Raw genomic sequence first — 115,343 nt, forward strand, 5'->3', positions numbered from 1 at the left:
GCTCAACTTGCATGTGTTAGGCACGCCGCCAGCGTTCATCCTGAGCCAGGATCAAACTCTCAAATAAAAGTTTATCAGGCTCAGATACTATTGTTATCTAAATATCTGGCTTTATGGTTTGTTTCTTGTTTTATAAATTAACCTACTGTTTAATTTTCAAAGTTCATTTTATTAAATAAATCATTTTGTACTCATTATTTTTTAGTTCCTTGTTGAGCACATTTATTATAATAACATCTTATTATAATATGGTCAACTACTTTTTTACATTTTTTCTTAAATTTATTAATTATTCATATTTTATAATACTATTGCGACTTTATTTTCAAATATGTAACTATTAATAATAACACTTTCAAACTATAATAATACTATATATAATTACAATTAATTTAGAAGGGAGCTAAAAAATGCTTAGAAAGATACTATACGTTTTGACAATACTTTCTATATCTATTTTTTTCGTTGTGGGATGTTCAAACTCACAAAAAAAACAAAACACAGAACAGAATAAAGAAATATCAACACAAGGAGATTCTCAAAATGCTGATGATAGTAAAAATACTTCCAATGTAACTGTTTCAGATGGAACAGACAGTCCATCAAATAAAAATACTGTGAACAATGATAATGAAAAGTTAGATGTGTCATCTTTGGATAATACTGCTCTTGATTGGTTTTATATACCAAATACTAAACATCAAACTCCAGAAGTAAATACTGACATCAAATTTAATTTTTCTGACTATAATGCTATATATAATGGTCCCATCAAAGATGGTCAAAAAACATTATATCTTACATTTGATGAAGGTTATGAAAATGGATATACATCAAAGATACTAGATGTTTTAAAAAAAAATAAAGTAAAGGCCATTTTTTTCGTTACCTCTCCATATATAAAGGAAAATGAAGATTTGATAAGAAGAATGGTTGCAGAAGGTCACATAGTTGGAAGTCATAGTAAAACTCATCCTTCTATGCCAACAAAAACAAGCAATCTAGAAAGCTTTAATGATGAATTTGAAGATGTTGAAAAACTTTATAAAGAATTAACTGGAAAAAACATAGTTAAGTTTTTCAGACCTCCTATGGGTAAATATTCAGAAAAAAGCTTAGCAATGACTAAAAACCTAGGTTATAAAACTATATTTTGGAGTTTCGCATATAGAGATTGGGATACTGAAAAACAACCATCACATGAGGAAGCTAAGAAGAAAATAATGGATAATTTACATGATGGTTCTATCTTATTACTACATGCTGTTTCTAAAACTAGTACAGAAATTCTAAGTGATTTTATATCAGATGCTAGAAAACTAGGATACAATTTTGAGCTTCTAAATTATTAACATTTAGAAATATATTTAAAAGCTATATTTTAAATGTAATATTCAGATATTAATTTACATAAACTATTTCAAATTAAATACTTCCAAAAAAAATAGATGTATAGTTTTTACATGATACAAAAGTCTTTTAGTAGATAATAACTGTACATCTATTTTTAATTTATATGATTTTTTATTTTTAATTTATATAAGTTTTAATTTATATAAGCTTTGTTAATCTACAAGTAAAATAATATTAGCTTTTATTTTCTAAATAATGAATACTGCTACTATTGTTGTTACAATGAGTCCTGTTATTACAGGAATAAAGTTCCTTTTTGCCAATTCAATAGGGCTAACTCCACAAATTGCTGCTGCTGAAATAAGCCCCCAAGGAACTAGACATCCTCCACCAACCCAAATACCACTAATTTGACCTAATGCAGCTAATGCACCAACACTTGCATTAATAGCAGTTCCAAATACAGATGCAAGTGAACCAACTAATGAGATTCCAGAGAACCCAGAACCATCAAGCCCAGTTATTGCTCCTACTACAGTTTCTATACCTGATACTGCAAATTTATTAAGTGGTATAGTTTGAGAAAGAGCTATCCCTATATCTGATAATAATCCTTGAGAACCAGGGGCTAATACCTTTCCAAATACACCAGTTAAAGGTGCAACTTCTCCCATGTAGAAAAACGCTGCTATTGGTATAATAGCTCCAAATATCTTTATACCAAACACAAAACCATCTATTATATTTTCACACACATTTTCAAGACTATTTTTACCGAAATTTATAGTGTTTATAATAATTATTAGAAACACTGCTGTTCCTCCTAAAAGAGCTGATGCATCTCCTCCTTTTAGGTCAAACATATACATAGCAATTATATCAGCAAGAAATCCTAAAGCTACTAAAATAGTTGCTATCTTAGATTTTCCATTAAATTCTTTTACTTCTTCACTTTCAAAATCTTTAAGCTCTTCTCTAAACATTCCTTTATTGATATCTCTTTTTAATGTATAAAACGCCATCGATATCGTTACAATTCCCATTACCCAAAATAAAATCATACCATCATTTATGACATATGATACTGCTACTCCTGCGGCACCAGCTGTTATACTTGGGGCTCCCTGAATAACAAAGTCTGTAGATAAGGCAAGACCATGACCAAATAAGTTTAATGCTACTGCAACACCAATCGCTGGTAATCCAGCTCTAATAGCAACAGGTAAAAATACAGCTCCGACTAAGGCAACAGCTGGAGTTGGCCAAAAAAACCAAGAAAGAATCAACATTACAAATCCAGTTACAAAAAATGCTGTGTTAGAATTTTTTATAACTTTGGAAAATGGTCTTACCATATACTGTATGGCATTATTTGCTTCTAGAGCTTTAGATAAAGCTACCATAATAGCTATGATTAAAATAATAGGTCCCAACTCATTTAAAGATATAATAAACGAGTTAAACACTGCTGTTATAGCTCCAAAGATATTTTTTTCAAAGAATAGCCCCATGAAAAAAACACCTAATATACATGGTACTATAGTATCTTTTTTCATAAGCATAGTAATTAAGATAATTACCATAAATACAATGTAAATATAATGCGCTCCTGTTAAAACCATATTATTATGTCCCCTTTTTTTAAGATAATAATATTATATGGTCTTACAAGTAAACTTGTTACTTGGTCATAGGCACATAACAATTGGCATGTGCAGTACTTAATTTAGACATTTATGATTCATTTACTGGAATAGATATTTCAATAGAAAACTCTTTGTCACCTGATTTTACATTTATACTTCCATTGTGATATGCAATTATCTTTTCACAGTTTTTTATGCCAATTCCAAAACTTTCTACATTTTTATGAATGTTACTAACTTTGTTTTTTTGTATAATTAACAGCTTACCATCTTCAACTTTAATTAAAAATACTATTGGTCTATCCCTTCTTGCATACTTTATTATGTTGGAACATAGATTATCAAATATTCTTCTAAATTGTGTTACATCTACATAAATATGATATTGATTATAAAGTTCATTTTCTATTTTTATATGAAATCCCTTTTCTTCCAATGTATATGAACTATCTAAAAGCAGTTGAAATATAAATTCATTTGCATTAATCTTTTCATATTTTTTAGAAACTTCTTCTTCCGAATTAACAAAATGTGTAAAAAGGTCATCTGTCAAATCTTTTATCTGATATGCTTTTAATCTCACATTTTTTATATATTGCTCCAATTGCTCAGGGCTATTATACTTATGATCTTTAATTAAATCCAAATAACAAATTACTGATGTCAATGGAGTTCTGACATCATGTGATATTGAAGTTACTATATCCTTATTTTTATTCTTCATTTCTCTTTCTTTTATAATCTGATTATCAAGTGCCTGACTCATCTCATTAATACTAGATGCAAGTGATGATAATTCATCATTACCCTTAACAGGAATTCTATACTTTAAACTACCACTTTCTACTATCTTTATGCCCATCTCTATTTTTCTTAGATATTTAATCTTTCTACTCAACAGCAATAAAAATGTTACAATAAATGTAATTGCCATAAATGTGATAGAAACAGCTTCTATAAAGTTTTGAAATCGAAATCTAAACAGTGCTACTATAACTACACTAGCTTTAATATCAGAAAATTGTATCTCATAATGTCTAGCCATAGAGCTACTATAAAATTCATTTTCTTCACTCTTATCAGGTACTTCATCTGGATAGTACAGTGTATCATAAAAAAGCTCATTTCCTTTATATACTTTCATAGATACAAACCAATTGTCATTATTCCAATTTGATATATCTTCTCCATCCTTTGAACTTAAATTTTTATCATTCACATAGATTTGAAAATCAGCCATTAACTGGTCTGCTTCTCTTTTAAAATATGTTCTACCTTCTGATACATCCTTTACTATTGACTCAACAGCAGAATAAAATGGTATATTTAAAATAAAAGCCACCCCAGCTGAGATTACTACATATATCAATAGTATGACACCCAACTTTGATGGCTTAATTTTGCTAATCAATATAGTACCCCTTTCCCCATGCAGTTTTTACATATTGTGGATTTTTCTGATCTTTCTCTAATTTTTTTCTTAAATTTCTAATATGTACCATTATAGTATTATTTGCTGTATAAAAATATTGCTCATCCCAAATACTTTCATATATATTTTCAGACGAGAAAACTTTTTTTCTATTTTTTAGCATAAGAACTAGTATGCTATATTCTATAGTTGTCAAAAATATAGTTTCTCCATCCAATATGACATCTTGAGTATCCAAATTTACACTTAAACCTCTTGTTTTCAATATATTTTGCTCCTTATTCTTTTCCTTCCCCTGATATATATAATAACGTCTAAGTAGTGACTTAACTCTTGAAATTAACTCAGAATATGAAAAAGGCTTTGATAAATAGTCATCTCCTCCTGCTGAAAACCCAATAACCTTGTCGGAATCTTGAGTTTTCGCAGTTAGAAATAATATTGGAGCTGTTGTTTTTTCTCTAATCTCATTACATGCAACAAACCCTGTCTTTACTGGCATAACAACATCCAAAATAATCAAATCAATTGTACTGTCTACTAAATTTACAGCCTCTTCTCCGTTCGTCGCCATAACAACTTCATAACCTTCACCAGTTAAAAGTATTTCTACAATTTCCCTAATTTCTGGATTATCATCAGCTACTAAAATTTTTTTTTGAATCTCTTTATTCATCGCTAAGCTCCTTTTTTACTATATTTCTTAAATATTTCAAACTATATAAAATATTATACTTTATTAGTAAAAGCTTAGCAATGTCATACGTTTTAATACTTTCTACTATTGTAAGTATGCTCAAAGTTTAATCAAAACGTACACACATATCCTTGATGTAAAAAATAAACTATACAATACTATCTTACATAAACAACTTCTTTTACTGACTTAACTTTTTCAGAAGATTTAACATGTGCTACAATACATACTAAACCACTTATAGCAACGAATGCATAAAAACTTATTCCTCTGCTAAGTAACATCGCTGGCACTAATAAATGCCCTGGGAAAAATATCTTAAATAATGTCATAAAACTATTTTCAGATGCCCCAACAGCTCCTGGTAATGGTAAAGATGAAACAGCAATATTGAGTAATGATTGTATTGCTAATATTTCAAACACAGTATATGTTGATAGATGGAAAGCTTTGTATACAAAGAATGGTACTAAAAATATAGCTGTTATTTGCACAATAGTTATAAGTAAAATCTTAATTACTAACTTTGGATTTTGTTTTATATATTGAGCACCTTTAACATATTCTTCAATTTGAGAAGTTATCACTTTTCGTGAACCTTCAACATCTTTTATTATTCTTAATTTTCCTAATAAATTCGTTATGAATATTATGAAGTTATTTACTAATTTTTTTGAAAATATAACTGCAATTACTCCAACAACAAGAGCAACATTCGTTATTACACCATATATCAATAAAATACTCATTCCTCTTACATTGTTTAGTATAAATTCACGTTCCATAATGAACATTATTCCGCTATATGCCAATACAACAACTTGGTGAATGACAACAATAACTAATAGTATAAGTGAAGAATAAGATATGTTTATATCATCTTTCTTCATGTAATAAACTTGCGCTGGTTGACCTCCAGACGCTGAAGGTGTAATTGAACTAAAATAAAATCCAACAAACGCATATCCCATACATTTTAAAAATGTAGTTTTTTGATTTAAAGCCTTTATACCTAAATATATATTTATACCTTCACAAGCAACATATATAAACATCATTGCAAATCCAATTAATATAAACACAGGACTTGCACCTTTTAATGATTTTATTAACGATTCAATTGATTGACCTCTAAAAACAAAGTATCCAGTTATACCCATTAGTAAAACTAAGAAGGTTACACTACCTAGACACTTATTTTTCTTTTCAGTTTTACTTATCATAACTACATCCTTTCTGGTGTTACAAATTTAAAACCACTAGCTTTGAGTTTTGGAATAGCTATCTTTAATGCTTCGATAGTACGTTCAGGTGCGCCAACTGCTCCTCCTGAGTTTTCTCCTGCATCATGCAAACAAATTATAGAATTTTCTTTTGTTCTATCTATTAACTTATTTACTATAATCTCTACTGTACTATCTTTACTCCAATCTTCTGCCATTACATCCCATAAGGTCATCTTTAAGTTATATTTTTTAACAAATTGATATGAAAATATATTAGTATGACCCCATGGTGGACGATAGTAGTTTACATCTACACCTAAATTTTTCATTGTATTTGTACTTTCAATAAAATCTTTTTTAACATAATTATAACTATAAAGCCATGCATTCTTATGTTCTAGTGAATGTAAACCAACTATGTGATTTTCTCTTAACATTCTTTTTATAATTTCAGGCTCTTTTTCAGCATTCTTTGCCACTACGAAAAACATGGCCTTTATATTATTTTCTTTTAGTACATCCAACAATTTTTCTGTATATCTTTTGTCTGGTCCATCATCAAATGTAAGAGCAATTTCATTCTTCTCAGTCATATTTTTCAATACATCTTTATTTAATAATTTATTATAATATGTAGGTATAATTGAATGGATTAAAAAAATCAAAGCAACAACTATAATTAAACCTACTACATACATTCTCTACACACTCCTTGTCCATCAAATGAAAATAAAATATTTTCTAATGAATTATTATCAAATTGTTTTTTAAGTTTTTTCATATTCAAACTCATTTCTTTAAGTGTAACATCATCATAGATTAAGTCTTTTATCTCATCTACATAGTATTTTTTATTTTTATCAAGTATTCTTCCAATTCCATTATTTAGTATAAAATCAGCATTATTTATCTCTTGTTGCAAAAATGGATTGAATGCTAATATTGGAAGCTCTGAGTAAATTGTTTCAAATAATGTTATTCCACCTGGTTTAGAAATAATAAGGTCAGCACTCTCCATATAGTTGTATACTTCATTAGTATAGCCTACAACCTCAATATTTTCATATCTATTGTACAATTTATAGTACATTTTTTTATTATTACCAGTTATTACAGTAGTTTTTACTCCTTCTAAACTATTTAGTTCTCTATAAAATTGTTCTGACTTAGGCAATAAACCTAAGCCCCCACCCATTATGAGGATGTTTTTTTTATCTAAATGATTTATATGTTCTATTTTTTTAAATTCTTTTTTTACAGGTATCCCATTAACTTTTACTTTATCTTCATCTATTCCTTTTAAAATAAGTTCTTCTTTAGTAGATTCACTAGCCACTAAGTAACAATCTGTATTTTTACTAATCCATTCTGAATGACTACTTATATCTGTTATACATGTTATCAAAGGAAGATTTGAATTATACTTTTCTTTATATCTTGATACTACTTGAGAACAAAATGGAAAAGTTGAAATAACTACTGTTGGTTGTATTTCATTAAGTAACTTGTCTAATTTAGTTAAGAAATAATCTGAAAATGTAAATTTTATATCTTTTTTTCCATTTTCAGTGCATTTGTAAAATAAATTATAAAGACTACTTCCCCGATTTACAAGAATAGAAAAAGTTTTATACATTTTATCTGAGTAGTTAGGCATAATATATTCAAATATATCCTTAATTATTATTTCAGAATTATTAAATTTTGTTTTTATATCTTCACTTAAAGAGTTTGATGCTGAGTAATGACCCATACCAAATTTTCCTGTAAGAATTAATACTTTCATAAGATTCCCTCCTCATTAAAGCCTTTAAATACCTTTAATTACTATATTTATAAGTATAAACTTTAAATCTTTAGAAAAACCTAGTATAATTCTTAAGAAATCTTAAAGTTTTAATTAAAAAAGACAAAACCCAATTAATATTGGAAGCTATCTCCTAATTAATTGGGTTTTGTCTTTATAAACATACTTAAACATAAATACTATCATTTTAATTCTTTAGATATGTCTTATTTAATTATACTTTTAATTAATCCATAATATTATATTCTTCATATAGAGGATATTTTTCAGTTAAACCAACAACCAATGTTCTTGCCTTAGATTCTTCATCATAAGTTAAACATAGGTCTATAGCCTCAGCAATTACTGCCATATCTTCCTCTTTCATGCCTCTAGTAGTTACAGCTGGAGTACCAAGTCTTACTCCACTTGTAACAAGTGCGCCATTTGGATCAAATGGTATTGTATTTTTATTAGCAGTTATGTAAGCATCATCTAATCTTTTTTCTGCTGCTTTACCAGTTATATTTTTATTAGTTAAATCTAATAATATTAAGTGATTATCTGTTCCTCCAGAAATCAATTTAAAATCTCTCTTAATAAGTTCTTCAGCTAAAGCTTTTGCATTTTTAGCAACCTGTTGTTGGTATGTTTTAAATTCATCACTTAAAGCTTCTTTAAAACATACTGCTTTAGATGCAATTATATGCTCAAGAGGTCCGCCTTGAATTCCAGGGAATATTGCTTTGTCTATAGCTTTAGCATATTTTTCTTTACAAAGGATAACTCCTCCACGAGGTCCTCTTAAAGTTTTATGAGTTGTTGTTGTAACAAAATCAGCTACTTCACATGGATTTTGATGAAGACCAGCAGCTACAAGACCTGCTATATGAGCCATATCTACCATAAGTAATGCTCCAACCTCATCAGCTATTTCTCTAAATTTTTTAAAATCTATCTCTCTAGGATATGCACTTGCTCCTGCAACTATCATTTTAGGTTTTACTTCATGTGCTATTTTTCTAACATCATCAAAATCTATAAGTCCACTATCTCTATCTATTCCATATTCATAAAATTTATAATATTGACCAGAAATATTAACTGGAGCACCATGAGTTAAATGCCCACCTTGAGATAAATTCATTCCCATAACAACATCACCTGGTTTTAGCATAGCAAAATATACACCGATATTTGCATTTGCTCCAGAATGAGGTTGAACATTAGCATGTTCTGCCCCAAATATCTTTTTAATTCTATCTATTGCAAGAGTTTCAACTTCATCTATGTACTCACATCCACCATAATATCTTTTGCCTGAGTAACCTTCTGCATATTTATTAGTAAGATGACTTCCCATAGTTTCCATTACTGGAACTGATACTATATTTTCAGATGCTATCAACTCAATATTCCTTTGTTGTCTTTTTAACTCTCTTTTCATACTTTCATAAATCTCAGGGTCCGCTTTTTTCAAGTTCTCAAACATATTACTCCTCCTAGTTATTATTTAAATTTTACTTTTACAGACATTTCATAATTTTCGTTTTTATCAATATGATAATTTATTATTATAGTCTTTTATAAATTAATAGTCAAGTGTTTTACTACTTTTACATGTTTTCTTTCTGTATTTTAAGTTAAAATATAATAAATAATATTGTCTAATTCTTTTAATTGGATATAATTTAGATGTGACTATTTTTAAATAAAAAAAAGATAATATAATTTATATATATATAAGGAATATTACTTAAAAATTTGATATAATTTCAATATTATGTTTTTTAATTTGGAGGTGTATTTATGAATCAAAATGAGGAACTTGAATATAAAAAAAATATTCTAAAATTAGCTCTATTTGTAGGGGAACTTATGATAAAAAATGGAGCTGAAACATCTAGGGTTGAAGACAGTGTCCTTAGAATATGCAGGTCAAGAGGATTTTATCATGTAAATATTTTTACAACTCCTACAGTAATAATTATTTCAGATGAAAAATTTGACGGTTTTTCGTTTATGAAAACGATTCAATCAAGAGGTATAAACTTAAATAAGATTTCCTTATTAAACAGTTTTTCTCGAGAATTTGTAAATGATAAAGAATATGATATTGATACTGCTATTGCACGTCTTTATGAAATCCAAGAGGTAAAACCTTATCCTTTATGGTTGTTTTACTCTTGTACAGGAATTGCATCTGCTTGCTTTGCTTGCTTGCTTGGAGGGAATTATATATTAAATTTTATTCTTACATTTATAATAGCAATATTTGCTGCAATTACTTATGATAAAACCATGAAGATAAGTGCAATATCTGCATTTTCATGTTTAGTATCTTCTTTTTTAATAGCACTTTCAGGAGTTTTACTAGTTGAAATAGGTATTTTGAATGACCCTAAAATGCTTATAGTTGGAGCAATAATGCCACTACTCCCAGGAGTTGCTTTTATAAAAGCCATCAGAGATTTAATATCAGGTAATTTAATATCAGGAATTTCTCGTGCTTTCGATGCTGCTATGATTATTATTGCAATTGCTTCTGGAGTCGGTTTTGTCCTTGATACATGGTATAGAATTGGAGGTCCTTTCTAATGACTGATATGTCAATGATTTTACATTTTTTATTTTCAGGCATTGCAACTGCTGGATTTGCTGTTTTTTTTAATGCACCACTTTATCTACTTCTTCCAGCTGGAATAACTGGTGGAGTTGGTTGGATTGTGTATGTATATTTATTTAATTTCACTACAAACTCAATTTTTGCGGGTTTTATAGCTGCCGCTTTGGTTTCAGCATGTAGTGAGATATTGGCTAGAAAACTAAAGCAACCAGCTATTGTATTTGTAATTCCAGGTATTCTTCCTCTGATACCAGGAATTGGATTATACAATACAATGTTATCTTTAATTCAAAAAAATTATGATTTAGCTATGTCAAAAGGTACTGATGCACTATTTTTAAGTGCTGCAATATCGCTTGGTGTATTGGTTGTAACTTCTTTTGTAAGAACATTAAACCTTTTAAAAATACGAAAGAACTTTATTCCTCAAAGAAAATCAAAATAAAAATATAAAAATAGCAATGTACCCAAATCCTATAAATATACATTAAGTGTTTATAAGAGTACATTGCTATTTTTAAATTATAATCATTTTAAAGGTCAATTAAGATTCTTGTGATTACTGGTATAAATTCTCTACTATCTCTAAATTTTTTATCATTCTTCTTTAAATACAAATAACAAATTATTGTAAGACAAATCCCAACTAATCCACTTATCGCTTCAACGCCAGATGTCATGCCAATCGCTCCCAATATATAGTATGTTCCTATTGTTCCAACAAGAAGTGCTACAAGAGGTATTATATAAGCCATCACAGCTGCTTTTAATACATTCATGTTATCCATACTTACTTCTACATGGTCACCAACCTTCGCACCAATTGTATTGTCTACCTCTACTAATATCTCTTTTGACTCTGATGAGTCAGCAGTAGCACATTTTCCACAAGCAGCACAAGCTGAGTGTCTTTGCATTTTTAATTTTGCAGTTCTATCATCAACAATCTCCATAATAAATCCTTGTTGATTCATACCTAATCGCCCCCTTATTTTGTAAATTTATTTATGGTATCCATAAGTTCTTTTATCATCTCTTCAGTTTTTTCACTATCATCATGTTTGATACTTTCTGCTACACATCCTTTTATATGATTTTCCAAAATAATTGTACCCACTCTATTTATAGCAGACCTTATAGCAGATATTTGAACTAATATATCAACACAATAACGCTCCTCTTCTACCATCTTTTGTATCCCTTTAACTTGACCCTCTATTCTTTTTAATCTTTTTATAAGAGCTTCTCGCTCATTGTTTGGTGCTAATTTTCTTTCTTCCATAAACTCACCTCATACTCTTATGATGTTCTATACAATTATGATTTACTTACCAATTTGTTTAAAATATAATACAGTTATTACTATTATAAATGCTAAAATTGATATTGCTATAGACCTGCTCTGATGCTTAGTTTGCTCCATACTTAATTTACCATTCATCTTAAACCCTGCTAATGGAAATAAAAATATAACTAATGCGTCAATTCCAAGTACAATTTGGGCTGCAATAGTCCATTTGCTCAAAAAGCAAAATATTCCACCTACACCTAAAAGAACCTCCAATATATTTATAAACTTATAAGTAGGTTTTTTTATTATATATTCTTCAATTTTTTCCTTACATTCTGTACGGCATGGATATATATTGGTATTGTCATCGTATTTTATAGCCAATTTATTATTTGGTGACTTTATATCCCTATTACAGTAAAGACATTTTTTCATTTTATGTTCTCCTCATAGTATTCCTCTTAAGAAATTTTATCTAAATTATTATATGTTTCAATACTATTATACCAAATAGATACAAAAAACAAAAATAAAAGGACTCATTTTAGCTATTTCTTTTACATTACTACTTAATTTATAATAATAATTAGATAAAATTATTTATATTTAAATTATCTCATCATATTAATATGCAATTTTGGTATTAAGCATCGGATTTTAAGTATTTATATATTAATAATATCTACAATAATAACTTCTAAAGTTAGGTTATCAAAATATAAATCATTATTAAAATCTACATTTCATAACAATAAAGAGACTGTCATTAATATTAAGACAGTCTCTTTATTGTTTATTATCTATAAGTTTAGATAACTGGTGTATCAGATAGGTAATCATTACTTACATAACCATATCCACTATTGTATTTTATTTTTACCCATCCAGTAGCAAACATTTCTACAGTTTCTACCTTACTTCCATATGGAAGTTGTCCTATTTTTTCATCTTCCGTACTTGGTCCTTTTCTAACATTTAGACCATCTTTTTCTTTTACATATTTTATCTTAACATTCTCACTGCTGTTATTAGGTTTATTACTTGTTAGATAAGACCCACTGACATATCCAATATCGTCATTGTATTTTATCTTAACCCATCCCGTTTTTAGTACTTCTAAAACTTCTACTTCATCACCATTGTTTAGATAACCCACTACAGAAGCTTCTATTGTAGCATCACTTCTTACATTTACTTTATCTGTATTAGCTACATACATTACTTTCTTACCAGTACTACTCCCTTGTAAATCTTTTAGTTCTGCAAATGCATTTTCATTTCCACCACTACCAACTTGAGTTATAGCAGTCGCCTTTTTATTTGTAAATATACTCTTTTGAGTTGCACTCAATTTATCTCCTACTATAAGTACTGGAGAATTTTCTTTTGATGCCAATACACCTACTGCTAGAGCATCTATAAGTTGATTTTGTTTTTTCATTCCATCTTTAGCTACAAATACATTATCTAAGTCATTTGATGTATAAAATTTTTCTATTACCTTTCCATTTGTTTCATTTCTATCTGCTCCACCTATTCTTTCTGAATTTGGTAGACTTTGTTTTATTTTATCTGATACAGCATTAGTAGAGCCTATTATGTATGACTTACTTATATTTTTAGAAGCTATAAAATCCTTAAAACTAGACACTCCAGATGCATCAGAAACCGGAAGTATAACCATACCATTAGTAGCAGCTACAGAAGCTATACTAACTGCATCTGCAAGACCTGTATATCCATTTATCACAGCTATTTCTGATATGTCTTTTAAACCTTCTATCTTTTTAGCTATGTTTAAAGCTGTCTGATGTCTGTCACTACCACCAATTCTATCAACTGTTAAGTTATTAGATTCTAGTTGTTTTTCTACATTATCTGATACAGAACCAGATAGTCCAATTATATAGACTTTTTTAACACCTAATCTTTCTAATTCTTTCTTTGTTTGTAAATTTAAATTATTTTTTTCTGTAAGTAGTATTGGAGCGTTCTTTAATTTAGCAAATGGTGTAACAGATAATGCATCTACAATAGATTCACTATTCACTATTACAGCTTCATTTGCGCTACTCCAACCCTCTTTACTTACTTCAATAGCTGTTTGATATCTATCTTTACCTATTAAAGTATTTTCTGTTGCCGTTCTGCCCACTTCATTTGCATATGATATTGATGATAAACTTAAAACTAGAGATAAACACAATACTGATGATATTGATTTTGTTGATTTCATATTAACTCCCCCTAAAATTATTATATCTACAATTTTTATTTACTCTAAATATTATATCACAATAATTTAGCCTATATCATCCATTCTAAAACATCAATAAAAGACAACTTTATTCTTCTCCAAAAGTTTGAAACTTATCTAAGCTTCCATATCTATTCATTAAAATATTCCATTCATGTTCATCATAAAACTCACAATTTCCACCACAATAGTGTTTTGCTACTTCAACAACAAATCTTCCTGCACTCTCTAAATCAGAATAATTACTTGCTCCAGTTGCACATCCAGCAACTGTTGTCTCAGTTGTTATAGCAACTCCTACTACAGGTGCTTTTGTAGCTACAGCAGGCTGAAGAATACTATTTATATGGTATAAACCATTTCCATATGGAGTTATATCTTGTATTGACACTGGAAATACGTAAGGAAGTCTTCCTGTAGTAGTCTGCATTATGTCTAATAAATCATTACTTGTTTTTAGAATATACCCTTCTTTTATTGTGGGAGATATAGCAAAACCTCTTGTATTTATAACTCTATTCCCTTTAGTTGTATCTATTGATAATATAGCATCACAGCTTAAATCAACTTCATTTTCATTCATAGTTCTCATATCAATTGGAGAATCCATAAATGGAACTGGTTTATGTTCTTTAGTAGGTGCATCTGGACATATGTGAGTTGAAACTATTACATCTCCATCAATAAAATCTCCCTTATTCTGCATGTCCAATAATTTTGCTCCTACTGCTATTGCTACTAAAGCTCCATCAGCGTCAGAAACCATACCTATCATTTCTGGTCTTGCTCCAATTCCTCCTAGTCTTCCTAAAACACCTAATGTCTTAGCTGTTCCTCCTGATGATTTTCCATTTTTTCCTGGTATTGTAAGCTTTACTAAGTCAGTAGACCCTTTTTCCGTACCTAAAGTTTTTACTAATATATTCTTCCCACCATAGCTTTCCAAATATTTTTTTACACATTCTCCATCTACTTCTGCGCTATCAATAATATCATAAACTTCCAAAACTTGTTTTAACATCATATTTGCTCACCATCCAATTTTATTTCTTTTATTTATAGTTTTTGTTTAAATATTTTTACTTTTATTTTTATAAATATTACAGCATTTTTTATTTTATCTATATTTTTATAAACTTTTTCTTATTATCTTTCATATCTTATTTATTTTTTTATTTTTATAAACTTTTTCCTAAGTATTTGTTTTATTTATAGTTTTATAGGTATTATATTGCTCATTAAATTTAATCAATTTTAATTCTTCAATCAATCAAATTACTACATATCCTAATTAACTCCAATTATTTTTTTATTTAATATATCTTCTATATCTTTTAATAATTCTTCTTGTGTCATTGTTATTGAAAGTTTTAAATTTTCTTTAGAAGTTTTTATTAAAACTATCTCTTGCCCTTCTCTGATTTCTGCTGATGTAACAGGCATGCCTGTGTTTTTATCAAAAGTCATAATTAAGTCTGGAAATGTTGCTATTCTATTATTCTCTTTTTCTATTGTCATATATTCATTCCAAAAAGTTACCTCATAACCATTTACAATCAATTTACCTACATCAAATCCACCTGTAGTTTCTAACTCTAAAATTTCTATTGTTCCTTCTGAAACTACATCTCCATTCAAAAATTCGACAACGTTGTTTATTGCTTTATCTTTTGATATTTCTAAACCTGAGTAAAACTCTCTACCCAAATCTATTGCATGGCTTATACCTCCTATAGCAGCATTTTCTTTTACAACAGATGCTTTTACAGGATTTCTAGCTACAGCAACTAAACCTTCTGCTGCTACAGCACACTGTCTAACAAGTCCTGCTGTCTTATTTAAAGACCCCTCTACAAATCCCTCTATATGATTATCAAGTTCTGGATTTCCACCAGACACAGCTTGATAAGACTTATATGTTTTATCTCTATGTAATCCAAGGCTCCCCATCACGCCTGTTGGATGGGCTCTACCATTGCAAGGTGCATCTATTAGTGGTATTTTAAGTACAGAAGACTGAAGCCATCCATTTATTGTTGCACATCCTCCATTTTCATTTGTAATAATACCTTGTATATCTAATCCTAGTTTATCAATAAATATCTTGACTGTATTTATATAATCATCATTATCAGCATACTTGAGTGGTGCTGCTGGAGCTCCTACTGCTGATACATTTAAGACAATTGCATCATCATGTAATTCATCTATACTTATTAGATTTGGAAATCCATGTTGTAAGGCATATTCCCCCATCTCTCTTCCACTTTCCTTTGCACCACCACCTCCTCCACCTAAAATTGTACCTCCTATTAAAGCATATTCTAATATTTCCTTAGTTAATTTCATATTAAATATCTCCTTTATTAGTTAGATTATGTAAATGTATTAGTAAATATTTACATAACTTTATGCCATATTATAGTTTATTATACAAGCTTTGTATTATAATGTATAATATATAATTAATTATCAAATTTATATAATTCAAGTTATATTAAAAGAGGTGTATTTTATATTATGGATTTATTGCATCTTAAGTATTTTCAAACTGTCGCTAGAATGGAACACATAACAAAAGCATCACAAAAACTAAATATAGCACAACCAGCTTTAAGTAAAACCATATCTTCTTTAGAAAAAGAACTTGGGGTTCAGTTGTTTGATAGAAAAGGAAGATATATTGTACTAAATGAATATGGTAGATTATTTCTAAAAAGGGTGGATAGTATTTTAGATTTAGTAGAAATGTCAAAAAAAGAATTACAAGATATTTCCTTAGAAAACTCTGGTGAAGTAAAAATATTAGCTACAGCAGCTGCTAATGTATTACCGCCACTTTTGAGCAACTTTAGAAAACTATATCCTAATATTACCTTTAATGTTTCACATACTCTACCATCGTCTTATAAGAAAAGTGATTTTGATTTGTATATATCTTCTTCATTTACAAAATTAAACTCAGAAAATAATATAACATTAACCTGCGAGGAAATATTATTAGGAGTTTCAATAAACCACTCTCTATCCTTAAAAGATGAGGTTTATCTAAATGAAGTTTCAGATGAAAATTTTATAGTTATAACTAAAGGTGAGAATTACAGAGAAATAATAGATATATTATGTGAATCAGCTAATTTCAAGCCCAAAATAGCCTTTGAATCCGATTCTCCATATACAATCTATGCTCTTATAAAATCACTTCAAGGAGTTGGATTTATATGTGGAAAATCATGGGGCTTATCTCGAGACCCTGAAATTAAACTATTACATATAAAAGATATTGAATTTAAAAGATATTTAAATCTTTCATGGTTTAGTGAGAATTATGCATCTAAAGCAGTCTTATTATTCAAAGACTTTCTTATAAACTATTTCAAAAATCTTTAAACCAAAGCTGGTATTATTAAAGAGGATATATCAAACAGAGTTAATAACTTTATCTTTAGCGTTTGACATATCCTCCTATTTTTATTTTTTATCAAAATTGTACCTTAACATATAATGTAAAATTATATATTGTAACTATTTTTTCTGTCTTTTAAGTATGGAATATCGTTCCTATATTTTTCTATTTCATCTAGGTCAATCTCTGCTAATATATATTTTTCTCTATATGTATCTAATTGACTTATTATAGTTCCTCTAGGATTGCATATTTTACTCTTTCCAAACAGTATCAAATTAGGGTCATTACTTACTAAATTTACTCCTACTGTATACACAGTATTTTCTAAAGCTCTTTGAGATACGTTTAAATCCCACATATCTTCATCTTGTATTCTCCATGCAGAAGGTATAAATATTATTTCAGAGCCTTTTAATGTCAACTCTCTAGCCACTTCTGGGAATCCTGCATCATAGCATATCATTACACCAAATTTACCAAAATCAGCATCATATACATCTACTTTTTCCCCTGCTTTAAAGTATACTGCTTCTAATGACCATAGGTGATTTTTACAGTATTCTCCCATCATATTACCTTGTCTATCGAATATAACAGCTGAGTTGAAAACATGTGTAGAGTCCTTTTCTAAAGTTCCATATGGAGATATTAGGTATACATTATTTCTTTTAGCTGCTTCTGACATTGATTCTTCTATGTATTTGTTATGTTCTCTTATTAGGTCTAATGTTTTAATTCCACCTAAATATTCTAAGTTATATCCTGTAGCAAATAATTCTGGCAAACAAATAATATCTGCACCTTGATTTCCCAAATCATCTATCATCTCTACTGCTTTTTCTATATTTTTTTTAACATCTCCAAGTACACTATGCTGTTGAATTATACCTATTTTCACTTTACGACTCATACAATTTCCCCCTTTATTTATCCTTACTTCCAAAACATTTCATTAGTATATAATAAAGAATCATACTTACTACAATTCCATTTATTGGTGGTATTAAGAAACTTATTTTTGAAGTATAATATGATGCTGCAAAACCAATTAACCAACTTATTACTGCAATCCAATTTATTCCTTCTCTGTGTTTATAAGTTCTTCCTTGTATAAAATAATATTCACACCACATAATTCCTGCTATAGCTGGAACTGCTATTCCTAAGAAAGATAAGAACGATTGGAATTTGAATATTATACCAGTAGCTGCTATTGTTGTACCTATTAGACCTGCAACTAAAGTTAATACATTTCTCTTTACATTTGGAAAAATAGTTTTTAGTGCCAATCCACCAGAATAGGCATTTGATACATTGGTTGACCAAGATGCAAGTATTAAAATAACAAATGCTATCCATCCAAATCCTAAATTAGCCAATACTTCTGTTATATCCCAAGTAGGAGCACCCATAGACATTACACCTGCTGCAACTTGTTGGAACAATGAAATAATACCTAATCCTAAAAAACCAATTATCCAAATATCTTTTACTCCCCTTGTATATCTTAATTGGTCAGGTGATATAATCGCACCGACTATGATAAGACCAACAACCATATTTAATCCTTCAACCATGCTCATTGTTGTTTGAGGAGTGTAATTGTAGATAGCTTCAACTCCATAAGTAGAAAAAGCTTTAAAAACTCCCCAAGCCATTAATATTATAAGTGGTGGTATAACTAAGTAATTAAACTTAGCCATTGCCTTAAAACCATACAAAGCGAAAACTACCATTAATAATCCAAGTATAACTGTGACTAGAGTTAAGTTTACACTTGGAAATATTTTTTGTACTGATAATCCCGCAACTCCTGCTTGTACACCAAACCAACCAAAGCTAGTTATTCCAAGCAATAGAGATATTAGATATTTTCCACCTATCTCTCCAAATGCCCCCTTAGCTAATACATATGTATTTAACCCTTCTTTACAACCAATATAACCTTGTATCATAATAATTGCGACTAATATTAAGTTCCCTATAATTGATGTAATAATCATATTGGAAAGAGTCATTCCTAAAATTAAGGTTCCTCCAACCATTAATTCTGATATGGCTATATTAGAGCCAAGCATATTAAATAATGGAGCTAACCATCCAACTCTTTCCTCTTTTGGAACTGGATTTAAAACTAATTCTTCTCTCTCTTGCAAGATTATCCCTCCCTTTCTTTGTAAAAGAATCTTTTCTACTTTTTTCTACATTTTTTTCACCCTTGATAGTTTTTTTTCTTTCTATAATTATAATTCTACTCTACAAAAAAGTATAATATATAGTTTATTATCAATTTGATATAATTTAAGTTATATATAGATAAATAGTCTAAAATTATTATTTAAATTTAGACTATTCACACATATTTTAAATTTATTTCAGTTTTATTAGAATTATACTTTTTTTATTAAAATTTTATAGTATATAATTTATTCTCAAATATTTTTTATAATAGCTTATAAATACTTCAATTTTCACCTATTCTAACTTATTTTTAGTGAATTTATTACAACTTTACTAATTAAATTTAGTCTAAATTTTCTGATTATTATTATGAAAATAGTTTTTAAAACAAAATTTACTCAAAAACGAATTCATGATAAAATTTTTAAAATACAGTATTTTTATTATATTGAATATGAATACAAAGGAGGATGTGTAAGATTATGGCTAGAAGACCAAAGATAAAGATAACTTTAATGGATAAAAAAGAAAAAGGTGCTTGCCACTATAGGCATAAAATTGGTGATTTATTTGAACTTAGTATTTACTTTTTATTCAAAAGGGGAATCGCCTATTTTTTAGTACGCCCCCCCTTTATATATTTCAATTGTAGAAAAGATTATCGAAAATCATATTAATAATTTTACTTATACTACCCCAATTGCAGCTAATATTATACAAATAATCATAACTGAAATTAATATCGTAGTTGTCTTGACTTTTTTTCCTAATAACCAATACATAATTCCAAATATCATAGCTGGAAGCATACATGGCATTATTTGGTCTAAGTAAGTTTGAATAGGCTCTGCCCATTCTCCACTCCCTACATTAACACTAAGTTTTAGTATTACATTAGAGGCGGTCATCCCTCCAATTACCATAAGCCCTAGCATTGATGCTGCTTCCATAACTTTTGAGACTATATTTGAACCACTTACATCTTTAAAAAATTGAGTTCCATACTTAAATCCTTTATCTAGACATATATAACGAATAATAAAGTGAGGAATATTTATTATTAGAAGGAATAAAATTGGACCCATTATATTCCCCTGAGAAGCTAAAGCTATACCAACTCCAGCTGCTATAAGCTTTAATGTTCCCCAGAAAAATGAATCTCCTATTCCAGAAACTGGACCCATTAAACTTGATTTAACAGCATTTATACTCTTTGCATCAAACTCTTCATTCTTTGCATTTTCTTCTTCCATAGCTCCAGATATACCAACTAAAAGAGTACTTATATGAGGTGTAACTGACATAAATTCAAGATGTCTTTTTAAAGCTTGAGATTTTTTTTCTTTATCATTTTTATATAATCTACGGATTATTGGTGCCATCGTATATGCATATGCTATATTTTGCATACGTTCGTAGTTCCAAGATGAATCTAATGTTAAAGACCTTCTAAAACATTTCCAAAAGTCTTTTCTTGTTATTTTGCTATCTGGCGAAATTGTTTCTAATTTCTTAGAATTCGTTGTCATCTACTACTACCTCCTTTTCTCCTAAAAAGTTAACATATATTAAAGCTACTGCTAATCCAAATAATGCAACTCCTGTTACTGTTATTTTTAAATAAGCAACCATTATAAAACCTAATAATAGGAATGCTATCGTTTTCTTATTAAGCATCATTCTAGCTAACATGGCAAAACCTATTGCTGGTATCACGCCTGCTGCAACATCCATACCATGAATTACATATGATGGTATAAATGAAAGTATTTTTTCTATTACTGGAACACCTAATGAGAATCCTGTACCTACTATTATTGCTAGTATTAATTTATTGCCTATACCAAATAATAATTGTATACGTTCTACGCCCTCAATGTTACCATCTTCTGCATAACGGTCAGCAAGATGAGCTCCCCATGTAAGTACTACTGTCATTAAGAAGTTGTCTATAAGTAATACTAAAGTTGCTATAGGAACTGCAAGTACAACTGCTGCTGATACATCTTGACCAGTTAATATTACAAATGCTGTAGCAATAATAGAACCAGATACAAAGTCAGGAGGATTACTTGCTCCAACTGGGAATGCACCCATAAATACTAGTTCTAATGTTGACCCTATTACTATACCTGTACGTAAATCTCCTAGTGCTAAACCAACAAGTGGTGCAACAACTATAGGTCTATTATGCATTGTAGAACCTACAAAACAATGCATATATGCAAAGAATGCAATTAGAGTTATTAGAATAACTTGTGTAAATTCCATTTTTATCCCCCTAAAATTATATTAGTTTCATTACATTTGTAGCATCATCATCAGGAACTAATTGTACGAATACATTTACACCTTCTGAATCTAATTCTTTAATCATGTTTATATCATCCTTTGATACATGAACTGCTTTAGATATATTTTCACGATTATCATCTGATTTTGTTCCACCAAGGTTTATTGATTTAATAGATTTAACTTCTTTAGATAGTCTATAAACATCTTCTACAGATTCACAAAGTATCAAAAGATTGTATTTGTCAGTTACACCTGAATTAAGTGCTTTTATAGAATCTGCTATACTTTTCATTACAAGTTTGACATTAGATGGCTTAGCCATTTTAAGCCCTGCCATTCTTAAATCATCCTTTAATAGTTCATCACTTGCTATTAATATACAATCTGTATTTAAAAACTTTGTCCATGTAAATGCTACTTGTCCATGTATAAGTCTGTGGTCTACCCTTACTAATTTAATCATTATAATTCCTCCCTAATTTTTTTTATTTCATCCATAAATGTTTTTACGTGTTCTGCACTAACATCTCCAAAGTCTTGGTAATTATCTTTGAAGTAACTTCCTATTATTGCCATATCCCCTATCTCAAGCTGCTTTTTTGCATTTTCTAATGTAACTCCAGCTGCAATAACTAAAGGGAAATCTCCTACATTTTTGCGGAATAATTCTATTTTTTCCATTGATGTTTCTTGCCCTGTAGCATTTTCTGTAACTGCTATAGCATCACATCTTGTCATTCCTATCTTTAAATCTTCTTCAACAGTATTTTCTGATAAAACTGGTTGATACTTAAAACGTACCCCTCCAATTAGATAAGCTTGACATTTTGAACGGTGTAATTTGAAAAATTCTTCTAAAGTAGCCTCATCTCTAGGTTTGACATGACCTACTACAGAGTCAACTTGTACATAGCTTGCATTATATCTTGTTGCTAGTTCAAATCCCATAGTATCAACATTTAAGCAATTTACTCCATATGGTATTGACAAATTAGATTTAGATACATATTCAAGTATTCTTTCTAAATCATAGTAATTGCCATAGTAATTTTCTAACATTATTCCATCTACACCATTTGCTTCTAAGATACTAATTTCTTTTTTAGCTCTTTCAAAAATATCATCTGAAGTATCTCCCTTTAAGTGTATCATTGCTATAATTGGCTTTTTATTTTTAAAAACTGATAATATTCCCTTATTGTCCATAAACTAAAATACCTCTTCTTCTTCATTTATTTGTAATGTTACATTTTGTATTCCCATTCTAGATTCTTTTGCTAACTGTTCTGCATCTTCAGTTGTTAATTTATCAGAAAATCTTGTAAGAAGCTCTAATACCATATTTAAGTTCATTCCTGAAAATAACTTAACATTATGTAACTTAGTTAACCTTAACATAGCAGTACATACACTTGCTCCGTATAAATCAGATAAAATTATATATTCACATTCTTTATCTTCTACTATTGTTTTTTCTAACTCTAAAGCAAAATCTGAAGCGCTTTGTCCAGGATATAAACTGTATGAATTAACGCAATTTGCTAAATCTCCTACTATCATTTTTACTGAATCTAAAAGCCCTTTTGAAAAGTCTCCATGAGACGCTAATATTATTTTTCTCATATTTATTCCTCTCCTAAGTGTAAATTATATTTCTGCTGATACTGCATATTTATACTTATCACTTCTTATAAATTGTTCATTGTAATATAAAACATCATTATTCTCTGTATATACTAATTGTCTTACTTTTAATAATGCCATATTGCTTGCACATTTAAGGTGGTCAGAATATTCTTTGTTTGAGTGTTTTACTTCAAATATATTTTCCACACGATTAGGTAGTGTACTTATATTATTAGATATAACTTCCATTAAAGACTTATCTTCCAGCTCTTCTTTTAATAAAAACATGTAATCTATTCTAAAGTAATCAACTTCAAAAATAACAGGTACTTCATCTATTAATCGAAGTCTTTTAATACATATTATCTTCTCTTCTAGTTCAATATTTAAAGCTTCAGCCACCTGCTTATCAGCTTTTTTTATCAAAATAGAGATTATCTTAGTACTTGGTTTTGCATTAATACGATGACAAGAATTAGTAAAACTATTTCCTGCACATGTTGCTTCTATTCTCTCTGGAATAGTTACATAAGTTCCTTTTCCACGCTTTTTACATAATATATCTTCTTTTACAAGTTCATTAAGCGCATTTCTCACAGTTATACGACTTATATTAAACTCCTTACATAGGTCTACTTCAGATGGAAGTTTATCTCCTGGCTTATATATACCAGCTGCTATTTGTTTTTTTATGTTGTCATATAGTTGTTGGTACAAAGGAATAAATGAATTTACCTCTAAGTCCATTTCTTTTTTTTGCTTTTTTTCATCCATTTTACTCACCCCCTCATGTAGTATTTTTATAACATTATATAACAAGTTCTTTATTACATATTATAACAACTCGAAATCGTTGTCAATTTATTTTTAAATAATTTTTAATTTGGTAATTTTTTAATTTTTTTGTCTAATATAGTATTTTATTGTTTGTAGTATCAGGTAGGAATAGTTTGGATTATTAATCTAACAGAATTCTTTTTTAGAATTGTGTAAATAATAATTAATGTTACTTTTAATTGACAATTATTACTATTAAATAGTACAAAAAAAAGACGTCACCCTATTTTTAGTGCGACAGTCTTTTATATATTATTTCTTATTCATATATTATTCTTTATCTTTTATATCAACTTTTATACTTAATTCATCCAATTGCTCATCATCTGCTACTGTAGGAGCATTTGTCATAGGACAAACAGCATTTTGATTTTTAGGGAATGCAATAACTTCTCTTATATTTTCAGCTCCTGCAAGCAACATAACAAGTCTATCAAGCCCAAAAGCTAGACCAGCATGAGGAGGAGTTCCATATTTGAATGCTTCTAATAAGTAACCAAACTTCTCATTAGCTCTTTCTTCTGTAAACCCAAGTGCCTTAAACATTCTTGATTGAACATCTGAATTTGATATTCTAACACTTCCTCCACCTATTTCATATCCATTTAATACAATGTCATAAGCTTTAGCTCTTAAAGATGCTTTATCTCCATCTTCTAGTTTATCTAAATCTTCATCCATAGGTGATGTAAATGGGTGATGCATTGCTGCAAACTTACCTGTTTCTTCATCTTCTTCAAAAACAGGGAATTCAGTTACCCATAATAAATTATATACATTCTTATCTAGTATATTAAGTCTATTTGCCACTTCAAGTCTAACTTGTCCTAAAGCATCAAATACTACTGAGTTTTTATCAGCTACAAATAAAAGTAAATCTCCTGCTTCTGCATTCATTCTTGTAAGTATAGCATTCATTTCATCTTCGCTAAAGAATTTTGCTATTGGAGAAGTTACTCCATCTTGACCTACTTTCATCCAAGCAAGCCCTTTTGCTCTATATGTTTTAGCATGTTCTTCTAATGATGATATTTGTTTTCTAGTAAAATCGTCAGCTTTTCCTTTTACATTTATACCTCTAACGCTTTTTCCTGGTTGTGTAGCATCAGCAAACACCTTAAATCCACAATTACAAACGACATCAGATATATCTGTTAGTTCATAACCAAATCTAGTGTCTGGTTTGTCTGAACCATATCTAGCCATAGCTTCTGCATAAGTCATTTTAGGAAGTGGAAGTGTCAATTCTACATTTAAAACTTCTTTAAATATAACTTCAAGTAATCCTTCAATCATACTCATAACATCTTCTTGTTCAACAAAAGACATTTCACAGTCTATTTGTGTAAATTCTGGTTGTCTATCAGCTCTTAGGTCTTCATCTCTAAAACACTTAACAATTTGGAAATATCTATCCATACCACTTACCATTAATAATTGTTTGTATAATTGTGGTGATTGTGGTAATGCATAAAATTTACCTGGATTAACTCTACTTGGTACAAGATAATCCCTTGCTCCTTCTGGTGTTGGAGCAATTAAAAATGGTGTTTCTATTTCACAAAATCTATTATTTGATAAGTAATTTCTTGTAATATTCATTACTTTATGTCTTAACTTTAAATTTCTTTGCATAGATGATTTTCTCAAGTCTAAGTATCTATATTTTAGTCTTAGTGCTTCTGAAACATCATCATCATCTTTTATATAAATAGGTGGAGTTTCTGATTTATTTAAAAGTCTAAGTTCAGTTGCAAATATCTCTATGTCCCCAGTTGGCATGTTAGGGTTTTTAGACTGTCTTTCGCATACTTTTCCTTTTACTGCTATTACAAACTCAGCACCTAATTTTTCAGCTTTTTCAAAAGCTTCTTTATCTACATCTGTATCAAAAACTATTTGGCATAATCCACTTGTATCTCTTAAATCAACAAATACAAGTCCTCCTAAGTTTCTTTTTTTCTGTACCCATCCCATAAGTACAACTTCTTCATTTATGTTTTTTTCTCTCAACTCTCCACAGTAGTGAGTTCTCTTTAAACCCTTTAAAGTTTCCAAGATACTACCTCCATTTTATTTAATTTTAATGCTATATATTTATCTAATACACAAAACATCATACTTTCTTATTTTACAGCTTTTGCTTTAATTCTTCAACTAATGTACTTAATTTTACAGTAGTTTGCTCTGATGTTTTCATATTTTTTAATGTTGCAGTGTCATTTTTTAGCTCGTCATCACCAATTACTATTGTAAATTTTGAATTTATTTTATCTGAATACTTAAATTGTGCTTTTACACTTCTTTCTATATGGTCTTTATCCGCACTTATATGATTTTGTCTTAAATCTTTCAACAATTTAAAGCTTCTTGTATTTGCTTCTTCACCTATAGTTACTATAAATATGTCTGTAGATTGAGGGTTTTCTATTTCAATTCCATTACCTTCAAGTGTAAGTAAAAGTCTTTCAATCCCTAGTCCAAATCCAATTCCACTTATACCTTTTGGACCACCTAGTTGTTCAACAAGACCATCATATCTGCCTCCACCACATACAGTACTTTGAGCACCTATATCATTAGATATAATTTCAAAAGCAGTTTTTCTATAGTAATCTAACCCTCTAACTATTGTTTTATCAATTACAAAGTTTATATTCATTTCCTTTAAGTATTCTTGAAGTTTATCAAAGTGAACTTTACAATCATCACACAAATGGTCTGCAATAAATGGTATATCTTTGATATTTTCTTTACATGTAGGGTTTTTACAGTCTATAACCCTCATTGGATTTTTTTCTCTTCTCTCATTACAAGTTTCACATAATATATCTGCTTTTGAATCAAGATATTCTTTTAATAAAGCATTGTACTCTTTTCTACAAACTGGACAACCCACTGAATTTATACTCACTACCAAATCATTTAATCCAACTTCATTAAAAAATTGAACAGCTAGTGCTATTATTTCAGCATCCATTGAAGGAGTATCACTTCCAAGTGCCTCTATACCAAATTGATGAAATTGTCTCTGTCTACCAGCTTGTGGTCTTTCGTATCTAAAACAAGGTGTAACATAAAATAATTTTGTTGGTTGAGTATCTGCATATAATTTATTCTCTATAAATGCTCTTACTACACCAGCTGTACCTTCTGGCTTTAGAGTAATTTCTCTATCCCCTTTATCTTTAAAAGAATACATTTCTTTTTGAACTATATCTGTAGTATCTCCAACACTTCTCTTAAAAAGTTCTGTATGTTCAAATATAGGAGTTACCATTTCCTCATACCCATATAAAGCACATATTTCTCTAAATTTATTTTCTACATAACGCCATTTATAAGCCTCTTTTGGAGTTATGTCTTTAGTTCCTCTAGGAGCTTTAGTCAACATTTTTATATACCTCTTCTTTCTTCCTTTTTATCATTTCATCTACTCTATCAATGTATTGTTCAACATTCTTTACATTTTCTACTCTTTCAATTCTATCTTCATCTACATAGACAAATTTTGATATAGCACCTGCACCCAAGGCATAGTTGCTTTGTTTTTCCTCCATAATTTGTATATTGTAAATACACTCATATCCTTCTTTAGCATAACCTATATTTTCTAAGTTACCTAGCATATGTTTTTGTCTGTACATATAATATGGATTAAGTCCCATATCCTTGGCATATTTCATTGATAAATCTATCATTTTTATCATTTCTTCATACTGAGTTAAATGTTCTTTGTACTTATCCATATTTATATTTAGGTTAGAAGCTCTTTTTATAGCTAATGTATGAACTGTAAGACTTTCAGGAGAAAGCTTTTTTATTTCCTCTAATGTATTTCTTACCATGTCTAAGTCTTCATCTATAAGACCTAAAATTATATCCATATTTATATTGTCAAATCCCATATTTCGAGCCATATTAAAACATTCTACTAAATCAGAAACTTTATGTTCTCTTCCAATTTTAACTAAAGTATCATCATTCATAGTTTGAGGATTTATACTAATTCTACTTACATTGTGTTTTTTTAATACACTTAATTTTTCTTTGGTAATAGTATCTGGTCTACCTGCTTCTACCGTAAATTCTTTAATTTTGCTTAAGTCCAATTCTCTAAAGAGAGCATTTATAAGTAAATCCAATTCTTCCTCATCCAATGTAGTAGGAGTTCCACCACCGATATATAGAGTTTCAATTTCTTTATTAGTATCCTCAATAACTTTGGAAAACCCTTTAATTTCTTCAATCAATTTATAGACATATTCTCTTTTTAAATGGCCAAATTGCTTTAACGAGTTTGAAGGAAATGAACAGTATACACATCTAGTTGGGCAGAATGGAATACTTACATAAAGAGAAATTTTATTTTTGTCTATCGGATACATAAATAAGCGTTCTCTTTTAGCTATTTCAAGAGCTAAATCTATTTTCTCATCCATTATAAAATAGTTCTCTTTTAGAATAGTTCTTATACTATCATCATCTAGTCTTTCATCCATCAGATTGTGGACAATTTTGACTGGTCTTATACCAGTCAAAATGCCCCATGGAACATAAGAATTAAATATTTGTTTAAGTACTATAAACATACTTTTTTTAATACTTTCTTTGCATAATTTTCTAATCTTTCTCTTACTTTCACTGTCTAGTCTATCTAAAAACTCTTCAATCGTATTATTATTACAAAATCCATTTAAAAACTCCGTATTTATATCTTTGATATTTTGTATTGATTCATACTTTAAGTTACCACCTTCATAATATTCAGTAATTGAAAGTAAAGTATCATTTTCACAAATCAATCTATTTATTAAATATCTTGACTCTATACTATTGCTACAATCAGCAAAGTCATTAAATTTAAATTCACTAGTAAACAATTTTATAAGTTCTGCTACTTCATACTTATAATCATGTCCTTTTAAAAAAACATCCAACATCAACTTAACTCCTTCTATTTAAACACTAGAAGAACCCCATCACTGATACATTTATTAAATATTTGATACTATTTTTAAATATTAATATAAAATTACATGTAAGGATTTGTCTTCTTTTCAACACCTAGAGTACTAGTTGGCCCATGACCAGGATATACTCTAACAGCATCTTCATATTTACATAATTTTTTAAGTGATTTCTCCATTTGGTGGAAATCTCCACTATATAAATCAGTTCTACCAATACTTCCAGCAAACAAAGTATCTCCTGTGAACATGTCATCTTCAACTCTTATACACATACATCCTTGTGTATGACCTGGTGTATGCAAGAAAGTCATTTTTAATTCACCAAGTTCCATTTTATCTTTATCATTTACATATATATCTGCATCAAATTCTTGTGCGCCACATCTCATTGTGTAACTTAAGTTTTTATTTTTATCATTTAATAATTCTTTTTCATCAGTATGTGCAACTACCTTAGCACCAGTCTTATCTTTAATATCTTTAACATACCCTATATGGTCACCATGTCCATGAGTAAGAATTATATATTCAACATTCAATCCATTTTCTTTGACAAAGCTTAATGTATCTACTAAACTTCCTCCTGGGTCTATAACTGCACATTTTTTAGTTTTTTCATCACCTAACACATAAGTGTTTACTCCAAAATAACTATCTACAAATTTTTTTATAACCATTAAAGTTTTCCCCCTTAAAAAGATTTACTTGAGTCTAATAGTATTGTTACTGGTCCATCATTAGTTAATTCTACCATCATATGAGCTGCAAATTGACCTGTACCTACTGTTACACCTTTATCTTTGGCTTTTTTTACAAATTCTTCATACAAATCATTTGCAAGTTCTGGTCTAGCTGCGTTACTAAATCCAGGTCTTCTTCCTTTTCTACAGTCTCCATATAAAGTAAATTGAGATACTACTAAAAGCTCTCCACCTATGTCCATTAGAGATAAATTCATCTTATCATTTTCATCTTCAAAAATTCTTAGGTTTAATATTTTATCAATCATGTAGTCTACATCACTCGATTTATCATCATGAGTTACTCCCAACAGTACTAGCAACCCCTTATTTACTTCACCTATAATGTTTTCATCTACTGTAACTTTAGATGAAGATACTCTTTGTACTACTGCTCTCATATTTTCCTCCCTATTATTTTAACTCTAATTTGTCATTCTATAAATACTTTCTACACCAGGAATTGCTTTTAATTTTTTCATTAGAATTTTCAATTCCTCAGTGTCATTAACTTCTACAAGTAGATTTATACTTACAATACTATCTTTTCCTTTTCTTGCATTTATTCCATTTAAGCTAAGTTTATCCATTGCAACAATATGAGTTATTTCATTAACAATTCCTCTTCTGTCGACAGCCTTTATTTGAATCTCTGCTTCAAACTTGCCTTTACCTGCTGAACTCCATGACACTTCCACTAATCTATTTTGGAAGAAGTCTCCATTGTTATTTGCATTTGGGCAATCCGCTCTGTGTATAGCTACACCTCTACCTTTAGTGATATATCCTACAATCTCATCTCCTGGAAGTGGATTACAACATTTAGCAAACCTTACTAAGATATTATCAAGTCCTTTTACTACAATACCTTGTGATGAATTTTTCTTTCTCTTTTTGCTGTATTCTGTTTCGCTCATATTGTGTTTATTTAAATCTTCTTCTTGCATCTGTTGTTCTTTTTTTACTTTTTTAATTTCTTTTAAATACAAGTCTTTTACTTTAGATACAACTTGAGATGACATTATACCACCATAACCCACAGTGGCAACTAAGTCTTCAACACTTGGCTGATTAAACTTCTTGGCAACTAATGCCATGTATTTTTCAACAAGAGGGTCTTTCTGTGGTATATCATGTTTCTTAAACTCTCTTTCTAATATGGTATTCCCACGGTCAACATTTTCTTCTCTTCTTTCTTTTTTGAAAAATTGTCTAATTCTACTTTTTGCATTTGGTGTTTTTACTATGTTAAGCCAGTCTCTACTTGGACCATTAGAATTAGATGATGTAAGTACTTCAACAATGTTACCATTTTGAAGCTTATAATCAATAGGTACTATTCTTCCATCAATTTTTGCTCCAACACATTTATTTCCTACATTTGTATGGACTCTATAGGCAAAATCTATAGGAGTTGATTCTGCTGGTAATTCAATTACATCTCCTCGTGGAGTAAATACATAAACCTGACTATTAAATACATCTTCTTTAAGTGCATCCATAAATTCTTGTGGGTCTTTTAAATCTTTTTCCCACTCCATCATTTGTCTTAACCACTGAAGTTTCTCTTCAACTTTTACTTCTTTGCCAGAAATACCTTCTTTGTATTTCCAGTGTGCTGCAATACCATTTTCTGCTATATTATGCATTTCATGAGTCCTTATTTGTATCTCTAAAGGCTCTCCATCAGGCCCTACAACAGTAGTGTGCAATGATTGGTACATATTTGGCTTTGGCATTGCTATATAGTCTTTAAATCTGCCTGGGATAGGTCTCCATAATGTATGAACTATACCAAGTACAGCATAACAGTCTTTCACATTATCTACCAGTATTCTTACAGCTGTTAAATCAAAAATTTCTTCAAAAGTCTTGTGTTTTTTCTGCATCTTTCTATAAATACTGTAAAAATGCTTTGGTCTACCATATACATCACATGGTATACTTAAATCTTTAAACTTATCTTTAAGAAGCTCAACAATCCCTTGTATATAGTCTTCTCTTTGACTTCTCTTCATTGACACTCTATCAACTAATTCATAGTACCCTTCTGGGTCCATAAACCTTAATGCTCTGTCTTCTAATTCCCACTTTATCTTAGATATACCTAATCTGTGGGCTATACCTCCATAAATCTCTAAAGTTTCTTTTGCTTTATACTTTGCTTTTTCTGGAGGCATGTATTTTAACGTTCTCATATTATGCAATCTATCAGCAAGCTTTATAAGTATAACCCTTATATCTTTTGCCATTGCTAGAAACATTTTTCTTAAATTTTCAGATTGAGTTTCTTCTTTTGAACGATATTTTATCTGACCAAGTTTTGTTACTCCATCAACTAAATCCGCTACTTCTTTTCCAAATTCTTTTGTTATGTCTTCATAGGTATATTCTGTATCTTCTACAACATCGTGAAGCAAACCTGCTGTTATAGTTTCAATATCTAATTCCATCTCTATTAAAATATTTGCCACTGCCAATGGATGAATAAAGTATGGTTCCCCAGATTTTCTATATTGTCCATCATGCGCTTTTTTTGCAAGATTGTAGGCTTTTTCAACCTTTTCAAAATTTGCATTAGGTGCATAAACTTTTATCTTTTCAATTATTTCTTGTAATTCTTTATCATGCATATAACCACCTATTTTGTATAAAATTTTAATATATATGAAAATAGTTGGTGCTATACCAACTATTGTAAAAGTACTAGTATTTTATAAGAGAATTAACATCATAGTTAGATAACTTTTCTCTCCCATTTAAGAATTCTAGCTCAATTAAAAATTGCATAGAAACTACTTCTCCACCTAATTTTTCTACAAGCTTAGCAGCAGCTTCCATAGTTCCACCAGTAGCCAATAAATCGTCTACTATTGCCACTTTTTGACCTTTTTTAATTGCATCTTTATGTATTTCTAAAGTATCCGTACCATACTCTAATCCATACTCATAACTCTCAACTTCTCCTGGTAACTTTCCAGGTTTTCTAATTGGAACAAATCCTACTCCTAGTGCATATGCTACAGGTGTACCCATCAAAAATCCTCTTGCTTCTGGACCTACTACTAAATCCACACCCTTGCTTTTCAATTCTTCAGCCATAGAATCTACTGCATATTTAAATGCCTCGCCGTCTTTAAATAGAGTTGTAACATCTTTAAAATCTATACCTGGCTTTGGGAAATCATCAATATTCCTTATAAAGTTTTTTAAATCCATGGGAAACGCCTCCTAATAACTGCTATTGTATTGTTTTTCTAATTTTTTTAGATTATTGAGTATTAAACTCTCATTTAAGTCTAATTTTTTCTGTGGTTTTGGCAATATTCTTATGAGTACAGAATTTTTTTCATAATTTAAATTAAAGTCAAGTAAATTTAATTCTCTAAACACATTCAATATCGTAAAAAACTTTAATGGAATTACATTAAAAGTTCCCTTTATATTTACCATATCCAAATCAATTTCTTTTTTTATAAGTGCTTGTTTATAAATTGTTATAAATTCATCTCTTGATGGAACTATATTACTAACTACATTCTTTAAATATAATAGGTCTGTTTTATTATAATATTTTATAATTTCACTTTCTTCTCTTTTATTCTCATATATATACGAATATTCGCCTTTATTGTATAAATAATCATAAAGAATAATATTATTATATCTTTTTAAGTCTATTTTATCAATATTAGGAGAAAATATAAGCTCTAATTTATCAGTATTTTTGTTAATATCTTCAATAATATTGTAATTTATGTTAAAATCCAAATCTATAAGTGATACATCTGATATTGCTCTATAGAATCCATTTATAGAATTAGATATTATCAATGTCTCTTTTTCAAAATAATCAAATATATTTATATCTGTATTTCCATCAAATAATTCAAAACCAGACTCAGATATATTATACAAGCTTTGTGAATCTTTTGGTATTATTTTTGACATTAATTTTAGCGAAAGTTTGTCATTACTTGCACTTTTAGGTCGAGCTAATCTAATATCTTTAAGTAGAAACTGCACTTTCCTATTTCCCATATAGTTGTTCTCATCTAGTTGGAACAATACATCTACTTTATCTCCTACTTTGAATAATGATTTTAAATGACTCATGTTAAATCCTATACATTCATAGCACTTTTCATTTTCTATGCTTAATTTCAAATGTTGTTGATTTTTACCTATGATTTTTAAGTCTTTTAGAATATAGTTCCTAACTATAAATCTAGGATTAGGATTATTTAATCCAAATGGTTCTAACTTATGTAATTCCTCCACAAGATTTAAACTTATTACATTTTCTTGTAGTTCAAATTCAACATTTACATTTTCTATCATATCATCTTCAGTCAAATTATAATCTGCAAACTTATTTATTTCATTAGCCAAAGCTTCCACATTTTCTGAATTTAAAGACAATCCAGCTGCTTGCTCATGTCCACCAAACCTAGTCATTAAGTCTTTGCACTTTACAAGAGCCTCAAATATATTAAATCCTTTTATTGACCTTGCTGAGCCAGTAGCTTCTCCACCTTCTACACCTAAAAGAATCGTTGGTTTATAGTATTTTTCAGTCAACTTAGATGCTACAATTCCTATTATCCCATGTTGCCAACCTTCTTTAGCTAAAACCAATACTTTATCTTCATTATATCTACTATTGGACTTTAATATTTCCTCAGCTTCATGATACATCTGAGCCTCAATCATCTGTCTTTCATTATTTTTTTCTTCCAATATATTAGCTATTTCAACAGCTTCATCTTTAGATTGAGTAGTAAATAACTCAACACCCAAATAAGAATATCCTAAACGTCCTGATGCATTTATTCTAGGCCCAATTGCAAAGCCTATATGAGAAGAACCTATTTTTTCACTTTCTACACCACAAACTTTTATAAGCTCTCTTAATCCAATATTTTTGCCTTCTTTCATTAATTTTAAACCATTTTTTACAATTATTCTATTTTCATCCACAAGTGGAACAATATCACAAATAGTTGCCAATGTTACTATTTCTAAATAATCATACATACTAGTCTTAAAATCTTCTTCTGGAGTAAGTGCTTGTATCATTTTAAAGGCTACACCACATCCACATAATGCATCAAATGGATAGTTACAATCTTCTTGCTTTGGATTTATTACTGCAAAAGCTGAGGGAATTTCATTTTGGCATTCATGATGGTCTGTTATTATAACATCTATACCCAAATTATTTGCTAGGTTAACCTCAGATACTGATGTAATTCCACAATCAACACTTATAATCAAGTCACATCCCCTAGAGCTTATAAGCTTTATAGCCTCTTCATTTATACCATAGCCTTCTTCTAGTCTATTTGGAATATAGTAATCCACATGATATCCTATACTATTAAAATATAAGCATAAAATAGAAGTAGAAGATACACCATCAACATCATAATCTCCATAAATCCAAATTTTTTCTTTTTTATCAATAGCTGACTTTATTCTATCTACAGCCTTTTGCATATCTTTCATTAATAAAGGGTCTCTTAAATAGTCTAAAGATGGATTCATGAATATTTCTGAATCTTTTTCAGTATATATACCTCTATTTTTTAAAATTTGGCAGATTTCCGGGGAAATATTAAGTTTTTTGCTAAATTCACTTTCCTCTATCTTCCCTTTATATTTCAGTGTCCATTTTTTCAAATTTAATTCCCCCTAATCTTTTTTGTATTTTGACCTAATACTTCTTATAACTAAGCATAGCCCTATTATAAAAGAAATAAAGAACCCTGCTATAGCAGTAAATTTTATCCATATATTATTTTCTATATTTGGTGATGCAATTATAAGTGAAGAACCTACTATGATGGATGCTAATACTAAACTTAATGACATTTGAGAAGTTAATTCTGTTATACAAATTTCTAATTTTGTCATTTTAACATCTTCAATTTGCATTTTTATATTATTTCTTTCTACATTTCTTAAGATTGCTTTTAACTGTTTTGGAATAGTTTTTACGTCAAGCAATATCTCTTCCACATTTTGTCTTGAATTTAAAACTACATTCTTAGGATTGAATTTACTTTTATAATGATGCTTCATAAACTCTTTTCCCATAGAGCCAAGAGAAAAATCTGTATTCAAGGTTCTACTTGTACCCTCTAATGTTATAATAGTCTTTGCAAGTGTTACAAACTGTGCAGGCATAATTATCTTATACTGTCTAAAAAATCTAAACAATTCATTTAATATATCTGTCACATTTATCTTTTCTATAGAGATATCATAGTAGTAATGTATGAGATACAATAAATCCTGTCTAAGACCTTTAACATCAGCTTCTCCATTTAATGCATCCATTTCTATTAATAAGTAAATTATTTTATCAACATTTTTTTCTACACCTGCTAATGCAATTTCATTTAATTGGTTCAAAGTTCTATTATCAATAATTCCAATCATTCCAAAGTCTATATATGCTATCTTGTTTCTGCCAACTATAAATATATTACCTGGATGTGGGTCTGCATGAAAAAAACCATGTGACAATACCTGTATAAAAAAAGACCTAACACCTATTTCGACAATAGTTTTTGTATTGTAGCCTAATTTTCTTATTTTTTCTACATCACTTAACTTTGTGCCATTAACTTTCTCCATTACTAAAATTCTCTTACTGTTATATTCTGAATATACTTTTGGTATATATACTTCATCACTATTTTTAAATATCCTAGAAAATTTAGTTGCATTTATAGATTCAAAATTGTAGTCAAGTTCTCTCATTAATTGAGTTTGAAATTCTTCTATCATTTGCTCTAAATCTAAATTAAAATCTTTTTTTAAGTCTTTTAATGTATGTGCAATAGTTCTAAGAATCTCCAAGTCAGATTTTATTATCTTCTCTATATTTGGCCTTTGAATTTTTACAATCACTTCTTCTCCTGTTTTAAGTATTCCTTCATAAACTTGACCAATTGAAGCTGCTGCTATTGGTTCTTCTTTAAATTCTGAGAATACTTCTTCTATGCTTAAGCCTACTTCTTCTTTAAATATTTCAATGGCTATATTTGAATCAAATTTTTCTACATCATCTCTAAGCTTTGATATTTCATCAATTATATCTTGGTCTAACAAGTCTTTTCTTGTACTCAATATTTGACCTATTTTTACATATGTAGGTCCTAGTTCTTCTAAGACTCTTTTCATTCTCTCACCAGTTGTCATATTTTTTATTTCTTCTGGTGGGTCAAATAGTGGTATTTTATATGCTATGCCCTCTATATTTAATCTTTCTACAATAAAACTAAAACCATACTTTATCAAAATATATCCAATTTCTCTATATCTCTTTAAATTCCTATAACTTATTCTCAAATTTTTTCACTCCTAGAATAGGTATACCCAAAAACTTACACCTTAATTTATCTCTGTCTACGACATTATTTTACTAATTGATACTCTAATATCTTATATCCTCTTTAATATTTAATTTTATCACATATACTAGTAATTTTATTAAATTTCTTTAACTCAGTTAATTTTTATTTTTGACATTTCATACCTATTCTAAACAACTGCTTTCTCAAAATTAAAATACCAACTAACCTAATAAAATAAATTAGTGGTTGCCTCAAAACAAATTTAAGCATGTTTTGAAACAACCACTCTTTAATTGTTATTTTTGATTTTGTGCTGCTTCTAAATACCATTGATATGACTCATCAATATATTTTTTATCTTCTTCAGTAAGTTCTCTAACTACTTTTCCGGGAGAGCCCATTATTAAAACTCCTGGTGGGAACTTTTTATTAGATGTAATTAATGTACCTGCTCCAATTAAAGTGTATTCTCCTATTTCAGCATTATCTAGTATTATTGAACCCATTCCAATTAAAACATTGTCACTAATTTTGCAACCATGAACTATTGACCTATGCCCTACTGTTACATTATTCCCAATTACAGTATTTTCATCTCCATGTACTATTGAACAGTCTTGTATATTAGTATTTTCTCCAATAGTTATTGGTCCTTCATCTCCTCTAACTACTGCATTGTACCATACACTTGAATCTTTACCGATTTTAACATTTCCAATTATATCTGCTGATTTTGCTACAAAGACACTTTCATCAATTAAAGGTTTATCTTCTAAATAATCTCTAATCATATATAAACAACTCCTTTAAGATATAAATTTAATTATTTGCTCCTTCTAACATTAATTTTGCTTGTATCATAATAGAACATTCTGTACGCTTTCTTTGCATTTCACAGCCCAACTCATATGGTTTTGATATATCATTGTTGAAGTTTATTGCATTTGCATGACATCCACCTGAACAATAGAACTTATTCCAACATTTTTTACACTCTTCCTTAGTATATACATGAGCTTCTCTAAATGTATTTTTTAACTTTTCTGGAAGTACAATTTCTTTATCCAATATATTTGCCATTTTAAATTCTTCATTTCCAACAAATTGATGACATGGGTATATGTCTCCACTTGGTGTTACAGAAAGATACTCATTTCCAGCACCACATCCAGTTATTCTCTTTATTACGCATGGTCCTTGATTTAAATCTATCATAAAATGGAAAAATTTAAATCCATCTCCTTGTAACTGTCTATCTGCATACTCCACCGCAAATTTTTCATATTCATCAAATATTTTTGGTAAATCTTCCTCTCTAAGTGCATATGGATTACTTTCATCTCCAACAACTGGCTCTACAGATGTTAATTTAAACCCTAAATCTGCAAAATGCATAACATCTTTAGAAAAATCTAAGTTATCTCTTGTGAATGTACCTCTTATATAGTAATACTTATCTTTTGCTCTTCCTTCTACAAGTTTTTTAAATCTTGGCAATGTAATATCATAACTACCTTTGTCATTTAAAGTTGGTCTCATATTATCATTGACTTCTTTTCTTCCATCTAAACTTAAAACTACATTATGCATATTTTCATTTATATAATCTATAATTTCATCATTTAACAGCACACCATTTGTAGTTATTGTAAATCTTATATTTTTATTATAATCCTTTTCAATACTTTTCCCATATTCAACTAATTGCTTTACAACTTCAAAGTTCATTAGAGGCTCTCCACCAAAGAAATCTATCTCTAAGTTTTTTCTACTTCCAGAATTGGCAATCAAATAATCTATTGCTGCTTTACCGACTTCAAAACTCATAAGTTCTTTTTCTCCACCAAAATCCCCTTGAGCTGCAAAGCAATACTTACATTTCAAATTACAATCATGTGCTACATTTAAACATAATGCTTTTACTACAGGCTCTCTATGTACAAAGCTTGGATGATATTGATATGTATCTTCTGTATATAAAAGACCTTCTTTTTCTAAATTTAATATTTCTTCATATGCTTCATTTATTTTTTCTTCTTGATATTTAGATTTTAATATATCTAGTACTTCTTCTTTACTTTTTTCTTTATAAAAATCTAATAAATCGTATGCAACATCATCTAATACATGAACAGCTCCTCCATTCACATCTAAAACGATATTATATCCATTCATAGAAAATTTATGTATTATACTCATAACCTACCTCCTAAACTACTATCTATACTAAAGTTTTTTACTGTTTTAATTAAACTTTACCCTTCATTATATCATACAGTTTGCTTAAAATACATACAATACAAAAATGACTTACTACTCGTAAGTCATTTCAATGGATACACTATATCCCCCTAAATTAGCACACTTATACATTACAAAATAAAGTATATTATGTACTCATAAAATAAAATTTTTGTATCTAATTACTTATTTTATATTTATTAAAAGTATAATAAGTTCTTTTTATAATAATTCTATATAAATAATTTGCTTATTTTGTATTTATTAAACCATAATATTTCTTATAATTATTTCATATAAATAATTGCTTGTTTTTAATTTATCTTTTTAAATTCTTAATTTCTTTTGGTACCTTGGGTTGATGTATAATCCATGGACAAGTGCTATTTGCTGACAAAATTGCAGTACTCAGTGCTAATGAACTAGCACACTTCATAATTTTCACAATAAACTTTTTCATAATTTAATTCTCCCTCGTACACATTTTACTTATATTCTTTTTAGATTTTAATTTACCTAATACTAGCATTATACAAATCCAAAACATTGCAAAAGCACTATATATAAAGTAATCCATAAATACATTTGATGAAAAACTTGAAACTGTCATTAACAAGACTACTGTAGACATAGATATAGCAATTTTTTTATAAGTTAACTTTTCTATCTCACTTATAGGATTACTTTTATGCTCTACTGGACACATGATGCAAATTCCAATCCAACTAATACTAGCAATAATCATAATAATATTTTTAAATAAATATACATTTAGATTTTCTATAATAAATATTGTAGATAAGATTATAAAAATAAAGGTTAATAGACATCTAAAATAGTTATTTGCATGATACCCTCCAGAAAATTGTCTTATTGGACAGTAACATATTAAAAAAAATAATATATATGTAAATTTCCCAAATAAAAAACCTAAGAGTAGTATGGTCGTTATATTAACTATAAAAGCAATTAATATTTCAAATCCATAAGAATACACCCTAGATTCATGGTTATCTATCATGTTGTTATAAATTAAAACAGATGTCATTTTATCAGCATATCTCTTAAACATTATTACCTCCAGAAAAAAATTTTACATATATAGAATAGCGTCTTTTTTGAGAAAATTCAATATATTTTTCAAAACTAGTTATTGAAATTGTAAAACTGGTCAAAAAAAGACCTATATAATCATTTTGTTATTTTTTATATAATAAAAAAGTTATAATAAAAGAGTTTTATTAAGCTTTATATGCATAAAAGCACATAACTTATAGCATATAAGTTATGTGCTTTTATTTTTATTATAAATCCTTAATTTTATATTTATTTTTATGATACACCTTAGTTTTGCTTTTATTTTCGTAATATATATGTTTAACTTTGTTTTTGCTTCACATATTGAAGTGCTTTTCTATTCTGTTTTACTGCCTCTAAACAAACTTTTTCTGTTTGATTTTCTACATATTCCAAAGCTCTATAATTCTGTTTTACTGCTTCTAAACATATCTTTTCTGTTTGATTTTTAACATATTTTATCATTCTATAATCTTGTCTTACTGCCCTTAAACAAATATCCTCTGTTTGTTCTTTTACATATTTAAGTGCCTCAAAACTTTGATTTACTGCTTCCAAACAAACCTTTTCTGTTTGCTCTTTTACATATTGTATAGCACTGTAATTTTCTTTTACCGCCTCTATACACATTGATTCTGTTTGCTCTTCTATATATTTAAGAATATTTCCATTTTGCTTTACTGCCTCTAAACATACTTTTTCTGTTAGTATCTTTATATAGGTCAATATTTCTTTTATTTCAAAATCTTTAAATGAGCCCCTTATAGCTTCTATACATATTTCTTCTGTCTGTTTCTTTACATATTGTAATACTTTCCCATTTTGTCTTACTGCCTCTAAACAAATATTCTCTGTCTGCTCTTTTACATATTGTAGTGCTCTTCCATCATTTCTTACTGCCTCTAAACAGATTTCTTCCGTCTGCTTATTTACATATTGAAGAGCCATATAACTTCGTCTTACTGCTTCTATACATATTTTTTCTGTCTGTTCATTTACATAATACAAGGCAAAATCATTTTGCTTTACTGCTTCTATACATATTTCTTCTGTCTGTTCTTCTACACAAGGCAATGCACTGTAGTTTTCCTTTACTGCTTCTAAACATATACTATTATTTTGTTCCTTAACATAAGCTAAAGACTTTCCATCTTTTTTTACTGCTTCTAAGCATATTGTTGGAGTCTGTTCTTTTATATCCTTTAATATTTCTGCCACATCATTTTTTGATGCCCTTTCTATTAATTCTAAGCATACCTCTTCTGTCTGCTCTTCAACAAATCTAAAAACTTCCATAACATCATGAGTTGATGCACTTCTTATAGCTTCAATTAATATATTTTCTGTCTTGTCGTTTACGTAATATAAGGCTCTATAATTCTGTTTTACGGCCTCTATACATATAGCTTCGGTTTGATTTGTTATGTATTTGAGAGCTTTATAAGTCTGCTTTACTGCCTCCATGCACACCCTATCAGTCTTATCTTTTACAAATTCTATTATTGTACCATCTTGCCTTACTGCTAGTAAACACATTTCTTCAGTTTGATTTTCTATGTCTTTTAATTCTCTATAGTCATATTTCACTCTGCTTAAGTCATTTAAATGTACATTATTATCTTCTTCTGAATTATCCTCATTAATTTCTATATCATCCTCAAATTCTTCATCATCTAAATAGTCATCTTTATCTGGCAAAAACATAGATTTAATTTTATTTTTTATATCCATAAAATTAACCTCCTTTAATACGATTTTATCATTAAAGTAAATCATTTTTAAGTATTTATTTAATTAATTTTATATTAAGTTCTTTTAAAAGTCCATTCATTGTCGATAGATTCTATTTTATATTAATAATTTAATTATAAACATGCGGGGTAATAAAGTTAATAGTGGACATTTTCCATCCCATTAGTATACACTATTTATATTTAATACTCATTTATAGTTATTTTTTTCAATTTTTTAATCATTTACTATATCATATTTATCCAATTTATGATATTATTTAAGTATAATATAAGTTTTATAAAGTATATTAAATATATTATAAGATGGAGGTCGAGTAATTTTGAAAGGAAACATAGTACAATATAATTTTGCAGATATAGAGGAAGAAGTATATTCATTGGATTATGCTATAGCATGGAATACAGACGAGGAAAACGTAAACATTATACCATTTACAAATAAATTCTGTAAAGAATCTATAGAATCTTTTTGTTTAGGTAAAATTGACAACTTTGTTGAAATATTAAATGAAGGCTTTGTTGAAAATCATCATTATGTACATTTGGATAAGATGGTAAGTGTTCCTAAGAAAAAAGTTAATTTAGTATATCAACAAGACACATATGGTTCTCTTTTAAGAGATAGCAATAGTAATCTTATTCCTGTAAAAATAACTTCAGAACAATCTAAGTCTATATCAAATAAGGTTGATTTATTTTGTGCTGGTGAAGAAAAATGTTTAATTAATATATTACTAAAGGCTGACCCATCATATGTTTTGGATGTAGATAGCATAAAAGATAAAAACATCTTAAATTTAGGTTATGAATCTATTGATAGATACAAAGAATACAACTTTGATGATGATAAGATTTTAATATTTTTTATAAATAAAAAGCGTTATTCTGTAATTATGAAAAAAACAAATAATTCTAATGGAGATTTAGCTACTAGAAACAATGTTATTAAGGAGTTATTTGCTAATAAAGCAGGAAATATCAACTAATCTTAGGATTTTAATGTGATAATTTTTGATTAAATAATAATATACAAAGTGGGAGTAGAAAAATCTACTCCCACTTATTTATAATAAACAAATAAATCCCTGAATCTATTGAGTGATTATAATTTTTAGATTGTACTAGCTTACATTTTTAAATTTACATTTTAAAATTTAAGGTGCACTTTCTACTCTAAACTTTAATCTCTACATCAATATCATCAACTGTAACACTTACAATTAAATCTTTAATAATCAAACCTTAGACCATATATATTAAAACTCAAATTAAATTCAGGATTTATCTGGATATCACATTAGAATTATACATTCATATTCAATATCTTAAGTTCTTAATTTATTTTACCCTTAATTCTATTATTAAATACTTTTAATTATTTTTCAATACAATATCAAATTTTAACATTAATAATTTTAAGTTTAAATTTATTTCGTAAATCCAGATACTTTCCACACTCCACCATCATTTATAACATCAATATTAATATCAGAAAAACCTAACTTCCCACCAGCTTTTTCTACCCCATCATTGGCAAATATTACATTATAACTTCTTTTATCTTTTTCTTCTTCTTCTCCTAAATCCATTTTTTCTATATATACAATTGTATCGCTATTAATATAATCTGGTAAATTCATTTCAAATCTAGTATCAGTGAACTACCATCCACTTAACTACCTACGGTAATGTTTGAAGTGGTGGCTTCTTGGTCAAGATAACTATTGTTATCAGTATCTCCAAGCTATTGGGCTAGTTCCTAACCCTTATGATTACCATTTATATGGCTAAGTTTAGTAAATTGATACTTGCATTGATATCTCTATCGTGGAATGCTCCACACTCTGGACATTCCCATTCTCTTAGTCCTAAGTTCTTCACTAATGGATTTTTATATCCACATTTAGAACATAATTGACTAGATGCAAAATTCTTATCTGCTACTATTATTTCTCTACCATACCAATTAGCTTTATATTCTAACATTCTTCTGAACTCCGACCAACTTGCTTCGCTTATAGCTTTCGCTAACTTATGATTTTTCACCATATTCTTTACCTTCAAGTCCTCAATAACTATAACTTGGTTTTCGTGTATTAGTTTAGTTGATAACTTATTTAGGAAATCTGCTCTTTGGTCTGATATCTTTTGATGCAACCTTGCTACCTTCAATCTTGCTTTATATCTATTATTGCTTCCTTTTTGTTTTCTTGATAAGTCCTTTTGTAGTTTAGTTAATCTTTTCTCTGATTTTCTAAAGTGTTTAGGATTATCTACTCTAAATCCATCGCTACATATTGCAAATTCTTTCAATCCAACATCTACACCTATTTTCTTATCAATAGTTTTTAGTTTCTCTATTTCAGTTTCTGCTAATATAGAAATATAATATCTATTACCTGGTGTTCTCGATATAGTACAACTCTTTATTTCTCCATCAAACATTCTATGTTGTTTTATCCTAACCATCGATTTTAGTTTAGGTAATTTTATATATCCATTTTCAATCCTTACAGTACCTTTTTGGTTGTTAGTAGTATAACTCTGATAGTTTATTTTCTTAGATTTGAATTTAGGAAAACCTACTGATTTATCTCTAAAAAAGTTTTTATAGGCTTTATCTAAATTCATTTGTTCATTTGCTAGTGCTAAACTATCAACTTCTTTTAGGAACTCATATTCCTTTTTGTAATGTGCAGGTGTAGGATATTTTATTTTTTTAATATCTAAGTCCTTGTTTTCCTCATATGCTTTAATCCTATCGGATAACATAAGATTATATATAAGTCTGCTACATCCAAAAGTTTTAGCAAAATATTCTTTTTGTTCGCTATTTGGATATAATCTATATTTATATGCTCTTAGCATATTATCCCTACTTTCCTTGATTTTCTATGTATTATTTTACAACATCCAATGGAGCTCCACCAGTTGTTACTAGACAATAATTTTTGCTCCAAAAGTATTCTTTCCATAAGGACTTACGAATACTTAGAAATTCATTCTTTATTCTTCTACTTGATGCTGATTTATAAGCATTTAGGAGTTTAGATATCTCTGTATTTGGTTTTACTTTGAATAACAAGTGCACATGGTCAATATCATGATTCCATTCTAGCAACTCCACTCCATAATTTGGGGAGATATCTACAAATATATCTTTTAGTCTATCTGATATAGAGTTATCTATTACTTTTCTTCTATATTTTATACACATAACTAAGTGATAGTGTAACAAAAATACTTAATGATTATTACTATCTAATTTCATTGTAGTTACTTCCTTTCAGTTTTTACTACTGATTTTATAATACAATACATTTTTTGAAAATCAAGTAAAATAAATAACCTATCGGTTAGGCTTACATCCTCCACCTCCTATGACGAGGAAGAGGAATTTCGCCATAGGAGGTTAAATATATACTCTTTAAACCATTCACCCTTAATATATATTACCATATTTCAAAAGTACATCCACATAACATTAATACATATTCAGGTGCAATTACCTAAAAAATAAGTCTACAAAAAACACAAACTATAATTAAGGTATTATAAATTTTAATTTATAATAATAAAAAAGCCATAGCATATAAAATAAACTATGGCTTTTCTTTACTTATTGAGTTATTCATATTATTTATAACATATCTACATGGATATTTTATATAATATAAGTTTGTAAATTACATATTATATATTTTATAAATTACATGTTAAAAGTTGTTTCAATATATCTTTTTATTTCTTCCGCAGTACCCATATTAAGTACTTCATCAGCTAATTTTTTCATATCCGCTTCTTTAACTGAAGTTATTAATTTTCTAGCAGGAAGTATTGATATTGGAGACATAGAAAACTCGTCTAATCCCATACCTAAAAGTATTGGTATCATTTTTTGGTCTCCAGCAGATTCTCCACACATACCTGCCCATTTACCTTCTTTATGTGCATTATCTATAACTGTCTTTATAAGTCTTAAAACAGCTGGATTAAATTGATTGTAAAGATAGCTTATCTTTTGATTCATTCTATCAACTGCACAAGTATATTGTATTAAATCATTAGTTCCTATTGAGAAGAAATCTACATGTTTAGCAAGTATATCAGATATTACAGCAGCAGATGGCACTTCTATCATCATACCGATTTCTACATCTTTAGCATAAGCTATACCTTCAGAATCAAGTTCTGCTAAAACTTCTTTTACAACTTCTTTAGCTTGTAATAATTCTTCTAAAGATGAAATCATAGGGAACATTATTCTCAATCTTCCATGAACACTTGCTCTATATAAAGCTCTTAATTGAGTCTTAAATATATCTGTTCTATCTAAACAAAGTCTTATTGCTCTGTAACCTAAAAATGGATTCATTTCAGGTTCCATAGTCAAGTAACTTAACTCTTTATCTCCACCTATATCTAATGTTCTTATAACTATAGGTTTACCTTCCATTCCTTCTAATACAGCTTTATAAGCTTCATATTGTATTTCCTCAGTTGGGAAAGAATCTCTATCCATATATAAAAATTCTGTTCTATAAAGACCAACACCTTCAGCATCATTCTTTATTAGACCTTCTATATCATTAGGAGTTCCTATATTACCAGCTAATTCCACGTGTTTCCCATCAAGAGTTACTGATTGCTTTCCTTTTAATAATTGTAATGCTTTTCTTTCCTCTTCATACTTAGCTTTTAACTCAGTGTATTTGCTTATAGTTTCTTCATCTGGATTAACGATTACTTCACCAGTATCTCCATTGAAAACTACAAAATCTCCATCTTTAACATTTGAAGTTATATCACTTAGTCCAACGATTGCAGCGATTTCTAAAGTTCTAGACATTATAGCTGTATGAGAAGTTCTTCCACCTATGTCAGTTAAAAATCCTAAAACCATTTTTTTGTTCATAGTTGCTGTATCTGATGGAGTTAAATCATGTGCTATTAATACTACTTCTTCACTTAAAGCAGATAAATCAACAACTTTGATTCCTAGTATATGTCTAAGTATTCTATTTGTAACGTCCTTTATGTCTGCTGCTCTTTCTTTCATATATTCATTGTCCATAGACTCAAACATACTAACAAACATTTCTTTTATTTCATTTAAAGCATATTCTGCATTTACATTTTCAGTTTTGATTTTATCAATTGCAGAACCAATTAACTCTGGGTCTTCTAAAACTAATAAATGTGCTTCAAATATTTCTGCCTCTTCTTCTCCTAATTCTTGAGAAGCTTTTTCCTTAACTTTTATTAATTCTTCTTTAGAAACTACAACTGCATTTTCTAATTTAGCAACTTCCGCTTCAACATTATCTATAGTTTTTTTCTCAATTACTAACTCACTATGCTCAACTACTAACGCTTTCCCTAAAGCAATACCAGGAGAAGCTCCTATTCCTTTGTAAGCCATAACCCTACCTCCTAAAAATATCTTCTGTATTTTGATTCCAAATTTATAATTAAAAATATCTTACTTATTTCATCATTTAAAATATTTATATTTTCATACCCAATTAATAATAATCTTAATCTTCTGATTAAATAAACATGAAAGTAACAAAGAAACTAAATATTTACAAACTTTTGTCTGTATATTTTTAATGTTTCTCTGTTACTTTTACTCTAAGCAATGATTAGATTATAAATACCAAATTTTTAGAAATTATTATATCTACTCTCCAAATCCACTTTCAACTAATTCAACCATTGCTGCTAAAGCTACTTCTTCATCTTCTCCATTTACAACTAATTTTAATTCTTCTCCTTGAGCTAAACCTAAACTCATTATTCCCATGATTGATTTTGCATTTACAGTTTTGTCTTTTGCCACAACTTCTACTGTTGATTTAAACTCAGCAGCCTTCTTAACAAACATTCCTGCTGGTCTAGCATGTAATCCACTTGCATTTTTGATACTAACTACTTTTTCCATTTTTTAAATCCTCCTATAAACCTAACATTTTATATTTTTTAAAATTGTTTTCCTATTTTTTACTTTAATGGCACTTAGTGGTACTTTTTTGTCCTATGGTCATTTTTTGTTCCCACTAGTGCTACAAAAATATTATACTACTAATATACACTTTTTTCGAGTATAATTACAAATTTTTTTTTGTTTTTTATTTAACTTTGACTTTTTAAGTCTTTTATAATACAATTTGTCAATAATTTTGTGTTTTTGTTCTTTTTAATACTGATTTTAGGTCTAATTTCAAAATTTGATGCTAAATTCTTATTAGAATCAATATTTGTATTTACAACATCTATAACCTTATTAAAATCATATAATTTCACCCTATTTATACTATTTTCTTCAAGTTTTTTCTCATATACACAGTAAAATAAATCTTTATATGAAAAATTTTTGGGTAAACCAAGTGTCTCACCAAGCTTTGGTATTACATTTTCCATAACAGTTCTAAGCGAAACATCTCTTTTTATATTCAATAAGTTACAAATACATTGTATTGTTTCATTACTCATTCTTCTAAATCTATCAAAACAATACTCTTCATCATACTTATACTCTACATCAAAGTAATACTTAATACCATCGCATCTTTCATAAGCTTTCATGGTATCTAAATATCCTAATCGAATATTTTTTTCTACATTATCTCTATCTTTATTAAGAGAACCGCCTAAATATTCTGATGGTATTATGGTTTTTATATTTATATTTTGATGTTTATTTAGGTTCATTTTTCCAAGAAAATCATCAATTAACCTAATTACAACAACATCTTCATATCCTTTATCTTCTAAAAGCCCTATTGGCATATTATCACAAAACATTCCATCCAAATACAATTTATCATCCATTACATTTGTTTGGAAAATAGGCAAACTAGAACTAGCAATTAAATAATCAACCAATCTACCTTGTGGCATATCTTCTATATACAATGGATGAGGATTAATTTTTTTATCCCACCAAACTGTAACAAGTCCAAAGTCTTTTTTTGATTTTCTTATTATATCTTCATTTAATGTAGTTTCCATCAAGTGTCTTAATGGGCTTATATCTATACCTTCATTTTTTCTGGCTTTATTTATAAGTTCAAAAACTGCATTGATATTTTTCGTAGTAAAATCTACATTTTTAAATCTCTCATAGCTTTCTTTGTCAATATTCATAAAATGAGTATAATCATAGTTTAGCCATATATCTTCCATTACCTCAATATCGTTTTGAATTATATATGCTCCATTCAAAGCCCCAATTGATGTTCCTGTTACTCCTTGAAATTCTATACCAAGTTCTCTTAAAGCTTTATACGCACCTATTTGATAAGCTCCTTTTGTTCCTCCACCTTCTAAAACTAATCCTTTCATATTATCACCTACTATTTAAAGCGTTCCTAATTTATATTCCTCAGCAAATATTAATTCAAAAAACTACTTTTAGCTATTGGAGAAAAATAAAATTGTACAAATTTATTTTTATTTTATCAAAAAAATATTCAAAAGTATATATTTTTAATATTTTTTATATGGTTAACTTTTTCTTTATCAATTTAGATAAATTATTAACATTCAACATATTTTTTCATATCCATACTTATTTATATTCCCAAAGAATCTATTACTAATTTATCTATTTTTATCTGCAATTTTTCTACTCTGTCTTTGTCTATTGTTTCATTTAATAAAATTGATATTATTTGTTTTGATAAATCCTCTATTGCTTCATAATTATTATCTCTAAAAATTCTTATCTTCATAACCTTATTAGGATAATAATCATATATATTTTTACTCATTTTTTTAGCTGTTATTTTAAAGTATTTATCATATACACTAGAATTTAAAATTCCAACTAAATATTCATATGAAAATTTATCTAAATACTCATCTTTTATGAAAAAAGAATATACATCTGCACTTGAAAAATTATTATCATAATCTATAGCAAACCTATTTTCTTTGGATTTATATGGATACATTATCTTTTTTCTTTCGAAAAAAAGCTTTTCTCTACCCCATTGAAGCTCATACCACTTTCTTATTCCACTTTTACATTCTCTTCTGTTTTCTAATTTAGTCTTATACACACCTATAATTTCATCAAGTATTTTTTTGTTTTTAACCTCGTCATCTATATCATTTGAGTATATTAACTTATATTTACTTTTCTCTACTACATACTTGTTTATATTTTTGCTTTTTATCCAATCTTTTAAAAGCTTCTCATCTACAAAATTTAACTTTAAATCCCCTTCACTTAAAATAAAAGCCTTATCACATCCTGTAATTATGCCTTGAAAGCTTACAGCTATGTCTTCTAGGCTATATTTACCTTTTTCTTGTATTTTATTATAAAAAGATTCATTATCCTTATTTACAATTATCCATTCATCAGAAAGCAAGTTTTGATTTATATTAAAATATTCAAATTTACTACTATTTAAAAGTTCTTCTAGTGTTTCAAATTTATTTATAGATACATCTTCATTCTTTATTCTAAATATATCTATAGGCGTATCATTCAATTTTTTTTTATTAAAAGTAAGAATACAACTAGAAACACCTATATTTTTAAATATATTTGCACCCAAAAAATCTACTATTTCTTTAATATTAACATTTGACTTAATATAATCTCTCAAATCTTTTCCTGACAAACTTTCTAAGAAATATCTCGGCGTTATAACACTTCCAGTTCCTCCACATTTTAAGATATCTATAATCTTTTTATAAAAACAAAAATATAAGTCAGCTTTATCTTTATAAACTTCACTGTACTTTTCTAAAAGAAATTTTTTATATTTTTTTTCAAGTTTTTTATGTCCAATATACGGAGGATTACCAACTATGTAATCAAACTTATATCGCCAGTTTTTCTTTAGACTATCACAACAAAATAGGTTGATTTTAATACCTTCATCTTTTAAATCATTCGTTGTCTTTTTGTTTTTTAAGCTATCCTTTAGTATATTTATAGCATTTTCATCGATATCAGCACCATATATACAATAGTTCAATATATGATTGTGTATATTATCAATCTGCCAATAATTTTCATCATATTTATTTTTTAATTCATAAATATTTTTTTCAAATAAGTCATATAAAATATCATATACTTCCAAAAGAAAGTTCCCACATCCACAAGATATGTCAAGAATTCTCGGATATGGATTTTTAATTATATCGTGATTTCTCAAGGTTTTTTTAACAATATAATCGACAATGATTTTAGGTGTATAGTATATTCCACCTGCTTTTTTAGTATCTACATCTAAACTATTCTCATACTCTTTAGATAATAGAAAATTATCTTGAGATATATCATCCATAACTGAAAACCTCCAACTATTAGCTAAGCTAAAAATTTATTATTCTAATATCTGTCTTATAGATTTTCTTGATAAAAGTTTATAGATTTCTTTTTCTATCTCTAGTAATTCCTGATTTACCTTGCAACCTTTTAAACAATTACTACAATTAGATACATATCTAGTACATTTATTTATATATATTTTCCCATCAATTATTTCTACAATTGTTCTCAAACTTATTGTATCCAATGATACATTTAACATGTATTTCTTTCCATCTTCTTTATTAAAAGTAAGTAAATTATTTGCACAAAGTTTTCTAAGTAGTTTATATAGTGTTAATATTGGTATATCTTCATTCTTTAATATTGTTTTGACATCTATTGGATTATTTTCTCCATTATTAAATATAGCTCTTACAATTCTTATTGCATAATCTACGTCTTCTGAAATCATTATTCCACCTCCTCAACTGCCATATATTCTTTCAAAAGACTCTCTTCTAAACTTATATTACTTCTTCCAGTAAGAAGTTCCTTGTAACTACATTCTTCTATTGGCTTAGAAAATACATAACCTTGTATAAAATTACATCCCATATTATTTAAAACTTTAACTTGTTCCATATCCTCTACACCTTCACATATAACAGCTAGATTTAAATCGTGCGAAAGATTAACAATGGCTTTTATCATAACCTTTGTTTTTGAGTTGGTTACTATATCTAATATAAGTGACCTATCAATTTTTATAACATCTACTGGTATCCCCTTAAGATTGATAAAATTTGAGTTCCCTATGCCAAAGTCATCCAATGATATATTCATACCTAAAGATTTAATTTCATAAAGTCTCTCACTAATAAATTTTACATCATTTAAAGCTGTTGTTTCTGTTATTTCTATTTCTACAAGTTTTCTAGGAACATTATATGTATCAAACATCGACTTAAAAAAATCTACTAAATCATTCTTATAAAGTTCTACTCTAGATAAATTTATTGAAACTGGTAAAACATTTATCCCTTCTGAAATCCATTTATCAATAGTAATAAAAACTTCTTCAATCACCCATCTACCAATATTATTTATCAAACCACTTTTCTCAGCTATAGGTATAAAATTATTTGGAGCAACCATACCTAAGGTTGGATGAATCCATCTTATTAATGCTTCTGAACCTATAATTTTATTTGTACTTGAATCAAATTTAGGTTGGTAGTGAATTATGAACTCTTTGTTTTTAATAGCTAAAAATAAATCTTGTTCTATTTTCATAAGTGATTTTATTTCTTTTTCCATAGCATCATCAAATTCAACATATTCTATATGCTTTAATCCTTTTGATTTAATTCTTGCCATATCAGCATTATCTATGGCTTTTTTTATGTCAATTTCATCATTATTAAATTTATAAATACCAATAGAAGCTTCAATGTTTATATTCATTTTAAAACTATCTATCTGACTCAAGGTCACAATTTTATTTTTAATAAGGTTTGCCAAATTAGGAATCTTTTCATCTCTATCTTCAAGTTTTATTATTAATAAAAAGACATCGCTTTTTAACTTTCCATAAATAGCTTCATTTCCAAAATAATTTTTTAAGTTGTTTGAGATATTGTCTAATGCTTCATCCCCTAGCTTATAACCATATATCTCATTTATAAGTTTAAGTCTGCATAAATCAAAGCATGCTAACACACAATTTTCTCTCTTATTAGCAAATATATAACTTTGAATATGTTGTAAAAAGTCATCATCCTTAGTTATGTTTATAAGTTTATCCAAATTACTTGTGATATCTAAATTAATTTCGTCTTCATATGCCTTAACCTTAAGGTATGAAATAAACATACTTATGCTAAATAAGATTAATAAAAGCAAAATTTGACTCTTAATGTCTATTCCAATATGCTTTGTAAGTAAAACTATTCCCAAAACACCAATTATAATAAAAACTATTTTATTTAACCAACAAATTTTCATTATACTTTTTTTATTCATATAAATTCCCCTATATTATTTTTTAAATTATTTTACAATCAAACTTTTTTTATATTATATATTAATTATAAGGCACAATTGCTAGTAAATCAATCTAACTTAAAATCACATATAAATAACTCTATTTCTACGATTTTATTTCTCTATTTTTTTCAAATACCAACTAATTTTGACAAAAAAAACTATGAAGACAGACATACATAAAACAGTCTGTAGTTTCATAGTTCTTGAATCTAAATAATCTTTTCAGTATGAAATCATACTTTTAATATAATTCACACCTTTGCATTTTTAATTTAACTTTTACATTTAGATAATAATTAAATTATTTGTTTCCCTTAGAATCCAAATATGAAAGTATACCTTGAACAATTCCCTCTGTAAGTTGCTCTTGATATTTCGCATTTATTATTTTTTGCTCTTCTGAAGGCGTTGTTAAAAAACCACACTCTATTAATATAGCTGGCATATTTGATTCTCTAAGTACTTCAAAATTATTTTCAATTATTCCCCTATCCCTTACTTTAACATAAGATGCTATTGTACTTTGAACTGTTTGTGCAAATTCTTTTGAGCCATCTGTAGCTTTATTTCTATACCATGTTTCTATACCCGTTGCTGTATTTCCATTTTTTTCTGCATTTAAGTGTATAGAAACAAGTACATCAGCAGAGCTATTTTTTGCTAAGTTTACTCTATCCATTAATGATACATATGTATCATCAGTTCTAGATACAACTACTTGAATGTCCTTTTGCTTAGCTAATTTATTTGCTAATTTCTTTGAAATTTGTAAAGTGAGGTCTTTTTCATATCTGTTACTAGTTTTACTTTGAGTTCCTTTATCATTTCCTCCATGACCTGGGTCTATAAATACAGTATATTTTTTGTTTTTATTTTCGTTTTCATCACCAAGGTCAAATTGTTCTGAGTCAACTTTTTGTTGTTGATTTGCTTTATTATTTTTATCCATCCCTTTGACCAAAGCTACTACACCTTGAGTAGCCTTAAATGCAATAAATAAAAATAACGCTGTAAAGCAAATCAGTACTACTAACTTTTTTTTATTTATTTTTCTTTTTTTTCTATTTAGATAGCTGGTATTTTTAGATTTGTTTCTTGAATTATTGTTATTATTGCTTTTCGACATTTCTTCACCCTTCTTGGTATAGATTTTTACATTTTTTCATATTATTAGTGTTATTTTACCACCAAGAAGTTTTTTTTTCAATAATTTAAAATACTCTACAATCTAAAAACTGAAATTTCTTAATTATCCGCCTAAAGTGACATCTTGTGTATCATACCAACTAAAGGCATCTTTTATATCATCACCTTTGAAATCTGGCCAATAATTGTCTATAACATAAAAGTCTGCATAAATTGATTGCACAGGCAAGAAACCGCTTAATCTGCGTCTTCCTCCCCATCTAATTATCAAATCCAGTCTTGACACATCAAATGACTGTATGTAATCCTGTATGTTATTCTTATTTACATTTTCTACTCCTGATATATTATTTAAATCCCAATACCATCCATAATTTACCAGTAAATTTGCTCTTATCTGTCCATCTTTAGCTTGAATTCGATTTGTATATGGTAATAATTCTTCTGGGAACATTGGAGATTTTGTGTTTCCAACAACTAGTAAAGCTGCACCTTCTTCTATCAATATATTTGCTGCATCAATACATGCTTTTGTAAACGCTTTTGTCTGGACTGATGGACGTCTTGTATTATCAGTTGTAAATCCATAAAAAGTTACTTCTTCACAACCCAAATCTCTACATAATCTATAAGATTCTAGTCCAGGATTTATTCCACTTTCATATCCTCTATCCTTTGTCATTCCATTTTGACTTGCCCATCTTCTGTTTCCATCTGGGATAATTCCTACATGTTTTGGTACTCTCATTTTTAATCACCTCTTAATAGGTATTATTATCAAATTCTTACATTATTAATCAAAACTGTAACATTAAATACATTTATTTTTATATAATTATGTAGTAAACTAAATTAAGATAGAGTTAAAAAAACTTGGAGGTTTCTCATGAAAAAAATTTTAATGTTGTTTTTTTCAATAATCTTATCCTTTGGAATGGTTAGTTGTTCTTCAAGTAGCGATTATAAAAACGTTTCTACATCAAAAATTGAAAAAGCATTAAAGTCTTCTGATTTGCTTATAAAAGAATCAAAATTTTTTGATGCAAAAGAATTTAATTATTTTAACGATGTAGAAGAAGACATTATACAAGGTTTTGTAATCAATTCTTCTGAAAAATTATATCTAGAAGATATCATTGTCATAAAAACTGACGATGTAAATAAAATCTATAAAACTCTAGAAAATTATAAAAGAGACATGATTCAAGCACCTTTTGGAGAAGGACATGGAGAAAAAAACAATTCTGAAATAGCAAACAGTACTATTGTTGAAAAAGCAGGTAAATATGTTTATTTGATTTCCGCAGAAAATGTATCTCAAATAGAGAACAAAATACTGAGTATCATAAAAAAATAAATATCTTTATTGATGTTTATTAAATATCAATGTAATTTTTATATAAATAAATTTATTTTATCAAAAATTACATTGATATTTTTTATTTATTCAATTAGTATCATTTAACTCTCTTTGATATTTATATTTTTCTTTTTTCCTAAAACTAAACTTATTAATATCAAATCGACCATAATTACAGTCAATACTAAGTATGTCATCCATGCTAATGTATATCCACCAGACATATCATATAGTTAGTTAGTTTCTATTTCTGCAATTTCTCCCAATACTTCTTCAAGCTGTAATTTATATGCTTCCTTTAATTTATCATTTATACCAGCCAAAATAATCTTTTTCATTTAGAACCCCATCATAGATGGCTATCCAATTTTTATGACTTCTTTTATCTTATCTACAACACCATTTTCAGTATTTCTTTTTGCTCTAAATCTAGCAATTTCTTTCAAATACTCATTTGCATTCTCCATGGCATAGCTATGATAAGCACTCTTCATCATTTCCACATCATTCAATTGGTCACCAAATACCATAGTTTCTTCATATTTTATACCTAACATTCTTTGTACTTTTTTTATGGCACTTCCTTTATTCGCACCTTTTGCAGTTAAGTCAAGCCACTCTACCCCAGAAATACATACTTGAGCTCTATCAGAAAACTTATCAAAGTAGATACTATTGTTATGTTCTGCACCTTTGAAATCATGTATAGCTATCTTTAATATATCACCTTCTACTTCAGTCAAGTCATCTACAATTTTAAACTTTGCATAGTAAGTATTAACTTCTTCTATAAAAGCTTCATCTTTGCTCTCTATATAGGCGTATTTTTTACCACTCATTACAATTTTTTTCCCTTTTATACTTCTTGTTGTCTCTATGATTTCATTTACTAACTCTTTATCCAAAGGATTTGATAATATTTCTTCTCCTTTATATACTACTAATGTTCCATTCTCTGAGATAAACATCATATCATCTTTTATATCTTCAAATTTTTTTATAAGATTTTGATACTGCCTGCCACTTGCAGCAGAAAACATTATTCCCCTCTCTCTTAATTTTTTAAATACTTTATAAAATTCTGGATTTATTTCGCTCTTTTCATCTAACAAAGTTCCATCTAAGTCTGTTGCTATTAATTTTATCATACATTTCCTCCCCCAAATTATATAATTTATGATTATTTTTTATTAATTTTTATCAGTTTAAATTTTCAATTCCTATTATACACCAAAAATTCTAAATTACAATTTACACCTTTTGTAAGATGATATAACTACAATCAGGAAAATATTTTTTCCAATATATACAGTAATTTATAAAAATTTAAATCTTCATATAATTATATTCCAAGAAAATTAATAATAACTACACACTTCCTTCTATAAAATATTATAAAAATAATTATATTATGACAAACTTATGCTAATTTATTGTGTTTTTTATTGCTTATGTAACAATTTTTTAATATAATTAACTATGTGTAATTAAAAAATTTAGAAAGTAGGGGATATTATTGTCAGGACTCAAAAAATTTGTTATATTTCTAGCCCTTTTAGTCATAGCATTTCCTGTCAGTGTATACGGATATGTTTTTACTAAATTAAAAACTATCCAAGATGATAGTATAAATACAGAGGCTCTTAGCAGTAATGACTATAAAAATGAAGAAGATATTACAAATATATTATTATTAGGTACAGATGCAAGACCAGGAGAAGAAGTTTCTCGTTCTGATGCCATGATGATATTAACTATTGATAATAAAAATAAAAGTCTTAAATTAACATCATTAAATAGAGATACGTACGTTAATATACCAGGACATGGAGAGCAAAAATTAACACATGCTTATGTATATGGTCAAGCTAATTTATTAATAGAAACTATAGAAGAAAATTTCCAACTCGATATACAGAATTATGCTGTAGTTGACTTTTTCTCTTTTATGGATATAGTTGATGCTCTAGGAGGGGTTACTGTTACAGTTGATAAGAGTGAAATAAGAGAATTAAACAAATTTATACCTGAAACTTATAAATGGCATAAAAATTCTGACAAAGGCTCTCTTGAGTATATAAGAAGTTCAGGTGAGCAAAAACTAAATGGATATCAAACACTTGCATTTTCTCGTATAAGAAAAAATGATAGTACAGATGAGAGAGATAGAAGACAAAGAAGTGTTATACAAAGTTTAATAAATGGTGTTAAGGATTTACCAGTTACCAAATATCCTAATCTAGTTAATACTATACTTCCATATGTTAAAACTAATATGAGTCCTAATGAAATAATTTCTCTAGGAACAAAACTTTTAAGTATTGGAAACTTAGACTTAAAATCAATGGAATTCCCTCTTTCTACTGAAAATGGTAGAAAAATTGGTAGTGCAGGCTATGTAATTCCTTTTGAAGAATATGAATTAGATGCAATGCACGACTTCATATTTGAAGATATTATGGTTGAAGAGTAAAATATTTATTTATATTAATAAAAAGTTATATACAGAATTTGACAGTAAGTGCATGCCTTTCAAGAAGCAAATTATTTTGTAATTGATAGGTGTGTACTTATTTTTATTGTAAAAAAACATATAAATCTTATTTTTCTTTAAAAATTTAATTAATTTTTTAAAGAGTATACTACACATACTTTTAATTATATATAAATTGACAAATTTTCTTATAAATTATGCCATTGTCTTTTTTTTGTAACTGAAACAAGTATTGAATATATCTCAATACTTTAATATAATTAAGTGTATGCTATTAAAAAATATACAGGAAAAAGAAGAAAGAAGGGGTACTTTTGTCAAAATTAAAGAAATTTGTTATACTACTGGCTTTCTTGGTAGTAATATTCCCTATAAGCGTCTATGGATATTTTTATTATAAATTATCTACTATTCATGACTCAAGCATAAATAGTGATTTATTAGATAATAATGACCATAAAAATGAAAATGGGATAACTAACATACTACTTATGGGAACAGATGCTAGACCAAATGAAGATTCTTCAAGGTCAGATGCTATGATGATATTAACTATTGATAACAAACATAATGATATCAAACTTACATCATTAGCTCGTGATAGCTATGTAGACATCCCTGGTCATGGTAAACAAAAACTTACTCATGCCTATGCTTATGGACAAGCTGATTTGTTAATACAAACAATTGAAGAGAACTTTAATGTTGATATTCAAAATTATGCTTGTGTTAACTTCGAATCATTTATGTATATAATTGATGCTATTGGTGGCGTTGAAGTTACAATTGAAAAAGGAGAAATAAGTGAATTAAATAAATTTATTCCTGAAACTTATGGTTGGAATAAAAGTGATGATAAAGGTAGCATACAATATATTAGAAAATCTGGAGTACAAACTTTAAATGGATATCAAGCATTATCTTTTGCACGTATCAGACATAATGATACAGCTTTTGCAAGAGATGGAAGACAAAGAGAGATTATACAAGCTATAATCAAGAAAACAGAAACGTTACCTGTTACTAAATATCCAGGTTTATTAGATGCTGTTCTTCCATATGTTAAAACTAATATGAAGCCTAATGCAATACTTTCTCTAGGAGCTCAAGTTTTAAAAATGGGCGACTTAAATGTTAAACAATTTGAATTCCCTATTGATGATGAAATTCATAGTACAGGTGGTATATATGGAAAGGCTGGTTGGGTTCTTAGATTTGACCCAGATACTTTAGATATATTACATGATTTTATATTTAATGATATAGAATTTAAACAATAATAACACTAAAAAACATTTAATACAAATATTATTATAAAATATAAGATTAAATATAGAAAAAGAACTATATTACATAATTATTTTCAAGTTGTTATCCATGCTTGATTATAAAATGTATATAGTTCCTTTTTTAATTTCTACTTTTATTTAATACTTTTTAATTTAACATTTTCCAATTTGATACTTTTATTTTAATTTGCCTTTATAGAATTTATAATATAGCATCTTTATTAAATTCTTACTACTGAACTAAGTTTAATAAACTGTTTAATGCAGTTTGATTTATGCCATCTCCAGCTTCATATACTAGACTTGTCTTTTTAGGCTCTAGAGCAGTTTTCTGAGCAGATGTTACACTATTTCCAAGCATAACTACTGGTGATTTTAATTTTGCTGCTAAAGGTCCTGATGTTAATGCATCTACTAACTGATTACTCTTACTTACAAATATTGATGAATATTCAACATTTGGATAGAATTTCTGTATTACTTTTCCATTTGTTTCTTCTCTATTTTCTCCAGCTATTCTATTTTTAGATACATCATTAGTAATAACTTTATCTAATTTACTTATTACTGAATCAGATATACTTAAATTACCACCTATAAAGTATGCATCTTTTACATTTAAGTCTGATACCCAGTTATAGATTTCATCACTTACATTATCTTTTGATACTAATACGATTGGCTGTTTTTCTTCTCCTGCTTTTGAAGCTATAGAAAGAGAATCTGCTTCACCTGTACCACTTGTTATATATAGTTTGTCTACTGGATTAGTCTTAGCTAATTCTTTTGCTATTAAAAGAGATGTGCTATATCTATCTGAGCCACCTACTCTGTTTATTGATACATTTGATAATGTATCTTTTATCTCACTTTCAATTTTATCTCCAATAGAATTATTTCCTCCTATTAAGATAACTCTACTTGGATTAAGTCTTTTTATTTCATTTTTGGTAGATGTTGGTATGTCACCCTTATTTACTAATAATATAGGTGCATCATTTGCAGTAGCAAGTGGAGTTGATGTTATACCATCTACTATAGAATATCCATTTACTAATACTACTGTATCTGAATTTGTAGCCCATCCTTTTTTACTTATTGCAACTGCTGTATCATATCTTTCAGCACCTCTTAATTTTTCCACCTTGACATTAGATGGTGGAGTCACTGGCTGTTCATTGCTGTCAGAGTACAAGCTCTTTAAATCATTTTGTATAGATGTACTATTTGCTATATCTTTAGCTGAAAAATACATACTACCCTTTATTTCACTATATTTTCTATTTAATGTTACTTGCTTAACTATTTCTTTTGCTATGTTTTGCCCATTATAACTTGATTGCCCTTGCTTATATATGCCTTGTCCTATGTATAAATCTACATTTGTTCCTTTTACTTCATTTGCCCACCATGCTACTAATTTAGAGTAATCTGCAGCTTTAAGACCAATTGGCCAGTAAAGTTGTGGAACTACGTAATCAACTAATCCTTGTTTTATCCATGCTCTTGTATCTGCATATGTACCTACATAACTTTCATTACCTGATGTATCTGAACCTGTTGGGTCACTACTCTTATTTCTCCATATTCCAGCTGGACTCACACCAAACACAACTTCAGGCTTTATACTCTTTATAGATGCCTTTACATCTCTAAGTAGAGTATTTACATTTTCTCTTCTCCAATTGTCTTTGTTTTGTCCTTGTCCATATTTTTGATATGTAGCAGTATCATTGAAGCTTACTCCTGGATAGAAATAATCATCGAAATGAACACCATCTATATCATAATTTTGAACTACCTCTGCTATACTATCAACTATGTACTTTCTAACTTCTGGTAGACCTGGGTCATAGTAATACTTATTTCCATGTTTAACTACCCAGCTTGGGTTTTTCTTTGCTGGATGGTTTGCTGGCAACTTATCTATGCTCTCATCTGCCATAGTTATTCTGTATGGATTAAACCATGCGTGAAATTCCATTCCTCTTTTGTGTGCTTCTTCTATTAAAAATGGTAATGGGTCATATCCAGGATCTTTACCTTGAGTACCTGTAAGATATTCAGACCATGGATTTATATTTGATTTATATAAAGCATCTGATTTTGGTCTTACTTGAACCACTGCTGTGTTTATCCCTGAACTTTTTAATTTGTCTAATAGGTCTGTGTATTCCTTTTTTTGCTTGGCTTCATTATTTTTAGTCTTAGGCCAATCTAAGTTATAAACTGTAGATATCCAAGCTGCTCTCATTTCCTTATCATTTGACGAATCAGCAAATGAACTTACACTACACATTGTAAGTGTCATTACCAACGATAATAGTAATATACTTATCTTTTTCATTTCATCCCCCTTAATTTCTTAAATTTATTTTTTTCTACAATATACTCCTTACTAAGTATATCTAAAATTCATATTATCTGTCAAATATTGAATAATATAGTTAATATTTATATTTAATATTTGATTATAATATGAAATAATTTATTATAAAAAAAACAGCAAAGAAATTTATCTTCTTTGCTGTTTTTATAACGTTCATCACTATTTTAATATTAATTAATACTTCACTCTCTATGTAAAACATTAAACATAACTGCATTTAATGTTAATATTCAATCCTATGTAAATTAAATCTATTATTATTGTAAAACACGTGTAGCAGTTATAAGTCTTCTAGCATAATTAGTTCCTGGAGCCATACTAGTAACTTTTACTACATCTCCTGTTTGTGGTGAATGTATAAATTTAGAATCTCCTATATACAACCCAACATGATTTATTGAACCACCTGAACCAAAGAAAACTAAATCTCCTGCTTTTAATTCTGCTCTAGATACTTTCTTTCCTACTGTTGCTTGTGATCTTGATACTCTTGGCAAATTAACTCCTGCTCCATTTTTGTAAACATAAGAAGTGAACCCAGAACAATCAAAAGAGTTTGGTCCAGTTGCTCCCCATCTATATGGTTTACCTTGTTGCTTAAATGCTAAGTTTAAAACATTTTGTACCTTTGCGTCTACATTTCCACCTTCAATAGTTAAATAATCTCCATTTACCCATCCTGTAACATTGTCAACTGTTTTTATTTTTATCCATCCATTTGAATGTAATTCTAAAACTTCAACTTTGTCACCTGTGTTTATCTTTCCTACTATTGCATCATTTGCACTAGCTCCACTTCTCATGTTTAAGAAGTCACATTGATCTACTGTCGCAGTCATAGGTGAATTAGATAACTCTGCTGCACTAGCTGTTATTGCTCCCGCCTCCACTGTAACAACTCCTGCTATTAACACCATCGCTATAAATTTTTTCAATATATGTTTTTTATTTTTAATATTCATCATAATCTCAAATACCTAATCCTTTCGAAAATTTAACATTTTGTTCCTTCGTTTCCAATTCCTAATTAACATTCTAACTTACATCAAAATAAATTGCAACCTTTTTTGTAATCTTTTTGTAATCTTTTTGTAATCTTTTGTTTCTTTTTAGTCTCTATTTGTTTCTTTTTGCTCCCCCTGGTTACAAATTAGAAATATATTCTACTTATCTCGAGTTATTGCAATTTCCTTGATATTAGCATCTTCTGGTTTAATGTAAGTTGGTACTAATTTTCTCATTACACTATCTATTTTTTCAGTTTCTTCATTGTTTGTAATTTCTTTTAAAAGTTTTAAGTATTTTGTTATTTCTTCTCTATCAACATCTATTGGCCTACCAATAAAAATCTTTTTATGCTCTGTATCTAACAGACCTTCTTCTGACATAAGAAGTTCTTCATACAATTTTTCTCCTGGTCTAAGACCAGAAAATTCAATTTTTATATCAACATCTGGTTCAAACCCACTAAATTTTATTAAATTTTTTGCTAAATCCAATATTTTTACAGGCTCTCCCATATCAAGCACAAATACTTCTCCACCTTTAGCCATAGCTCCAGCCTGTATAACAAGTCCTACAGCCTCTGGTATCGTCATAAAATATCTAATGATATCTGGATGTGTAACAGTTACTGGTCCTCCATCTTCAATTTGCTTCTTAAAAAGGGGAATTACACTTCCATTACTTCCAAGTACATTTCCAAATCTAACTGCAACAAACTCAGTCTGACTTTCATCATTCATTGTCTGTATAATCATCTCAGCAGCTCTTTTAGTAGCTCCCATTATATTTGTAGGATTTACAGCTTTATCTGTAGATATAAGGACAAACTTCTTAGCTTTATATTTTGAAGATAAACCTGCTATATTTAAAGTTCCAAATATATTATTCTTTATAGCTTCACCAGGGCTTGACTCCATAAGAGGAACATGTTTATGAGCTGCTGCATGGAACACTACTTCTGGCTTATATTTATTAAATATTTCATCCATTCTTTTTTCTTCTCTTATTGAAGCTATTATTGCTTTTAAATCCAGCTTGTTTTTATATTTTCTAAGCAATTCTTGTTGTATTGCATAAGCATTATTCTCATAATTATCAACTATAATAAGCTCTTTAGGATTAAATCCTGCAATCTGTCTGCAAAGCTCTGAACCAATTGAGCCTCCTCCTCCAGTTACAAGGATTACTTTTCCTTCAATGTAGTTACTTATCTCTTTTAAATTTGTTCTTATAGGCTCTCTACCCAATAAGTCTTCTATTTCTACCTCTCTAATCTGTTTTATGTCAACTTTTCCATCTATAATTTCATAAATCCCTGGTATTGTCTTTATTTTACAATTAGTATTTTTACACATATCAATAATTTCTTTTTTTCTGCGTTTTTCTATGTTGGCAATAGAAAAAATTATTTCATCTACTTTATATTCTTCAACTATATCATTTATCTTTGAAGTTGTTCCTACAATCTTTACATTATGAATTATTCTTCCGATTTTATTTTTATCATCATCGATTATAGCTACTGCGACTTTTTTAAGTTCTGAATTTCGCTTTAATTCTTGTATAACCATCTCTCCAGCATCTCCTGCTCCAATTATAAGAATGTTAGAAACCTTCCCTCTAGAATAGGTTTTATTCATGACTATTCTTATAGCTCTGTACCCTATTCTCACTCCACTTGTAAACATTATAATGAATATCGTATTTAATACATAAAGCATTATAGGATAATCGAGTCCCAATATTCTATTTATCACATAAGCTGGAATTAGATAAGCTAAAGTTGCAATAAAAATCGAAATAATTTCTTCTTCTCCTGCATATCTCCACAATGTGTTGTAACACTTAAACAATCTAAATGATACTATATGGAGTACAATATATATACAAACTGAAATTATTACATTATTAACATTGAATACATCTAAATTTCCTGTCAAACTCAAAGACATTCGAAATGCTACTAGCACGCTACAAATATCTAGAATTAATAATGTTAGTTGTCTAAATTTATATTTTTTAAAAAGCTTATTAAAAAAGCTTTCTTTCTCTAAATCTATACTTTCTCGCATAACTAGAAGCCCTCCATTAAACAGCAAAAGCTACGCACCTAAGCATAGCCAACAACATCTATCTTTTGCTGTATTTTTCAATTCTTATTTTTTATATTTATCTAATATAGAGTCGTATATTTTTGCTATATCATTAAAGTTTAAATTAACTTCATAATTTTCTCTAACAAACTGACGCCCTTTTTTACCCATATTAAGTCTAAGTTCATCATTTTCCATTAGCTTTATTATAGCATTTTTTATTTCTTCTGGTTGCTTTGGCTCTACAATTAGCCCAGTTTCATTTTTCAATACAGATTCTGGATGTCCACCTACATTTGTAACAATGACAGGAACTTCACAAGACTCTGATTCTATTGCAGCTACACCAAACCCCTCTCTCAAAGAAGGAAATACAGTTACATCAAAAGAATTAAAAGTCTTACTGACATCCTCTGGAGATATTCTACCTAAAAATTGGACATCTTCTTCTAGTCCTAATTCCTTAGTCAAATTCACTAAGTTATCCATTTGACTTCCAGAACCACCTATTTTTAAAATTATTTTCTTTTCTTTATATTCATCTTTCAACATCTTAAATGCTTGTACTAAATATTCAATTCCATATTTTTTTTCCAAACTCTTTATAATTCCTATTACAAAAGCATCTTCTTTTTCTACTTCCATAGGTTTAAATCTATCCATATCTACTCCGAAAAAGGTTACATCTACATGCTTAGTTGTATATTTATTAGCTTCTTTAGCCATGTCTCTACTATTTGAAAATATATAATCTGCTTTTCTAAAGTTATGTTTTATAATTTGTTTTTGTATAAAACCATTGTTTGGGAAATCGTAAATATCAGTACCCCAAACAGAAATAATATATGGATGATACCCAAGTAAACTCCCTATAAATCCATAGCTACTTGCATATTGTGCATGAAGTATATCTGGCTTTATTTCATTTACTAGTTTCTTTATTTGTTTTATTGAACCTAAGTATCCTGTTTTTTTAGAAATATTTTCATTTTTCAGTTCTTCTACGTTAGAACCAAAATCATATATTTTAATTCCTTCCATGTGACCTCCATTTAAAGAGATTACATGAATGTCATATCCTTTATTTTTAAAAAAACTACACCATTTCAAAGTATGAGGATTTGACCCATCAGCCAAATAACAAACAGTCTTCATAATATTTACCTTCCTATCGAATAATACTCAATACCTAGTTCTTTCATATCTTCAAGCTTGTAGCAATTTCTTCCATCTAGAACTAAAGGATTTTTCATCTTTTCCTTATACTTATGTATATCATAATTTAAGACATCTTTCCACTCTGTCATTATAAAACATATCTCTGCATCTTCTATTGTATCATCTATAGATTTAGCATAAAGTATAGAATCTCCAAATATTTTCTTAGTATTTTCAACTCCTATTGGGTCAAATGCAGTAACTTTTGCTCCTCTTTCAAGCAAATATTTTATATTTGGGATAGATGGAGCTTCTCTTATATCATCAGTATCTGGCTTAAATGTTAGTCCTAAAACAGCAACTTTCATATCTTGAAAGCTCTCTACTAGTTTAGATGCCTTTCTAACTAATTTAAGTTTTTGGCTTTCATTCACTTCTATAGCAGCTTTTACTGTTTTTAACTCATATCCATTATGTTCAGACAACCAGTGAAGAGCTTTTGTATCTTTAGGGAAACAAGAACCTCCATAACCTATACCTGCTTTTAAGAATTTACTTCCTATTCTATCATCATAACTCATTCCTAAGGCAACATCTTCCACATTAGCTCCTGCTATCTCACAAAGATTTGCAATATCATTCATAAAAGATATCTTAAGTGCTAAAAAATTATTTGATGCATATTTTATCATTTCAGCACTATTTCTATTGGTTACTATTATAGGTTGATTAAAAGGTTTATAGATTTCTTCCAGTATTTCTCTTGCCCACTCACTTTCCACTCCTATAACGATTCTTGAAGCATGTAAAGTATCTCTTACTGCGCTACCTTGTGATAAAAACTCTGGATTAGATGCAAGTTCAACTTTCACATCATTTTTTAAGTTTCTATTTATATAATCTTCTATTTCTTCATTTGTTCCAATTGGTACTGTAGATTTTATTACTACTAAAGTATCTTTTGTTACAGTTTCAGCTATTTGCTTTGCAACTGCCTTTATATAATCTAAATTAGCTGAACCATCACTTCTTTCAGGAGTTCCCACAGCTATTAGTATTATATCTACATCTTCATAAGCTTTTTTATAATCTGTAGTATAATTTATTCTTCCTTTTTTATAATTTCTAACCATAAGTTCTTCTAGGCCTTCTTCATATATAGGTGCTATCCCAAGTTGCATCGATTTAACTTTGTGTTCATCTATATCAACACAAATTACATTTTCATTGCCTACCTCTGCTAGACAAACACCTGTTACTAGCCCTACATATCCAGTCCCAGCTATAGCTATTTTCATTTTTTTACCTCCAAGTATATAAAACTTATACTCTTTTTTTAATGGCATTAAAAACATAGAAACAAAATACATATAGACTTTTTGGTAAACTTAAATTTTCAACATTTCTATAAGTATTCCAAGTTCGTTTTAATGCTTTTATCTTATTGCTTGATATAGAATTCCCAACTAGCCTATAATTCACTAAATCTTCTTGAATTCCATATGCATATTTTTCCTTTTTAAGTAATTGTAACCAAGTTGCAGTATCTTGTCCTCTTCTTACTAAAGGCATACTAAATTCACCTATGACATCCTTATCGATGACTACAGTAGAACACCCTATTATAGTATTTCTAAGTAATCCTTCATAGTCAATCTTTTTAGGTGCTCTTGCAACTTTACTCGTTTTTGTTCCATCTTGTCTCATATATCTATAAGATGTAAAAGAAAACCCGATATTTTCTTTTAACATATATCCTATCTGAATTTCTAACTTTTTACTCTCCCATAAATCATCACTATCTACAAATGCAATAAATCTACCTTCCGCATTTTCAATACCAACATTCCTAGATACTGCAGCTCCAGAATTTTTTTCAAGCTTTATATATTTTATTCTAGCATCTTCTTTTTGAAAACTTTTTATAATTTCACTTGAATTGTCCTTAGAACAATCATCCACTAATAAAAGCTGCCAATTTTTATAAGTTTGATTTTGGATTGACTTTATTGTCTCTGATAAAAACTCTTCTGAATTATATACAGGAGTAATTATCGATACTAAAGGCTCATTCATATTTTTACTCTCCTTATATAGCAACTAGCAGTACTATACCAACAAGTTTACTTAGATACTAACTTTTTTTGTCCAATATATTTGTAATATCCTAATGGGAACAACACTAAATACAATAATTTATCAGATATTTTTTTGATTTCGCCAAAATAATGACTGTCAGATAACAATGAGTATCTAGCTAAATTTATGTAATTCTTTATCCACATATATGGATATCTACCTAAAGGATATGTATTTTGATTTATTAAATATAAAAACTCTAATGCTCTACCTTTTAATGCATTTTTATTTAATATATTCTTAGTCAAACCATCATCCAAATAATCTCTTATTATCATAGGTTTGTTTACACATTTAACTTTATAGTATTTAGACATTTCATTCCATACTACACTTTCTGGTAAAAATCTCACTTCTTTTCTTTCTGGAAAAGGAAATTTTATAAGCTCATCAGTTACAAATACTATGCTTTTATCTCCCTTAACACCATATTTAAAATATAGGTCTGCAAAGTGACATATTTTTTTATCCTTAGGCATTTCTGTGCCTATTAAATCTCCACTTGGGTATACACAAAGTCCAACAACCCCACTAAATCCTTCTTTATTTTCTACAGAATTCCATTCATCATTAGCAATTTCAAGAGAATCTTTAATTAAACCATCATCACTATCTACAATGAAAAATAGTTCTCCATCTGCATTTTTTACACCTAGATTTATTGCAGTATGCTTTCCTCCATTTTCTTTGTATATATATCTTATATTTAATTTATCTTCTGATATAAATTTTTCAACTAATTCTTTAGTACCGTCACTACTTCCATCATCAACAATCAACCATTCAAAGTCGTTGAAATCATATGTTTGAGCTTTTAAATCATTATACAAATTTTCAAGTAAATGTGCTCTATTATATGTTGGAGTAAATACAGTAAATTTATATTTATACATTAATTAAATCTTCCTCTCTATCTAACTTTTTTTAATTCCATTTATTCCATAATTAATAAAGTAGTATATAGCTTTGTATAGAGGTATTTTTTCTATATTTCTATATATATTCCAAGTCCACATAGCAGCCTTTATCTTATTACCACTAAGGGAGTTACTAGATTTTCTATATAATGCTAAAACTTCATTTATTCCATGAGCGATATGTCCTCTTTTCAATATAGATAACCACAAGACATAATCTTCATGTCTTACACCACTCATTTTAATTTCAAAATCCAATTTAGACTTATCAATTACAACAGTAAGACATCCCAAAATATTTCCCTTTAATAACCTTCTATAATCTACATTAGGTGGCACTTTTATTACTTTATTTAACTTTTTATCATTTTCGTCCATCAGTTCATATGAAGTAAATGAGATTACATAGTCATTTTCTAACATAAAGTTTACTTGTTTTTCTAACTTACTACTATTCCACTGGTCATCACTATCTAAAAAAGCTATAAATTGTCCTGTCGCATTACTTAATGCTAGATTTCTAGCATTAGAGACACCCTTATTAGTCTCAGTCTTTATGCATTTTATTCTACTATCTTGTTGCATATAAGATTTGACTATACTAGGACTATTATCTGTTGAGCAATCATCAATAATTAACATTTCCCATTCTTGATAAGTTTGGTTTAATACTGATTTTATGGTTGCTTCAATAAATTTTTCAGAATTATACATGGGAGTAATTATAGATACTAAATTCTTCTTCATATTACCTTCCTCATCATTTATAAAATATTTATTTAATTTTACTTAATACACAATCATATATCCTCTTGCAGTTCTTATTGTCATTATATCTGAAAAACTTATTTCTTTCATTTTTTTGGTTACCCATAACCTCAAAATTATTTTCAATAATATCAATAAGTTTATTCACAGCTTCATCATTATTATAAGCCAAAGACCCAAACATTTCGCTTTTTAAATCTATATACGAGTCAACTTTTTCCATATATTCATCTAAATCAAATTGATAAAATAAAATAGGTCTGTTCATATAGAGAAAATCTATGGCAACACTTGAATAATCAGTTATGTTTGCAGCTGATTTTCTTATTTCATTTGCTAGAGTTACCCCTTTATCTAAAAATACAATTCGTTTACCAGTTATGTTTTCTTTTATGTCATCTATAAACTCATGCATAAGATGATGCATATAAATTTTTACATTTATATCTTTCTCATCTAATATTTTATTTAATTTATCATCATTCAAGAAATTCATTATATTTTTAAAATAATCTGTATCTGTAAATTTTCCTGAACTAAATTTTATCCAGTCTCTCCATGTAGGAGTATATAATATATCTCGTGTTTGTGCAACTTCATTTGTTGGTAAATTGTCATATCTTGCATTTCCAATTATATAAACTGAGTCATCTAACATTCCCCAATCATTTACCATAACATCTCTTTCAAACTCAGAACTTGCTGTAACTATATTATAACTTTTATATAGGTTATCTATAATATTTTTAAACTTTTTATTCATTGGCTTTCTCTTTTTAAAACTTATCGTTCCATGATTTAAGAACACTTTTATCGTCTTTTTATGGAAATAATTAAGAACAGGTACAGCAAAGTTATAAGGTGCTATATCTGCTGATGGCGCATGTGAAAATACTATAGCTTTTGAATTGTAATAATATAGATAGTTTTCTACACTTCCTCTTATTAATTTCTTGCCTGGAATTTTATTGAATACTTTACTGTCTTTATTTACTACCCAATAAGTTTCTACATCATTATGTTCTTTCAACATATACTCATAAAAGAACTTGGCATTATCATTGTATATATCTCCTGAATGTCCACCTATAAGCCAAATATTTCTACCATTAAACTTATGCTTACTAAATGGATACATAAAAAAAGCCAAAAGCATATTTATTAAAAATTTAACCTTGTCCATAAACACCATCCTCATTATAACTTATACTGTCTAAATCCATTAATTCTTCCTTTTATAGTGGCACTATGATAATCTTTGTTGGAACTCAATATAAGACCGCCTATATTTCTTACAAGCTTTGATGCCATAACCTTTACAAACTTATAATTCTTTCTATAGACTATTTCTTTTTTGCAAATGGCTCCAAAACCTCTTCCATAGTTATAATCTTTTTGATACTTTTCTTTAGATTTAGAATGTTTTTTTGCAGGATGGTAAATTATATCATTCCCAAAGTATTTTCCTTTAAATCCTAAACTCAACAGGTTTAAAACATAATCTATCTCTTCACCAGCACCAAAATCTCCACCAACACCTAATTTTTCGTCAAATCGTGTATATTCTTTTTCTCCAAAATCAACAAAAAAAGTTATGGATGTTATAGTATTTAAAACGTTGGAACTTGTGATATCACAAGTTCCATCATACATTTTCTTAAATGCATCAATTTTATTTGCATCCATAGTTTTACAACTGTATATTTTATAATCTTTATTTTTATTAAAGAAGTTTGTAACTTTTTCTAATGTATCATTTTCGTAGACACAGTCATCATCAGGAAAACCTATAATTTGTCCTTTAGCATTATCTATGCCTACATTTCTGTTATAACTTAATCCTAGCTTATCGCTTTTTATATACTTTATATCTAACTTATCAACGTATTTATCAACTATCTCCTTAACTTTGTTATTATCATTTTGATCTATTACTATAAGTTCAAAGTTCTTGTAAGTTTGATTTTCTAAGCTATCCATAAGTAAGTATATATCATCATATCTATTTAATGTTGGCATTATTAATGATATTAACATTACTACCTCCTACTTTTCATTTTCCACAAATCTACCTCTCTTTTATCATTTAATATTACTTCTTTTATTAGTAATACTATTGTGAAACTAAATGAAGCTTCTAATAATAAATTTTCTGCAAAAGAATATAGTAAAAATATGAATAAAGCTACTAAATACTCTTTTTTATCTTTTTCTATAAAGCTTTGTATACCTTTATACATCAAAAACATAAATAAGATGCAAGCAATTACTCCTAGTACACTAATTATATATATATAAGAACTGTCTAATGGATTAGTTGCTTTTATAGCAGCACTATATGAATTTCCAAAAGGTTTCATAAAATTTCCCTCTTGAGCTAAGTATACATTCCAGAACTTAGGTCTACTTGCTAATAATCTATTTAGTACACTACTTTTAGAAAACATCATACCAATAATTACACTAAATAAAGTAAGTATTATCGGTGATGTCTTTATAAGCATTGGTAGTACTTTTATTTTTTTTAGGTCTATCACTCTTATTATCTCTACAAATATTAATCCTGCTAATATAGTAAAAAAGCCAGTTCTACTATATGTAGTTTGATAAACAAAGAATGCAGATCCAAATAAAATTATTCTATCCCATTTATTATAGTTTTTATATCTTAAGAATATATATGCTGCATATATAGTAACCATATAATAAAATACTCCATTTGGATTACCAAGTCCAAAATCCATTCTTGTAACAAGCGTATCTAATTTTCCTATATATCTATAGTGGACTTCCTGATTAAATACTAATGAAGGAAATAAATTGAATAATAATATAGCTCCTATTAAAAAACATACAGATATTATTAAATAACTTTTAACTATACATTTATCATCTATTTGTTTAGCTGATACAGCTAACAAAACAATTAATAATATAGCTCCTTCTCTATTTAATATATAAAGTAATACACAAGCTCCAACTAGCACCATTTCTGTTATACTTTTTTTCTTATCAAATAAAAAAAGTAGCATTAGTATTCCTATTGAAGAATAAAATAACGCTGATTTAATTATCCCTATACTCAAATCTGGGTCAATAAATGATATCATATACTTTCTAAGTACTATGATAAACAAAACAAATATATAAAGATATTTTTTAATCATAATATTTCTATCATCGTTTAAAGTCTTCATTTCACTTTCTCCCTTTTAGCTTCTTAAAGTATTACTTGCAAATATTTTACAACACTTCCATATCTTATTTACACCTGTTAAGTGCTTGCTTTCTAAGAAATAATTTCTTTTCTTAGCCCAACTTTTTCCCCACCAATGTATTCCATAAGTATTTTCTGTAATACATTCTGGTGTAAAGTCTTCTTTAAATCCAAAAGGATAAAAATATTCTTTATCGTAGACACGGATGCCTTCTTCATAGTTATTTTGGTCAATCTTTTTATAATTTTTTTCCATAAGATAAGTCATAACCTTTGGTATTGTAAACAATGAAGAAGTAAGCACCTCTTTTTCGTAGTACTCTAATAAATCTTTAAAGAAAGGATGTCCTTTTTCTACACCTATTATGGCTGCATTCATGTATTCTCCATCATCTTCATATCCACATATAAGCCTATTATTTTCTAAAAGAGGAGTTATATCCTTTAATATCTGCATATCTGTATCCATATAAACTCCACCTTGTTCATAAAGTACTCTTACTCTTGTATAATCTGATATGAACGCCCAAAGCTTTCTTTTATAACATTCTTCCAAAAACTTATTTCCTTTTATTTCTTTCTCTATATCAAAGTTTTTTTCATTCCACTCTACTATCTCATATTCTGGAAGTTTTTCTTTCCAGGAATTTATACATATATTTTCTATATTTCCTTTTGGACCACCAAACCATACATAATGTATTTTTTTAGGAATCAAATGAACACCTCCTACATATATTCTTGTCTATCTTCTTCTTTTAATTGCTCTACTATCTTTTTGACATCTTGAGCTTTATCTTTTCTACAAACCATAACTGCATCATTCGTAGATACTACTATCAAATCACTAATACCTATTGTCGATATTAATTTGTCATCTGAATATATAATTGAGTTTTTAGTATCTATAGTAATATTTTCACCTCTTTTGATGTTACCTTCATCATCAGTTGGATATATCGCACCTAGGGAGTCCCAAGAACCAACGTCATTCCAACCAAAATCACCAGGAACTACTATAACGTCATTACTTCTTTCCATAATACCATAATCTATAGAGATTGATTGTATTGTTGGATAGATTTCTTTTATTTTTTCTATTTCTTCTTCTGTTCCTAAGTAATTACTGATTTCCTCTAATTTTTCATATACTTTTGGTAAGTATCTCTTAAAATCTTCCAATATCTTGGATACCTTCCATACAAACATCCCACTATTCCACACATATTTCTTAGAATTTACATACTCTTTAGCAATTTCATAGTTTGGCTTTTCTACAAACTCCACTACTTCATATGCAACATTTTCTATTGTATTTTCTCTACTAAAGTTTATGTATCCATATCCTGTTGATGGGAATGTAGGATTTATCCCAATAGTTACTAGTTTATCATTATTTTCTGATATATAAATAGCTTTTTCTAAAATAGCTTTAAATTCTTTTTCATCTTTTATATAATGGTCAGCTGGATATACACACATAACACCATCACCATATTTTTTCATTATGTTAAAGGCTGCAAAACCTATAGCTGCTGCCGTATTTCTGGCACATGGTTCTGGTAAGATATTGCTGTATAAACATTTATCTTTCACTGTATCTTTTAAAGCGTCCATTTGCTTCTCATTAGTTACTATAAATAAATCCTCTTTGTTTGCTAGAGAATCTATTCTGTTTATAGTTTCATTTATTAAAGCATCTTCTCCACTTAAATTTATAAGCTGCTTAGGTACTTCTTGTCTACTAAGTGGCCAGAAACGAGTTCCGCCTCCTCCAGCCATTATGACATTATATACTTTCATCGTTTATCTCCCCTTAGCTCTTTATATAGAATCCACCACATTTAATATATAAGATATTAAATTATTCAACTTAGATTCTACATCTTCTTGGTTATCTGAATTTGCTCCAAAGTAAAATTTAATTTTAGGTTCTGTACCTGAAGGTCTTATAGCTATCCAAGAACCATCTTCAAGTAAAAATTTAAGTACATCTGATTTAGGTAAATCATCTACTCCATCTTTATAATCTAAAATCTTATCTACTTTTACATCAGCCACATTATCTATTTTAACACTTCTAAAGTAAAGCATCATCTCTTTTATTTTTTTTATTCCTTCTATGCCTTTTAAAGTCACTGACTTTAATTCCTCTTTGTAGTACCCAAATTTATTATATGTATCCATCAAGGCTTCATACAAGTTCATACCTTTTGAAAAATAGTATGCTGCCATTTCACATATCATAAGCGAAGATACAACACCATCTTTATCTCTAGCATGAGTTCCAATTAAGTAACCATAGCTTTCCTCATATCCCATTATAAAGCTTCTATCATTACTTTCTTCAAACGCTTTTATTTTTTCTCCTATAAATTTGAACCCTGTTAAAGTATTTAAACAATCTACATTATAAGCCTTTGCTATTTTTGCACCTAGTTCTGATGTAACTATAGTTTTTATTATTGTAGGATTGTTTTTAGGAAGTTTATTTTCTTCAACTAAACTCTCTACTATATATCTAACTAAAAGTGAGCCAACTTGGTTTCCATTTAAGACTACATACTCACCACTAGAATCTTTTACAACAACACCTACTCTGTCACAATCAGGGTCTGTTCCTATTATCAAATCAGTACCATTACTCTTTGCCATTTCAATAGCTATATTAAATACTGACTTTTCTTCAGGATTAGGATACTTAACTGTTGAAAAATTAGAATCTGGCAATTCTTGCTCCTTAACCACCATTACATTTTCAAAGCCACATTCATTTAAGACTCTTCTTACTGGTTTATTTCCGGTTCCATGAATAGGTGTATATATTATTTTTAATTTTTTTCCATATTCATCTATCGTGCTTTGTCTTAAAACTTGCTTCTTAACAGCCTTTATAAACTCATCATCTATTTCATTATCTAATATAGTTATTAAATTTTTAGATAAAGCTTCTTCAAAATCTACACTTTTAATGATACTGTAATCATCAATCTTATTAACTTCTGCAATTATATCATTGGCCATATCTATACAGATTTGACCTCCATCTGAGTCATATACCTTATATCCATTATACTCTTTAGGATTATGACTTGCTGTTATTACTATTCCCATAGCACACTTTAAATATCTAACAGCAAAAGAAAGTTCTGGTGTAGGCTTTAACTCTTCAAAAATATAAGCCTTTACACCATATGCACTTAAAGTTTTAGCTACTTCTATACAAAACTCTCTTGACATGTATCTACTATCATATGCTATAACAATTCCTTTTTGCTTTCCTTCTTCACCTTGCGTCTTCATAATATAATTTGAAATTCCAAGTGTTGCACGTCTAACAGTATAAATATTGATTCTATTAGTTCCCGCTCCTATTATACCCCTTAGACCACCTGTACCAAATTCTAAATTTTTATAGAATCTATCTTGTATTTCTTTGTCATCATCCTTTATACTTAATAGCTCTTCTTTGGTTTGTTCATCAAAATAAGGAGAATTTAACCACATCTCATAATTATTTTTATAATCCATATTTTCATCCTTTCTGACTCTATTTTAATTTTTTAAGGTAAATGTCTATCTTTTAAGTAGTTTTTGCTTTCCTTTTTTTAAAAATTCAAAAGCTAAGTCCATCTCTTCTACCTTAAATAAAACTATCAATATCGTATATACAGAAGCCCCACCTAATACTCCAGTTCCAACTGCTATAATTTCTTTAATTGTTCCTGCACCTATAAATGCATATAGATTGTTATATATCAATAAAGTGACTACTGCCATCACACCTGATGCTACCAAACTTTTAAGACCAGTCTTTATGATTTTATCTCCTCCAAAATATCCAGTTTTCTTTTTAAGAGATATAAACAATAATATAACTGTAATTATATTAGACGTACTAGTTGATATAGCAATACCTGCATGACCAAGTGGTCTTATCAATATTAAATTAAGAACTATATTTATTATTAGCGCGATACTTCCATTTATCATTGGTGTCTTTGTATCTGAAAGAGAATAGAATGCTCTATATAAAACATCTCTTACCCCACAAGCCAATAAACCTAACGAATATAATCTAAGAGCTATAGATGTAAGGTCTGTTGATAATGCATCAAACTTACCCCTTTGGAATAGTATTCTAACTAGAGGTTCTGCTAATATAATAGCTCCTATGGATATTGGAAGCACTACCAATATAATACAATTTGATGACTTTACAATAGTACTTATAAATCCTTCTTTATTATCTTTACCTGACATTTTTGCCAACTTAGGATATATAACTGTTATTATAGATGTAACAAATAATGCCATAACAAACTCATTTAGTCTATTTGCATAGTTAAGGGCAGACAACTTTCCATCCCCCAAAGTAGTTGCCAATAACCTATCAACAAATATATTTAACTGTCCAACAGCTACACCTATTAACATAGGCAAGACTAGATTCACTAATTCTTTTATGGACTCATCCTTTAAATTTATATATGGTTTATACTTGTAGGACTTCTTAAATGCAAATGGGAGTTGAAACAATAACTGACTTGCCATGGCAACCAATGCTCCTGCTGGTAATATCCATACATTTTTACCTGCACTTAGTGCTATTGCTGCTATTATTATGATATTATATGGAATTCCTATAAGACCTGGAATTACAAAACTCTCATTCACCTGTAAAAATGAACTAAATATTTTACTTCCACTTAAGAACAAAACTCCTGAAATCATTATTTTAGTAAATAGTATTGCTGCTTGAAACTTAGCAGGGTCACTTCTAAATCCTGCTGCAAATACTGTAACAAATTGCTCTGTAAATAAAAGCCCAAAAATAGCTATTATTATAGCCATTATATAGCATATATTTAAAACATTGTTAGTAAATTTTAAGGCACCTTCATCTCCGAGTCTTTTCTTTGTCTCAAAGTACATAGGTATATAAGTTGTAGCAATTGCAGAACCTATGACTGCTATGATTAAACCAGGTATATTTAATGTTAATACAAATACATCTGCATACATACCTGTTCCATAGAAATTCGCAAGTACAAGTTCTCTAAGGAAACCTAATACTTTTGAAAACATAGTGGCCGCCATAATCCACAATGCTGCTTTAGCTGTTTTTGACATTTTCTTTCTCCTTCTCTAATTTAAACTCTAAAAGTAGAACTTTTAAAACTGCTTATAAACATTATTCTGATTAAGTAAATTTAACCTATGAAAAGCTTCCTTAATAAATTAAAGACTATCTTGACTCATATCTAAGCGCTCTAAATACAATCAATAGTAATAATAGTATTAATATTATACAAGATAAGGATGTTAAATTAAGTATACTCTTTAACAGACTATAATTACCTACTGTATATCCAACTTCAATTACATCACTTATGTTGTTATCTTTCAAGAATTTATCTTGTGCATGACTTAAATTATCACTACAAATCAGTATTGGCATATTTTCTTTGGCCGATACTACTCCCAAAGAAATATATTCGTTTACATCAGATCTACTTCCAAAATCTAATTTAGCAGTATAGATTTTCTTTATATCTTTTTCATCATAAAACTTCTTTATTAAATCGATATTTGTGCTTGACTTATTTATTTGCTTTATACCTTCTATATTCTTTAAGCTAGAATCAATGTCTGCAATAAACTCTTTTGAATCACCTAATGCATATATTTTTTCAAGGTTTTTACTTTTTAAGAAGTCAATTTGTTCTTCAAAACCTTCATCTTGAGCCCATATTATTGGCATTCCATTTTTAGCTGCATAAGAATATACAGATATGGCATTCTCTAATCCTGTAGTTGAGCTAAGTAAAAATGCCTTATCGAATCCTACTGTTCTGTACATTTCTCTAGCTATCTTTAAAGATGTATCATATCTGTCTTTTCCTCTTATTCTTTCTACTTTAATTCCCATTTTCTCTATATTACGTTCAGCATCTTTAGATACTGCCTTTAAACCACCTATTATCGTAACCTTCTCTGGACCTAACTCTTTTAGATAATTTCTTGTTACTCTACCGACATTTTTACTCTTAGTTACAACTATCGGAGCATTTTTTACATATGCCAAAGGTGTTGCACTTATACTATCTACAATTGACTCTTCATTTACAAGAATTACTTCTTTAGAATTCTTGAATACTCTTTTATTTAATTCTGTTGAAATCTCTGGTATACTACCTTCTATCAACTCTTTTTTAGGACTTACATCTGCAAATACCCCCACTGTACTAGAAATAGAGATTAGCAAAACTAACGATAATATAGTAGAAATTTTTTTAATCATAAGTTCTCATTCCTTTTCTTTTTGTATTTTTTGACAATAAAAAAGCTCTTTTTTAAAGAGCTTTTTCATTGATTAATAATCTAATATTTTAAAATTATCTAGCTCCGTCTCCTGTCAATACTACTTTAACAGTTTTAAAGAGTATCTTAAAGTCAAGTAATATACTCCTATTTTTTATATAGTAAATATCTTCTTTAAGTTTTTCTTCAGGAGTGATTTCGTATCCACCATTTACTTGTGCCCAACCTGTAAGTCCAGGTTTTATAGCAAGCCTGTTGATAAATCCAGGTATTTCCTCATTAAATTGAACAGTAAAGTTTGGTCTCTCTGGTCTAGGACCTATTAAGCCCATGTCCCCCTTTAATATATTAAACAGCTGTGGAATCTCATCAATTCTAGTTTTCCTAATAAACTTTCCAACCTTAGTTATTCTAGGATCATCTTTTTCAGCCCATTGTGCGCCAAATTTTTCTGCGTCTGTTCTCATAGATCTCAATTTATATATATAGAATCTTCTCCCGCATTTTCCTAGTCTTTCTTGCTTATAAGTTATTGGTCCTTTGTCCTCTATTTTAATAAGAATTCCAAATATTGCTATTAAAGGTAAACCTACTACAAGTCCTAATATAGATAAAACTAAATCCACAACTCTTTGGTACAAGTCAAACAACACTGTGCCTTTTACTATGCTATAGTCAATCTCACTTGCAATTTCTTTATCTGCCCCTGGATAGCTTGTAACTTTAGGTATTTCACATTCATCATTAGTATATCCAGACATAGTTACCTCCATATTGGAATAAAAAATTTTTAAATTCTTAATTTCAACGTATTTCTATCTTATTTTTGACTTATTTCTATATTATACTCAATAATGAGAAGTTTATCAATACAATAAACGTCATTGTAAACAATTTGATTCTTTGCAAAAATATATCATCTCTTGCTATATTTTACATTATAACAGGAGATGATATATTTTGCTTTAATATTTTTTATTTTATTTTACTGTATCTTCTATTCCTATTCCAATTTGAGTTCCCATTGTCTTTACTTTTTCTGCTGTATTTAACTTGTCCATGTCGCTCTTATTGTCTATAAATGCGCATTCTACAAGTATTGCAGGATATTTATTGTTTCTTAATACATATAGGTAATCATTTCCATTAGCAAGTGTTCTTGTCTTGATTCCTCTATTTTGCATATTAAATTTCTCTAATATTCTTTTTAATATATTTGATGCAGCAGTCTTAGTTGTTCCACCATTTTTATCTTTTACTTTGTAAAAAATTTCCACACCATTACCAGCTCCATTAGATGCATTGTAATGTATACTTGTAAATAAATCTGGCTTTATAGTGTTTGATAATGTCGTTCTTTCTCCTAAAGCCATTGTTTTATCTGTATCTCTAGTCATAACAACATTTATACCTTTTGAACGTAAATATTCAGTAGTTGCTAGTGCTGTATTAAGAGTATATTTCTTTTCTTGAGCTCCACCATTTAATCCACTTGTTGCTCCTGAGTCAGAACCCCCATGACCTGGGTCTATCACTACAGTTTTTCCTGCTGCTGAACCTGGATTTTCTGGTTCTGTTGGTGCATTGTGTTTTGATAAACTAGATGCTATAGAACTTATAACACTATCCTTCATTCCATCACCAATTTGATATACTGTTCCTGCTGTTTTTTCTGATAAATTTGTACTATGGTATGCAGAAACGTAAGTTTTTGGAGTTATAAGTATTGGAGATTTCAACTTAGCTGCTAAAGGTCCTGCTGTTATTGAGTCAACTATTATGTCAGATTTTGCAACTAACATTGCACTCAATTCTTTATCTGGATAGAAAGTCTTAATTACCTTCGCATTAGTTTCATGTCTATCAGCTCCAGATACTCTGTTTTTTGAAGTTGCATTTTTTGCTATCTTAGATATTTGGTCTATAAGTTTTGATGATAGACTTTGGTCTCCACCTATGTAGTAAGCTTCTTCCAAACCTTGTGAAGATAGCCAATTATATGTACTTTCTGGTACAGAATCTTTATTAGCTAATATTATAGGTTGTTGGTCTTCACCTGCTTTTGATGAAATATTAAGAGCATCGTACTCACCAGCATATCCATTTGCTATATATATCTTATTAACATCATGATACTTATCGATTTCTTTTGCTATAAGTAAAGATGTTTCATGTCTATCAACTCCACCAATACGAGTTACATTTACATCTACAGCAGATTTTATTTGAGATACTGCCTTTTGTGAAACTGAACCATCATCACCTATGATTATTACATCACTTGGGTTTAGACGTTTTAATTCAGCCTTTGTACTTTCTGGTATATCATCTTTATTTGCAAGTAATATTGGTGCATCATATGTAGAAGCAAGTGGAGTAGCTGTGATTCCATCTGCTGCTAGTTCTCCATTAACTATTACAACCTTACTAGCTCCATCTTTCCATCCTTGTTTACTTATCTCAACTGCTGTCTCAAATCTAGTAGCTCCTGCAAGTTTTTTTACTGGTGCAGAAGTTTTTCTCATATATTCATTCACTGCTTTTGTTGAGTTAGCATCACTTATTATAAACTCTTGTGTAACATCATAATCTTTAAGATTTAATCCCATAGATTCTAAATCTTCTTTATTTAAAACCTTCTGTTCATCTTTACCATTTACTTTTATGCTTTGAAGTTCCCATACATTTAAGTATTCTGGGTCTTTGTTATAGTTTATTACACCTTCATATGTATCTGTTTTTTCATTGTAATTTAAAGTAGCTTCAAGTGGCATATCATAACACATAAAGTTTAATGTTATTGAATCAGCATTTAATTTTTCTTTAAACTTTACACTTGCATTCGATTTACTTCCTAACACAACACTTTTTCTTTGTAAATTTATATTAATATCTGAATTAGATTCTGTATTTGCAGTAGTATTTTCCGCTGCTAAAGCCACGTTTGGTGCCACCATTGCTATAGACAACATTCCTGTTGCTAATAATTTTGTTCTCTTTCTCATCGTATCCCCCCTAGATTTTTAGATCTTTAAATCTTATTTAATTCTTCTTGAACTTGTTTTATATTACATAAATTCAATATTATGTAAATCTTTTTTCATTATAGCACAAAAGATTACAAATTGTAATCTTTTTGTAATCTTTTATGGCATGTTTTTTTAATTTTCGCTAGGGAAAAACTGGATTATAACTGAGAATTTCTGCATATTTAAACAAATTGAATAAATATTTTTTTAAACAAAACACTACATTAAATTTTAATAAATATTTTCTTTTTATACATAAACGACATTATTATAACCCAAAACAATACATACAAGAGAGAAAATACAAGAGAATCCCATGTTGTACCTGCCCAAGGTGTTATAAATTCATATGTAGTCCATTCCACCAAAGTAGTAGGATAATCTACTTTATCAGTAAGTTTTGGTAAATTCCAAAACACATGGCTCAATATTTCAAGACACATATATGTAAAAATAGGGCTACTTCCAAGTGCTATTATTGGAGTAAATATTTTGCTTTTATTTTTGATGTCACATATAAAGTAAAATATCGCCAATAAAATACCATAACTTCCAGCCATTAAAAGTACGAATGAACTTGACCATAATCTCTTATTAAATGGAAAATATTGATTAAAAGCAAAAGCACATATAAGTAAAATGATACTCATAATTAATATTTTAAAGAATTTTTTATACTGTCCTATATTTTCTTTTAGAAGTACACACCCCATAGTACAGCCTAACATACCTGAAGAAATTGCTACTATACTCGTTAAAAATCCATCTGGTTCAAACTCTGGCTTGTACAAATGTCCTTTGAAAAAATGGAAATCCACTAATTGTGCAAGAGAACCTTCTAGCTCAAATCCATATGGTTTTGCCACTATATAATATCCCACTATGATAAATGCAGATATACATAAGAAAGTAATTATAGTTGCAGTGCTTCCTACATTCAGTTTTTTTAGTAGTAAATACACTAGACTAGTTACAAGGTATACTAATCCCATACGTTGAAGCACCCCAAGTATTCTTACAGTACTTAAGTCATGATTTCCTAGGTAATTTAAGAAAAATCCAAACAACATTAGTAAAATACTTCTCTTAAATATACTTAGTATTATTCGTATTGTAGATTTATTATTCTTTAGTTTACTGTTTATTGATATTGGAATTGTAACACCTAAGGATATAACAAAGAAAGGAAATGCAAAATCTGCAAGTGTTACACCATGCCATATAGCATGTCTAAGTTGTGGATACATTCTCATCCAAGTCCCAGGATTATTGCAAACTATCATGAGGGCTATTGATAGCCCTCTTATTATATCAATTGATTTAACTCTATTTTTCATAATTTTTGTATCTAATTTACTTTCAAATCCACTCTCCATATTACCTCCCCAAGATTTAATTGTATATTTATCTTTAGCTATGAATCAATCTAACTATATATTTTCAAATATAAATATAAAATATAGCTTTCTTAAATATACATCTTTTTAGTTAAGAAATTTCTTTAGAAATCCAAGTTTATCTAATATATCTTGTATCTTATTAATTTTCTGGCTTATAGAATCTATAGCTTTTTCAATTGAATCAACCTTAGCTTCTAAATCTTCAACCTGATTTACTTTTTTGTCTATAGTACCATGATTAGTGATGTCACTATTAGATGAGTTATCTATAAGCTTTCCTATATAACCATCATTAATCAATTTTGTATCATTAGCAGATGCCAATATCATCATTGTTTCTATATCTGAATTTCTAGTATTTTCTATAACTCTACCATTTTTGTCACGAACTGACAATATAGTTATTGTATCATGATTGTTAAATCCACCTTCTCCAATATTTCTCACTATAACATTTACTAAAGTAGCATAGTTATTTACCTCACCATTAGGCATATCAATAGTGATAGTCTTTGAACAATCACCTTTTATATTCACAGTTATTGGCTTATTTGTTATCATTCTAAAAGCTTCATTTACAGTATCCTCTTTTGGATTAAAGTTAATAATGTCATTAGGACTTGCAATATTTATCATATTAGTTAATTCCTCAACGGTTTTAGCTTCAAAGATAGTTTTATCTTGTAAAGTCTTAATTTCATTAAAAGCTTCTTCATTTCCATTTCCACCAACTTGTGTTACAGTACTTAATTTTTTAGTACTAAGTATATCCCTTTGCTTTGTATTTAGTTTATCACCGACCAAAACAACAGGTGATTCATTCTTTGCTGCCAATACTCCAACTGCCAATGAATCAATAAGTTGATTTTCATTTTTACTTCCATCTTTAGTTACATATAGATTGTTTAAATCTACATCAGAATAAAACTTTTCTATAACCTTGGCATTAGTTTCATTTCTATCCTTTCCACTCAATCTTTCTGCATTAGGGAGGCTTTTTTCTACAGCTCTTGAAACAGAATTTGTACCTCCAATTACATATGCCTTTATAACTTTCTCATCTTTTATAAATTTCTCAAATGCTTCTACTCCATTCTTTGGACTAGATAATACTACAGGCATATTATTTTGAGCAGAAGGTGCCCCAACACTTACAGCATCACTTAGCCCTTTTTCGCCATTTACAACAGCTACTTCCTTAACATCTTTAATATCTTTTAGTTTATTTGCTAAAAGTAATGAAGTTTCATATCTATCATTACCACTAATTCTTTCTACATTTAATCCATCACTTTTTAATTGATTCTCTATATCCTTGTTTAACACGGCAGTCCCACCAATTAAATAAATATCCTTAGCTCCCAAACGCTTTAGCTCTGTTTTGGTTCTATCATCCAGTTTATTGCTTTCTGTCAAAAGTATTGGAGCTCCTTTAGATTTTGCAAATGGTGTAGCTGAAAGAGCATCAGCCAAAGAGCTATCATTGACTAATACAGCATTATTACTTGAACTATATGCTTTTTGGCTTATCTTTACAGCAGTTTCATATCTCCCTTCACCTATTAATTTTTCTTCTGTAAGTGCATATGATGAAGTTATAGAAATCCCACTTAAAGTAAGCGCTATTGTCAATATTGTTAAAATAGTTTTTGGTGCTTTCATTTTATTACCCCCTTATTTCGTTTAAAATCTTACTATATTATATTATAGAATATCTTTACACTATTTTACAGTTTAAAATTATTACATTTTTATCTATAAAAATTTCTCAAGAAATAAGCCCCAACCATATTAACAGTTAGGGCTTATTTCCTTTATATATTTTTAAAACAATATTAAATATTTTTTAAACTATAAAACATTTAACATTATTATTTTCCTAAAAGATTATTTAATTCATTAAAAGCACTTTCATTTCCATTTCCACCAACTCTAATTGGAGTTTCTATTTTCTTAGATTTAAGTACAGTTTTTTGACTTTCATCTAATTTATTTCCAACTAGAACTACTGGTGAATCAGTTTTAGCACCTAATGCTCCTACTGCTAGTCCATCTATTAAGTCACCTTGACTTTTTGAACCATCTTTAACAACAAAAGCATATTTTAAATCTGAATTAGTATAGAACTTATCTATTATCTTAGCATTAGTTTCATTTCTATTACTTCCTGCAAGTCTTGTTGGATTTGAAAGCTTACTTTCTAAGTTTGATGATAAAGTAGCTGTACCACCAATTATATAAGACTTAGTTATTTTTGATGAATTTAAAAACTCATCAGCACCTTGTAACTCACTCTTTTCATTAGTAAGTATTATTGGCATATTGTTGTCAGCAGCTGCTGCGCCAACACTAATTGCATCTGCAAGTCCATTGACACCATTTGCCACTGCAACTTGTGAAACAGATTTTATACTATTTAGTTTTTGAGCTAGAGATATACTAGTCTTGTATCTATCACTACCACTAATTCTCTCTATTGATATACCCATATTGCTAAGTTGAGTTTGTATATTCTTACTTAGAGAATTTTCTCCACCTATTAGATAAACTTTTTTAGTTCCTAATCTTTGTAACTCTGCCTTAGTTTTTGAATCTAAGTTATCTTTTCCTGTTAAAAGGATTGGAGAATCAATTGCTGCTGTAAATGGTGTAGCTGTTAAAGCATCCACTATTGCATTACCATTTACTAGTACTGCATTTTGTGAAGAAGTCCACCCTTTTTGACTAACTTTAACTGCTGTTTCATATCTGTCAGCTCCAGTTAAAGATTCTCCTGAAGTAGCCTGTCCAGAAGATGTCTTTGTTATAGCTTTTATAACAAAGTTACAAGGAGAGAACTCGCTATATGTATTTATATCCTCAAATTTATTGTTTTGAAGTATGTAACTTTCACCTAAGTTTGCTTTAGCTTCATATAAGTAATATCCATCTATGTTAGTTTCATATGCTAAAGTAGATTTTTCTCTATTAGGATTTGCTGAGTTATCTATAACTACTACTATTGCTCCTTTTCCTTTTGGTAGGTTATAAGAGTTAGTAGGTACATTTATGTATCCAGAATATGATACTGTTCCATTTGCAAGTTTTGTCATTGAGTTATTTTGAGGAACTCCATTTACTACTGGTGCATAATATACTTCATATTTTGCTCCTACAGAGTCTGTTTCAAACATAACTGAGTCAAGTTTTTCAGAGTCTCTACTGAAATCAAATACATTTGCTGCTGTTATTTTATTTGACATTATCTTGCTAAGACCAGCATATTCAAGTTGATACATTTTTTTGTCACTGTCTGGTTTTGATACTGATTTCATTGCATAGTTATCTGTGTCTGTAAGTAGAGTTTTATCTTCATAAGAAATCCAGAAGAACCCTTTCATAGAATTGAACTCTCCCCAGCTACTTTTTACTAACCAGGCTCCATTTGATTCTGGCTTAACATCAGAAGCAAAGTTATCTTTTGAATAATTATCATCCCATCCTACTATTGCTACAGAATGATTTAAAGGAGCTCGTTTATTTGTACAGTTATATGCTGTTTCATCATCATTAAAATAATTTGAATAATGAGCATATCCAGACGTTACTGAACCATATTGCATTATAGCATTTTTTACAGTTTCTTTATCTTTTCCAAGACGAATAACATCTGTCACATTAAATTGTGTAGGTGCAGTATCCATATTTGAAGGTCTAGTTGCTCCTTGCTCTTCAGATTTGAGATTATATGGTATATCTTTTTCTAGTTTAGGACCTGCCCATGCTGTAAGATATCCTATAGCTGTTACATTTGAACTACCTGTCATATCTGTTAAGTTCCATCCATGTGTTCCACCAGTTGACCACCATCTAAAGTGTTCTTCTGAAAGGTCATAAGTTCCATATCCTTTTAACTTTAAATATGATTCTAAAGTTGACATACCAGAAAATGCCCAGCATGTATTAAGGTCTCCCTGATTTTTTGCTGGTGTAGTCAATCCTAAGTTCATTGGATTGTATGCTGCACTTGCTTTGTATGATGATGGAAGACTGCTTCTTCCCTTATTTTGAAGTGTTGTACCTTCCATTTCATGTGGAACTGGTATTACTCCATTATATTTTGCTGTGTCTCCATTTTTGACATCTTCTAGATATTGAAGATACGCTTCAGAGTATTCTGCAGTTTCTACTCCATCTAGTGTTTTATTGTTTTCTGCTGATACAGGTACTGTTGACACTATTAAAAAGCAAACTGTCAACAATGCCAGTAGGCTTGACAATTTTTTTGATTTGTACTTTCTCATATTTACCCCCTTGTATGTATTTAATTTTTATTATATCAGATTTCTAAATTTAGGTCATATTTTATTTTGATAAAATATGGATTATGAGTGCATATTAATTGTATAAAGTTATAATTTTATTTTTTATGATATTTTATAATGTATTGATTTATTAATTAATGGATATGTTATACTAAAATATGTTAGAATCTTCAAGAATGCTTATATTTAATTGGTTTGGGAGGGTTATATTTGATTTTTAAAAAGCATAAGGAGACAATATTATATTTATTTTTTGGAGCATTTACTACTCTTGTAAATATAGTTTCTTATTTATTTTTTACTAGAGTTATTTCATTTGATTTTATGGTTGCAAATGCTTTGGCATGGATTCTTGCTGTTTTATTTGCTTATGTTACTAATAAGTTTTTTGTATTTGAAAGTAAGAAAGTTGAGATAAAGTTTTTATTTAAGGAATTTTTGTCTTTTGTTAGTTTTAGGTTACTTTCTGGTATTATTGAAATGGTTATTATGTATATAATGGTTGATTTACTTTTTGTAAATGACCTTATAGTGAAAATTTTTACTAATATAGTTGTTATTGTTTTAAATTATTTATTTAGTAAAATGATAATTTTTAAAAATTAATTAAGCAGATAACTAAACAATTGTTATCTGCTTATTAATTACATTATCTAACACCATCATTAGTTACATTAGATTTTCCCCATCTTGAGACTTTATTCGTTAAAGAATTTACTTCAACAACTTCTATATATGAACCATCTTTAGCTTTTTCAATAAATCCTTTATTATATTTTGTAACAATTTCCCAATCTGCAGGATTAATCTTGTTTCCTACATACATAGCAGATGGTTTATTTTCTACTACTCTATAATAAATACTATAATCTGAACTTTTAGGCTCACTTAAAATTGTTACCATTACATAATCTTTTTCAGGATTGTAGCATGAATCAGCTTTAGCATAAAGCCCTCTTGCAAGTGTATCATCAACTTCAGTATCATTTATTCTTGGTTTTTTCCCACTTATTGCAGGCTCTTTACTACCAGTTATTGTATCTATTTCTCCAGAATTCTTTATTGTAACGTCAGAAGAATTATTTGATATTTTTGTTATTTCTCCATCATTTACAATATAAACACCTTTTACATTTTGAAATATCGTTATAAGCCATATTTCACCAGAACTTTCATTCTCTATTCTACATCCATTTTCAGCAGAAATATCTAAATCAAATATACTTCCCTTATTTATAAATGAGTTATTTTTTATATTTTTTATTTCTGTAGTACCATTGATTTCTCCCAAGTTGCTAACCTTACCATTTGGCATGTTTATAGTAACTGATTGCTTATAAATGCCTTCTAATTCAACTTCTATAGCTTTATCTGTTTCTATTTTAAATGAACTACTTATACTTCTATCTTTTTCTGGTATAAATTTTATAATATCATTTGCATCTGATTTTTTTATAGCAACATTAAGTTCATCAATAGTTTCAACAGTATACTTAGTCTCTTCTTGTATATCTAGTATATATTCTACAACATTTTCATTTCCTAAACCACCAATTTGAGTAACTTTATCTATAATTTTAGTATTTAATATATCTTTTTGATTAGTATCTAATTTATTGCCTGCTAGAAGTATTGGGGAATCATTTTTTGCAGCTAATACTCCTACTGCCAAAGAATCTATTAAATCATTCTTATTCTTTGTACCATCTTTTGTAACATAAATAGTTTTTATATCAGTGTCTTTATAGAATTCTTCTATAATCTTTGCATTTGTATCACTTCTACTCTCTCCTGCTATTCTTGTAGCATTTGGTAGATTTCTTTCTACAGAATTAGAAATAGAATATGTTCCACCTATTACATATGACTTTTCTATATCTTTACTATCTATAAAATTATCAGCTACTTCAGTTCCATTATTTGAATCAGAAAGTATTATTGGCATATTTTCTTGAGCTGCTATAGCTCCAACACTTACAGCATCAGCAAGTCCCTTTTCTCCATTTACTACAACTATTTTAGATATAGATTTTTCCTTATTTAGCTTTTCAGCTAATTTTAAAGAAGTATCGTATCTACTATTTCCACATATTCTTTCAAAACTCATATTCTCTTCTTTTAACTGCTTTTCAATATTTGAACTTAATGCAATTGAACCACCTATCAAATATACATTTTTTACACCAAGTCTTTTTAACTCTGCTTTTGTTCTACTATCCAGTTTATTATTTTGAGTTAATAAGATAGGTGCATCTTTCGCCTTTGCAAATGGAGTAGCTGATAAAGCATCCACTATTGAATTATCATTTACTAATACAGCATTATCAGATTTTGTCCATCCAGCTTGACTTATTTTTATAGCAGTTTCCCATCTACCAGAACCTGTTAGTGTATCTTTGGTAGATGCATTAGACGTATTTCCATATAATGTAATAGATAAAAATGTTATAGTTAATAATGACACTATCTTTTTTGATATTTTCATTAATTCTTACCTCCTAATTCTTTAATAATATTTTATGGAGCATGTACATACTGTATTTTACTTGTAGCTAGTTCATCAAAGTGAGATTTTACTGAATGATACCCGATAGCGTAATGCCCACTTTCTGGATTCCATTTCTTATATGAATTCATTGCACTTAATAACTTCTCTTCTTGGCTAGGTAATACCTCCCATACTTCTACATTTGGATTAACTTTTTTAAAATCAATATAGTCATATGGTTCTACATAAAATCTTAAATCTTTTATTTTACCTTCTTTATATAACTCTAAAGCTGCTTCACCTAATGCTCTATGGTCTTCATGTATTCCACTAGCTTTAAATGGAGTCACTGTTTTTACTTTCGCATCTGGATATTCTTTTAGATACTTAAGAATTATTTCTCTTGCTTTTTCTTTATTTAGCTCACCATCATGAGCTCTATTATCTTCTATATGTATATTGCTTTCTTTTACACCCATTGCTTCACAACTATCTTTGAATTCTTCATCTCTATTTTTTGAAAATTCACTTTCTGATAGAGAATACTTATGCACATCTTTAATATGATAGGAACATGTACCTCCATCATCTAAAACTTTTCTTATTATTGATTTACTACCATCTGTACACAAAATTACGTGTGTATCACTTTTTTCAACGTGCTCAATTATGGCACTACCCATACTTAAAGTTTCATCGTCTTGATGTGGTGTAAAAAATAAAGTTGCATCTACCACTATTATGTCCTCCTATTTCATAAAATTTTATAATCTACAATAAACAGCTAAACTGTAGAAAAAGATTCCTATATATTAAGGAATCTTCTCCACAGTATAGATTATTACCAACCTAGTATTTTAGCTATCTTTTGTATTACTGTCAATTCAACTCCATTACCTATTTGAGTTACTTCTGCACCAAGATTTAATTTTTTATCAAGAGCACTTTTTTGTGAATCTGTTATATCATTTTTAGCTAGAAGTATTGGTCCTCTTCCTGCTGCTAAAGGACCTGCTGCTAATGCATCTACTAGCATACCATTATTTCCATAGCCATCTTTTGCTATATATAGTTTATCTAATTTATCATAATATGTTTCTATGACTTTGGCATTAGTATCATGTCTTGTTTCTCCTTCAACTCTTTGAACTTTTCTATCTTTATCAATATCAATAAGTTGATTTTCAATTTGGTTAGATACATTGTTAGAACCACCAACTATACCAATCTCTTTTCCATCCATCAATTTGATAGCTTCTGCTGAGAGATCATTCCAGCCATTTACTATTATAGGAGCCTTAAGTTCAGCAGCTTTAGCAGCTATACTCATAGCATCAGCTTCACCTTTCGCACCTACTACAAATGCATCTTTAAAAGAACCCATAGCTTTTGCTACGGCTACAGAAGTTGTATGCCTATCATCTCCAGCTAGTCTTTCAACATTTTTAGTTACTGATTCTAATTGCTTTTTAGCTGTATTTGATACTGCTGATTCTCCTCCAACTATATATATTTTAGCTGATGGACTTTTCTTAATTATATCCTTTATATAGTCTAAAGTTACTTTTGGTATTTCATTATCAGATGCTAATAATATAGGCGCCTTTTTAGATTGAGCTAGTGGTGTAGCTGCTAATCCATCAACTAGTTTATTTGAATTAACTATAACTACATTGTCAGTATATTTTGTTTGTTTTGCTATAGCTACAGCAGTTGCATATCTATCATCTCCAGCTATCAATTTAACTTTTGAATTTCCTTCTAATGCAGCTTTAGCATCTTTTAAATCCTTCTCATTAGCACTTTCTACAGTAAGCTCTATAGCTTTTCCAGATGCATCAGTATACTTAACAGTAAATTTATATTTTCCTGTTTCTGAATCTTTTGCTGAAATATCACTAATTAATTTTGATGTACTATTTACTACCATATTACCTTGAACAGTTAATCTATATCCATCATATAAATCTTGTGGTGAAACTGTATTTAGGTCACTATTTTTTATAGTTATTTCAGCTAATTTAACATCAGCTATGTCTTTAGTTCCTGCTAAACCTAACTTACTTATTTTATTTACTTTAAATCCTTCTACAGATGGGTCTAAATTTGTTCCAGTTGAATCAACTGGATTTGCTACTAAATCAATTTTTTCATCACCAATACTTACCTCTATAGTTTTAGAAGTTATTGTTTCTTTTTTATCCCTTAAAGTTATAACTAGTTTGTCTTTAGCACTATCATATGAAGCCTTTACATCTGCAACTCCATAAATTCCGTTAGTTTCAGTTTTAGCTTTTTCTGTTATAGCATTAGCTTCAGCTGAAAGGTCTGCTGAGTTTTCATATTTTTCAATTGCTTCAGCAACTACTTCATTTGCACTATTTGTTATATGACCTTTGTCTGTTATAGTTACAAGAAGTTCTTTATTTTCTCCCAAAGCATTTACTAATTTTTCTAATTCATCTATATTAGTTATTATTTTTAACTGTGATGAAGTTTCACCAACTTTTATTTCATATATTGGTTGTCCAACTTGAGAACCTCCAGTATATTTTTGAGACATTAAGTCTCTAACTTTTGAAACTAATTCTGTAGCTTCTTTTTTAGTTATTGTTTCTTTTTTTACCTGTGTAGTTTCTGCAGCAAAAATTGGAGCTACTGATGTACTTATCATTGCAGCTGCCATAACTATAGAAAGATTTTTTCTATTCATAGTATTTTCCCCCTAAAAAATTCAATTTTTCATCATTTTTTCCTTATTTACCAATTATAATATATATTTGATATTATTTCAATAAATAGGCTACATTGTAATAATTAACCATTTGGTATGAAATTCTTTTTTATACTTTATTTTTTAAGCATTTATGTATACAAAAAAGTAACAAAATTGTAATTTTTTTTAATAATCCAATTTATAACTAATAGACTTTTAATCTTCTTTATAGTATAATATTAAATGGAAGAAAGAAATTTCAAGCATCTCTTTTTTCCGTATTTCTCACACAGAAAAAGAAGCTGATTTTCAGCTTCTTTTTCATTTATATATTTTTATTTAATTATCATTACAATATAAAGAATCAAAGTACTTTATTTTTCACTTAATAAAAATTATATTAGTATCTTTAGTTAAATTTATATAAGTATTGCACAGTCGTCTCCCTTATATTTTTATTTAAAGCTTCAAACATATCATATCCTTCTAATGAATACTCTTTAAATGGGTCTTTCTGAGCATAAGATTTGAAACCTACGTATTGTCTTAATTGTTCCATAGCATCGATATGATCTATCCAGTATTGGTCAACTACTTTTAAAAGTACTGTCTTTTCCAACTCTGCAACCTTATCAATACCAATCATCATCTTTTTAAGGTCATAAACTCTTTTTGAAATTTCATAAGTACTATCAACTATTTCTTGAACACTTTTTTTATCCACACCAGGTATTAATAGCGTATCTGCAGGCATAAATGTATTATATAGATATTTAAAATATCCATAATAATCTCTTTTTCTTCCAACCAAGTAAGTTTCTCCTGCTTCTTGTATAATATCTTTAACCATTTTTTGAATATCTTCTTGAATATCTTCATTATTTAAAACTTTATTTCTTTCATTATATATGACTTTTCTTTGCTCATTGATAGTATCATCATATTTAAGAACATTTTTTCTTATTTCAAAGTTTTTGCCTTCTACACCTTTTTGTGCTCTTTCTATAGCTCTTGTAAGTGCCTTACTTTCAATAGCTTTATTTTCATTTGAACTTGTTCTCTTCATTAATTTCTCTATAGTTTTTCCACCATAAAGTTTTATTACATCATCTTCAAGACTTACAAAAAATCTTGATGTACCTGGGTCTCCTTGACGACCAGAACGTCCTCTAAGCTGATTATCAATTCTTCTTGACTCATGTCTTTCTGTTCCTATAACATAAAGACCACCTAAATTTTTAACTTCTTGTTCTTCATCTTTATCTCCTGCTCCTAAAGAAATATCAGTTCCTCTACCTGCCATATTTGTGGCAATTGTTATAGCATCTAATTTACCAGCTTTAGAGATTATTTCTGCTTCTTTACTATGTTGTTTTGCATTTAAAACTTGATGCTTTATACCTTGTTTTTTAAGCATTTTAGATAACTTCTCAGACTTTTCAACAGAAACAGTTCCTACAAGTATTGGCTGTCTAGTCTTATGTATCCTTATTATTTCTTCTACAACAGCATTGTATTTTTCTTCTTCTGTTTTAAATACTTTGTCATGTAAGTCACCTCTGATAACGGGTTTATTAGTTGGTATTTGAACAACATTTAATTTATATATTGATTCAAATTCACTCTCTTCTGTCTTTGCAGTACCAGTCATTCCAGAAAGTTTTTCATATAGCCTAAAGAAATTTTGGTAAGTTACAGTGGCCATAGTCTTAGACTCATTATTTATCTCAACACCTTCTTTAGCTTCTATAGCTTGATGAAGTCCATCTGTATATCTTCTTCCATCCATTACCCTTCCTGTAAATTCATCAACTATCATTATTTCTCCCTCTGAAATAACATAGTCAACATCTTTTTCCATAAGTTTATGACCTCTCAAAGCTTGATTTATATGATGGTATAATTCTATATTCTTTATATCAGTAATATTTTCTATTCCAAAAAATGATTCTGCCTTACTTATACCATTTAATGTTAATGCTATAGTTTTATCTTTTCTATCCATTTCAAAGTCTTCTTCTTTAATAGTTTTTATAAAGCTATTTGCTAACTCATAAAGTTTTAAATCTTCATCACCATCTCCTGCAATAATAAGAGGAGTTCTAGCCTCATCTATTAGTATTGAGTCAACCTCATCCACTATAGCAAAATTTAGTTCTCTCTGTACTTTATGAGACAAATTTGGAACCATATTATCTCTCAAATAGTCAAATCCAAATTCACTATTTGTTCCATAAGTTATGTCACACTTATACTGTTCTTTTCTTATACTTGGATTCTGGTTAGCTACAATTACGCCTACTGTCATACCAAGAGATTCATAAACTGGTCGCATAAGTTCTTTATCACGTTCTGCCAAATAGTCATTTACTGTAATTACATGTACACCCTTACCTGTAAGGGCATTTAAATATACTGGTGCTACTTCAACTAGTGTTTTTCCTTCACCTGTTTTCATCTCAGCAATTTTCCCTTGATGTATTACTATGCCACCAATTAATTGTACTCTATATTGACGCATTCCCAATTTTCTTTTTGATACCTCTCTTACAACTGCAAAAGCTTCAATTAATATATCATCTAAAGTTTCTCCATTATTTAATCTATTTCTAAATATATTAGTCATTTCTTTCAGTTCATCATCAGATAAATTTTGTATCTTTTCTTCCAAAGCTTCTATTTTATCTACTATTAAATTCAACTTTTTAATTTCTTGTTCATCTGCTTTATCAAGTATTGTATCTAAAACTGACATGTATCTCTTACCTCCTTTTTTATCATACAACTATTATTATACCTTAAAAATATAGAATAGTAGACAACTTTTTTCATTTATAGTATAATAATCATACTTGAATGAATTACATCTTTTAATCATTTAAGTATTTCTCACAAAAAGAGAGACTAATTATTTAGTCTCTCTTTTATTTTTAATACAATTTTTAAAAGTAAAAAAGATTCCTATTTAAGGAATCTTTTTTACTTTATATTTAAAATTTATATTACATATCTAATAAATCTTTTATCTTAGTTATTACTGAACTTGCTATACCTTGACCAACTTGTATTAAATTATCTCCTGATTTTCCAGAAGGTAATGCTTTACTTATTGCAACATTTTGATCTGAAGATAATGAATCAGTTGCCAATATAATTGGAGCCTTAAAGCTAGCTGCTACTGGCGCTGCTGCTAATGCATCAACTAATTGATCTTCTTTAGTAGAACCATCTTTAGCAACAAAATAATTTACTGCTCCATCTGGGAAATAGTCAGATTCTTTTAATACTTCTGCATTAGTTGCTTGTCTATCATCTCCACTAATTCTATTTGGAGATTTTCCTGTAGCATCATCTATAGCATCTTCCATCTCTTTAGAAACACTATTTTTTCCACCTATTATATCAACTTGAGCATCATCTAAGAAATCTTCTGCTGCAGAACTTAATTCTTTAGCTTTTCCATCAACAACAACTATTGGTGTAGCATTTTTCCCATCTAATTGAGAAGCAACTGGAGCTATACTCATAGCATCTGCAAGACCTGTTCCTCCTACAACAAATGCTTTATCATTATCTAAACCGATTTCATCAGCTATTTCTAATGAAGTAGCATATCTATCATCACCAGCTAATCTTGTTACTTTAAGTCCCATATCTTTTAATTCATTTTCTACTTCTTTAGATATAGAATTAACTCCTCCAGCTAAGTAAACTTTCTTAGAATTATTTATTCCTGTTGAAGTTTTTAAATTCATAACTCTCTTGATTTCAGATTTTACATTTGAATCTAATTTATCTTTTGAAGTTAATAATAAAGGAGCTTCTTTTTCTGACGCTAAAGGTGAAGCAACAAGTCCATCAACTATTGCTTGAGAACCAACTAATACTACAGAATCAACTGGTACATCTTTTACAGCCTTTTCTTCATCAGTATTGTTGTAATATTTTCTACTTAATTCTATTGCAGTTTCTATTCTATCATCACCTGCTACAGTAACAGTATTTGAATACCCATTATTAGCATTTCTTAAATCTTCAACATAATCTTTTAAGTCTTTTAATTTATCTGCTTTTATAACTAACTTAAGTGGTGAATTTTCATCTGCTAATTTAGAAGCTTGGTTTGCTGATTTAGTAGTTAATCTTTTTCCTTCAGCATAAAGTATTGTTTGATATTTACCATCAACAATTTGAACTTTATCAGTTGTAGCATTACTATCTTTTTGATATGCTTCTATTTCAGTATAAAGAGTCTTAAGTTCATCAGTTTTAAAAGCATATGATTTAGCTAAATCTTCAGCTGATTTATATGAACTAGCATCTAAATCTATTGTTTGTTCTTTAGCATTTATTACTCTTACATATGCATGTGATGTTGCAGTATTTTCTTTTTCTACTATTCCATCTAATTTACCAGTTGTATCATCAAAAGTAAATGATTTTGATAAATCTATTTTTGGATCTCCAACTGATACAGATATCTTTGCACCATCTTTAAATGTAACATCTGTAGCTGTAGTATTTTCTGCATCTTCTTTTCCAATTTTAGTTGTGTCAGCAGCTTTTTTACCTACTGTAAGAGTATTTCCAGAAATTGTAGCTTCTATTGCAGTAGCTACATTAACTGTACCACTTGCTGGATCAAGTTTTGTATCTCCTGTTCCTAATGTAACAGCTCCAAACAATGCTGTAGTAGCAACAGGTATTTTCAATGTAGTATCAGCTGCTAAAGCTGCTTTAAAATCATTAAGATCTCCTGCAGTAAGTGTGTCAGCAGCGCCAACATAAGTTATATCAAAGTCTACATAATCTCCATCACCTAAATTATCTAACTTATCATTAACAGTAGTCTTTAATAAAGCGCTTGCTAACTCTTCTTTTGTTGAAGTAGTTCCTGTTGTATCCATACTTGCAACAGTAATAGTAGTAACTGGCTTACCTTCATAAGATATTGCTATTGATTTTATCTTTTTATCTGTAATCCCCTTTTGCATATCTTTTAAAGCTTTTTCATACTTACTTTGTACTACAGTATACGTGTTTTCATATTTAACTGGTGCATCTGCTGCAAATACTGGTGCAGCCGAACCTACTACTGTAACAGCAGCCATAGCCATTGCTAAATTTTTCTTATTCATTTCTTAAATTCCTCCCAACATTATATTAAAATTACATCTCTTTATTATGTACATAGAATAATCATCCATATATTCCTAATATTTCTCACATCTCTATAATAATCCATTTTAATTCTTTTTGCAAGGCATTTTTTTGAAATTATTATTTTCTCCAAAGATATGAGTTTTTATACCTCTAAATTGCAATATTTAATAACTTTAAAAATTTAATTTTACTTATTTAGAAATTCTTGAGTAGCATACACTTCTCCATTAGACAATATATATAATCCAAACCCAGTATATACAAAATCACTATTTAGCATATTTTCATTATATTTATCTGACTTCTTCCAAACTGTAAATATTACATTTGCTACTTCTCTAGCATCCTTTGTTGTATAAGTACTTTTAGTAACAAGAGGTACAAAAGCTATATTTTCTTCACTTCTCATTCCATATCCAGTAAACACTTCAACAGATTTTTTACCCTCTATTACATGTGAAAACTGACCTTTATCTGCCATATACTTAGACCATGAATTAGAAAGTCCTTCTAAGTTTTTAGAAACTTGTAGTGCTTCTTTTCCTTTTTCTTTTCTATAAGAATTTACCAAACTATACATTTCACTAGAAACCATTCTTTTAAATTCTGTACTATTCATATCATTAGTCTTATATTCAAGTACATTTACTTCTACATTTACTGATGTAGTTTTTCCACCAATATCAATAGCTTTTATAGTCACTTTGTATTTACCAACCTTATCAGTATTAATATTGCCTATAATCTCTGGTGTTAAATCGTTACCATTACTATCCTTTGCAACTATATTCAGTTTTTTTATATCAAACTTATCTCCTTGATATACATTTAAATTCCCAATAGTTATTGTTGGTGCACTTGCATCCAATGCTGATGCACTTAAACATTGTTCTAGTGTCTTTTCATCTATTCCTCCTAGTGCTGTGATTTTATCAGCACTTCTAATTACAGACTTATCACTACTTCCATCAACCAATACAATAGGTGCATTTTTTGCTATAGAAGAACCAGCAACTGCATCCGCTAATTGGAATCCTTTAGAAAGATAGAATTCTTTTGATGAGCTATAAAAGTGTTTTATGACTTTTTTATTGGTCTCAAATCTATCCTCTCCTGCTAATCTAACTGCATCAGTTTTTTTAACCAAATCATTGCTTATTATCTCCTCTGAACCAAGAGCATAACATTGTATGCCTTCTTTTGTATCAAATGGTACACTTTTCCCGTCAGTTAAAATTATAGGAACCCCATCTCTTGATGCTACTGATGATGCAGACATTGCATCAGCCTCACCTGTGTATCCATTAGTTATAAAAAATTTACTTACAGGCTTTATTGAAGCTATTTCTTTTGCTATAAGATAACTAGTTTCAATTCTATCATTACCACCTATTCTTTTAACTTCTATTCCTTTTTGTTTTAATTTATTCTCAACTGATTTTCCTATTGATTCTTCAGTTCCTATTATGTAAACTTTTTTTACACCTTTTAACATTTTTTCTGTATCTGATGGTATGCTATTTTTTTGTGATAATAATATAGGTGCTTTAACCGCTCCTGCTAATCCACTTGCACTAAGTCCATCTGCTAAAGTATTGTCTGTATTTACTAGTACTACATTTTCATATGTTTGCTTCTGTGCAATTTTGGCAGCTGTCTCATATCTATCCTTCCCTTGTATCTTTTCTATACTTGAAAGTGCATTGATATTTACTGCCCCTGCCATTATTAATGATACTGTCAATCCTATTGATAATATTCTCTTATCTACCTTCATAAAACTCCTCCTACCAATCTTTTAATAATTCAACTCATTATAAATTACATCCTCAGTAGTTATTCCCTTAAAATTTATAAATATCTAAAATAAAAAACATCTAAAATACCATAACCTGTAAAGCAAATAACAAAACAGATTACAAAAAGTACTTTAGATGTGATTTTAAATTTTATGATATCAGTAAATTAATAAAAAAACAAGATTTATGGTAGTTTTTTACAAACTACCTTCATTACCATTTAAAAATTCTTGAGTAGCATGCACTTGTCCATCTGACAATATATAAAGTCCAAATCCAGTACTAGAAAAATCATCACTAAGCATATTTGCGTTGTATTCAGGAGACTTCTTCCACACTTCAAATATAGTCTTTGCCATATCTTTAGCATCTTGAGTCGTTTGAACACTCTTAGAATTAATATAAATATAAGCTATATTCTCTTCACTTCTCATTCCAAATTCAGAAAATACTTGTGGGGCATTCTTACCATCTATATAATGCGCAAAAACTTTTTTATCCATCATATACTTAGACCATGCATTTGCCATTCCTTCTAGCCTACTAGATACTACTAAAGAATCTTTCCCTTTTTCTTTTCTATAAGAATTAATTAGGTTATACATTTCAGTAGACACCATCTTTTTAAACTCTGGGCTATTGTAGTCATGAGTTTTATCGTCTAGCACTTTTATTTCTACCCTTTTTTCTGTGCTCTTCCCCCATTCATCTGTAGCCTTTAATGTTAATATATATGTACCTACTCTATTTGTATCTATAAATCCATCAATTTCTATTGGTAAAACCCTCCCAGTATTATCTTTAGCTACTATATTCAACTTACTACTATCAAACTTTTCCCCTTTATATAGCTCTGTAGTTCCTATTGTGATTGTTGGAGATTGCCCATTTGACTTTGATGCGCTTACACATTGTTCTATCACCTTGTCACTTAACTCACCTATAGAAGTTATATGCTTAGCTCCTTCTAACACAACTTTACTACTACCATCATTAACTAATACCATTGGAAAATCTTTAGTTAATGGTGCAGCTGCTATAGCATCTACTAATTGATAGCCATCTGATACATAGAACCTATCTACATTTTTATAAAAATAGTCTATTACCTTCTCATTAGTTTTAAATCGGTCAGTTCCTTCTATTCTTACTGAGTTTGTATTTTTAACTAGAGCATTGCTCATTATTTCTTCTGAGCCTATACAATATGATTGTATACTTTTAACATCAAAGGGTATACTCTTCCCATCTGTAAGTATAATTGGAACACCATCTCTAGTAGCTACTGATGATACACTCATAGCATCTGCTTCTCCACTATATGCATTAGTTAATAGTACCTTATCCACTTTTTTTATAGTTGCTATTTCTTTAGCTATTAGATAACTTGTTTTTAGCCTATCTTCTCCACCAATTCTCTTTACTTCTATATGTTTAGAATCTAGTTCTTTTTCTACTGATTTACTTATAGTATCTTCTGTACCTATTATGTATGCTTTTTTGATATTTTTTAGACATTTATTTGTCTCTGTTGGTATCTTATTTTTTTGTGTAAATAATATTGGTGCTTTTGTTGCACCTGACAACCCACTTGCACTTAATCCATCTGCAAGAGATTTTTCTGTATTTACTAAAATAACTGTTTCATAAGTTTGTTTGTCAGCTATCTTTGCTGCTGTTTCATATCTATCTTTGCCATATATTTTTTCTACTACTGATGATGCATTTACACTTTTGAAGTTTAGCAAGATTAATGATACTGCTAGACCTAATGATAATATTTTTTTATTCATTTTCATATCCCCCTGATGATTTTTATGTTTTATATTTATATGGTTTTTACTTTTTTTTATTATTTTGTTATTTTTTGTATATTATAAAGTATATCTTATATAAATATATTACGTCTATATATTAATATTTTATTTAATTAAAAATTCAAAAACTATCTCTAGTTATATTTTAAATATTTGTAAGATATATTTCATTATTAAAAATAATTTACATCACTTTACAAATTAAATTTAATTCTACTTAAATTTTCACATATATTCCAGCATAATATTATTAAGATAATATAAATAAAAATAAGAATGCACTTAGACATATGATTTATATCTAAATACATTCTTATTTTAAGCTTACTTACTTATATTTACTTTGATATTTATTTTGATTCAATTAAACTCTTAATCTTATCTACTACAGATGAAGCTATTCCTCCACCCACTTCAAACAACTTAGATGAATTTTTATTTTTTAATGATGATTCTTGTGATTTATCTAACGTATTTGTAGCAAGTACAACTGGCGAATTATTTTTAGCTGCCAATGGACCAACTGCCAAAGCATCTATAAGTTTATCTTGATTAGCAACTACAACCCCATCCAATTTGGAATGAGAATAGAATTTATCTATTACTTTAGCATTTGTCTCTTGTCTATTTTGACCTGCAACTCTATTTTTTGATACATCTTTATTTGTTATTTTTCCAACTTGCTCAATAGCCTTGTTAGATATTTTTTCTACTCCACCAATAAAGTATACATTTGACACTTTGTTTGATTTAATAAATTGTTCTGCTTCATTATCTACACCATCTTTTTGTGTAAGTACTATTGGAGTTTTTTCCTTTCCAGCTAATGATGCTATTGATAATGAATCTGCTTCTCCATTTCCTGCTCCTATATACAACTTGCTTACATTATTTGTCTTATCAATTTCTTTTGCTATATTAATAGAAGTTTGATATCTTGTTTCTCCACCTATTCTTTGTACTGATATCTTTGAATTTATGCCTTTAATAGCTTCAACAACTGAATTTGGCATTGAGTTATTTCCACCTACTACAATTACTTTTGATGGATTTAATCTTTTTAGCTCTTCTATAGTTTTTTGAGGAAGTTTATCATTTGAAGATAAAAGAATTGGTGAATTTTTTACACTAGCAAGTGGTGTAGCAGTAAGCCCATCCACCATACTTCTGTCTTCTCCATTTACTATCACAACTGTATCTGACTTTGTCCATCCACTTTGAGATATTTTAACAGCAGTTTCAAATCTATCTGCACCTTTTAATTTTTTTACTGTAACATTAGATGTAGAGTCGCTTGAACTTCCTCCACTAGAAGAACTACTACCTCCAGATGAACCACCTGAATTATTATTTCCACCATTATTATTGTCATCAGAATTGTCTGGTGGTAATTCATCTGGTTTAGCTAACTCATTATCAACTACATACTCTAAACTTTTTGGAAGTGTAACTTCAACATACTTACTTATTGTAGCTTTTCTTCCTTTACTTGATTTTTGTGATAATCCAAGCTTTAATATTATATTTGAACCACTTTCTTCGGTTTCTTTACTAACAACAGAATAGTTTATTCTAATATTATTTAATAAATATTCAAGTGATTCACTTTTCTCAACCTTATATTTTTCAGGATCGTTTTTACTAGTTCCAGTTCCTCCTATTGGTTTTACTTCATTCTCATTGATAAGAGTAAAGTTTAAACTTTCACTAGAATCTATACTTTCATAATCAACGGTTTTATTGTTGTAAGTTACAATTTTTAAAGCTGGTTTGGAATTTTCCCCATTACCCAATATTTTATACTTAGCACTTGAATTACTTCCAGATTTTTTTACTGATATTCTTCCTATATTTAATGTATTTCCATCTAACAAATCTTCATTTGATGTAACATATATATCTAATGTTGTTGTATTACTTGCTTTATCATATGTTGAAACACAATTGGCATTTGCATTTCCACTTTTTATCTGAGCTTCTATATTATCAGACCACTTAATCTTTTGGCCTGGCTCATTATCTAGTACTTCAACCTCACCTTGTACTTTTATACTAGCTTGAAATGAATATACTATATTTTCTACTGAATCCACAGATATATCTATAGTATTTACTTTTTCATATGTCTTTGTTCCTTGTAACACTGGAGCAGCATATGCACATGTAGCACTACCAGTTACAGCTACTGCCATAGTTGACACTGCAATAGTTCTTATAAGAGATTTTCCTTTACTCATTAACACCCGTCCTTATCTACCATCAGCCAGATGGATAAAATCCTTTATCTATCTGGCTTTTATATTTAATTTATAAATTACCCTAAACTTATAGTTACATTATATATACTTTACTTTTAACATCTTACTCTTTTAAAACTTTTCTAGTACCTAATCCTACTAAATATCCACTATTGGCACTAGCATGTTTAGTTTTTTTTAGATTTCTATTACTTATTTATCTCTGACAATATTACCTTTTACTTTATTATTTATAGATATAACCTTCTTATTGCTAACATCAATAGTATTCTTTGTAGCTTTTCTCGCTTTACTATTACTATCAGTAAGACTTATCGTCTTTAACTCATCATAAGTTTTAGCTTCCACAGGAACATACATTGTATCACTTACAAATCTTTGACCTATTGGAGTATCTCCTTGAAGGTCATTATATCTATATAATTCTGCCTTAACTTTATCACTTAAAGAATCAAAGCTTTCTTTTGCCATATAGTAAACCCATGTACCTTTGCTTATTTCACCTAATTCACCTTTTTCTGGTACCTCTGCAAATAAAAGTGCTTCCCCAGAGATAGTTTTATTATTTTTATCTATAAGTAATGGTAAATTAAATGCTGGATTTCCACTGTATTCACCTGTAATTACTATTGAACCTGCTGGAATCTTAGCTGTTTCATCTTCACTCGTATTAGTATCATCCTTTTGATATACATAGTCTTCTGTTAATTTTCCAATTCCGTTAGTGCGAGTTTGGTCTACACTATTTACTGTTCCAATCTCTATATTGTCACCTGGAGGTCCTATTACATCAAGCTCTGCAACCTCTATATTAGACTTATTGTTTGATATTAGTTTTACATATCTAGCTTGGTATGTCCAAAGCTTACCATCTTTATTAAATGTAACTCTAGCTTCATTATCTTGGTCTTTTCCTCCACCAACTAAGTCTTGTCCGTATTCAAAAGTTCCTTGGCTAACATCTTCCCAATTCTTTTTATCATTACTTACTTGTATTTTGTAATTAGTTAAAGGATTGTATGTTGTACTAGTATCCTTTCTAAGGTTGAATAATCCTTTTAATGAGAACTTTCTAGCTTCAGTTTTTGGCTTTGTATATTTTAGCCCTACTATAGGTAATGTTTCCTTCATATCTACTATTATATATGGATTTTCTTCTACATTTATATCTGGGTCTTTTTGAGGGTCTTTGTTCCACTCAGCTTTACTTATTCTTTTTCCTTTATATGTAGTACTTGCATCATTATCCTTGATGTTATCAATCTCTGGATTTTGTAGTGGTCCATGTGAGTCATTTTCAGTTCTAACATCACCATCAGAAACAGTGTTTGTTATAAATGACCATGCTGATTTGTTTATTTTTCCTTCATCTGATAATTTTACAGTACCAATTTCAAACTCATCTGTTGGATTTAGATGATAATCGTATGCAACTACTTTATATGTAAATGCTCTATTATTAAGAGGAGATATATTATCAGTAAATTTAGCTTGACTATTTCCTTTTGCATCTACAAACCCTACTGTTCTATATTTTACTTGAGTTCCATTTTCACCATCTAAGTAGTTTCCATCACTTCTTATTATCTCGTATCCCAATATCTTGTCTTTGTCTTTGTCAACATCTAGGTCTATAGATATTTTATTAGATTTAACTAGAGAACCACTTTGTACTCCATCAACAAAACCAGCACTTACTTTAGTATCTTCTGCCATACTAGATATATTTTCATTTAAAATCTTTCTTCTAGCTTCATCATTTATATATTGTATCTTTCTAGACTCTTTTTCGTACTTTTTACCATCCATTATGCTGTTTAACTCTGGTGTAATTTCTACTCCCCATGCTTTAAAGTAATCTCTTAAATCTTTTTCAACAACACTTGATGCCATTGCTACTAACATTTGGTCTTTTGGTAAATTATTTATTGGGTCATCACTTGAAAGTGCTCTATATTTTCTTGAAATCTTAGCATAGAATGTGTCATTGCTTAAATCAGCATCTGAGTTATTCTTTAGCATTGAACCAGTAAAATCATTATCATAAGCTAAATGTAGTTGCCACAACATTCCAAGTCTCTCAAATACATTACTTGGTATACCTACACTGTTTGAAGTTACATGTTCATATATCTTGTCCATTGTTGAACCTTCAAGTCTTGAATGTGTCTTATCATCAAATGTTTGAGCAAGTAAAGCAAGTACATTGTTACTAGTTTCGCTATATGTCATCTTCCCAATGTCTGTAACATGTCCTATCTCATGACCTATTCCCCATCCAAACAAACTTCCTCCTGTAGCTTTTCCAGTAGCATCTATTTGGAAAGGTACTCCATTCATAAGTCCTGGAACTGAACCGTATTCTACTCCTACATGTAAACCAGAAGCATACATAAATGCTCCAATAAACATTCTTTGATATTTTATATTCATACGAGATTTAGGAGCCATATCATTTTTAGTTATGTCAAATTCATTATCATCTACAGTTCCATTTCCATCTAAATCTTGTGTCTTAAATACTCCTCTTTCTGAGTATATTAAGTCCATTATTTGTTCCCATGCAAGCATACTATTGTATAATCTATCTACTTGTGTATTTAAATCAGAATTTCCACTTGATATTCCTTGGTATACAGCTGTTGCAGGAACATTTAACGTAACTTTATCACTTTCAATATCTGTAGTGTTTAATACACCTGTTGTTTCTGAATATCCATATGAATTGCCAATATTCGTTCCTGGATAATATGGCTCTCCCTTTATATCATTCTTATATTTAGCTAATTCTTCTATATAGGTTCTTATCTTTTTCTTAGATGCAGAAACTCCTTCAGGGCTCTTATCATTTATCATTCCATTTAAGTTAAGATGTGGTATCTTAGTAGCTCCTGCTACACGTACTTTTATATCTCCACCACTTGGAGCATCATAAGGGTATCTTATATACAAGCTTCCTCCACATTCTACATCTAGACTATGAAGCTTACTTAACTGAATTACATTTTTACCAGTGTTAAGATTTATTTCTCCACTCTTATATGCACCCGACTCTCCATAGTATTGTGTATATATTAACTTAGGAGTTCTACCACTTTTACTTCCAACATATACTGTGATTTCATCTCCAGCTCTAGCAGCTACACCCAATGCTTGCCAGTCATTTCCCATACCTAAATTATTGGACTTAACAGTATAGTTTCCACTCTTATCTTTATACTTTCCTGAAACATTTATATCTTGATTTACAGTTGTTACATCAGCAAGTGTAGCTCTATCATTATATAAGTCTTGAGCTAATTTTAATTCTCTATCAATAATTGTCTTGTATGGATGATATTCCCCACTCACTTTATCAGGAGTACTAATTCTATCTTTTAATTCTGTTATTTTTTCTTGAGTTACATCTTCTTTTAATTCAACTTGTAAGTCATCTACAAATAGATTTCTTACATCTTTTTCTATACTGTCATATTCATAGAATTTAAGTTCTGATATATTAGACTTATATGAATAAGAAGAACAAACACTTACTTGTATCTTAGTAGCATTTATTGGTTCCTTTAATCTTACCATTACATATATATTATTATTTACAGGGTCTGTTTTTGTTTCAAAGGGTACATCTCCTAAATTATGTACTTGACCATTTTCATCCCAGTATTTTATTTCAAAGTCATTGATTGTCTTATCAGAAACATCAAAACGAGGGGTAGCCATAAAAGTATCCATCGTATAAGCTTTATCAAAAGTTATGATTGGACCTCTATTCGTTCCCTCAGCAGCATTATATTTTGGGAATGTCCAATGTGTTGTAAAATCTCCATCTACTATATTAAATTTATTAAATGGATTTTTGTCACTATATTCACTTTTATCATATCCAGCTGGATAAGTAACATCTACTATATGATTTGTTGGTATCCCAAAACCTGCATCTAACTTAGGAGTATTAATTAGTCTATAGTTAGGTGTTGTTGGAGCATCAACACTCTCAGTTGTTCCTATATATGTTTTAGACATTCCACTCGTACCTAAATGGTTCGTAGCTGTCATTCTAACTTCATATGTTGTATTATCCTTAAGCCCCTCTATTTTTAAACTTGTTCCACGAATAAGTTTGTCATTATATTTTATCCAAGAACCATTAGAACTTTTTTCTCTATAATATAAATCAAAGTCTTTAGCTTGCTTATGATTTTTCCAGCTTACATCAAGAGCCTTAAATCTACCTTTGACATTTATACCTTCTGGTGGTTCTGGTTTTGTATCTGGAACAACTTGAAATTCTATTATACTGTCTGGACTAAATTGTATAGGCTTATAGTTTGAGTCTACATTTTCTGGGACTCCATCTAAGTTTTCTGCTGTTGCCTCTTTATATCCACTAGCCCAATCTCCATTTAAAGACTGTATGCTCACTCTATATAATCCATATGCTTGTATATCTCTTACATCTATAGTGTTTTTACTCGTTTGTAATTTTTTAGTCGATAGTACTTTTCCTTTACTGTCAATTGTATCTAATATAAGTTCATATGCAGATACATTTACTTCATTATTCCAATAAAAAGATACTTTTTCGTTTCCAACAGCAGTACTAGTCGATATTTTATTGATTTTAGGTATATTCATATCTGGTTTTGGTATTTCTTTATAAACATTATTTAAAAATTCAACTTTAGATATTTCTGCAAGATTTCTATCATTTGCTGTCGTAGCTGTTATTTTTATTGTTATCTTTTTTACTGCTACTTGTTTACCAAGATTTATTACTATATCACTATTTTGAACTTCTGCATATGTTTCTACTGCTGACCTACCATATGTAGATGTTGTAGAATTATCATCTTTGCTGATATTGTCTTCTTGTTTTGATGTATCTTTGTCTGAATCAGACTTATCTGTTGATGAATTTTCTTTATCGTTGTTTTCTTTATCAGTTGTATTTGAATCTTCTTTATCATTTTTTTCTTCTTGATTATTGTCTAAATTATTGTCAGACTGCTCTATATTTTCATCTTTATTATTTGTTTCTTCTTGCTCATTATTTACTTCCTCTTGCTTCTGCTCTTCTTTTAAAGTTTCTACATATTCTTTATTTTCATAAGGAACCTGTTGAACATTACCATCTTTATCTGTAACTTCAACTATTCCTTTTGCTGGAGCATTCCCTTCAGGTGCTTTTATATTTATGACTTCCATATCAAGTGCTTCTAATAAAGCTATATCCATTACTGCTGGTTTTTCTTCTGATATCTTATCATCTGCATTTGCTGGAGATATTTTAACTCCACTATTATCTCCACTGAATAAATCCTCTACAGTACCTTGAATATTTGTATCACTGTTTTTTTCTAATGTTACTTTACTTGTATCTACTATAGGATTGGTAGATACTATACTCTCTAGGCTTTTTTCATCTTCACTTTGCCCTAAATTTTTCTGAACATAGTCTAAGTCAGCAATATCTACCTTTCCATCTCTATTTAAATCATATTCACTTTTATTTGAGTTTATATTTTTCAATACATCCTCATAATCCTTCTTATCAACTTTGCCATCATTATTCACATCGCCCATCAAGAATAGTTCATAGTTTAGAGGTTTATTTTTATCATCAACACTTGCTCTATTACTTAACAAAACTCTTTGTGAATAACTTGATATATCAATGTCCTTAATTTCCTTACTCTTGAATCCTCCTCCAGAGACTTCTACATTGTATTTTCCAACAGGTAAATTATTAAATACAATATTATAATATGATATATTTTCATCTTTATTTTTTATTTCACTTCTACTTGCAGATAGTTTTTTTATAGTATACTCTATGTTATCTGCCCCAATATTTAATGTTCCTGAATCTTTTTCTCCAAGCTTTATTATTCCACTGTTATTACTATCATCTTTTAATTCCAATTGTGTATTAGTTATACTTTCTGATTCATTATTTTTTATTGGAAGTGAAAAATTTAAATCTACTTCAAGATTCCCCTTTAACTTCTCTGTAACTGATTTTTCAACTGCCCTTAACTTCCCCTCTAAGATAGGTTCTGCAAAAACGTTTAGTGGTGCACTACACATTGATACTGCTAGTACACAAGATATTGCTTTTTTCATGAAACAACAATCCTCCCTCAATAAATTTCTAATTTCTCATGAATTTAAATACTATAGTTTCAGACAATAAAAAAAGACACTCAAAGAGAATCTTAATTATAAAATAAAAAGACTTTACTCTTTTTAGCAACTGGCTGATATGGCTTTAAAAGCTTTAACCCCTATAGTTTTGCGTCATTAAGTTTCCCTAATTTTGCCATTTAATTTTCACTACTTTCTTACCCATTTTATACCATATTTAAACTTTTTGATACAATTTTTTCACTAAATTTTAAAAAAAATAACATTTATATTATTGTATTAATATAAATGTTATTTTCCATTATAATTTTATTATTTATATATTATTTTCTCACAGCTATCATTTTGTGTGTAGTTACATTTTGTAAGATACCTAAATCATAACAAATATTTATTCTTTATATCTTCCATAAAACTCATGTGTTGCGTATATAGTCTTATCCCCCGTTATGGCTATTCCAAATCCCATTATTTCATATCCTTTATGTAGCATATTGGTACCTTCTTCAGGATTTGTCTTCCACTCATTGAAAATAAAATTTCCTATATCATCTGCATCTCTATTTGTATAAACGGGTTTATCTGGAATTTTATATTTAATTATATTTTCACCTTGAACTGCAACATATCCAGATTTAATCTCACTCCAATCTAAGTACTTTAGAAAAGTAGAGTATGAGTTTTTCCCATTTATTGTGTGAGATAAAGTCTTCTTATTTGCCATTAAATTAGACCAATCATTTGCTAATCCCTCTAATCTACTTGCTACAGATAACTCTTTTACTCCGTTTTCTTTTCTATATTGTCTTATATGAGCATACACTTTTCCCTTTATTCTGTCCTTAAATGCTCTATCATTTAGATTATAATATAGTCCTTGTTGATTTGGAGAAGCTTGATTTATACACTGTTTGATTACATTCTGATTTATCCCTCCAAGTACTGTAAGTTTATCTGCTCCACTTAAAATACTCTTATTGCTACCATTTTCTACTAATACTACAGGAGCATTTTTTGCTATTGTAGAAGCAACTAATGCATCCGTTAATTGTAGACCCTTGCTTAAGTAAAACTCTTTACTGTTTTTATAAAACTCTTGTATAACTCTCTTGTTGGTGTCAAACCTATCTGTTCCACCTAACCTAACAGAATTTGTACTTTTGACCAATTCATCACTTATTATTTCACTAGTACCAAGTGCATAACTCTTTAATCCTGTAGTATCAAATCCTACACTATTTCCATCTGTAAGTATTATAGGTACTCCATCTCTTGCAGCTACTGGTGATGCACTTATTGCATCTGCTTCTCCTGTGACTCCATTAGCTATAATTACTTTATCAATAGGTTTGATTTCTTTAATTTGCTCAGCTATTTTTACGCTCGTATCAAATCTATTTTCACCAAATATTCTTTGTACAACCTTCTTTTTAGAAAGTAATTGATTTTCAATATTTTTACTTATTGTCGATTCTGAACCTATTATATACACAGTATTTGCTTTGTTCAGTCTTTCCATAGTAGTACTTGGAATTTGATTTTGTTTTGTCATTAAAATAGGCGCATTTAAAGCTCCAGCTAAACCACTTGCACTAAGACCATCTGCCAAGCTATTATCTGAATTAATTAGTATTGCTGTATTATAGCTTTGTTTATCTGCTATTTTTGCTGCTGTTTCATACCTGTCATTACCTTTTATTTGTTCAACGGATGTCAACGCATTTACTATAGGAGTATTTACCATTACTAAAGATAGTGTAAGTCCTATAGCTAATATCTTTTTACTATTCTTCATATTATTATTTACCCCCAATATATTTTTCGTATTTTTTATCAATAATTTTATCCATTCTCAATAAAAAGTTACAGTTTTGTTACCATATTTTATATATAATACCATAGTTATCCATATAACTCAAATACTATAATTAAAGTCTTTATTCTCCGTAAATTCAAAACATTATAACTTATTTTATTTAATTAAGTAATAAATTCAAAATAATATATGTTAATAAGATGTTTAATCATTATAAACAATATCATTTATAATAATTTTTTTATAATATGAATTTTACAGTATTATAATCAAAAAATAAAAAAACAAGGTATCTCAAATTAAATCTAAATGAGATACCTTATTGTTATTCTTTACTGTTATTCTTTTTATTTCATTATTTGTATATATTTTATATTGTAGACATCATATCTTATCTAAGCATCTTGTATAAATGTACATTATAGACATTCTATATTATCTAAACAAACTTATAATATCAATTTTTATATACTATTAGTTCTTATTTAAATAAGTTTATTTTTTCTGCTATTTTCTCAATAGCATTTTTAGCTATTCCTTCACCTATTTGTACTAACTTAGTAGCATTTTTAAGTCTTAACTCAACTACTTCTTCCTGTGACTTAGAAAGTTCTTCTGTAGTTAATACTATTGGTGCTTTTGAACTAGCTGCAAGTGGTGCTGCTGTAAGTGCATCAACTAATTGTCCATTTCCACCTACATAACCGTCTTTTGCAACATATGCTTTAGTTGCTCCTGCATAGTACTTGTTGATTACTTTAGCATTAGTATCTTTTCTGTTTTCTCCAGCTAGTCTTTCAACTTTGTTGTTTAAATCTATTTCCACTAATTTATCTTCAACTTCTTTTGATACAGAATTCTCTCCACCAACAATTTCTAATTCTTTTCCTTTTAATAATTTTTCAGCACTTGCATCTAACTCGTTACCTGTAACTATTATTGGAGCTCCAAATTGAGCAGCTCTAGCAGATATACTCATAGCATCTGCTTCTCCATTTCCACCTACTACAAATGCAGTTTTAAATGTATCTTTTAATTGTTTTGCTATTTCTAAAGAAGTTTCAAATCTATCATCTCCAGAAACTCTCTCAACTTTACTTACACCCAATTTAGAAAGTTTTTCTTCAGTTTCTTTTGATATTTTAGATTCTCCACCTACTATATATATTTTCTTAGAAGATAAGTTACTTCCAAGTACTCTTAATATCTCAGCTTCTATTTCTGATGGTAATGAATCTTTTTTAGATAATAATATTGGTGCATTTTTTTGAGATGCAAGTGGTGCTGATGCTAATCCATCCACTATAGCATCTTCTCCAACTAAAATTATTGAATCTGCTTCTCCATCTTTGAATCTTTCCTTACTAACTTCTACTGCTGTTGTAAATCTTGAATCTCCAGATAAAACTTCTACTTTTAATTCTTTTCCGTCTTTTACATCAGTTAGTACTTTGTGTAAATCTCTAACTAATTTATGGTTTTTACTTGATACACTTATTGTTTCTGGCTTTTCATTTGTCTTACTTAAAACCATATCAAAGCTTGACTTTTCTGGCTTATCTTTGTCATCACTATTTTCTTGTTCTTGAGTAAGTATTGCTTCATTCTCAAATGTTAAAGTATATCCATTTTTAACTTTATTAACTATTTCTCTACCTAATGTAGTTAATCTAACTCCATCAAATAAATCTTCTGCTGATATGTCTTGTAAATCTGCATTTTTAACTGTTATTGTATGTAATTCTTTTGATTCTATATCGCTGTAACGCTTTTCATAGCCTTCAAAAGTACCTTCTTCTGATGTTACTGGTTTTGCAAAGTCTAAATGTTGGTCTCCTACATTTACTGTTATTGTATTTTTTGAATCTTTTGCTCTTTTTACTTCAACTGTACTAGTAGACTTTATAGTTGCTGTTAACTTGCTATCAGAATCTTCTGCTAAAGTTGCATTGAAAGCATTAACTGCATCTACTATT

At 28.8% G+C, this 115,343-nt stretch carries 89 protein-coding genes, 1 rRNA gene and 1 riboswitch (1 of these 91 running past the window's edge); of the genes, 10 read left to right on the plus strand and 80 right to left on the minus strand.

Translation table 11 applies throughout. The features are described 5' to 3' along the window. Window positions 1-67, minus strand: a 16S ribosomal RNA gene (locus IC218_RS09215); the annotation flags it as partial. Between the two features lie 343 nt (window positions 68-410). Here IC218_RS09215 and pdaA point away from each other — a divergent pair. After that, the gene (gene pdaA / locus IC218_RS09220; RefSeq protein ID WP_227434520.1) at window positions 411-1,352 is read left to right on the plus strand and encodes a delta-lactam-biosynthetic de-N-acetylase; all 942 of its coding nucleotides are present in this window, start codon (window positions 411-413) and stop codon (window positions 1,350-1,352) included. A gap of 249 nt (window positions 1,353-1,601) precedes the next feature. Here the strand turns inward: pdaA and IC218_RS09225 are convergent, their stop codons facing one another. The 7 genes from IC218_RS09225 to glyA all read right to left on the minus strand — a co-directional run bounded on the left by IC218_RS09225 (window position 1,602) and on the right by glyA (window position 9,632). Next, window positions 1,602-2,975 carry a hypothetical protein gene (locus tag IC218_RS09225; RefSeq protein WP_227434519.1) on the minus strand — a complete coding sequence of 458 codons (1,374 nt, stop codon included), beginning with the start codon at window positions 2,973-2,975 and terminating at the stop codon, window positions 1,602-1,604. Window positions 2,976-3,087: 112 nt separating this feature from the next. Then, entirely contained in the window at window positions 3,088-4,410 is a 1,323-nt protein-coding gene (locus tag IC218_RS09230; RefSeq protein WP_227434518.1) for a sensor histidine kinase, read from the minus strand. Further along, window positions 4,403-5,107: a response regulator transcription factor gene (locus IC218_RS09235; RefSeq protein ID WP_227434517.1), complete on the minus strand. Its 705-nt coding sequence runs from the start codon at window positions 5,105-5,107 to the stop codon at window positions 4,403-4,405. The genes IC218_RS09230 and IC218_RS09235 overlap by 8 nt, the downstream gene beginning before the upstream one ends. A gap of 179 nt (window positions 5,108-5,286) precedes the next feature. Continuing rightward, a complete protein-coding gene (locus IC218_RS09240; RefSeq protein ID WP_227824269.1) occupies window positions 5,287-6,351 on the minus strand; it encodes a lysylphosphatidylglycerol synthase transmembrane domain-containing protein in 1,065 nt (354 codons plus the stop codon). Window positions 6,352-6,353: 2 nt separating this feature from the next. Next, window positions 6,354-7,052 carry a polysaccharide deacetylase family protein gene (locus IC218_RS09245; RefSeq protein WP_227434515.1) on the minus strand — a complete coding sequence of 233 codons (699 nt, stop codon included), beginning with the start codon at window positions 7,050-7,052 and terminating at the stop codon, window positions 6,354-6,356. Then, window positions 7,043-8,140, minus strand: a complete 1,098-nt coding sequence (locus IC218_RS09250; protein WP_227434514.1) for an MGDG synthase family glycosyltransferase — start codon at window positions 8,138-8,140, stop codon at window positions 7,043-7,045. The genes IC218_RS09245 and IC218_RS09250 overlap by 10 nt, the downstream gene beginning before the upstream one ends. A gap of 247 nt (window positions 8,141-8,387) precedes the next feature. Beyond that, window positions 8,388-9,632, minus strand: coding sequence for a serine hydroxymethyltransferase (glyA, locus tag IC218_RS09255; protein ID WP_227434513.1), 1,245 nt, complete (start codon window positions 9,630-9,632; stop codon window positions 8,388-8,390). A 317-nt stretch (window positions 9,633-9,949) separates the two neighbouring features. Here glyA and IC218_RS09260 point away from each other — a divergent pair, with 317 nt between their 5' ends. Further along, window positions 9,950-10,738, plus strand: coding sequence for a threonine/serine exporter family protein (locus tag IC218_RS09260; protein ID WP_227434512.1), 789 nt, complete (start codon window positions 9,950-9,952; stop codon window positions 10,736-10,738). Next, window positions 10,738-11,211, plus strand: a complete 474-nt coding sequence (locus IC218_RS09265; protein WP_227434511.1) for a threonine/serine exporter family protein — start codon at window positions 10,738-10,740, stop codon at window positions 11,209-11,211. The genes IC218_RS09260 and IC218_RS09265 overlap by 1 nt, the downstream gene beginning before the upstream one ends. A gap of 88 nt (window positions 11,212-11,299) precedes the next feature. On the opposite strand, the gene IC218_RS09270 is transcribed toward IC218_RS09265, so the two are convergent. The 6 genes from IC218_RS09270 to IC218_RS09295 form a co-directional block, all read right to left on the minus strand. Next, complete coding sequence (locus tag IC218_RS09270) at window positions 11,300-11,740, minus strand: SoxR reducing system RseC family protein (protein WP_227434510.1); 441 nt, start codon at window positions 11,738-11,740, stop codon at window positions 11,300-11,302. A 14-nt stretch (window positions 11,741-11,754) separates the two neighbouring features. Then, window positions 11,755-12,048, minus strand: coding sequence for a metal-sensitive transcriptional regulator (locus IC218_RS09275; protein ID WP_227434509.1), 294 nt, complete (start codon window positions 12,046-12,048; stop codon window positions 11,755-11,757). A 42-nt stretch (window positions 12,049-12,090) separates the two neighbouring features. Continuing rightward, complete coding sequence (locus IC218_RS09280) at window positions 12,091-12,492, minus strand: hypothetical protein (RefSeq protein ID WP_227434508.1); 402 nt, start codon at window positions 12,490-12,492, stop codon at window positions 12,091-12,093. A 373-nt stretch (window positions 12,493-12,865) separates the two neighbouring features. Beyond that, on the minus strand, window positions 12,866-14,293 hold the full coding sequence (locus IC218_RS09285; protein WP_227434507.1) for a cell wall-binding repeat-containing protein: 1,428 nt from the start codon (window positions 14,291-14,293) through the stop codon (window positions 12,866-12,868). A gap of 109 nt (window positions 14,294-14,402) precedes the next feature. Then, the gene (locus tag IC218_RS09290) at window positions 14,403-15,338 is read right to left on the minus strand and encodes a DUF1177 domain-containing protein (protein ID WP_227434506.1); all 936 of its coding nucleotides are present in this window, start codon (window positions 15,336-15,338) and stop codon (window positions 14,403-14,405) included. Between the two features lie 263 nt (window positions 15,339-15,601). Next, a complete protein-coding gene (locus tag IC218_RS09295; RefSeq protein ID WP_227824270.1) occupies window positions 15,602-16,663 on the minus strand; it encodes a DUF917 domain-containing protein in 1,062 nt (353 codons plus the stop codon). Window positions 16,664-16,834: 171 nt separating this feature from the next. Here IC218_RS09295 and IC218_RS09300 point away from each other — a divergent pair, with 171 nt between their 5' ends. After that, window positions 16,835-17,704: a LysR family transcriptional regulator gene (locus tag IC218_RS09300; RefSeq protein WP_227482138.1), complete on the plus strand. Its 870-nt coding sequence runs from the start codon at window positions 16,835-16,837 to the stop codon at window positions 17,702-17,704. Window positions 17,705-17,826: 122 nt separating this feature from the next. Here IC218_RS09300 and IC218_RS09305 read toward each other — a convergent pair whose 3' ends face one another. Continuing rightward, window positions 17,827-18,633 (minus strand): nitrilase-related carbon-nitrogen hydrolase, encoded by an 807-nt coding sequence (locus IC218_RS09305; protein ID WP_227824271.1) that lies wholly within the window; start codon window positions 18,631-18,633, stop codon window positions 17,827-17,829. 13 nt (window positions 18,634-18,646) lie between these two features. Next, complete coding sequence (locus IC218_RS09310) at window positions 18,647-19,879, minus strand: cytosine permease (protein ID WP_227434502.1); 1,233 nt, start codon at window positions 19,877-19,879, stop codon at window positions 18,647-18,649. Between the two features lie 507 nt (window positions 19,880-20,386). Here IC218_RS09310 and IC218_RS09315 point away from each other — a divergent pair. Continuing rightward, window positions 20,387-20,581, plus strand: coding sequence for a hypothetical protein (locus IC218_RS09315; RefSeq protein ID WP_227824272.1), 195 nt, complete (start codon window positions 20,387-20,389; stop codon window positions 20,579-20,581). 9 nt (window positions 20,582-20,590) lie between these two features. Here IC218_RS09315 and IC218_RS09320 read toward each other — a convergent pair whose 3' ends face one another. From IC218_RS09320 to IC218_RS09415, 20 genes are all read right to left on the minus strand, one after another. Next, window positions 20,591-21,433 carry a PTS system mannose/fructose/sorbose family transporter subunit IID gene (locus IC218_RS09320; RefSeq protein ID WP_227434500.1) on the minus strand — a complete coding sequence of 281 codons (843 nt, stop codon included), beginning with the start codon at window positions 21,431-21,433 and terminating at the stop codon, window positions 20,591-20,593. Next, window positions 21,417-22,175, minus strand: coding sequence for a PTS mannose/fructose/sorbose/N-acetylgalactosamine transporter subunit IIC (locus tag IC218_RS09325; RefSeq protein WP_227434499.1), 759 nt, complete (start codon window positions 22,173-22,175; stop codon window positions 21,417-21,419). Before IC218_RS09325 ends, IC218_RS09320 begins: the two co-directional genes overlap by 17 nt. A 16-nt stretch (window positions 22,176-22,191) precedes the next feature. Beyond that, the gene (locus IC218_RS09330) at window positions 22,192-22,662 is read right to left on the minus strand and encodes a PTS sugar transporter subunit IIB (protein ID WP_227434498.1); all 471 of its coding nucleotides are present in this window, start codon (window positions 22,660-22,662) and stop codon (window positions 22,192-22,194) included. Beyond that, a complete protein-coding gene (locus IC218_RS09335) occupies window positions 22,662-23,405 on the minus strand; it encodes a BtpA/SgcQ family protein (protein WP_227434497.1) in 744 nt (247 codons plus the stop codon). The genes IC218_RS09330 and IC218_RS09335 overlap by 1 nt, the downstream gene beginning before the upstream one ends. 3 nt (window positions 23,406-23,408) lie before the next feature. Continuing rightward, the gene (locus IC218_RS09340) at window positions 23,409-23,822 is read right to left on the minus strand and encodes a PTS sugar transporter subunit IIA (RefSeq protein ID WP_227434496.1); all 414 of its coding nucleotides are present in this window, start codon (window positions 23,820-23,822) and stop codon (window positions 23,409-23,411) included. A gap of 24 nt (window positions 23,823-23,846) precedes the next feature. After that, entirely contained in the window at window positions 23,847-24,599 is a 753-nt protein-coding gene (locus tag IC218_RS09345; RefSeq protein WP_227434495.1) for a GntR family transcriptional regulator, read from the minus strand. A 333-nt stretch (window positions 24,600-24,932) separates the two neighbouring features. Beyond that, complete coding sequence (gene aspS, locus IC218_RS09350; RefSeq protein ID WP_227434494.1) at window positions 24,933-26,720, minus strand: aspartate--tRNA ligase; 1,788 nt, start codon at window positions 26,718-26,720, stop codon at window positions 24,933-24,935. 73 nt (window positions 26,721-26,793) lie between these two features. Then, on the minus strand, window positions 26,794-28,056 hold the full coding sequence (gene hisS / locus IC218_RS09355; RefSeq protein ID WP_227434493.1) for a histidine--tRNA ligase: 1,263 nt from the start codon (window positions 28,054-28,056) through the stop codon (window positions 26,794-26,796). Beyond that, window positions 28,046-29,605, minus strand: a complete 1,560-nt coding sequence (locus IC218_RS09360; RefSeq protein ID WP_227824273.1) for a coproporphyrinogen III oxidase — start codon at window positions 29,603-29,605, stop codon at window positions 28,046-28,048. Before IC218_RS09360 ends, hisS begins: the two co-directional genes overlap by 11 nt. 92 nt (window positions 29,606-29,697) lie before the next feature. Next, window positions 29,698-30,312 carry an MBL fold metallo-hydrolase gene (locus tag IC218_RS09365; RefSeq protein ID WP_227434491.1) on the minus strand — a complete coding sequence of 205 codons (615 nt, stop codon included), beginning with the start codon at window positions 30,310-30,312 and terminating at the stop codon, window positions 29,698-29,700. A gap of 14 nt (window positions 30,313-30,326) precedes the next feature. Beyond that, window positions 30,327-30,776 carry a D-aminoacyl-tRNA deacylase gene (gene dtd / locus IC218_RS09370; protein WP_227824274.1) on the minus strand — a complete coding sequence of 150 codons (450 nt, stop codon included), beginning with the start codon at window positions 30,774-30,776 and terminating at the stop codon, window positions 30,327-30,329. Between the two features lie 24 nt (window positions 30,777-30,800). Continuing rightward, a complete protein-coding gene (locus IC218_RS09375) occupies window positions 30,801-33,008 on the minus strand; it encodes a RelA/SpoT family protein (protein ID WP_227434489.1) in 2,208 nt (735 codons plus the stop codon). Window positions 33,009-33,081: 73 nt separating this feature from the next. Then, window positions 33,082-33,594, minus strand: a complete 513-nt coding sequence (locus IC218_RS09380) for an adenine phosphoribosyltransferase (protein ID WP_227434488.1) — start codon at window positions 33,592-33,594, stop codon at window positions 33,082-33,084. Between the two features lie 12 nt (window positions 33,595-33,606). Further along, the gene (gene recJ / locus IC218_RS09385) at window positions 33,607-36,057 is read right to left on the minus strand and encodes a single-stranded-DNA-specific exonuclease RecJ (RefSeq protein ID WP_227824275.1); all 2,451 of its coding nucleotides are present in this window, start codon (window positions 36,055-36,057) and stop codon (window positions 33,607-33,609) included. Between the two features lie 12 nt (window positions 36,058-36,069). Next, complete coding sequence (locus tag IC218_RS09390; protein ID WP_227824276.1) at window positions 36,070-37,734, minus strand: ABC1 kinase family protein; 1,665 nt, start codon at window positions 37,732-37,734, stop codon at window positions 36,070-36,072. A gap of 301 nt (window positions 37,735-38,035) precedes the next feature. Continuing rightward, the gene (locus tag IC218_RS09395; protein WP_227824277.1) at window positions 38,036-38,530 is read right to left on the minus strand and encodes a gamma carbonic anhydrase family protein; all 495 of its coding nucleotides are present in this window, start codon (window positions 38,528-38,530) and stop codon (window positions 38,036-38,038) included. A gap of 28 nt (window positions 38,531-38,558) precedes the next feature. Then, window positions 38,559-39,938, minus strand: coding sequence for a thioether cross-link-forming SCIFF peptide maturase (gene scfB / locus IC218_RS09400; protein ID WP_227434484.1), 1,380 nt, complete (start codon window positions 39,936-39,938; stop codon window positions 38,559-38,561). Window positions 39,939-40,299: 361 nt separating this feature from the next. Beyond that, entirely contained in the window at window positions 40,300-40,440 is a 141-nt protein-coding gene (locus IC218_RS09405; protein WP_227824278.1) for a cyclic lactone autoinducer peptide, read from the minus strand. Window positions 40,441-40,443: 3 nt separating this feature from the next. Beyond that, window positions 40,444-41,052, minus strand: coding sequence for an accessory gene regulator ArgB-like protein (locus tag IC218_RS09410; protein ID WP_227434482.1), 609 nt, complete (start codon window positions 41,050-41,052; stop codon window positions 40,444-40,446). A gap of 305 nt (window positions 41,053-41,357) precedes the next feature. Continuing rightward, the gene (locus tag IC218_RS09415; RefSeq protein WP_227824279.1) at window positions 41,358-42,788 is read right to left on the minus strand and encodes a DUF4116 domain-containing protein; all 1,431 of its coding nucleotides are present in this window, start codon (window positions 42,786-42,788) and stop codon (window positions 41,358-41,360) included. A 343-nt stretch (window positions 42,789-43,131) separates the two neighbouring features. Here IC218_RS09415 and IC218_RS09420 point away from each other — a divergent pair, with 343 nt between their 5' ends. Further along, a complete protein-coding gene (locus IC218_RS09420) occupies window positions 43,132-43,797 on the plus strand; it encodes a hypothetical protein (RefSeq protein ID WP_227824280.1) in 666 nt (221 codons plus the stop codon). Between the two features lie 441 nt (window positions 43,798-44,238). Here the strand turns inward: IC218_RS09420 and IC218_RS09425 are convergent, their stop codons facing one another. The 11 genes from IC218_RS09425 to IC218_RS09475 all read right to left on the minus strand — a co-directional run bounded on the left by IC218_RS09425 (window position 44,239) and on the right by IC218_RS09475 (window position 56,028). Next, window positions 44,239-44,451 (minus strand): hypothetical protein, encoded by a 213-nt coding sequence (locus IC218_RS09425; protein ID WP_227434479.1) that lies wholly within the window; start codon window positions 44,449-44,451, stop codon window positions 44,239-44,241. A gap of 139 nt (window positions 44,452-44,590) precedes the next feature. Beyond that, window positions 44,591-45,679, minus strand: a complete 1,089-nt coding sequence (tnpB, locus tag IC218_RS09430) for an IS200/IS605 family element RNA-guided endonuclease TnpB (RefSeq protein ID WP_227824281.1) — start codon at window positions 45,677-45,679, stop codon at window positions 44,591-44,593. Between the two features lie 31 nt (window positions 45,680-45,710). Beyond that, window positions 45,711-46,049, minus strand: a complete 339-nt coding sequence (tnpA, locus tag IC218_RS09435) for an IS200/IS605 family transposase (protein WP_227824282.1) — start codon at window positions 46,047-46,049, stop codon at window positions 45,711-45,713. 471 nt (window positions 46,050-46,520) lie between these two features. Further along, complete coding sequence (ptsP, locus tag IC218_RS09440; protein ID WP_227434477.1) at window positions 46,521-48,233, minus strand: phosphoenolpyruvate--protein phosphotransferase; 1,713 nt, start codon at window positions 48,231-48,233, stop codon at window positions 46,521-46,523. Between the two features lie 261 nt (window positions 48,234-48,494). Beyond that, window positions 48,495-48,755 carry an HPr family phosphocarrier protein gene (locus tag IC218_RS09445; protein ID WP_003422895.1) on the minus strand — a complete coding sequence of 87 codons (261 nt, stop codon included), beginning with the start codon at window positions 48,753-48,755 and terminating at the stop codon, window positions 48,495-48,497. A gap of 191 nt (window positions 48,756-48,946) precedes the next feature. Then, a complete protein-coding gene (locus tag IC218_RS09450; protein WP_227434476.1) occupies window positions 48,947-50,158 on the minus strand; it encodes a patatin-like phospholipase family protein in 1,212 nt (403 codons plus the stop codon). A 230-nt stretch (window positions 50,159-50,388) separates the two neighbouring features. Continuing rightward, complete coding sequence (locus IC218_RS09455; protein WP_227824283.1) at window positions 50,389-52,122, minus strand: Eco57I restriction-modification methylase domain-containing protein; 1,734 nt, start codon at window positions 52,120-52,122, stop codon at window positions 50,389-50,391. A 39-nt stretch (window positions 52,123-52,161) separates the two neighbouring features. Further along, entirely contained in the window at window positions 52,162-52,560 is a 399-nt protein-coding gene (locus IC218_RS09460; RefSeq protein ID WP_227434474.1) for an RrF2 family transcriptional regulator, read from the minus strand. Next, window positions 52,560-54,110: a putative bifunctional diguanylate cyclase/phosphodiesterase gene (locus tag IC218_RS09465; protein ID WP_227824284.1), complete on the minus strand. Its 1,551-nt coding sequence runs from the start codon at window positions 54,108-54,110 to the stop codon at window positions 52,560-52,562. The genes IC218_RS09460 and IC218_RS09465 overlap by 1 nt, the downstream gene beginning before the upstream one ends. A 325-nt stretch (window positions 54,111-54,435) precedes the next feature. Beyond that, the gene (locus IC218_RS09470; RefSeq protein ID WP_227434472.1) at window positions 54,436-55,260 is read right to left on the minus strand and encodes an N-acetylmuramoyl-L-alanine amidase; all 825 of its coding nucleotides are present in this window, start codon (window positions 55,258-55,260) and stop codon (window positions 54,436-54,438) included. 123 nt (window positions 55,261-55,383) lie between these two features. Continuing rightward, window positions 55,384-56,028 carry an undecaprenyl diphosphate synthase family protein gene (locus IC218_RS09475; protein WP_227482127.1) on the minus strand — a complete coding sequence of 215 codons (645 nt, stop codon included), beginning with the start codon at window positions 56,026-56,028 and terminating at the stop codon, window positions 55,384-55,386. Window positions 56,029-56,166: 138 nt separating this feature from the next. Here IC218_RS09475 and IC218_RS09480 point away from each other — a divergent pair, with 138 nt between their 5' ends. Continuing rightward, window positions 56,167-56,637 carry a DUF4358 domain-containing protein gene (locus tag IC218_RS09480; RefSeq protein WP_227824285.1) on the plus strand — a complete coding sequence of 157 codons (471 nt, stop codon included), beginning with the start codon at window positions 56,167-56,169 and terminating at the stop codon, window positions 56,635-56,637. 362 nt (window positions 56,638-56,999) lie between these two features. On the opposite strand, the gene IC218_RS09485 is transcribed toward IC218_RS09480, so the two are convergent. Then, window positions 57,000-57,788 (minus strand): HAD family hydrolase, encoded by a 789-nt coding sequence (locus IC218_RS09485; RefSeq protein WP_227824286.1) that lies wholly within the window; start codon window positions 57,786-57,788, stop codon window positions 57,000-57,002. Window positions 57,789-58,156: 368 nt separating this feature from the next. Here IC218_RS09485 and IC218_RS09490 point away from each other — a divergent pair, with 368 nt between their 5' ends. Continuing rightward, window positions 58,157-59,113, plus strand: coding sequence for an LCP family protein (locus IC218_RS09490; RefSeq protein ID WP_227434468.1), 957 nt, complete (start codon window positions 58,157-58,159; stop codon window positions 59,111-59,113). A gap of 335 nt (window positions 59,114-59,448) precedes the next feature. Beyond that, on the plus strand, window positions 59,449-60,414 hold the full coding sequence (locus IC218_RS09495; protein ID WP_227824287.1) for an LCP family protein: 966 nt from the start codon (window positions 59,449-59,451) through the stop codon (window positions 60,412-60,414). A gap of 241 nt (window positions 60,415-60,655) precedes the next feature. Here the strand turns inward: IC218_RS09495 and IC218_RS09500 are convergent, their stop codons facing one another. The 21 genes from IC218_RS09500 to IC218_RS09600 all read right to left on the minus strand — a co-directional run bounded on the left by IC218_RS09500 (window position 60,656) and on the right by IC218_RS09600 (window position 89,145). Beyond that, window positions 60,656-62,770, minus strand: coding sequence for a cell wall-binding glycosyl-hydrolase Cwp19 (locus IC218_RS09500; RefSeq protein ID WP_227824288.1), 2,115 nt, complete (start codon window positions 62,768-62,770; stop codon window positions 60,656-60,658). Window positions 62,771-63,069: 299 nt separating this feature from the next. Continuing rightward, on the minus strand, window positions 63,070-63,774 hold the full coding sequence (locus tag IC218_RS09505) for an SH3 domain-containing C40 family peptidase (protein WP_227434465.1): 705 nt from the start codon (window positions 63,772-63,774) through the stop codon (window positions 63,070-63,072). A 201-nt stretch (window positions 63,775-63,975) separates the two neighbouring features. Continuing rightward, complete coding sequence (locus IC218_RS09510; RefSeq protein WP_227824289.1) at window positions 63,976-65,889, minus strand: polysaccharide biosynthesis protein; 1,914 nt, start codon at window positions 65,887-65,889, stop codon at window positions 63,976-63,978. 84 nt (window positions 65,890-65,973) lie between these two features. After that, window positions 65,974-67,065: a glycosyltransferase family 4 protein gene (locus IC218_RS09515; RefSeq protein WP_227434463.1), complete on the minus strand. Its 1,092-nt coding sequence runs from the start codon at window positions 67,063-67,065 to the stop codon at window positions 65,974-65,976. Between the two features lie 5 nt (window positions 67,066-67,070). Continuing rightward, window positions 67,071-68,438 carry a UDP-glucose dehydrogenase family protein gene (locus IC218_RS09520; RefSeq protein ID WP_413926633.1) on the minus strand — a complete coding sequence of 456 codons (1,368 nt, stop codon included), beginning with the start codon at window positions 68,436-68,438 and terminating at the stop codon, window positions 67,071-67,073. Further along, a complete protein-coding gene (locus tag IC218_RS09525; RefSeq protein ID WP_227482121.1) occupies window positions 68,392-69,144 on the minus strand; it encodes a glycosyltransferase family 2 protein in 753 nt (250 codons plus the stop codon). Before IC218_RS09525 ends, IC218_RS09520 begins: the two co-directional genes overlap by 47 nt. Window positions 69,145-69,191: 47 nt before the next feature. Beyond that, a complete protein-coding gene (locus IC218_RS09530; protein ID WP_227824290.1) occupies window positions 69,192-70,100 on the minus strand; it encodes a glycosyltransferase family A protein in 909 nt (302 codons plus the stop codon). Between the two features lie 21 nt (window positions 70,101-70,121). Next, complete coding sequence (locus IC218_RS09535) at window positions 70,122-70,871, minus strand: glycosyltransferase family 2 protein (protein ID WP_227434459.1); 750 nt, start codon at window positions 70,869-70,871, stop codon at window positions 70,122-70,124. A gap of 28 nt (window positions 70,872-70,899) precedes the next feature. Continuing rightward, window positions 70,900-72,075 carry a CDP-glycerol glycerophosphotransferase family protein gene (locus IC218_RS09540; RefSeq protein WP_227434458.1) on the minus strand — a complete coding sequence of 392 codons (1,176 nt, stop codon included), beginning with the start codon at window positions 72,073-72,075 and terminating at the stop codon, window positions 70,900-70,902. 14 nt (window positions 72,076-72,089) lie between these two features. Next, window positions 72,090-72,929 (minus strand): glycosyltransferase family 2 protein, encoded by an 840-nt coding sequence (locus IC218_RS09545; protein ID WP_227434457.1) that lies wholly within the window; start codon window positions 72,927-72,929, stop codon window positions 72,090-72,092. Window positions 72,930-72,931: 2 nt separating this feature from the next. After that, entirely contained in the window at window positions 72,932-74,089 is a 1,158-nt protein-coding gene (locus tag IC218_RS09550) for a polysaccharide polymerase (RefSeq protein WP_227824291.1), read from the minus strand. A 15-nt stretch (window positions 74,090-74,104) separates the two neighbouring features. Continuing rightward, the gene (locus IC218_RS09555) at window positions 74,105-74,827 is read right to left on the minus strand and encodes a glycosyltransferase (RefSeq protein ID WP_227824292.1); all 723 of its coding nucleotides are present in this window, start codon (window positions 74,825-74,827) and stop codon (window positions 74,105-74,107) included. Window positions 74,828-74,838: 11 nt separating this feature from the next. After that, a complete protein-coding gene (locus tag IC218_RS09560) occupies window positions 74,839-75,912 on the minus strand; it encodes a mannose-1-phosphate guanylyltransferase (protein ID WP_227824293.1) in 1,074 nt (357 codons plus the stop codon). A 21-nt stretch (window positions 75,913-75,933) separates the two neighbouring features. Next, window positions 75,934-77,640, minus strand: coding sequence for a phospho-sugar mutase (locus IC218_RS09565; RefSeq protein WP_227824294.1), 1,707 nt, complete (start codon window positions 77,638-77,640; stop codon window positions 75,934-75,936). 45 nt (window positions 77,641-77,685) lie between these two features. Next, the gene (murJ, locus tag IC218_RS09570) at window positions 77,686-79,242 is read right to left on the minus strand and encodes a murein biosynthesis integral membrane protein MurJ (protein WP_227434452.1); all 1,557 of its coding nucleotides are present in this window, start codon (window positions 79,240-79,242) and stop codon (window positions 77,686-77,688) included. A 115-nt stretch (window positions 79,243-79,357) separates the two neighbouring features. Continuing rightward, window positions 79,358-80,413, minus strand: a complete 1,056-nt coding sequence (locus IC218_RS09575) for a cell wall-binding repeat-containing protein (protein WP_227824295.1) — start codon at window positions 80,411-80,413, stop codon at window positions 79,358-79,360. 94 nt (window positions 80,414-80,507) lie between these two features. After that, window positions 80,508-81,194: a sugar transferase gene (locus IC218_RS09580; RefSeq protein WP_227434450.1), complete on the minus strand. Its 687-nt coding sequence runs from the start codon at window positions 81,192-81,194 to the stop codon at window positions 80,508-80,510. 219 nt (window positions 81,195-81,413) lie between these two features. Then, complete coding sequence (locus IC218_RS09585) at window positions 81,414-83,438, minus strand: N-acetylmuramoyl-L-alanine amidase (protein WP_227824296.1); 2,025 nt, start codon at window positions 83,436-83,438, stop codon at window positions 81,414-81,416. Between the two features lie 248 nt (window positions 83,439-83,686). Continuing rightward, window positions 83,687-84,838, minus strand: coding sequence for a DUF5009 domain-containing protein (locus tag IC218_RS09590; RefSeq protein WP_227434448.1), 1,152 nt, complete (start codon window positions 84,836-84,838; stop codon window positions 83,687-83,689). A gap of 108 nt (window positions 84,839-84,946) precedes the next feature. Beyond that, window positions 84,947-86,524 (minus strand): cell wall-binding repeat-containing protein, encoded by a 1,578-nt coding sequence (locus IC218_RS09595; RefSeq protein WP_227434447.1) that lies wholly within the window; start codon window positions 86,522-86,524, stop codon window positions 84,947-84,949. A gap of 209 nt (window positions 86,525-86,733) precedes the next feature. After that, window positions 86,734-89,145, minus strand: a complete 2,412-nt coding sequence (locus tag IC218_RS09600) for a cell wall-binding cysteine protease Cwp84 (protein ID WP_227824297.1) — start codon at window positions 89,143-89,145, stop codon at window positions 86,734-86,736. A gap of 231 nt (window positions 89,146-89,376) precedes the next feature. On the opposite strand from IC218_RS09600, the gene IC218_RS09605 reads away from it, so the two are divergent. Further along, window positions 89,377-89,772: a GtrA family protein gene (locus IC218_RS09605; protein WP_227824298.1), complete on the plus strand. Its 396-nt coding sequence runs from the start codon at window positions 89,377-89,379 to the stop codon at window positions 89,770-89,772. 43 nt (window positions 89,773-89,815) lie between these two features. Here IC218_RS09605 and IC218_RS09610 read toward each other — a convergent pair whose 3' ends face one another. From IC218_RS09610 to IC218_RS09660, 11 genes are all read right to left on the minus strand, one after another. Continuing rightward, a complete protein-coding gene (locus IC218_RS09610) occupies window positions 89,816-91,651 on the minus strand; it encodes a cell wall-binding repeat-containing protein (RefSeq protein ID WP_227824299.1) in 1,836 nt (611 codons plus the stop codon). Between the two features lie 32 nt (window positions 91,652-91,683). After that, window positions 91,684-92,391, minus strand: coding sequence for a PIG-L family deacetylase (locus tag IC218_RS09615; protein ID WP_167640335.1), 708 nt, complete (start codon window positions 92,389-92,391; stop codon window positions 91,684-91,686). Window positions 92,392-92,495: 104 nt separating this feature from the next. Next, window positions 92,496-94,367 carry a cell wall-binding repeat-containing protein gene (locus tag IC218_RS09620; RefSeq protein WP_227824300.1) on the minus strand — a complete coding sequence of 624 codons (1,872 nt, stop codon included), beginning with the start codon at window positions 94,365-94,367 and terminating at the stop codon, window positions 92,496-92,498. Between the two features lie 412 nt (window positions 94,368-94,779). Beyond that, a complete protein-coding gene (gene secA / locus IC218_RS09625) occupies window positions 94,780-97,125 on the minus strand; it encodes a preprotein translocase subunit SecA (protein WP_227824301.1) in 2,346 nt (781 codons plus the stop codon). Window positions 97,126-97,372: 247 nt separating this feature from the next. Further along, on the minus strand, window positions 97,373-99,508 hold the full coding sequence (slpA, locus tag IC218_RS09630; protein WP_227824302.1) for an S-layer protein SlpA: 2,136 nt from the start codon (window positions 99,506-99,508) through the stop codon (window positions 97,373-97,375). 212 nt (window positions 99,509-99,720) lie between these two features. Beyond that, window positions 99,721-101,310, minus strand: coding sequence for a cell wall-binding repeat-containing protein (locus IC218_RS09635; protein ID WP_227824303.1), 1,590 nt, complete (start codon window positions 101,308-101,310; stop codon window positions 99,721-99,723). A gap of 219 nt (window positions 101,311-101,529) precedes the next feature. Beyond that, a complete protein-coding gene (locus IC218_RS09640) occupies window positions 101,530-103,131 on the minus strand; it encodes a cell wall-binding repeat-containing protein (RefSeq protein WP_227824304.1) in 1,602 nt (533 codons plus the stop codon). Window positions 103,132-103,499: 368 nt separating this feature from the next. After that, a complete protein-coding gene (locus IC218_RS09645) occupies window positions 103,500-105,386 on the minus strand; it encodes a cell wall-binding repeat-containing protein (protein ID WP_227824305.1) in 1,887 nt (628 codons plus the stop codon). A 213-nt stretch (window positions 105,387-105,599) separates the two neighbouring features. Further along, window positions 105,600-111,530: a M60 family metallopeptidase gene (locus IC218_RS09650; protein WP_227824306.1), complete on the minus strand. Its 5,931-nt coding sequence runs from the start codon at window positions 111,528-111,530 to the stop codon at window positions 105,600-105,602. Window positions 111,531-111,652: 122 nt separating this feature from the next. Further along, a riboswitch (cyclic di-GMP riboswitch) is annotated at window positions 111,653-111,738 on the minus strand. Window positions 111,739-111,942: 204 nt separating this feature from the next. After that, the gene (locus tag IC218_RS09655) at window positions 111,943-113,346 is read right to left on the minus strand and encodes a cell wall-binding protein Cwp9 (RefSeq protein WP_227824307.1); all 1,404 of its coding nucleotides are present in this window, start codon (window positions 113,344-113,346) and stop codon (window positions 111,943-111,945) included. A gap of 502 nt (window positions 113,347-113,848) precedes the next feature. After that, window positions 113,849-115,343, minus strand: the 3' portion of a protein-coding gene (locus IC218_RS09660; protein WP_227824308.1) for a cell wall-binding protein Cwp8. The gene runs 395 nt beyond the window's last position; 1,495 of the gene's 1,890 nt are visible here — the last part of the coding sequence; its start codon lies beyond the right edge, outside the window; the stop codon is at window positions 113,849-113,851.

This window comes from Clostridioides sp. ES-S-0005-03 (assembly GCF_020658455.1).
Lineage (GTDB): Bacteria > Bacillota > Clostridia > Peptostreptococcales > Peptostreptococcaceae > Clostridioides.

Coding starts and splice junctions, on each gene's coding strand:
- pdaA (WP_227434520.1), top strand. CDS start 411: ATGCTTAGAAAGATACTATACGTTTTGACAATACTTTCTATATCTATT.
- IC218_RS09225 (WP_227434519.1), bottom strand. CDS start 2,975: ATGGTTTTAACAGGAGCGCATTATATTTACATTGTATTTATGGTAATT.
- IC218_RS09235 (WP_227434517.1), bottom strand. CDS start 5,107: ATGAATAAAGAGATTCAAAAAAAAATTTTAGTAGCTGATGATAATCCA.
- IC218_RS09240 (WP_227824269.1), bottom strand. CDS start 6,351: ATGATAAGTAAAACTGAAAAGAAAAATAAGTGTCTAGGTAGTGTAACC.
- IC218_RS09245 (WP_227434515.1), bottom strand. CDS start 7,052: ATGTATGTAGTAGGTTTAATTATAGTTGTTGCTTTGATTTTTTTAATC.
- IC218_RS09250 (WP_227434514.1), bottom strand. CDS start 8,140: ATGAAAGTATTAATTCTTACAGGAAAATTTGGTATGGGTCATTACTCA.
- glyA (WP_227434513.1), bottom strand. CDS start 9,632: ATGTTTGAGAACTTGAAAAAAGCGGACCCTGAGATTTATGAAAGTATG.
- IC218_RS09260 (WP_227434512.1), top strand. CDS start 9,950: ATGAATCAAAATGAGGAACTTGAATATAAAAAAAATATTCTAAAATTA.
- IC218_RS09265 (WP_227434511.1), top strand. CDS start 10,738: ATGACTGATATGTCAATGATTTTACATTTTTTATTTTCAGGCATTGCA.
- IC218_RS09270 (WP_227434510.1), bottom strand. CDS start 11,740: ATGAATCAACAAGGATTTATTATGGAGATTGTTGATGATAGAACTGCA.
- IC218_RS09275 (WP_227434509.1), bottom strand. CDS start 12,048: ATGGAAGAAAGAAAATTAGCACCAAACAATGAGCGAGAAGCTCTTATA.
- IC218_RS09280 (WP_227434508.1), bottom strand. CDS start 12,492: ATGAAAAAATGTCTTTACTGTAATAGGGATATAAAGTCACCAAATAAT.
- IC218_RS09285 (WP_227434507.1), bottom strand. CDS start 14,293: ATGAAATCAACAAAATCAATATCATCAGTATTGTGTTTATCTCTAGTT.
- IC218_RS09290 (WP_227434506.1), bottom strand. CDS start 15,338: ATGATGTTAAAACAAGTTTTGGAAGTTTATGATATTATTGATAGCGCA.
- IC218_RS09295 (WP_227824270.1), bottom strand. CDS start 16,663: ATGAAATTAACTAAGGAAATATTAGAATATGCTTTAATAGGAGGTACA.
- IC218_RS09300 (WP_227482138.1), top strand. CDS start 16,835: ATGGATTTATTGCATCTTAAGTATTTTCAAACTGTCGCTAGAATGGAA.
- IC218_RS09305 (WP_227824271.1), bottom strand. CDS start 18,633: ATGAGTCGTAAAGTGAAAATAGGTATAATTCAACAGCATAGTGTACTT.
- IC218_RS09315 (WP_227824272.1), top strand. CDS start 20,387: ATGGCTAGAAGACCAAAGATAAAGATAACTTTAATGGATAAAAAAGAA.
- IC218_RS09320 (WP_227434500.1), bottom strand. CDS start 21,433: ATGACAACGAATTCTAAGAAATTAGAAACAATTTCGCCAGATAGCAAA.
- IC218_RS09325 (WP_227434499.1), bottom strand. CDS start 22,175: ATGGAATTTACACAAGTTATTCTAATAACTCTAATTGCATTCTTTGCA.
- IC218_RS09330 (WP_227434498.1), bottom strand. CDS start 22,662: ATGATTAAATTAGTAAGGGTAGACCACAGACTTATACATGGACAAGTA.
- IC218_RS09335 (WP_227434497.1), bottom strand. CDS start 23,405: ATGGACAATAAGGGAATATTATCAGTTTTTAAAAATAAAAAGCCAATT.
- IC218_RS09340 (WP_227434496.1), bottom strand. CDS start 23,822: ATGAGAAAAATAATATTAGCGTCTCATGGAGACTTTTCAAAAGGGCTT.
- IC218_RS09345 (WP_227434495.1), bottom strand. CDS start 24,599: ATGGATGAAAAAAAGCAAAAAAAAGAAATGGACTTAGAGGTAAATTCA.
- hisS (WP_227434493.1), bottom strand. CDS start 28,056: ATGTTGACTAAAGCTCCTAGAGGAACTAAAGACATAACTCCAAAAGAG.
- IC218_RS09360 (WP_227824273.1), bottom strand. CDS start 29,605: ATGTTGGATGTTTTTTTAAAAGGACATGATTATAAGTATGAAGTAGCA.
- IC218_RS09365 (WP_227434491.1), bottom strand. CDS start 30,312: ATGGTTATAAAAAAATTTGTAGATAGTTATTTTGGAGTAAACACTTAT.
- dtd (WP_227824274.1), bottom strand. CDS start 30,776: ATGAGAGCAGTAGTACAAAGAGTATCTTCATCTAAAGTTACAGTAGAT.
- IC218_RS09375 (WP_227434489.1), bottom strand. CDS start 33,008: ATGCATGATAAAGAATTACAAGAAATAATTGAAAAGATAAAAGTTTAT.
- IC218_RS09380 (WP_227434488.1), bottom strand. CDS start 33,594: ATGGATTTAAAAAACTTTATAAGGAATATTGATGATTTCCCAAAGCCA.
- IC218_RS09395 (WP_227824277.1), bottom strand. CDS start 38,530: ATGATTAGAGATTATTTAGAAGATAAACCTTTAATTGATGAAAGTGTC.
- scfB (WP_227434484.1), bottom strand. CDS start 39,938: ATGAGTATAATACATAAATTTTCTATGAATGGATATAATATCGTTTTA.
- IC218_RS09405 (WP_227824278.1), bottom strand. CDS start 40,440: ATGAAAAAGTTTATTGTGAAAATTATGAAGTGTGCTAGTTCATTAGCA.
- IC218_RS09410 (WP_227434482.1), bottom strand. CDS start 41,052: ATGTTTAAGAGATATGCTGATAAAATGACATCTGTTTTAATTTATAAC.
- IC218_RS09415 (WP_227824279.1), bottom strand. CDS start 42,788: ATGGATATAAAAAATAAAATTAAATCTATGTTTTTGCCAGATAAAGAT.
- IC218_RS09425 (WP_227434479.1), bottom strand. CDS start 44,451: ATGAATTTACCAGATTATATTAATAGCGATACAATTGTATATATAGAA.
- tnpB (WP_227824281.1), bottom strand. CDS start 45,679: ATGCTAAGAGCATATAAATATAGATTATATCCAAATAGCGAACAAAAA.
- ptsP (WP_227434477.1), bottom strand. CDS start 48,233: ATGGCTTACAAAGGAATAGGAGCTTCTCCTGGTATTGCTTTAGGGAAA.
- IC218_RS09445 (WP_003422895.1), bottom strand. CDS start 48,755: ATGGAAAAAGTAGTTAGTATCAAAAATGCAAGTGGATTACATGCTAGA.
- IC218_RS09450 (WP_227434476.1), bottom strand. CDS start 50,158: ATGAAAGGATTAGTTTTAGAAGGTGGAGGAACAAAAGGAGCTTATCAA.
- IC218_RS09455 (WP_227824283.1), bottom strand. CDS start 52,122: ATGGATGATATATCTCAAGATAATTTTCTATTATCTAAAGAGTATGAG.
- IC218_RS09460 (WP_227434474.1), bottom strand. CDS start 52,560: ATGATTTCAGAAGACGTAGATTATGCAATAAGAATTGTAAGAGCTATA.
- IC218_RS09465 (WP_227824284.1), bottom strand. CDS start 54,110: ATGAATAAAAAAAGTATAATGAAAATTTGTTGGTTAAATAAAATAGTT.
- IC218_RS09470 (WP_227434472.1), bottom strand. CDS start 55,260: ATGTCGAAAAGCAATAATAACAATAATTCAAGAAACAAATCTAAAAAT.
- IC218_RS09475 (WP_227482127.1), bottom strand. CDS start 56,028: ATGAGAGTACCAAAACATGTAGGAATTATCCCAGATGGAAACAGAAGA.
- IC218_RS09480 (WP_227824285.1), top strand. CDS start 56,167: ATGAAAAAAATTTTAATGTTGTTTTTTTCAATAATCTTATCCTTTGGA.
- IC218_RS09485 (WP_227824286.1), bottom strand. CDS start 57,788: ATGATAAAATTAATAGCAACAGACTTAGATGGAACTTTGTTAGATGAA.
- IC218_RS09500 (WP_227824288.1), bottom strand. CDS start 62,770: ATGAAAAAGATAAGTATATTACTATTATCGTTGGTAATGACACTTACA.
- IC218_RS09505 (WP_227434465.1), bottom strand. CDS start 63,774: ATGAATATTAAAAATAAAAAACATATATTGAAAAAATTTATAGCGATG.
- IC218_RS09510 (WP_227824289.1), bottom strand. CDS start 65,889: ATGCGAGAAAGTATAGATTTAGAGAAAGAAAGCTTTTTTAATAAGCTT.
- IC218_RS09515 (WP_227434463.1), bottom strand. CDS start 67,065: ATGAAGACTGTTTGTTATTTGGCTGATGGGTCAAATCCTCATACTTTG.
- IC218_RS09520 (WP_413926633.1), bottom strand. CDS start 68,438: ATGTATTTTGTTTCTATGTTTTTAATGCCATTAAAAAAAGAGTATAAG.
- IC218_RS09525 (WP_227482121.1), bottom strand. CDS start 69,144: ATGAATGAGCCTTTAGTATCGATAATTACTCCTGTATATAATTCAGAA.
- IC218_RS09530 (WP_227824290.1), bottom strand. CDS start 70,100: ATGTATAAATATAAATTTACTGTATTTACTCCAACATATAATAGAGCA.
- IC218_RS09535 (WP_227434459.1), bottom strand. CDS start 70,871: ATGAAGAAGAATTTAGTATCTATAATTACTCCCATGTATAATTCTGAA.
- IC218_RS09540 (WP_227434458.1), bottom strand. CDS start 72,075: ATGGACAAGGTTAAATTTTTAATAAATATGCTTTTGGCTTTTTTTATG.
- IC218_RS09545 (WP_227434457.1), bottom strand. CDS start 72,929: ATGTTAATATCATTAATAATGCCAACATTAAATAGATATGATGATATA.
- IC218_RS09550 (WP_227824291.1), bottom strand. CDS start 74,089: ATGAAGACTTTAAACGATGATAGAAATATTATGATTAAAAAATATCTT.
- IC218_RS09560 (WP_227824293.1), bottom strand. CDS start 75,912: ATGAAAGTATATAATGTCATAATGGCTGGAGGAGGCGGAACTCGTTTC.
- IC218_RS09565 (WP_227824294.1), bottom strand. CDS start 77,640: ATGGATTATAAAAATAATTATGAGATGTGGTTAAATTCTCCTTATTTT.
- murJ (WP_227434452.1), bottom strand. CDS start 79,242: ATGTCAAAAACAGCTAAAGCAGCATTGTGGATTATGGCGGCCACTATG.
- IC218_RS09575 (WP_227824295.1), bottom strand. CDS start 80,413: ATGATTAAAAAAATTTCTACTATATTATCGTTAGTTTTGCTAATCTCT.
- IC218_RS09580 (WP_227434450.1), bottom strand. CDS start 81,194: ATGTCTGGATATACTAATGATGAATGTGAAATACCTAAAGTTACAAGC.
- IC218_RS09585 (WP_227824296.1), bottom strand. CDS start 83,438: ATGAGAAAGAGAACAAAATTATTAGCAACAGGAATGTTGTCTATAGCA.
- IC218_RS09590 (WP_227434448.1), bottom strand. CDS start 84,838: ATGGAGAGTGGATTTGAAAGTAAATTAGATACAAAAATTATGAAAAAT.
- IC218_RS09595 (WP_227434447.1), bottom strand. CDS start 86,524: ATGAAAGCACCAAAAACTATTTTAACAATATTGACAATAGCGCTTACT.
- IC218_RS09600 (WP_227824297.1), bottom strand. CDS start 89,145: ATGAGAAAGTACAAATCAAAAAAATTGTCAAGCCTACTGGCATTGTTG.
- IC218_RS09610 (WP_227824299.1), bottom strand. CDS start 91,651: ATGAAAATATCAAAAAAGATAGTGTCATTATTAACTATAACATTTTTA.
- IC218_RS09620 (WP_227824300.1), bottom strand. CDS start 94,367: ATGAATAGAAAAAATCTTTCTATAGTTATGGCAGCTGCAATGATAAGT.
- secA (WP_227824301.1), bottom strand. CDS start 97,125: ATGTCAGTTTTAGATACAATACTTGATAAAGCAGATGAACAAGAAATT.
- slpA (WP_227824302.1), bottom strand. CDS start 99,508: ATGAATAAGAAAAATTTAGCAATGGCTATGGCTGCTGTTACAGTAGTA.
- IC218_RS09635 (WP_227824303.1), bottom strand. CDS start 101,310: ATGAAGGTAGATAAGAGAATATTATCAATAGGATTGACAGTATCATTA.
- IC218_RS09640 (WP_227824304.1), bottom strand. CDS start 103,131: ATGAAAATGAATAAAAAAATATTATCATTAGGTCTAGCAGTATCATTA.
- IC218_RS09645 (WP_227824305.1), bottom strand. CDS start 105,386: ATGAGTAAAGGAAAATCTCTTATAAGAACTATTGCAGTGTCAACTATG.
- IC218_RS09650 (WP_227824306.1), bottom strand. CDS start 111,530: ATGAAAAAAGCAATATCTTGTGTACTAGCAGTATCAATGTGTAGTGCA.
- IC218_RS09655 (WP_227824307.1), bottom strand. CDS start 113,346: ATGAAGAATAGTAAAAAGATATTAGCTATAGGACTTACACTATCTTTA.